115 protein-coding genes and 3 pseudogenes (1 of these 118 running past the window's edge) are annotated in these 111,650 nt (G+C 71.1%); 59 read left to right on the top strand and 59 right to left on the bottom strand.

Annotated elements, in window-relative coordinates; genetic code table 11:
• Window positions 1–552: the 3' portion of a GH39 family glycosyl hydrolase gene (locus EER30_RS13910; protein ID WP_127500841.1), read on the top strand. It extends 1,239 nt beyond the left edge of the window; 552 of the gene's 1,791 nt are visible here — the last part of the coding sequence; its start codon lies beyond the left edge, outside the window; its stop codon occupies window positions 550–552.
• On the opposite strand, the gene EER30_RS47910 is transcribed toward EER30_RS13910, so the two are convergent.
• The 4 genes from EER30_RS47910 to mycP form a co-directional block, all read right to left on the bottom strand.
• Window positions 536–1,189, bottom strand: coding sequence for a phosphotransferase family protein (locus tag EER30_RS47910; protein ID WP_205650231.1), 654 nt, complete (start codon window positions 1,187–1,189; stop codon window positions 536–538). The two genes, EER30_RS13910 and EER30_RS47910, sit on opposite strands and share 17 nt — an antisense overlap.
• A 168-nt stretch (window positions 1,190–1,357) precedes the next feature.
• Complete coding sequence (locus EER30_RS13900) at window positions 1,358–1,627, bottom strand: hypothetical protein (RefSeq protein WP_127500840.1); 270 nt, start codon at window positions 1,625–1,627, stop codon at window positions 1,358–1,360.
• Complete coding sequence (locus EER30_RS13895; RefSeq protein WP_127500839.1) at window positions 1,596–1,904, bottom strand: LLM class flavin-dependent oxidoreductase; 309 nt, start codon at window positions 1,902–1,904, stop codon at window positions 1,596–1,598. The genes EER30_RS13900 and EER30_RS13895 overlap by 32 nt, the downstream gene beginning before the upstream one ends.
• A gap of 156 nt (window positions 1,905–2,060) precedes the next feature.
• Window positions 2,061–3,257 (bottom strand): type VII secretion-associated serine protease mycosin, encoded by a 1,197-nt coding sequence (mycP, locus tag EER30_RS13890; protein ID WP_127500838.1) that lies wholly within the window; start codon window positions 3,255–3,257, stop codon window positions 2,061–2,063.
• 262 nt (window positions 3,258–3,519) lie between these two features.
• On the opposite strand from mycP, the gene EER30_RS13885 reads away from it, so the two are divergent.
• From EER30_RS13885 to EER30_RS13875, 3 genes are read left to right on the top strand one after another with little or no spacing between them, the layout of a single operon-like run.
• A complete protein-coding gene (locus EER30_RS13885; RefSeq protein ID WP_127500837.1) occupies window positions 3,520–3,723 on the top strand; it encodes a CbtB domain-containing protein in 204 nt (67 codons plus the stop codon).
• Complete coding sequence (locus tag EER30_RS13880) at window positions 3,714–4,475, top strand: CbtA family protein (protein WP_127500836.1); 762 nt, start codon at window positions 3,714–3,716, stop codon at window positions 4,473–4,475. Before EER30_RS13885 ends, EER30_RS13880 begins: the two co-directional genes overlap by 10 nt.
• The gene (locus EER30_RS13875) at window positions 4,472–5,002 is read left to right on the top strand and encodes a histidine phosphatase family protein (protein WP_164842318.1); all 531 of its coding nucleotides are present in this window, start codon (window positions 4,472–4,474) and stop codon (window positions 5,000–5,002) included. The genes EER30_RS13880 and EER30_RS13875 overlap by 4 nt, the downstream gene beginning before the upstream one ends.
• A 60-nt stretch (window positions 5,003–5,062) precedes the next feature.
• Here the strand turns inward: EER30_RS13875 and EER30_RS13870 are convergent, their stop codons facing one another.
• Window positions 5,063–5,524: a hypothetical protein gene (locus EER30_RS13870; RefSeq protein WP_127500834.1), complete on the bottom strand. Its 462-nt coding sequence runs from the start codon at window positions 5,522–5,524 to the stop codon at window positions 5,063–5,065.
• 53 nt (window positions 5,525–5,577) lie between these two features.
• Here EER30_RS13870 and EER30_RS13865 point away from each other — a divergent pair, with 53 nt between their 5' ends.
• From EER30_RS13865 to EER30_RS13845, 5 genes are all read left to right on the top strand, one after another.
• Complete coding sequence (locus EER30_RS13865) at window positions 5,578–6,642, top strand: DUF4037 domain-containing protein (protein WP_127500833.1); 1,065 nt, start codon at window positions 5,578–5,580, stop codon at window positions 6,640–6,642.
• Between the two features lies 1 nt (window position 6,643).
• Entirely contained in the window at window positions 6,644–7,225 is a 582-nt protein-coding gene (locus tag EER30_RS47905) for a hypothetical protein (protein ID WP_205650230.1), read from the top strand.
• A gap of 170 nt (window positions 7,226–7,395) precedes the next feature.
• Complete coding sequence (locus EER30_RS13855) at window positions 7,396–8,538, top strand: coiled-coil domain-containing protein (RefSeq protein ID WP_127500832.1); 1,143 nt, start codon at window positions 7,396–7,398, stop codon at window positions 8,536–8,538.
• A gap of 199 nt (window positions 8,539–8,737) precedes the next feature.
• Window positions 8,738–9,673 (top strand): hypothetical protein, encoded by a 936-nt coding sequence (locus EER30_RS13850; protein ID WP_127500831.1) that lies wholly within the window; start codon window positions 8,738–8,740, stop codon window positions 9,671–9,673.
• A gap of 363 nt (window positions 9,674–10,036) precedes the next feature.
• Window positions 10,037–10,375 carry an RNA polymerase-binding protein RbpA gene (locus EER30_RS13845; RefSeq protein ID WP_020517072.1) on the top strand — a complete coding sequence of 113 codons (339 nt, stop codon included), beginning with the start codon at window positions 10,037–10,039 and terminating at the stop codon, window positions 10,373–10,375.
• 66 nt (window positions 10,376–10,441) lie between these two features.
• On the opposite strand, the gene EER30_RS13840 is transcribed toward EER30_RS13845, so the two are convergent.
• The 9 genes from EER30_RS13840 to kdd all read right to left on the bottom strand — a co-directional run bounded on the left by EER30_RS13840 (window position 10,442) and on the right by kdd (window position 20,438).
• A complete protein-coding gene (locus EER30_RS13840; protein WP_127500830.1) occupies window positions 10,442–10,972 on the bottom strand; it encodes an FxsA family protein in 531 nt (176 codons plus the stop codon).
• Window positions 10,973–11,021: 49 nt separating this feature from the next.
• Window positions 11,022–11,807 (bottom strand): polyprenol monophosphomannose synthase, encoded by a 786-nt coding sequence (locus EER30_RS13835; protein ID WP_127500829.1) that lies wholly within the window; start codon window positions 11,805–11,807, stop codon window positions 11,022–11,024.
• Window positions 11,804–13,444: an apolipoprotein N-acyltransferase gene (gene lnt / locus EER30_RS13830; protein ID WP_240670039.1), complete on the bottom strand. Its 1,641-nt coding sequence runs from the start codon at window positions 13,442–13,444 to the stop codon at window positions 11,804–11,806. Before lnt ends, EER30_RS13835 begins: the two co-directional genes overlap by 4 nt.
• 536 nt (window positions 13,445–13,980) lie before the next feature.
• Window positions 13,981–15,231, bottom strand: coding sequence for a glutamate mutase L (locus EER30_RS13825; protein ID WP_127500828.1), 1,251 nt, complete (start codon window positions 15,229–15,231; stop codon window positions 13,981–13,983).
• Window positions 15,228–15,593 carry a 3-aminobutyryl-CoA ammonia lyase gene (gene kal, locus EER30_RS13820; RefSeq protein ID WP_127500827.1) on the bottom strand — a complete coding sequence of 122 codons (366 nt, stop codon included), beginning with the start codon at window positions 15,591–15,593 and terminating at the stop codon, window positions 15,228–15,230. The genes EER30_RS13825 and kal overlap by 4 nt, the downstream gene beginning before the upstream one ends.
• A complete protein-coding gene (gene kamE / locus EER30_RS13815) occupies window positions 15,590–16,324 on the bottom strand; it encodes a lysine 5,6-aminomutase subunit beta (protein ID WP_127500826.1) in 735 nt (244 codons plus the stop codon). Before kamE ends, kal begins: the two co-directional genes overlap by 4 nt.
• Complete coding sequence (gene kamD / locus EER30_RS13810; protein WP_127500825.1) at window positions 16,321–17,877, bottom strand: lysine 5,6-aminomutase subunit alpha; 1,557 nt, start codon at window positions 17,875–17,877, stop codon at window positions 16,321–16,323. The genes kamE and kamD overlap by 4 nt, the downstream gene beginning before the upstream one ends.
• A 9-nt stretch (window positions 17,878–17,886) precedes the next feature.
• The gene (locus EER30_RS13805) at window positions 17,887–19,416 is read right to left on the bottom strand and encodes an amidohydrolase (protein WP_127500824.1); all 1,530 of its coding nucleotides are present in this window, start codon (window positions 19,414–19,416) and stop codon (window positions 17,887–17,889) included.
• 5 nt (window positions 19,417–19,421) lie between these two features.
• Window positions 19,422–20,438: an L-erythro-3,5-diaminohexanoate dehydrogenase gene (gene kdd / locus EER30_RS13800; protein WP_127500823.1), complete on the bottom strand. Its 1,017-nt coding sequence runs from the start codon at window positions 20,436–20,438 to the stop codon at window positions 19,422–19,424.
• A gap of 135 nt (window positions 20,439–20,573) precedes the next feature.
• Between kdd and EER30_RS13795 the strand changes: the two genes are divergently transcribed.
• On the top strand, window positions 20,574–21,929 hold the full coding sequence (locus tag EER30_RS13795) for a KamA family radical SAM protein (protein ID WP_205650229.1): 1,356 nt from the start codon (window positions 20,574–20,576) through the stop codon (window positions 21,927–21,929).
• Window positions 21,930–21,971: 42 nt separating this feature from the next.
• Here the strand turns inward: EER30_RS13795 and EER30_RS13790 are convergent, their stop codons facing one another.
• Window positions 21,972–22,163, bottom strand: a complete 192-nt coding sequence (locus EER30_RS13790) for a CsbD family protein (RefSeq protein ID WP_127500821.1) — start codon at window positions 22,161–22,163, stop codon at window positions 21,972–21,974.
• A gap of 669 nt (window positions 22,164–22,832) precedes the next feature.
• Between EER30_RS13790 and EER30_RS13780 the strand changes: the two genes are divergently transcribed.
• Together EER30_RS13780 and EER30_RS13775 are read left to right on the top strand one after the other, a co-directional pair.
• A complete protein-coding gene (locus tag EER30_RS13780) occupies window positions 22,833–23,507 on the top strand; it encodes an SDR family oxidoreductase (RefSeq protein WP_127500819.1) in 675 nt (224 codons plus the stop codon).
• Window positions 23,504–24,226, top strand: a complete 723-nt coding sequence (locus EER30_RS13775; RefSeq protein ID WP_127500818.1) for a class I SAM-dependent methyltransferase — start codon at window positions 23,504–23,506, stop codon at window positions 24,224–24,226. The genes EER30_RS13780 and EER30_RS13775 overlap by 4 nt, the downstream gene beginning before the upstream one ends.
• A gap of 4 nt (window positions 24,227–24,230) precedes the next feature.
• On the opposite strand, the gene EER30_RS13770 is transcribed toward EER30_RS13775, so the two are convergent.
• From EER30_RS13770 to EER30_RS13755, 4 genes are all read right to left on the bottom strand, one after another.
• Window positions 24,231–24,989, bottom strand: coding sequence for a GNAT family N-acetyltransferase (locus tag EER30_RS13770; protein ID WP_127500817.1), 759 nt, complete (start codon window positions 24,987–24,989; stop codon window positions 24,231–24,233).
• A 77-nt stretch (window positions 24,990–25,066) separates the two neighbouring features.
• Entirely contained in the window at window positions 25,067–25,525 is a 459-nt protein-coding gene (locus EER30_RS13765; RefSeq protein WP_127500816.1) for an Lrp/AsnC family transcriptional regulator, read from the bottom strand.
• A gap of 28 nt (window positions 25,526–25,553) precedes the next feature.
• Window positions 25,554–25,769: a putative signal transducing protein gene (locus EER30_RS13760; RefSeq protein ID WP_127500815.1), complete on the bottom strand. Its 216-nt coding sequence runs from the start codon at window positions 25,767–25,769 to the stop codon at window positions 25,554–25,556.
• 96 nt (window positions 25,770–25,865) lie between these two features.
• A complete protein-coding gene (locus tag EER30_RS13755) occupies window positions 25,866–27,014 on the bottom strand; it encodes an acyl-CoA dehydrogenase family protein (RefSeq protein ID WP_127500814.1) in 1,149 nt (382 codons plus the stop codon).
• Window positions 27,015–27,073: 59 nt separating this feature from the next.
• Between EER30_RS13755 and EER30_RS13750 the strand changes: the two genes are divergently transcribed.
• The 3 genes from EER30_RS13750 (at window position 27,074) to EER30_RS13740 (ending at window position 29,568) form a co-directional block, all read left to right on the top strand.
• Window positions 27,074–27,985 (top strand): 5'-3' exonuclease, encoded by a 912-nt coding sequence (locus EER30_RS13750; protein WP_127500813.1) that lies wholly within the window; start codon window positions 27,074–27,076, stop codon window positions 27,983–27,985.
• 44 nt (window positions 27,986–28,029) lie between these two features.
• Window positions 28,030–28,923 carry a helix-turn-helix domain-containing protein gene (locus EER30_RS13745; protein ID WP_240670005.1) on the top strand — a complete coding sequence of 298 codons (894 nt, stop codon included), beginning with the start codon at window positions 28,030–28,032 and terminating at the stop codon, window positions 28,921–28,923.
• A 66-nt stretch (window positions 28,924–28,989) separates the two neighbouring features.
• Window positions 28,990–29,568, top strand: coding sequence for a dihydrofolate reductase family protein (locus EER30_RS13740; RefSeq protein WP_127500812.1), 579 nt, complete (start codon window positions 28,990–28,992; stop codon window positions 29,566–29,568).
• An 8-nt stretch (window positions 29,569–29,576) separates the two neighbouring features.
• Here EER30_RS13740 and EER30_RS13735 read toward each other — a convergent pair whose 3' ends face one another.
• A complete protein-coding gene (locus EER30_RS13735) occupies window positions 29,577–30,050 on the bottom strand; it encodes a GNAT family N-acetyltransferase (protein WP_127500811.1) in 474 nt (157 codons plus the stop codon).
• A gap of 53 nt (window positions 30,051–30,103) precedes the next feature.
• Here EER30_RS13735 and EER30_RS13730 point away from each other — a divergent pair, with 53 nt between their 5' ends.
• Window positions 30,104–30,691 carry a TetR/AcrR family transcriptional regulator gene (locus tag EER30_RS13730; protein ID WP_127500810.1) on the top strand — a complete coding sequence of 196 codons (588 nt, stop codon included), beginning with the start codon at window positions 30,104–30,106 and terminating at the stop codon, window positions 30,689–30,691.
• On the opposite strand, the gene EER30_RS13725 is transcribed toward EER30_RS13730, so the two are convergent.
• A complete protein-coding gene (locus tag EER30_RS13725; RefSeq protein WP_255436606.1) occupies window positions 30,632–32,044 on the bottom strand; it encodes an MFS transporter in 1,413 nt (470 codons plus the stop codon). The two genes, EER30_RS13730 and EER30_RS13725, sit on opposite strands and share 60 nt — an antisense overlap.
• Before the next feature lie 56 nt (window positions 32,045–32,100).
• Here EER30_RS13725 and EER30_RS13720 point away from each other — a divergent pair, with 56 nt between their 5' ends.
• The 3 genes from EER30_RS13720 (at window position 32,101) to EER30_RS13710 (ending at window position 36,913) form a co-directional block, all read left to right on the top strand.
• The gene (locus EER30_RS13720) at window positions 32,101–33,135 is read left to right on the top strand and encodes a Gfo/Idh/MocA family protein (RefSeq protein WP_127500809.1); all 1,035 of its coding nucleotides are present in this window, start codon (window positions 32,101–32,103) and stop codon (window positions 33,133–33,135) included.
• A gap of 77 nt (window positions 33,136–33,212) precedes the next feature.
• Complete coding sequence (locus EER30_RS13715) at window positions 33,213–36,203, top strand: putative bifunctional diguanylate cyclase/phosphodiesterase (protein ID WP_127500808.1); 2,991 nt, start codon at window positions 33,213–33,215, stop codon at window positions 36,201–36,203.
• Between the two features lie 53 nt (window positions 36,204–36,256).
• Window positions 36,257–36,913, top strand: a complete 657-nt coding sequence (locus EER30_RS13710; RefSeq protein ID WP_205650228.1) for a GNAT family N-acetyltransferase — start codon at window positions 36,257–36,259, stop codon at window positions 36,911–36,913.
• A gap of 297 nt (window positions 36,914–37,210) precedes the next feature.
• Here the strand turns inward: EER30_RS13710 and EER30_RS13705 are convergent.
• From EER30_RS13705 to EER30_RS13695, 3 genes and pseudogenes are all read right to left on the bottom strand, one after another.
• Window positions 37,211–37,693, bottom strand: a pseudogene (locus EER30_RS13705) (transposase); the annotation flags it as partial.
• A 1,294-nt stretch (window positions 37,694–38,987) separates the two neighbouring features.
• Complete coding sequence (locus EER30_RS13700) at window positions 38,988–40,163, bottom strand: acyl-CoA dehydrogenase family protein (protein ID WP_240670004.1); 1,176 nt, start codon at window positions 40,161–40,163, stop codon at window positions 38,988–38,990.
• Between the two features lie 103 nt (window positions 40,164–40,266).
• Complete coding sequence (locus EER30_RS13695; RefSeq protein ID WP_127500805.1) at window positions 40,267–40,689, bottom strand: DUF1810 domain-containing protein; 423 nt, start codon at window positions 40,687–40,689, stop codon at window positions 40,267–40,269.
• Window positions 40,690–40,912: 223 nt separating this feature from the next.
• On the opposite strand from EER30_RS13695, the gene EER30_RS13690 reads away from it, so the two are divergent.
• The 3 genes from EER30_RS13690 (at window position 40,913) to fliQ (ending at window position 42,486) form a co-directional block, all read left to right on the top strand.
• A complete protein-coding gene (locus EER30_RS13690) occupies window positions 40,913–41,524 on the top strand; it encodes a hypothetical protein (protein WP_127500804.1) in 612 nt (203 codons plus the stop codon).
• Window positions 41,525–41,537: 13 nt separating this feature from the next.
• Window positions 41,538–42,146: a maleylpyruvate isomerase N-terminal domain-containing protein gene (locus tag EER30_RS13685; RefSeq protein WP_127500803.1), complete on the top strand. Its 609-nt coding sequence runs from the start codon at window positions 41,538–41,540 to the stop codon at window positions 42,144–42,146.
• Window positions 42,147–42,216: 70 nt separating this feature from the next.
• Window positions 42,217–42,486: a flagellar biosynthesis protein FliQ gene (gene fliQ / locus EER30_RS13680; protein ID WP_127500802.1), complete on the top strand. Its 270-nt coding sequence runs from the start codon at window positions 42,217–42,219 to the stop codon at window positions 42,484–42,486.
• 31 nt (window positions 42,487–42,517) lie between these two features.
• On the opposite strand, the gene EER30_RS13675 is transcribed toward fliQ, so the two are convergent.
• The gene (locus EER30_RS13675; protein ID WP_127500801.1) at window positions 42,518–43,261 is read right to left on the bottom strand and encodes a hypothetical protein; all 744 of its coding nucleotides are present in this window, start codon (window positions 43,259–43,261) and stop codon (window positions 42,518–42,520) included.
• A 232-nt stretch (window positions 43,262–43,493) separates the two neighbouring features.
• Between EER30_RS13675 and EER30_RS13670 the strand changes: the two genes are divergently transcribed.
• The gene (locus tag EER30_RS13670) at window positions 43,494–43,754 is read left to right on the top strand and encodes a hypothetical protein (protein WP_127500800.1); all 261 of its coding nucleotides are present in this window, start codon (window positions 43,494–43,496) and stop codon (window positions 43,752–43,754) included.
• Between the two features lie 9 nt (window positions 43,755–43,763).
• On the opposite strand, the gene EER30_RS13665 is transcribed toward EER30_RS13670, so the two are convergent.
• Window positions 43,764–44,879: an ROK family transcriptional regulator gene (locus EER30_RS13665; RefSeq protein ID WP_127500799.1), complete on the bottom strand. Its 1,116-nt coding sequence runs from the start codon at window positions 44,877–44,879 to the stop codon at window positions 43,764–43,766.
• Between the two features lie 91 nt (window positions 44,880–44,970).
• On the opposite strand from EER30_RS13665, the gene EER30_RS13660 reads away from it, so the two are divergent.
• Window positions 44,971–46,233 (top strand): YbiU family protein, encoded by a 1,263-nt coding sequence (locus EER30_RS13660; protein ID WP_127500798.1) that lies wholly within the window; start codon window positions 44,971–44,973, stop codon window positions 46,231–46,233.
• A gap of 9 nt (window positions 46,234–46,242) precedes the next feature.
• Here EER30_RS13660 and EER30_RS13655 read toward each other — a convergent pair whose 3' ends face one another.
• A complete protein-coding gene (locus tag EER30_RS13655) occupies window positions 46,243–46,725 on the bottom strand; it encodes a hypothetical protein (RefSeq protein WP_240670003.1) in 483 nt (160 codons plus the stop codon).
• A gap of 205 nt (window positions 46,726–46,930) precedes the next feature.
• Here EER30_RS13655 and EER30_RS13650 point away from each other — a divergent pair, with 205 nt between their 5' ends.
• The gene (locus EER30_RS13650; protein ID WP_127500797.1) at window positions 46,931–47,407 is read left to right on the top strand and encodes a GNAT family N-acetyltransferase; all 477 of its coding nucleotides are present in this window, start codon (window positions 46,931–46,933) and stop codon (window positions 47,405–47,407) included.
• 118 nt (window positions 47,408–47,525) lie between these two features.
• Here EER30_RS13650 and EER30_RS13645 read toward each other — a convergent pair whose 3' ends face one another.
• Entirely contained in the window at window positions 47,526–48,311 is a 786-nt protein-coding gene (locus EER30_RS13645; protein ID WP_127500796.1) for an inositol monophosphatase family protein, read from the bottom strand.
• 92 nt (window positions 48,312–48,403) lie between these two features.
• On the opposite strand from EER30_RS13645, the gene EER30_RS13640 reads away from it, so the two are divergent.
• From EER30_RS13640 to EER30_RS13630, 3 genes are all read left to right on the top strand, one after another.
• Complete coding sequence (locus EER30_RS13640) at window positions 48,404–49,003, top strand: sugar O-acetyltransferase (RefSeq protein ID WP_127500795.1); 600 nt, start codon at window positions 48,404–48,406, stop codon at window positions 49,001–49,003.
• 11 nt (window positions 49,004–49,014) lie between these two features.
• Window positions 49,015–50,091 carry an LLM class flavin-dependent oxidoreductase gene (locus EER30_RS13635; protein WP_205650227.1) on the top strand — a complete coding sequence of 359 codons (1,077 nt, stop codon included), beginning with the start codon at window positions 49,015–49,017 and terminating at the stop codon, window positions 50,089–50,091.
• Between the two features lie 210 nt (window positions 50,092–50,301).
• Window positions 50,302–51,333 (top strand): alpha/beta fold hydrolase, encoded by a 1,032-nt coding sequence (locus tag EER30_RS13630; RefSeq protein WP_127500793.1) that lies wholly within the window; start codon window positions 50,302–50,304, stop codon window positions 51,331–51,333.
• Window positions 51,334–51,426: 93 nt separating this feature from the next.
• Here EER30_RS13630 and EER30_RS13625 read toward each other — a convergent pair whose 3' ends face one another.
• Genes EER30_RS13625 through EER30_RS13615 form a run of 3 tightly spaced genes read right to left on the bottom strand, consistent with a single transcriptional unit; the run spans window position 51,427 to window position 53,745 of the window.
• Window positions 51,427–51,927: a DUF1990 domain-containing protein gene (locus tag EER30_RS13625; RefSeq protein WP_127500792.1), complete on the bottom strand. Its 501-nt coding sequence runs from the start codon at window positions 51,925–51,927 to the stop codon at window positions 51,427–51,429.
• 4 nt (window positions 51,928–51,931) lie between these two features.
• Window positions 51,932–53,125, bottom strand: a complete 1,194-nt coding sequence (locus tag EER30_RS13620; protein WP_127500791.1) for a PrsW family intramembrane metalloprotease — start codon at window positions 53,123–53,125, stop codon at window positions 51,932–51,934.
• Window positions 53,122–53,745, bottom strand: coding sequence for a hypothetical protein (locus EER30_RS13615; protein WP_127500790.1), 624 nt, complete (start codon window positions 53,743–53,745; stop codon window positions 53,122–53,124). The genes EER30_RS13620 and EER30_RS13615 overlap by 4 nt, the downstream gene beginning before the upstream one ends.
• A gap of 86 nt (window positions 53,746–53,831) precedes the next feature.
• On the opposite strand from EER30_RS13615, the gene glgX reads away from it, so the two are divergent.
• Together glgX and EER30_RS47900 are read left to right on the top strand one after the other, a co-directional pair.
• Entirely contained in the window at window positions 53,832–55,940 is a 2,109-nt protein-coding gene (gene glgX / locus EER30_RS13610) for a glycogen debranching protein GlgX (protein ID WP_127500789.1), read from the top strand.
• A gap of 74 nt (window positions 55,941–56,014) precedes the next feature.
• Entirely contained in the window at window positions 56,015–56,278 is a 264-nt protein-coding gene (locus tag EER30_RS47900; protein WP_205650226.1) for a hypothetical protein, read from the top strand.
• 621 nt (window positions 56,279–56,899) lie between these two features.
• Here the strand turns inward: EER30_RS47900 and EER30_RS13600 are convergent.
• Window positions 56,900–58,162, bottom strand: coding sequence for a citrate synthase 2 (locus EER30_RS13600; protein ID WP_240670002.1), 1,263 nt, complete (start codon window positions 58,160–58,162; stop codon window positions 56,900–56,902).
• 68 nt (window positions 58,163–58,230) lie between these two features.
• Here EER30_RS13600 and EER30_RS13595 point away from each other — a divergent pair, with 68 nt between their 5' ends.
• The 4 genes from EER30_RS13595 to EER30_RS13580 all read left to right on the top strand — a co-directional run bounded on the left by EER30_RS13595 (window position 58,231) and on the right by EER30_RS13580 (window position 61,336).
• Window positions 58,231–59,679, top strand: coding sequence for a citrate synthase (locus tag EER30_RS13595; protein ID WP_127500788.1), 1,449 nt, complete (start codon window positions 58,231–58,233; stop codon window positions 59,677–59,679).
• Entirely contained in the window at window positions 59,618–60,214 is a 597-nt protein-coding gene (locus EER30_RS49920; RefSeq protein ID WP_127500787.1) for a nitroreductase family protein, read from the top strand. Before EER30_RS13595 ends, EER30_RS49920 begins: the two co-directional genes overlap by 62 nt.
• Complete coding sequence (locus EER30_RS13585) at window positions 60,211–60,552, top strand: VOC family protein (protein WP_127500786.1); 342 nt, start codon at window positions 60,211–60,213, stop codon at window positions 60,550–60,552. The genes EER30_RS49920 and EER30_RS13585 overlap by 4 nt, the downstream gene beginning before the upstream one ends.
• Before the next feature lie 157 nt (window positions 60,553–60,709).
• Window positions 60,710–61,336: a hypothetical protein gene (locus EER30_RS13580; RefSeq protein WP_127500785.1), complete on the top strand. Its 627-nt coding sequence runs from the start codon at window positions 60,710–60,712 to the stop codon at window positions 61,334–61,336.
• A gap of 147 nt (window positions 61,337–61,483) precedes the next feature.
• Here EER30_RS13580 and EER30_RS13575 read toward each other — a convergent pair whose 3' ends face one another.
• The gene (locus EER30_RS13575) at window positions 61,484–63,262 is read right to left on the bottom strand and encodes an ABC transporter ATP-binding protein (RefSeq protein WP_127500784.1); all 1,779 of its coding nucleotides are present in this window, start codon (window positions 63,260–63,262) and stop codon (window positions 61,484–61,486) included.
• Window positions 63,263–63,347: 85 nt separating this feature from the next.
• On the opposite strand from EER30_RS13575, the gene EER30_RS13570 reads away from it, so the two are divergent.
• Entirely contained in the window at window positions 63,348–63,770 is a 423-nt protein-coding gene (locus EER30_RS13570) for a MarR family winged helix-turn-helix transcriptional regulator (RefSeq protein ID WP_127500783.1), read from the top strand.
• Here EER30_RS13570 and EER30_RS13565 read toward each other — a convergent pair.
• The 4 genes from EER30_RS13565 to EER30_RS13550 all read right to left on the bottom strand — a co-directional run bounded on the left by EER30_RS13565 (window position 63,652) and on the right by EER30_RS13550 (window position 67,935).
• A complete protein-coding gene (locus tag EER30_RS13565; protein ID WP_127500782.1) occupies window positions 63,652–64,608 on the bottom strand; it encodes a hypothetical protein in 957 nt (318 codons plus the stop codon). The two genes, EER30_RS13570 and EER30_RS13565, sit on opposite strands and share 119 nt — an antisense overlap.
• A gap of 226 nt (window positions 64,609–64,834) precedes the next feature.
• Window positions 64,835–65,443 carry a carbonic anhydrase gene (locus EER30_RS13560; RefSeq protein ID WP_127500781.1) on the bottom strand — a complete coding sequence of 203 codons (609 nt, stop codon included), beginning with the start codon at window positions 65,441–65,443 and terminating at the stop codon, window positions 64,835–64,837.
• A 23-nt stretch (window positions 65,444–65,466) separates the two neighbouring features.
• Window positions 65,467–67,020, bottom strand: a complete 1,554-nt coding sequence (locus EER30_RS13555; protein ID WP_205650225.1) for a GAF domain-containing protein — start codon at window positions 67,018–67,020, stop codon at window positions 65,467–65,469.
• Window positions 67,021–67,101: 81 nt separating this feature from the next.
• Window positions 67,102–67,935 carry a tetratricopeptide repeat protein gene (locus EER30_RS13550; protein ID WP_164842317.1) on the bottom strand — a complete coding sequence of 278 codons (834 nt, stop codon included), beginning with the start codon at window positions 67,933–67,935 and terminating at the stop codon, window positions 67,102–67,104.
• A 169-nt stretch (window positions 67,936–68,104) separates the two neighbouring features.
• Here EER30_RS13550 and EER30_RS47040 point away from each other — a divergent pair, with 169 nt between their 5' ends.
• Window positions 68,105–68,296, top strand: coding sequence for a hypothetical protein (locus tag EER30_RS47040; RefSeq protein WP_164842316.1), 192 nt, complete (start codon window positions 68,105–68,107; stop codon window positions 68,294–68,296).
• On the opposite strand, the gene EER30_RS13545 is transcribed toward EER30_RS47040, so the two are convergent.
• Window positions 68,293–68,730, bottom strand: coding sequence for a MarR family winged helix-turn-helix transcriptional regulator (locus tag EER30_RS13545; RefSeq protein WP_240670000.1), 438 nt, complete (start codon window positions 68,728–68,730; stop codon window positions 68,293–68,295). The two genes, EER30_RS47040 and EER30_RS13545, sit on opposite strands and share 4 nt — an antisense overlap.
• A 73-nt stretch (window positions 68,731–68,803) precedes the next feature.
• On the opposite strand from EER30_RS13545, the gene EER30_RS49380 reads away from it, so the two are divergent.
• Window positions 68,804–70,840, top strand: coding sequence for an MMPL family transporter (locus EER30_RS49380; RefSeq protein ID WP_205650224.1), 2,037 nt, complete (start codon window positions 68,804–68,806; stop codon window positions 70,838–70,840).
• A 71-nt stretch (window positions 70,841–70,911) separates the two neighbouring features.
• On the opposite strand, the pseudogene EER30_RS13535 reads toward EER30_RS49380, so the two are convergent.
• Window positions 70,912–71,460 (bottom strand): annotated as a pseudogene (locus EER30_RS13535) (ABC transporter permease subunit); the annotation flags it as partial.
• 34 nt (window positions 71,461–71,494) lie between these two features.
• Between EER30_RS13535 and EER30_RS13530 the strand changes: the two are divergent.
• A complete protein-coding gene (locus tag EER30_RS13530; RefSeq protein WP_127500778.1) occupies window positions 71,495–72,394 on the top strand; it encodes an LLM class flavin-dependent oxidoreductase in 900 nt (299 codons plus the stop codon).
• A 187-nt stretch (window positions 72,395–72,581) separates the two neighbouring features.
• On the opposite strand, the gene EER30_RS13525 is transcribed toward EER30_RS13530, so the two are convergent.
• Entirely contained in the window at window positions 72,582–73,166 is a 585-nt protein-coding gene (locus EER30_RS13525; protein ID WP_127500777.1) for a hypothetical protein, read from the bottom strand.
• 27 nt (window positions 73,167–73,193) lie between these two features.
• Window positions 73,194–73,637, bottom strand: a complete 444-nt coding sequence (locus EER30_RS13520) for a hypothetical protein (protein WP_127500776.1) — start codon at window positions 73,635–73,637, stop codon at window positions 73,194–73,196.
• A 229-nt stretch (window positions 73,638–73,866) separates the two neighbouring features.
• Between EER30_RS13520 and EER30_RS13515 the strand changes: the two genes are divergently transcribed.
• From EER30_RS13515 to EER30_RS13495, 5 genes are all read left to right on the top strand, one after another.
• Window positions 73,867–75,594: a sensor histidine kinase gene (locus tag EER30_RS13515; protein WP_164842315.1), complete on the top strand. Its 1,728-nt coding sequence runs from the start codon at window positions 73,867–73,869 to the stop codon at window positions 75,592–75,594.
• The gene (locus EER30_RS13510; RefSeq protein WP_127500774.1) at window positions 75,591–76,253 is read left to right on the top strand and encodes a response regulator transcription factor; all 663 of its coding nucleotides are present in this window, start codon (window positions 75,591–75,593) and stop codon (window positions 76,251–76,253) included. The genes EER30_RS13515 and EER30_RS13510 overlap by 4 nt, the downstream gene beginning before the upstream one ends.
• 65 nt (window positions 76,254–76,318) lie before the next feature.
• Window positions 76,319–77,101 carry an ABC transporter ATP-binding protein gene (locus EER30_RS13505; protein WP_240669999.1) on the top strand — a complete coding sequence of 261 codons (783 nt, stop codon included), beginning with the start codon at window positions 76,319–76,321 and terminating at the stop codon, window positions 77,099–77,101.
• Window positions 77,098–77,859 carry an ABC transporter permease gene (locus EER30_RS13500; protein WP_127500772.1) on the top strand — a complete coding sequence of 254 codons (762 nt, stop codon included), beginning with the start codon at window positions 77,098–77,100 and terminating at the stop codon, window positions 77,857–77,859. Before EER30_RS13505 ends, EER30_RS13500 begins: the two co-directional genes overlap by 4 nt.
• A 14-nt stretch (window positions 77,860–77,873) precedes the next feature.
• Window positions 77,874–78,656 (top strand): MerR family transcriptional regulator, encoded by a 783-nt coding sequence (locus EER30_RS13495; RefSeq protein WP_127500771.1) that lies wholly within the window; start codon window positions 77,874–77,876, stop codon window positions 78,654–78,656.
• Window positions 78,657–78,707: 51 nt separating this feature from the next.
• Here the strand turns inward: EER30_RS13495 and EER30_RS13490 are convergent, their stop codons facing one another.
• Entirely contained in the window at window positions 78,708–79,925 is a 1,218-nt protein-coding gene (locus EER30_RS13490) for a hypothetical protein (protein ID WP_127500770.1), read from the bottom strand.
• Between the two features lie 30 nt (window positions 79,926–79,955).
• On the opposite strand from EER30_RS13490, the gene EER30_RS13485 reads away from it, so the two are divergent.
• On the top strand, window positions 79,956–80,681 hold the full coding sequence (locus tag EER30_RS13485; protein ID WP_127500769.1) for a lysophospholipid acyltransferase family protein: 726 nt from the start codon (window positions 79,956–79,958) through the stop codon (window positions 80,679–80,681).
• On the opposite strand, the gene EER30_RS13480 is transcribed toward EER30_RS13485, so the two are convergent.
• The 4 genes from EER30_RS13480 to EER30_RS13465 all read right to left on the bottom strand — a co-directional run bounded on the left by EER30_RS13480 (window position 80,665) and on the right by EER30_RS13465 (window position 84,236).
• A complete protein-coding gene (locus EER30_RS13480) occupies window positions 80,665–81,351 on the bottom strand; it encodes an anti-sigma factor family protein (protein ID WP_127500768.1) in 687 nt (228 codons plus the stop codon). The two genes, EER30_RS13485 and EER30_RS13480, sit on opposite strands and share 17 nt — an antisense overlap.
• Window positions 81,351–81,884: a sigma-70 family RNA polymerase sigma factor gene (locus tag EER30_RS13475; protein WP_127500767.1), complete on the bottom strand. Its 534-nt coding sequence runs from the start codon at window positions 81,882–81,884 to the stop codon at window positions 81,351–81,353. Before EER30_RS13475 ends, EER30_RS13480 begins: the two co-directional genes overlap by 1 nt.
• An 87-nt stretch (window positions 81,885–81,971) precedes the next feature.
• A complete protein-coding gene (locus EER30_RS13470; RefSeq protein ID WP_127500766.1) occupies window positions 81,972–83,972 on the bottom strand; it encodes a YncE family protein in 2,001 nt (666 codons plus the stop codon).
• Between the two features lie 42 nt (window positions 83,973–84,014).
• On the bottom strand, window positions 84,015–84,236 hold the full coding sequence (locus EER30_RS13465; protein WP_127500765.1) for a hypothetical protein: 222 nt from the start codon (window positions 84,234–84,236) through the stop codon (window positions 84,015–84,017).
• A gap of 1,089 nt (window positions 84,237–85,325) precedes the next feature.
• Between EER30_RS13465 and EER30_RS47035 the strand changes: the two genes are divergently transcribed.
• The gene (locus EER30_RS47035) at window positions 85,326–85,475 is read left to right on the top strand and encodes a hypothetical protein (RefSeq protein ID WP_164842314.1); all 150 of its coding nucleotides are present in this window, start codon (window positions 85,326–85,328) and stop codon (window positions 85,473–85,475) included.
• Window positions 85,476–85,482: 7 nt separating this feature from the next.
• Here the strand turns inward: EER30_RS47035 and EER30_RS13460 are convergent, their stop codons facing one another.
• Entirely contained in the window at window positions 85,483–85,704 is a 222-nt protein-coding gene (locus EER30_RS13460; RefSeq protein WP_127500764.1) for a hypothetical protein, read from the bottom strand.
• Between the two features lie 106 nt (window positions 85,705–85,810).
• Between EER30_RS13460 and EER30_RS13455 the strand changes: the two genes are divergently transcribed.
• Window positions 85,811–88,045: a putative bifunctional diguanylate cyclase/phosphodiesterase gene (locus EER30_RS13455; RefSeq protein ID WP_127500763.1), complete on the top strand. Its 2,235-nt coding sequence runs from the start codon at window positions 85,811–85,813 to the stop codon at window positions 88,043–88,045.
• Here the strand turns inward: EER30_RS13455 and EER30_RS13450 are convergent.
• From EER30_RS13450 to EER30_RS13430, 5 genes are all read right to left on the bottom strand, one after another.
• Complete coding sequence (locus EER30_RS13450) at window positions 88,036–88,392, bottom strand: DNA alkylation repair protein (protein WP_240669998.1); 357 nt, start codon at window positions 88,390–88,392, stop codon at window positions 88,036–88,038. The two genes, EER30_RS13455 and EER30_RS13450, sit on opposite strands and share 10 nt — an antisense overlap.
• Before the next feature lie 36 nt (window positions 88,393–88,428).
• Window positions 88,429–89,319 carry a MerR family transcriptional regulator gene (locus EER30_RS13445; protein WP_127500762.1) on the bottom strand — a complete coding sequence of 297 codons (891 nt, stop codon included), beginning with the start codon at window positions 89,317–89,319 and terminating at the stop codon, window positions 88,429–88,431.
• 72 nt (window positions 89,320–89,391) lie between these two features.
• Entirely contained in the window at window positions 89,392–89,949 is a 558-nt protein-coding gene (locus EER30_RS13440; protein WP_240669997.1) for an aldo/keto reductase, read from the bottom strand.
• A 198-nt stretch (window positions 89,950–90,147) separates the two neighbouring features.
• Complete coding sequence (locus EER30_RS13435) at window positions 90,148–91,188, bottom strand: amidohydrolase family protein (RefSeq protein WP_127500761.1); 1,041 nt, start codon at window positions 91,186–91,188, stop codon at window positions 90,148–90,150.
• Window positions 91,185–91,892, bottom strand: a complete 708-nt coding sequence (locus EER30_RS13430; protein WP_127500760.1) for a class I SAM-dependent methyltransferase — start codon at window positions 91,890–91,892, stop codon at window positions 91,185–91,187. The genes EER30_RS13435 and EER30_RS13430 overlap by 4 nt, the downstream gene beginning before the upstream one ends.
• Before the next feature lie 30 nt (window positions 91,893–91,922).
• Between EER30_RS13430 and EER30_RS13425 the strand changes: the two genes are divergently transcribed.
• Entirely contained in the window at window positions 91,923–92,717 is a 795-nt protein-coding gene (locus EER30_RS13425) for a hypothetical protein (protein WP_127500759.1), read from the top strand.
• A gap of 379 nt (window positions 92,718–93,096) precedes the next feature.
• The gene (locus EER30_RS13420; RefSeq protein ID WP_127500758.1) at window positions 93,097–93,606 is read left to right on the top strand and encodes a DUF4259 domain-containing protein; all 510 of its coding nucleotides are present in this window, start codon (window positions 93,097–93,099) and stop codon (window positions 93,604–93,606) included.
• Window positions 93,607–93,701: 95 nt separating this feature from the next.
• Here the strand turns inward: EER30_RS13420 and EER30_RS13415 are convergent.
• Window positions 93,702–93,857, bottom strand: a pseudogene (locus EER30_RS13415) (phosphoketolase family protein); the annotation flags it as partial.
• 145 nt (window positions 93,858–94,002) lie between these two features.
• On the opposite strand from EER30_RS13415, the gene EER30_RS13410 reads away from it, so the two are divergent.
• The 4 genes from EER30_RS13410 to EER30_RS13395 are packed head-to-tail and all read left to right on the top strand — an operon-like array spanning window position 94,003 to window position 99,499.
• On the top strand, window positions 94,003–95,616 hold the full coding sequence (locus EER30_RS13410) for an alkaline phosphatase family protein (RefSeq protein ID WP_127500757.1): 1,614 nt from the start codon (window positions 94,003–94,005) through the stop codon (window positions 95,614–95,616).
• 25 nt (window positions 95,617–95,641) lie between these two features.
• Complete coding sequence (locus EER30_RS13405) at window positions 95,642–96,523, top strand: nucleoside hydrolase (protein ID WP_127500756.1); 882 nt, start codon at window positions 95,642–95,644, stop codon at window positions 96,521–96,523.
• Window positions 96,524–96,563: 40 nt separating this feature from the next.
• The gene (locus tag EER30_RS13400; RefSeq protein WP_127500755.1) at window positions 96,564–97,940 is read left to right on the top strand and encodes a transaminase; all 1,377 of its coding nucleotides are present in this window, start codon (window positions 96,564–96,566) and stop codon (window positions 97,938–97,940) included.
• Between the two features lie 41 nt (window positions 97,941–97,981).
• The gene (locus EER30_RS13395; protein ID WP_127500754.1) at window positions 97,982–99,499 is read left to right on the top strand and encodes a methyl-accepting chemotaxis protein; all 1,518 of its coding nucleotides are present in this window, start codon (window positions 97,982–97,984) and stop codon (window positions 99,497–99,499) included.
• Window positions 99,500–99,516: 17 nt separating this feature from the next.
• On the opposite strand, the gene EER30_RS13390 is transcribed toward EER30_RS13395, so the two are convergent.
• Together EER30_RS13390 and EER30_RS13385 are read right to left on the bottom strand one after the other, a co-directional pair.
• Complete coding sequence (locus EER30_RS13390) at window positions 99,517–101,082, bottom strand: methyl-accepting chemotaxis protein (RefSeq protein WP_127500753.1); 1,566 nt, start codon at window positions 101,080–101,082, stop codon at window positions 99,517–99,519.
• Window positions 101,083–101,152: 70 nt separating this feature from the next.
• A complete protein-coding gene (locus EER30_RS13385; protein WP_127500752.1) occupies window positions 101,153–101,869 on the bottom strand; it encodes an acetoacetate decarboxylase family protein in 717 nt (238 codons plus the stop codon).
• Window positions 101,870–101,950: 81 nt separating this feature from the next.
• Between EER30_RS13385 and EER30_RS13380 the strand changes: the two genes are divergently transcribed.
• From EER30_RS13380 to EER30_RS13360, 5 genes are all read left to right on the top strand, one after another.
• Window positions 101,951–103,165 carry an NAD(P) transhydrogenase subunit alpha gene (locus EER30_RS13380; protein ID WP_127500751.1) on the top strand — a complete coding sequence of 405 codons (1,215 nt, stop codon included), beginning with the start codon at window positions 101,951–101,953 and terminating at the stop codon, window positions 103,163–103,165.
• Entirely contained in the window at window positions 103,162–103,446 is a 285-nt protein-coding gene (locus EER30_RS13375) for an NAD(P) transhydrogenase subunit alpha part 2 (protein ID WP_127500750.1), read from the top strand. The genes EER30_RS13380 and EER30_RS13375 overlap by 4 nt, the downstream gene beginning before the upstream one ends.
• The gene (locus EER30_RS13370; RefSeq protein WP_127500749.1) at window positions 103,443–104,834 is read left to right on the top strand and encodes an NAD(P)(+) transhydrogenase (Re/Si-specific) subunit beta; all 1,392 of its coding nucleotides are present in this window, start codon (window positions 103,443–103,445) and stop codon (window positions 104,832–104,834) included. The genes EER30_RS13375 and EER30_RS13370 overlap by 4 nt, the downstream gene beginning before the upstream one ends.
• Before the next feature lie 82 nt (window positions 104,835–104,916).
• A complete protein-coding gene (locus EER30_RS13365) occupies window positions 104,917–106,056 on the top strand; it encodes an alpha/beta hydrolase-fold protein (protein WP_240669996.1) in 1,140 nt (379 codons plus the stop codon).
• Between the two features lie 11 nt (window positions 106,057–106,067).
• Window positions 106,068–106,784, top strand: a complete 717-nt coding sequence (locus tag EER30_RS13360; RefSeq protein ID WP_127500748.1) for a hypothetical protein — start codon at window positions 106,068–106,070, stop codon at window positions 106,782–106,784.
• 60 nt (window positions 106,785–106,844) lie between these two features.
• Here the strand turns inward: EER30_RS13360 and EER30_RS13355 are convergent, their stop codons facing one another.
• Window positions 106,845–107,660: a TetR/AcrR family transcriptional regulator C-terminal domain-containing protein gene (locus tag EER30_RS13355; RefSeq protein WP_127500747.1), complete on the bottom strand. Its 816-nt coding sequence runs from the start codon at window positions 107,658–107,660 to the stop codon at window positions 106,845–106,847.
• Between the two features lie 78 nt (window positions 107,661–107,738).
• Between EER30_RS13355 and EER30_RS13350 the strand changes: the two genes are divergently transcribed.
• Window positions 107,739–108,866: a DUF418 domain-containing protein gene (locus EER30_RS13350; RefSeq protein ID WP_127500746.1), complete on the top strand. Its 1,128-nt coding sequence runs from the start codon at window positions 107,739–107,741 to the stop codon at window positions 108,864–108,866.
• Between the two features lie 35 nt (window positions 108,867–108,901).
• Here the strand turns inward: EER30_RS13350 and EER30_RS13345 are convergent, their stop codons facing one another.
• Window positions 108,902–109,432 carry a hypothetical protein gene (locus tag EER30_RS13345; RefSeq protein ID WP_127500745.1) on the bottom strand — a complete coding sequence of 177 codons (531 nt, stop codon included), beginning with the start codon at window positions 109,430–109,432 and terminating at the stop codon, window positions 108,902–108,904.
• Window positions 109,433–109,540: 108 nt separating this feature from the next.
• On the opposite strand from EER30_RS13345, the gene EER30_RS13340 reads away from it, so the two are divergent.
• On the top strand, window positions 109,541–110,131 hold the full coding sequence (locus EER30_RS13340; RefSeq protein ID WP_127500744.1) for a maleylpyruvate isomerase N-terminal domain-containing protein: 591 nt from the start codon (window positions 109,541–109,543) through the stop codon (window positions 110,129–110,131).
• On the opposite strand, the gene EER30_RS13335 is transcribed toward EER30_RS13340, so the two are convergent.
• On the bottom strand, window positions 110,124–110,936 hold the full coding sequence (locus EER30_RS13335) for a hypothetical protein (protein ID WP_127500743.1): 813 nt from the start codon (window positions 110,934–110,936) through the stop codon (window positions 110,124–110,126). The genes EER30_RS13340 and EER30_RS13335 overlap by 8 nt on opposite strands.
• A 43-nt stretch (window positions 110,937–110,979) precedes the next feature.
• On the bottom strand, window positions 110,980–111,498 hold the full coding sequence (locus EER30_RS13330) for a hypothetical protein (RefSeq protein WP_127500742.1): 519 nt from the start codon (window positions 111,496–111,498) through the stop codon (window positions 110,980–110,982).
• Window positions 111,499–111,650: the final 152 nt, after the last annotated feature.

Raw genomic sequence — 111,650 nt, 5'->3', positions numbered from 1 at the left:
CCGTGGGTCGCCAGCGACCACTTCGAGGAACTGGGCCGCCCGTCGCGTCTGCTGCACGGCGGGTTCGGGCTGCTCACCGTCGGCAACCTGGCCAAACCGAAGTTCTGGGCGCTGTGGCTGGCCGCCCGGCTCGGCCCGGTCGAGGTTCCGGTGACGCTCTCCGGCGACGGCGCCGACAGCCTGATCACGGCGTGGGCCTCGCGCTACGACGACGGCGGTCTCGGGATCCTGCTGCTCAACAGCACCCTCGACCAGAGCCGATACTCAGGAGAACCAGACCTGCTGCGTACGGTCGTCGTGCGGCCCTTCCTGAGCGGTCCGCACCGCCTGCGGCTGTGGCGGGTCGACCGCACTCACGGCAACCTGGCCGCGCAGTTCGACGGGGAGTGGCCGTCCGAGCAGGAATGGGAGAAGCTGCGCGCCGCCGACCGTCTCGACGAGGCCGCGCCGCCGCGCCGGGTCGCGCCCGGGGCCGACGTGACGGTGGAGCTGCCCAACCCGGGGATCGCGTTCCTCGAGCTGCGGCCGCTGCAGGTCACTCCGTCCAGCTGAGTGTCAGCGCGAGGTGGTCCTGCCATGCACGGCGGGCCACCGAGCGCTGCACGAACCACTCGCATTTGGCCACCATCGCCTCCTGCCGCCGCGCCCACGACGGTCGTACGCCATAGCCGGTGAACAACTCGTCGAGCGCCCGTGCCGCGCCGGGGTGGTGCCGCCGGACGATCCACTCGCACCAGGCCAGGTCCTCGATCGGGTCGCCCGGGTGGGCCCACTCCCAGTCGAGCAGCCCCGTCACCCGGAACGTGTCCTGATCGAACAGCATGTTGTTGGGCCCGTAGTCACCGTGCACGACAACCCACCCCGTGCCCGTCCCCGCGTCCGGGAAGACCTGCGACACGTCGACCTGTTGCAGCCGGCGCAGCAGCTCGCCGCACGCCCGCAGCACCGGCCGTTGCAGCCCTTGATCGATGAGGTCCTGCCCGTGCATCCCCGGCAGCTGCCGCATCCGCAACGCTCCCTCGGGCGCCCCCAGCACCTGCGGCACCGGAAGCCCGACCGGAAGCCGCTCGAGCACGCCCAGCTCGGTCCCCCGGCGCAACGCGTCGTCGCGGCCACCCCGATACCGCTTGACCACCACATTCCCGTCCCCGCGGGTGTCGTTGGTGTAGCCGTGCCGCAGTGGTCGCATCCCGCCGCCCTTCACGAACTCCGCCGACCGCGATCCTGGTCGATCCCCCACGGTCCCGTGCAGCCGGACGATCGTATTCCCCCGCGACACCCGCCGGTTCCCGCGCTCCTCACCCTGCTGGCCGGTCCTGACTCTGCGCCACCGCCTGCCCGTCCTCAGCCGCGAGGGTCAGAGAGTGGCCGGGCCCTCGGCGATTCGGCGGGCGGCGGCGGTCACTCCGCCACGCCACCAGCCGAGGGCTTCGACCCACCAGGTGAGACCGGCTTCGGCGTACGGGGTGGTGTGGTCTTTCCCCGTTGATGCCTTGGTGGCGCCCTCGAGCACGAAATCGAACGCGCTGCCGGGGCGGCCGGCCCGCTGACTCCGTACGAAGTCGGTGACCTCGCGGAACTCGTCCAGGGGGACGTTACGGTCGCGCTGGTGTTCGAAGATCGGCATGGTTGATCGCGGCGCTCTCCTGAGCCACGTCCTGCGCCGGGCGGCGGGGCAGCACGACCGTGAGGATGATCCGCACCCGCTCGGTCGCCGCGGCGATCGCCCCGGCGGCCACGACCGAGTTGGTGACCGGCCATCCCGGTTTGTGGTAGAGCAGGTGATCCCACAGGTGCACGCCGTCCCAGCCGTACTGCTCGGCGCTGACCGCGAGCTCGACCAGCTTGCGGATGTCACCGAACTCCCCGACGATAGGCAGCCCGGCCGCATACCTGAGACCCATGCCCGCACTCTACCGAGCAGTTCGATCACCGCGGCGCGCCGACGACGCACCTGGGCCGTACGAGCACCGACATGGCAGGGCCTCTGCGCGGGGCCGGGCCGGCCCCGCTGCCCGCCGTGCCGACTCATCCACCGACGCCGACCGACGCGCGTCGACCTAATCGGCCGGATGCCAGCCGCGGCGCCTTCCCCGGCCGACGGCCGCGGCCACCACACCGAGCAGCACGACCACTGCGGCCACGACGACGGCGAACGTCAGCGCCCGCTGGTGGGAGCGGTCGCGGCGAGCGGCGAGGGCGGCCACGGCCGGGTCTTCGCCGCCGACCACACCCGGGGCCGGCTCGGGACGGGCCTGCTGCCCGAGGGCCGAAGTCAGTGCCCGGTAGGGGTTCAGCAGGCCCGCGCCGTATTCGGGGCTGCCCACACCGCCGGGCGCCGGGTCGGCCGTGGCGGTCAGCCGCCGCAGCACCTGAGCGGGGGTGATCGCCGGGAACCGCTCTTTGAGCAGCGCCGCGGTGGCCGACACGAACGGTGTCGAGAAACTCGTGCCGCTCAATGTCGTGTGGCCGGAGACGAGGTTGGCCGCGGTGACCGGCTGACCGAACGCGACCAGGTCGACGTAGGCGCCGCGCTGGGAGAACGAGGCCCGCTCGCCGTCGGCCTCGACCGCGCCGACACCGATGACGCCGTCGTAGCCGGCCGGGTACGGCGTCGGGTTGCCGGCCCCGGGCTCGCCCTTGTTGCCGGCTGCGGCCACGACCACGACACCGGCGTCGATCGCGCGGGCCACGGCTGCCTCGACGGCATCGTTGTCGGCGGTCATCACCAGCGAGAGGTTGATCACGTCGGCGTCGCCCTCGTCGACGGCCCAGTCGATCGCCCGCGCGAACTGGGCCGGGCTCCCCTGCTCGCCCACGACCTCGTCGTTGATCTCTTCCTGCTCGCTGATGCGCACCGGGACGATCACCGCGCCGGGCGCCAGCCCCTGGAAGCCGGTGTTGCGGGCGGGGACAGCGCCGATGATGCTCGCGACCGCCGTGCCGTGGCCGTTGCAGTCCTGCCGGCCGGACCGCTCGCCGTGCAGGAAATCGTTGCCCTGCTCGACCCGTCCCCGCAGTTGAGGATGCTCGGCGTCGACCCCGGAATCGATCACCGCGACCCGCACCCCGGCGCCGGTGGCCAGGGCGGCCAGCCGCTTGGGGTCGTACACCTGGTCCTCGATCGGAACGCCGGCGACGACCGGCCTGGGGCTCGCCGTCTGCTGACAGACGACGGCCGCGGCAGCCGGCACGGGCACCGTCAGCACAACGGTGGCGAGCACCGCCGCGGCGGCTGACAACCGGCGCCGACCCATCGAGAACCTCCGAAGCCCGTGGCAACGATCCGGCTGGATCGTATCGAGGGGGTGCGACAGTCTCTGTTGTGTGTTCAGGGACCTCACAGCTAGGTTGTGGGAACCATCTGCGGCGTCGCGAGGGAAACCGGTGAGAATCCGGTGCGGTCGCGCCACTGTGAACGGGAACCTGGGTCTGAACCGCCCGGTCCCGTGAGTCAGAACGCTCACGCGTCGCAGCCTGTCCGACGGGACGCGTCATCCCGCAAGGAGGTTCCTCACCATGCCCAAGGCAACGACCGCCGGCCCGCTGAGCACGCCCGCCGTCTCACCGCGGCTGCTCGCCACCGCCCTCGGCGTCGTCACGCTCATGCTGCTGCTCACCTACCTGGTCGCCTTCGACCAGGGGGCGGTGTCGCAGAGCGGCATGTTCCTGCACGAACTCATGCACGACGGCCGCCACCTGCTCGGCGTCCCGTGCCACTGAGCACCGGCACCAAGCCGCCGGGATTCGGCGCACTGCTGCTCCGGGGCCTGCTCGCCGGCCTGTTCGCCGGTCTGCTGGCCGGCCTGTTCGCGTACACCTTCGGCGAGCCCAAGGTCGACGCGGCGATCGCCATCGAGGAAGCCGCGGCCCACACCACGGCCGAACCGAGCCACCACGAGGACGAACTTGTCAGCCGCGACGGCCAGAAGGGCGGCCTGTTCCTGGCGACCGGCCTCTACGGCGCGGCGATGGGCGGCATCCTCGCCACGGCGTACACGCTGCTGCGCCGCCGCCTGCGCACACCGAGCGACACCCGCGCGGCGCTGAGCCTGGCCGGCGCGGCACTGCTGGGCATCGTCCTCGTACCGTACGTGAAATACCCGCCCAACCCGCCCGCCGTCGGCGACCCCGGCACGATCAACCAACGCACGGTCAGCTACCTGGCGATCCTCGTCATCGGCCTGGTCGCGGTGTGGGCGGCCGTCGTCGCCAAACGCACCCAGCCGACCGAATGGCGCCAGGCGATCGCCGCGGTGATCGGCTTCCTGGTCGTCGTCGTGGTCGGCTACGCCCTGCTGCCGAACATCAACGAGGTCCCGGCAACATTCCCGCCCGACCTGCTGTGGTCGTTCCGCATCGCGTCCCTGGGCACCCAGGCCGTGCTGTGGACCGCACTGGGCCTCGCGTTCGCCGCGCTTCTCACCACCGGCCGCCGCAAAGCCGCCGAACCGGAGCTCGTCACCGCCGCGTGACCGGCCTCCGCATAGTCGCCGCCGCACACACCCCGGCCCTGCGCCGCGCGGTGTTCGGCGGCGACGACGGCCTCGACGAGGGCGGCCGCAACGCCGCCCTCGCCCTGCGCCCCCAACTCTCGTCAGACACAGCGTGGGTCTGCTCGCCGTCCCGCGCGGCAGGGCAAACCGCTGAAATGCTCGGCGCGGCCACTTTCACGGTCGCCGCCGAACTGGCCGACATCGACTACGGGGCTTGGACCGGGCGCGGACTGCACGAGGTCGAACTCGGCGACTGGCTGACCTCGCCCGACGCGTCGCCGCACGGCGGGGAATCGCTCACCGGGGTCACCGAACGAGCCGGACGCTGGCTCGACCGTCAAGCCGGAATCGCGACGACCGCGGTGGCCCATCCGGCTGTCGTGCGGGCGGTCGTGGCGTACGCGTTGAACCTGCCCCCGGACGGCATCTGGCGCCTCGACGTCGCCCCGCTCTCGATCACCCGCTTGACCCACCGCGCCGGCCGCTGGCATCTGGCGATCCGCTGATCTGGGCCCCGCCCCCGCCCCCGCCAGCCCGACCACCTTCACGATCTTGCTCAAGCCCGGTCAGAGGACAGCGTCCGCCCAGCGCGCCACCACGGCCAGCACCGGGGCCCGACCGGCCAGCATGTCCTCGAGCCCCCGCGCGTCGTAGCTCGCCTTACGACCCCCACCCTGGGCCACCCCGGCCGCCGTTCCGGCCGTTCCGGTCACGTCCTGCAGCCACATCGCCACCGAACCGTCGGGGCAGTCCACCTCCTCATACATCTCGGGCCCGGGCAAGCCGGGCAGACCCGTCGCGACAAGCCCCGACGCGTACGCCGTCGGCTCGCGCCGCCAATAGTTGAAGTGACCCGGGTCGTCGCTGGCGGCGAGGTGCTCGGCGGCACCCTCCCGGCTCGGCGTCGCAATCTTGAGGATCGCGCTGCCTCCGTCACGGTAGACCCGCCAGACGCCTCCGGTGACTTCGTTCGCCGTGCTGTGGATAAGTTCCTCGAAGGTCCATCCGGGACGGAGCAGGTTTTCCACAGGCCGACCCTATCGAGCCGAAATTGTCGGCGCGGCCCGCTAACTTCGGCCGCATGACCGCGTTCCTTCCCGGTGTCGAGCTGTCCCGCCTCTTCTACGCCGAGGCCGTCCGGCCCCTGCTGGGCGACCTGCCCCACGCCGCCGCCCGCCTCGGGCCCGGCTCCGACGTGCTCGGCTTCGACACGCCCCGCTCCACCGACCACGACTGGGGCCCCCGCCTCGAACTGTTCGTCGACGACGACACCGGCGAGCTCGGCGCGCGACTGAGCGAGACCCTGCCGAAACGGTTCCGCGGCTGGTCCACTCACTTCGAGCCGCCCGGCGCGCGGGTGCGGTCGATGGCCGGCACCGACGGCCCGGTCGACCACTACGTCACCATCACACCCTTTCCCCGCTGGTGCCGCGCCCTGCTCGGCTTCGACCCGGCCGCCGGCGTCGGCCCGCTCGACTGGCTGGGCGCCCCGTGGCAGCGTCTGGCCGAGATCACCGGCGGCGCCGTCTTCCACGATCCCGGCGGAAGGCTGGCCGGGGTCCGCGAGCGCCTGCGGTGGTACCCGGCCGACATGTGGCGCTTGGTGCTGGCCTGCCAGTGGCAGCGCATCGCCGAGGAGGAGCCGTTCCCGGCCCGGGCCGCCGAGGTCGGCGACCGGGCCGGCGCGACAGTGATCACGGCCCGGCTCTGCCGCGACATCGCCCGCCTGCACCTGCTTCAGGCCCGGCGCTGGCCGCCGTACTCGAAATGGCTGATGGCCTCCCTCCCCCTCGGTCAGGTCACCGGGCACGTGGCGGCCGCGCTGCGCGCCGACGACGCCCGAGTCCGCGAGGACGCGCTGTGCGCGGCCCTCGAGGTCGTGGCGCAGCAGCAGAACGACCTCGGGCTGGCGGTCGAACTGCCCGCGAGGCGACAGGAGTTCTTCGACCGGGGGTACGCGGTGATCGGCGCCGGACGGTTCGCCGAGGCGTTGCGCGACGCCATCACCGACCCCGTGCTGAGGGCGCGTCCGCTGACCGGCTCGATCGACCAGATCTCCGACAGCACCGCGGTCCTGACCGACCCGTCACTGTGCCGCGCCGTCGCCGACGCGACGACCGGCGATTCCCGAGAGGAGATTCACTGACATGGAATTCGTCGCTGACAACACGGCCACCGACTGGCTCCTTCGGTCGCGCACGCCCGACATGCGGCTGATCACCTTCGGCCCGGCGGGTTTCGAGGCGTACGCGCGGCTGCGGTTCATCCGCGATCCTCTGCGGCCCGGCGAGCAGGAAGCCGACGTCCACCTTCCCGAGGATCACCCGTCCGAGATCGACCAGTCGCGGCGCGCGCTGCACCTGCTCGCGGCCTTCACCTCCACCCCGCTGGATTGCTACTTCTGCCTGTGGGAGGGCTACTCCGACACGCCGTTGCCCGCGGAGGCGCGAGACGGCCCGCTGGTCGAGCTCCCCCACCGCCGGTTCGCCCTGTTCCGGGGTCCGCTGCGCGACATCGACACCTGGGAGGCGGACTTCGGCGGTGGGCATCCCGTCGCGCCGCCCGCGTTCGTCTGGCCGGCCGACCGTTCCTGGTGCTTCACGGCCGACGTCGATCCGCACTGGGCCGGCATCGGCGCCGGCCGGGATGCCGTCGATGCCCTCGTCGCCGCCCCGGGGCTCGACGTCGTCCCGGCTGATCCGTCCGAGCCCCAACCCGCATACCGCTGAGCAGCGTGGGCTCGGCAAATCCGAGGGGGTGGAGGCCGTTGATTCCTTTTGGGGTTCGACCGTGCGGTGTGCGGCGCCGCACACCGCCTAGAGCATCCTAGGATGAATGATGTAGCGGGTCCGTGTCGTGCCGGGACTCGCGGGCGTGGCGCGCTTAGGGTGACCTTGCGATGAACGAGAACGACGTCACCAACGAGACCCGGCCCTGCGCGCACTGTGGACGACCGGTCCCCCAGCGATCCTCCGCGGGCCGGCCCTTCCGGTACTGCCGCGACAACGACGGGGAGTGCCAGCGCGCGTCCCGCAACGTGCGCATGCGGCACCGCTCCTCCCCCGGGCTCGCCGGGCAGGTCGCCCGCACCTGGGAGGTCGTGGACCGCCTCGACCAGCTCGTCGGCTCGCTGACCGAGGCGCTGCACTCCGAGCTGTCCCCGGCCGGCGTCGACCGTCAGGTGGCCGAGATCCGGGCCGAGACGTCGGGGCAGATCGCAGCCGCGCACACCGAACGTGACGACGCGCGTCGCGACGCGGAGCGGACGGCGGCGGCGGCTGCCACCGCCCAGCAGCTGTCCGTGGCCGCGAGCGCCGAGCGTGACGAGGCCCTGCACCGCGCCGAGGAGTCGGAACGGGCGGCCGGGGCAGCCACGGCGCGGGCCGAGGAAGCGCTCAAGTCTCGCGAAGAGGCCCAGCGTGCGGCCACCACGGCGGCGGCTCTGCGGGAGCGGGCCGAGGCCGACCGTGATGCCGTCCGCGAGGAGCTCGCCGCCGCGAAGAGCGAGATTCTCGACGTACGGCGGGAACGCGAGGCGACCGAGCGTGAACTCGTCTCGGCCCTGCGCGACGCCGAGACGGCCGCCACCCGCGGCGAGGAGCTGCGCCGCGAACGAGACAGTGCCCGCGACGAGGCCAAGACGACCGCCGACGAGCTGGCCACGGCCCGGCGCGAGCTGTCCGACCAGCGCGAGGCCGCCGAGAAGACCCTTCAGGGCGTACGGCGGGAGGCGGTGATCGCCCGGGAAAACGCGGACGCCGAGATCGCCGGGCTGCGGCGCGAACTCGCCGACGCCGTGTCCGAACGGGACGCTCACTCGCGGACGCGCGAAGAACTGGAACGCGCCGGCCGGGACCGGGCCGACCTGGAACGCCGGTTGACCGCGGCCCGCGCCGAGGCCGACGCGGCCCAGACCCGGGCCGCGCAGCTGTCCACGCAGGTGAGCGACCTGGCCTCCGCCCTGGCCAGCCTCGGCAGCGCCCGCCCGGTCACCCCCACAGTCGCCCCCGCGCAGCCGGGAGCAGCCGAAAGCCGCGTTTGAACGGCCACTGTCCACGGGACGCCGGGGGCGGCGCCGCTCACACGGGTTGAGTCCGCAGCGAGCAGGTTCGGGCGGGCGTCCAGGCGCGTCCCCTCGGAGGGGATTCGTACATCACCCTGGAGCGGGATTCCGGGGCGGCGCGGCGGCGGTACATTGCTCGGCATCCCATCGGCCGGAGTCAACCCGCGGGAGGTACCGGATGCGGTTGTCGCGCCAGTTCTGGTGCCTTGCGCTGCTCGCCGTCGTGCTGCCGGCCGGGGCCTGCTCCGCCGGGCGGTCCGGGTCCGAGGCGGTACGGGCCGTCGCGCCGGTCATGCCTCCGCCGCCACCCGGGACGGCCGGGTTGGCGGCGGGTCCGGGTGCGAGTCCGGGGGCAGACCCGGGGACGGTCCGGTTCGCGCTCGATCAATACTTGCCCGCGGCGGCCCAGGCCAACGACATCGACACGGTGATCAAGCGGCTGACCCGTGACTGCCTGTCGCGGCACGGCCGGCCGTGGGAGCCGGTCGAGCGCAACGACATCGATCTGCTGCGCCACCGGGCCCAGCGCTTCGGGCTGGCCGACGAGGGGCTGGCCGAGTCCTCCGGCTACCACTGGGATCCCGCACCCGCCCAGCGACCGCTCAGCGCGGCGCAGGCACGGCTCGGCTGCGAGCCGGAGGCGGGCCGGGTGATCGGCTGGCGGGCGGACGAGTGGGACTGGCTTCGACGGCTCGGCGCCGAAGCCCTCGGGCGGGCGTGGGCCGACCCACGTGCGACGGCCGTCGTCGAGCGGTGGAGCGCGTGCATGGCCGGGGCCGGCTTCGGCTACGAGCGGCCGCAGGACGCCGCGACCGATCCGCGCTGGTGGGCTCCGCGGGCGGTGCGGGCCACGGCCGTGGAGAAACGGACGGCGGTCGCCGATGTGCGGTGCAAGGCACGGGTGGGGCTCGTCGAGGTGCTGGGCGGGGTTCTGGCCGAGGCGCAGCAGCGGGCGGTGCGGGAGAACATTGACCGGCTCGAGGCGTTCCGTCGGATGGCCGACTCGGCCGGTGCGCGCGCCGACACCCTGCGGGGCGATCGGCGGCCGGGCGGTGGGGCGCCGTCGACCCCGGTGCCGCCCGGGCTGTGGCGAACCGAACACGCTTCCGCGTGAGCACGGTGCGGGGGGAAGGAAGCGCATCGAGAAACTGGGACGGTTGGGAATTCTCAACCGCGGTGGGTGGTGGCCGATCGTGTCGCCGAGCCCGGTTGAGCCCGGCGGCGCGGTGATATGCGGGATTTATCGCGTGAGTGACTAATCTCGCACCAGCAGAAGAACACTGATAGGCCGTAAAATGGACCAAGGTCCACTTCGGCGGGGGTTCGCGGTGACGAGCACGAGCCGGGGCCGGATAGGCTCGTAGCGTTAACACCGCCGTCACAACGGCGGGACATAGTCTCGGCGACCGTAGGAATCCCGCGGCCGCCCCTTTCGTTACACCAACGAGAGCAGCACCACGAGCGAGGGGAAGCCACCATGGGCGAACGCATGCTGCGCGGCAGCCGTCTTGGCGCAGTCAGCTACGAGTCCGACCGCAACACCGAGCTGGCGCCCCGGCAGACCCGAGAATACCTCTGCGTGAAGGGTCACCAGTTCGAGGTGCCGTTCGCCGTCGACGCCGAGGTGCCTACCACCTGGGAGTGCAAGTTCGACGGCAGCGTCGCCCGACTGGTCGACGGCAGCGAGCCGGAGCAGAAGAAGGCCAAGCCGCCGCGCACCCACTGGGACATGCTCCTCGAGCGGCGTTCGATCTCGGAGCTGGAGGACATCCTCAACGAGCGGCTCCAAGAGGTCCGCACCCGCCGAGGCCGCTGACCCGGCCGGCAGAACGAGACAAGGCCGCTCCCGACGACGGGAGCGGCCTTTTCGTGTGCCCTGGGGTCAGCGCAGGACTTCGCCCTCGATGACCTCGCCCTCGATCGCGGCGGCGGGGGTGCGCGGGCCGGGCGGGGCGGGGTCTTCGTCGATCACGACGATCGGGTCGCCGGACTGGGTGCGGACGTGGCGGGCGCCGAACAGGTCGCCGGCCACGGCGCCGCCCACGCGGCGTTCGGCGTAGCGCTCCATCTGGTGGCGGGCCAGCTGGCGGCCCGGGGGCAGCAGCAGGAGCAGGCCCGCGGCCGAGCTGACGAACCCGGGCAGGGCCAGCAGCAGGGCGCCGAGCAGGCCGACCAGCGAGTTGGACACCTGGTGGCCGGGCGGGCGGCCCTCGGCGGCGGCCGCCTGGAAGCGGCGCCAGCCCTTGATGCCCTCACGGCGCAGCAACGCCATGCCGGTCAGGCTGGCCGCGACGCCCAGCAGCACGGCCCACGCCCCGCCGATGGCGTGCACCACGGCGATGAATACGACGATCTCGACGACCGCCAGCAACGACAGCCCCAGCGGCAGTAGGGCCAGGCCTCGACCACGCATGCGTTCCTCCGTGTCTATGACCTCTCAAGCATGACACGCGATCGCCCGGTCACGGCCAGGTCGAACCCTCGGCCGCCTTCTTGCCGAACCGCTGGCGCAGCGACTCACGGCGGGCTTCGACGCCCCACAATGTGACCCTGAGCAGCTGCTCCTTGAAAATGTTGCCGCTCATCTTGCTGACGCCGTGTTCGCGCTCGGTGAACGTGATCGGCACCTCGGCGATGCGGAACCCGGAGCGGTAGGTGCGCCAGGCGAGCTCGACCTGGAACGAGTAGCCCGTCGACGCGACCGTCTCGACGTTGATCTCGTCGAGGACCGGCATGCGGTAGGCGCGGTAGCCGCCGGTCGCGTCCTTGAACGGCATGCGCAGCGCCATGCGGATGTAGATGTTGCCGCCGCGCGAGAGCAGCAGGCGGTGGATCGGCCAGTTGTGCACGCTGCCGCCGGGGATGTAGCGGGTGCCGAGCACGGCGTCGTTGTCGGCCAGCGCGTCGAGCAGCTTCGACAGCTCCTCGGGGGCGTGGGAGCCGTCGGCGTCCATCTCGACGACCGCGTCGTAGCCCTTGTTCTTGGCCCACGCGAAACCGGCCTTGTACGCCGCCCCGAGCCCTTCCTTGCCGGCGCGGTGCAGCACGAAGATGTGGTCGTCGGCGGCGGCCAGCTCGTCGGCGATGCCGCCGGTGCCGTCGGGCGAGTTGTCGTCGGCGACGAGGATGTCGACCGCGGGCACCGCGCGACGGACCCGCTCGGTGATCATGCGGATGTTGTCCGCCTCGTTGTAGGTCGGGATCACCACCAGGACCCGCCCCGCCCCGGGGTAGCCTTCCTCGCTCACCGTGCCTCCGCATTCCGTTCGTCGCCGGCGTCGCGGCGAGCATCGTCCGTGGTGCGCCGGCGGCGACGCAACGGAAGCGCACCGGCCACGGCGACGATCGTCAACGCGACCGCCGCCAACTCGGGCCAATGACCCAAACGAGTCGCCAGCGTAGTCGTAGCGCTCACGCGCATCTCACGCACCATCACCGCGCCGACGTTGAAGCCGCTCGACTCATGGACCTGACCAGCGGTTCCGACGAAGCCGGACACCCCGACGGTGGAAACCATCAGCGCCTCCCGGCCGTGCTCGACGGCGCGCAGCCGCACCATGGCGAGCTGCTGACGGGCCTCGGCCTCGTTGAAGGTCGCGTTGTTGGTCTGCACCGCGAGCACCTGCGCCCCTCCGATGACAGTGTCGCGGACCACACTGTCGTACGCCACCTCGAAGCAGATGACGTCGCCGAGGGTGACCTTGCCGGTGCGTACGACGCCGGGGTGGTCGCCGGAGAGCATGTTGCGGACCAGGTCGACCTTGTCGGTGACCAGCCGGGCGACCGGGCGCAGCGGCATGTACTCGGCGAACGGCACGGGGTGGCGTTTGACGTATTTCTGGGCCAGGTCGGGGCCGGTGCCCGGGTTCCACAGGATGCCGGCGTTCTCGATGTCGCCCGGCTTGGCGGTGCGCAGCACGGTGCCGACCAGGATCGGGGCCTTGATCGTGTCGGCGGCCAGGGAGATCTCGGCGGCCGCGTCGGGGTTGCGCAGCGGGTCGATGTCGCTGGAGTTCTCGGGCCACACGACCAGGTCGGGCTGTTTCTGCCGGCCGGCGGCGACGTCGGCGGCGAGTTTCTGGGTGGCGTTGACGTGGTTGTCGAGCACGGCGCGGCGCTGGGCGTTGAAGTCGAGGCCGAGGCGCGGCACGTTGCCCTGCACGATCGCGACGGTCGCGCTCGAGGAACCGGGGGCGGCGACCGGGACGAGCAGCGGACCCGCGATCAGCGCCCCGGCCACGAGCGCGAACCCGATCACCGGGCCGAGCGGGCGGCGCACCCGGGGAGCGGGCCGCCAGGCCCGCCAGGCGAGCGCGATCAGGGCGCCACCGGCGGCCGCGACGGCGAAGGTGACCAGCGGGGCACCCCCGTACGCGGCGAGGCGCAGGGCGGGCCCGTCGTCCTGGCTGAAGGCGAGCCGCCCCCACGGGAAACCGCCGAACGGGGCGCGGTCGCGGGCCGCCTCCTGGGTCGTCCAGAGCAGGCCGAGCAGCAGCGGCCACAGCGCCCGCCACCGGTCGGCCAACGGCGACAGCCAGGCGCTGAGAAGACCGAGCAGGCCCAGGTATGCCGCCTGGGCGAGCGACAGCAGCAGCCAGGGCAGCCATCCGGCGGCGAACGTCGTCCACCACAGCAGCGGCAGGAACAGCACCAGCCCGGCGACGAAGCCGAGCCCGAACCCGGCCCGCAGCCGCCGCCGGTGGGTCGCCGCGGCGAGCAGTGCCACACCGACTGGCGAGAGCCACCACAGACCGTACGGCGGGAGGGCGAGCAGCAGGGTAAGGCCGGCCAGCACGGCCAGCGGCAGGGCCACCCGGAACCCGATCGGGCGCGGTCGCCCGGCGGCCTCGGTGACCTGCGGCGCAGCGGGCGGCTGCATCGTCATCTCCACCCGCGAGAGGCTACCTGGAGCCCTCTGGACGGAAACGGACAGTGCGGGCGAGGGTGACATCGATATGGGAACGATTTATTCCGGTCGGGGCCGGCGGCCGGGGCGGTCGGAGGGAATTCGAGCGGGAGCGAGACAGAGATCGAGGCGCGGTCCGTGGACCGCGCCTCGTGGGTGTAGCCGATTCCGGGGCACGGTCGGTGGGCCGCACGGATGTCGCGGTCGCCTTCGGACCGACGTGCTCCGCGCCGGCTGCGCGGGTCACGGCGTTGTCTACTGGCGCCGTCCCTTCCGTTGTCCCACCGGCACGACCGGTCCGCGCCGCCCCGCCGACCCCCACCCCCTGGACCTGGCTGAACGCGCGACCCCTGCGAGGACTGCGGCCAGTGGGCGAAGGAACGAAGCGAACAGAGTCGCTCGCCGTGCTCAGGATTCGACGACGGTACGTCCGCCCCCCGCGGTGCTGTCAACCGGCGTCCCCGCTCTCGGGCGTGTCGCATTCGTCGGCGTGTCATCCGGTGTCCTCGTGCAGGCTACAGGCTGTTCACCAGGGTCACGGCCGCGTCGCGGTGATCGATCGCCAACAGCCCGGCGGCGGCCAGGACGTAGCGCTCATCGACGACCGTACGAGCCGTGGCCGGCGCGGCCCAGCCCCCGGAATGGTCGGTCAGCACCGCGTCCAGCACATACGCGCCGCCGCCGTGGCGCAGCACCCCGCCCGAGCCGACGACCAGGCGTACGTCGCGGAGATCGCGCCCGCCGGTGCGGGGCTGACCAGGACCGGTCGAGTGGCCCCGCGCGTGGCGCCGCAGCGCGATCGTGGCCGCGGCGGCGGCTAACTCACGGTCACCCGCGAGGTGTCCGGATTCCCGCAGTGCCAACTTCTCGGCCACGGCCGCCGCGCGGGTCCCGTCGGCGCCCACTGCGACGCCCAGGTCGCCCTCGACGGTCCGGGACCGCCACAGGGTTCCGGCCACGTCGCGGCGCGGCCCCCATTCGCTCTCGGCGTCCGGGATCAGCGCCGAGTAGACGTCGGTGGTGGCCCCGCCCACGTCCACGACCAGCACACCCGCTCCGGTCACGTCGGCCAGCAGTTCGACCCCGGCGAGCACGGCGTCGGGCGTGGCCGCGCGCACCAGCGACGCGAACCGGGGGCCTTTCGACAGGCGTTTGCCGCCGATGACGTGCCGCAGGAACACCTCGCGGATGGCGGCGCGCGCCGGCCCCGGATCGAGCACGCCGATGCGCGGCAGCACGTTGCCCGTGACGGTCACCGGCACGTCACGTCCGGTCAACCGGGCCGCGGCCTCGTCGCGTACGTCGGCGTTGCCCGCCACGACGACCGGGACACGCAGCCGGGAGGTGGCCAGGCGACCGGCGTTGTGCAGCAGCACCTCGCCGTCGCCGCCGTCGGTGCCGCCGACCAGCAGGATCACATCCGGACGCGATTCGCGCAGCGCGGTCACCGCCCGCCCGTCGAGCGGACCGGCCGCCACGTGCACGACGCGCGCGCCGGCCGACAGCCCGACCCGGTGCCCGGCCTCCGCGGTGACCAGTTCCTCGTAGCCGACGACAGCCAGCCGCAGCCCACCGCCGGCCGACGAGCACACGTACAGCCGATCGCCGCCGCCGACCGCTTCGACCGCCTGATCGAGGCCGGTCAGCACGTCACCGCCGGTGGTCGTCGGCACCTCGGCCCGCCGGATCAGCCGCCCGTCACCGACGTCGATGAGGGCGGCCTTCGTGTACGTCGACCCGACATCGACGCAGACGGCTGTGTTCAAGATTTCGGCGGTACGACGACCGTGCCCGTCGCGGTCACCGCGACGATCGGCTCGTCCAGAACGGTCGCGGCCGACCCGCTCGTGCCCCGGCACACGACCCGCGACTCGAACGCGATCTTGCGGCTGCGGGTGCCCATGTGCACGACGGTCGCGACGACCTCGAGGACGTCGCCGGCCTGCACGGGCGCCTTGAACTGCACGTCGTCGTACGAGGCGAACAGCCCCTCGTCGCCGTCGAGCTGGATGCACACCTCGGTCGCCACGTCGCCGAAAAGGCCGAGCGAGTACGCCCCGTCGACCAGGTTCCCGGCGTAGTGCGCGTGCGAGTAGGGCACGTAGCGGCGATGCGTCACGGTGATCATGAGGAGCTCCCGACGAGGGCGTGGACGAGGTAGGAGGCGACTTCGCGCGGGGTCGTGCCGCGGCCGAAGATCCGGTCGACGCCGAGCTCACCGGCCATGAGCTCGTCGAAGCGAGGACCGCCGACGATCAGCAGGGGCCGTTTGCCGGCCGGCAACGCCTCGCGGAACGCGGCCGTCATCGCGCGGGTGTTCTGCAGATGCGCGTCACGCTGGGTGACGACCTGCGACACGAGTACCGCGTCGGCCTTGCGTTCACGGGCCGTCTCGACCAGGTCGGGCACCGACACCTGGGCGCCCATGTTGGTCACCGACAGCTCGCTGTAGTACTCGAGGCCCTTCTCCCCCGCGATCCCCTTGAGGTTGAGGATCGCGTCGATCCCGACGGTGTGCGCGTCAGTGCCGATGCAGGCGCCGACCACGTTGAGCCGCCGCCGGAGCCGCCGCTTGATGGTCGCGTTCACCTCTTTGGCGCTGAGCAGCGGGAAGTCGCGTTCGACGACCTGCACTTTCTCGGTGTCGACGAGGTGGCTGACCCTGCCGTAGACGACGAAGAACGTGAACCCGTCCCCCATCGGTTTGGCGTGCACGAGCAGCGCCGGGTCCATGCCCATCTTGTTGGCGAGCTGGACGGCGGCTCCTTCGGCCCGTTTGTCGTGCGGGATGGGCAGGGTGAACGAGAGCTGCACCATGCCGTCCCCGGTCGTGTCCCCGTACGGGCGAACGATGCTCATGATTCGAGGGCCTCCGTGACGGGGTTGTAGTAGCCGTCCTCATGACGAGCGACGCCGTCCAGGCCTTTTCCGCGGTCGGCCGGGCGCTTCATGATCCCGAACGTGCCCTCGGCGATCGCGGTGAGCAAGGAGTCGTCGACGATCTTCTCGAGGAGCTCGATCGCCTCGGCCAGAACCAGAGAGGCCCGCTGCTGGATGAAGCCGCCCGGCGCGGGGACGAAATCCTCGTGGAGATTGCCGGCGCCGGTCAGCACGTAGCGGACGTTCTGCAGGGCGATGTCGCGGTCGGACAGCCACGGGGTGACGACGGCCTCGGTCATCATGCCGACCAGCAGGATGCCCTGCCCGGTCAGCGCCCCGACGAGGTTGAAGAACCCGTCGAGCAGATTGCCGCGGAACACGTCGCCGGTCATGTGTTTCGTCGGCGGCATCCACTTCAGGGGCGCGTCGGGGAACAGTTCGCGGGCGAGCAGGGCGTGGGCCAGTTCGAGCCGGAACGACTCGGGCAGTTCCGGGTTGATCTCGAAGGCGTGCCCGAGCCCGAGCTGCCAGTTCTCAAGGCCGGCTTCGTGGGCGAAGTATTCGTTGAGCAGCTGCGACACCGTGACCGTGTGGGCGGCTTCGACGGCGTCGGCCGTGGTGAGGTAGTTGTCCTCGCCGGTGTTGATGATGATTCCGGCGCGGGCGTGGACCTGGCGGCTGAACCGCTGGTCGACGAACGTGCGGATCGGGTTGATGTCGCGGAACAGGATGCCGTACATGCTGTCGTTGAGCATCATGTCGAGCCGTTCCATGCCGGCCAGCGCGGCGATCTCCGGCATGCACAGCCCCGACGCATAGTTCGTCAGCCTGACGTAGCGCCCCAGCTCCTTGGACGTCTCGTCCAGGGCCGCCCGCATCAGCCGGAAGTTCTCCTGGGTGGCGTACGTGCCGGCGAAGCCCTCGCGGGTCGCGCCCTCGGGCACGTAGTCGAGCAGGGACTGCCCGGTCGAGCGGATCACCGCGATCACGTCGGCGCCGGCCCGGGCGGCTGCCTGGGCCTGCGGGATGTCCTCGTAGATGTCGCCGGTCGCGACGATCAGGTAGATCCACGGCCGCTGTTCCGGGTCGCCCCATCGTTTGATCAGCCGGTCCCGTTCGGCGCGCCGCCGGTCGACGATCTTCAGGCCGGCCCCGGTCGCTTTCCTGGCTGCCCGGCGGGCCGCGGTGACGTCGGCTTTCTTCTCCGGTACGTCGAATCGCAGCGCTCCGGTGGCGGCCTTCTGCGCGAGGACCGTGATGTCGTCGATCCCGGTGCTCCGCATGGCGTGGAACACCGGGGTCGCGATGCCGTGGCCCAGCCCGACGTCGGCGCGCACGGCGTCGACGAGGCGGTTCACCCAGGGGATGCCGTCCTGGTCGGCCCCGTGCACCCCGGCCAGGCGCAGCACCGCCCGTTCCACCGACACGGTGGTGTGCGAGCGGGCCAGGTCGACGACCGGACGTCCCGCCTTCGCGGCGAGCCGGCGCGCGGCGCGGACCACCAGCGGGTCCAGATCAAGCTTGGACGACAAACCTTGCTCCTAGGCCTCGTAGATCGTTTCGCCGTGCACGGTCGTGCGACGGCATACCGGGCGGGCCGGGGCCGCACCCTCGAAGTCAGGCAGCAGGGAGGGCAACCCCTCCCGTACGCCGCCCGGGGTGTCCCAGACGGCGAAGGTGGCCGACTTGCCGGGGGCGAGCACGCCCGCGTCGTCGACCCCGGCGGCCCGCCAACCGCCCCGGCTCGCCGCCGCGAACGCCGCCCGCACACTCATCCGGAACACCGGGTTGCGCGGGGCGGCCGCGGCCACGACCACCGCCCACGGGTCGAGGGTCGTGACCGGCGAGTCGGACCCGAACGCGAGCGGCACGCCGGTGGCGTGCATCGCGCCGATCGGGTTCGACGCCATCGACCGTTCGGCGCCGAGGCGCTGCGCGTACATGCGGTCGGGGCCGCCCCACAGCGCGTCGAAGACCGGCTGGACCGACGCGGTCACCCCGAACTCGACCATCCGCGCGATCATCGCCTTGTCGATCAGTTCGACGTGTTCGACCCGGTGCCCGCCCGCCCGGACCGCGTCGACCCCGACCGTCTTCGCGGCCAGCGCGAACCCCTCGAGGACGGTCTCGATCGCCGCGTCGCCGATGGCGTGGAAACCGCCCTGGACGCCGACGGTGACGCAGTCGAGCAGGTGTTCGGCGGCCTGCTCGGCGGTCACGAACGCCTCCCCGTGGCCGCCGTGCCCGTCCAGGAACGGCTCGCGCACCGACGCGGTGCGGGAACCGAGGGCACCGTCGGCGTACAGGTCACCGGCCGCGCCGACCGCGCCCAGCTCGCGGGCCTTGAGCGCGCCGCCCAGCTCGCCCCAGTAGCCGAACACCTGCGGCAGCCCCTGCCCGCTCAGCGCCAGCACGGAGCGGAAATCGTCCTCGCTGGACGTGCCGGGGCCGCCGCACTCGTGCACGGCGGCGATGCCCAGCGACGCGGCTCTCGCGAGGGCGGCCCGCTGCGCCGCGGTGCGCTGCCCGGGCGGGATCGAGCCGAGCGCGACAGCCCGTACGGCGTGGTGGTCGTCTTCCTTGACCAGGCCGGAACGGTCGTCGAGACCGGCCGCGGCCAGGATCGCCGTCGACGCGAGAGCGGAGTGGACCGACGCCTGGGACAGGTAGACCCGGCGGCCCTCGGCGGCCCGGTCGAGCTCGGCGGCCGACGGCAGGCTCTGGTCGGGCCAGAACGACTCGTCCCAGCCGTGCCCGTGCACGACCCCGTCGACCGGGCGGGTGCGCGCGAACGCCGCCACCGCGTCGAGCAGCTCGACCTTACTTCGCACGTGTGACAGTTCGAGGCCGTCGATGGCCAGGCCGGTGTCGGTGGCGTGCACGTGCGCGTCGACGAACGCCGGGGTGACCAGGCCGTCCTCGAGGTCGACGGTGGTGCCGGCGGACGGGGCGTCGGCGTCGGCGCCCAGCCAGACGATCCGGCCGTCGCGGACCAGCATGGCGGTGGCCCGCGGGTCAGCGGCGGAGTAGAAGCGGCCGTTGGTGTAGAGGACCGAGGGGAGTTCGCTCATGCGCGTCAGTGTCCCGCGATCCGCGCCTCGAAGAGAGCCCGCACAGCCGGGACGCGGCGCAGCAGATCGACGGCGAACGCGGCGTGACCTGGCACGTAGCCGTTGCCGATGAGCATCGTCACGTCCGCGGCCAGGCCTTCGGCGCCCAGCGCGGCGGCCGGGAAGCTGGTCGCCATCGAGAAGAAGACGACCGTCCCGCCCGGCGCTGTGGCCAGGATCGCCCCGTGTTCGCAGCCGGGAACGTCCACGCAGACCACCGTGATCGTCGCCGGTTCACCGACGGCGGCGGCCACTTCGAGAGGGTTGCGCGCGTCGGCGATCGCCACGACGTCGGCCACCCCGGCTTCCCGCAAGGTCGCCGCTTCGTCCTCGTTTCGGACAATTCCCACCGTACGGGCCCCGGCCAGGCGCGCCGCAGCCAGAGCGAGCGATCCGCTCTTGCCCGCGCCGCCCAGAACCGCGACGGTCGGCGACTCGTACTGTCGGACGATTCGGTCGGTCAGCGCCGGGGCACCACAGACGTCGTAGACCGCGAGCGCCAGCGACGGGGGAAGGTCGTCGGGCAGCACGCCGACAATCGAGCGGCCGAACAGGATCGCGGTGCCCTCGGCCGGCACCTGCTCGCTCAGGCCGTCCCAGCGCGCGAGCCCGTCGGTGATCCGCAGCGGGGTCAGGGTCAGCGAGACCAGGGTCGCGACGCGGTCGCCCTTCTTCACCGGAAGCGGCGAACGCGGCCCGACCTCCTCGACCACGCCGATCAGCATGCCACCCGACCCGGTCACGGGATTGTGCATCTTGCCCCGCGTCTCGATGATCTCCACGACTTCGGCGCGGACCGCGGAGCCGTCGCCGGCGTGCTTCTCCGCCAGCTGACGGAAGCTCGCCGCGTCAAGATTCAGGCGCTCGACCCGTACGCGGATCTCGTCGTCCTTGATCTGGGGGTCGGGATCGAGGCGCCAAGCCGCCTGCGGAAGCACCCCGGCCGGCTCCAGAACCCGGTCAAGACCGACAGAAGACGTCATCAACCCCACCCTCACCAGTAAATCTGATATCCGCTTGTGTATCCATACCGTAAATCCTCCGGCCAACGGTTTACCAGACCGGAAATCCTCCAGTAGCGTGGGACGGGCCCGTCAAAGGTGATCAGGGAGGCTCCGTTGACTCAGCCCGCCGGACAACCGTACGAATATCGCCGCCGTCCCTTGGTCGAGCCCGACTGGACCAGGTTCCCCGGCTGGCGTGACGTCACGGCCGCGCAATGGCAGTCCGCGCAATGGCAACGGGTCAACTGCGTCAAGAACGTCAAGCAGCTCCGCAAGGTCATGGGCGACCTGCTCGACGAACGGTTCTACACCGACCTCGAGACCGACCAGCAACGCCTGGCCACGATGTCGATGCTGATCCCGCCGCAGATGCTCAACACGATGGTCCCCGACGCGGTCCCGGACACCGACGCGTTCTACGCCGACCCGATCCGCCGCTACATGCTGCCGGTGGCCACCGACCGTCACCTCGACTGGCCGTCACACCCGCACGCCACCCGCGACTCGCTGCACGAACACGACATGTGGGTCGCCGAGGGCCTCACCCACCGCTACCCCACCAAGGTGCTGGCCGAGCTGCTGTCGACCTGCCCGCAATACTGCGGCCACTGCACCCGCATGGACCTCGTCGGCAACTCGACGCCGACCGTGGACAAGCTCAAGCTCTCGCTCAAGCCCGTGGACAGGTACGACGCGCACCTCGCCTACCTGAAGGCCCACCCCGGCGTACGGGATGTGGTCGTCAGCGGCGGCGACGTGGCCAACGTGCCGTGGAAGCAGCTCGAGGCCTACCTGATGGGTCTGCTCTCGGTGCCGACCGTGCGCGACATCCGGCTCGCGACCAAGGCGCTGATGGGCCTGCCCCAGCACTGGCTGCAGGACGACGTCGTCGAAGGCCTGCACCGGGTCGCGATCACGGCGCAGCGCCGCGGCGTCAACCTGGCCGTCCACACCCACGTCAACCACGTGAACTCGCTGACCCCGCTGGTCGCCAAGGCGGCGCAGACGCTGCTCGAGGTGGGCGTGCGCGACGTCCGCAACCAGGGCGTGCTCATGCGCGGCGTCAACGCGACCACGGCCGACCTGCTCGACCTGTGCTTCGGGCTGCAGGGCGAGGCCGGGATCCTGCCGTACTACTTCTACATGTGCGACATGATCCCGAACGCCGAGCACTGGCGGGTTCCGGTGTGGCACGCCCAGCAGCTGCAGCACGACATGATGGGTTACCTGCCCGGCTACGCGACCCCGCGCATCGTCTGCGACGTGCCGTTCGTCGGCAAGCGCTGGGTGCACATGATCTCCGAGTACGACCGTGAGCACGGCATCTCGTACTGGACGAAGAACTACCGCACGTCGATCGAGCAGCACGACGAGGAGGCGCTGTCCAAGCTGCACGCCTACTACGACCCGATCGACACGCTGCCGCAGTCCGGCCAGGACTGGTGGCGCAAGCAGGAAGCCGCCGGCTGACACGGAAAAGGGCCCCCGCGGGGGCCCTTTTCGCTATGCGATCTAGCTGAACGCGTCGCGGACGTCCTTGCCGGCGTCCTTCACGTGCTCGCCGGCCTTCTTGGCGTGGGCCTCGGTCTCCTCGGCCTGCCCCTCAGCGATCAGCCGCTCGTTGTCGGTGGCGCGCCCCACGGCCTGCTTGGCCTTGCCGGTCAGCTCCTCGGCCTCGTTCTTGACCTTGTCGGTGAAGCTCATAACTCAGTCCTCCGTGGTTATCGGCTTGCCGCAGATGTGCCCTTTCACGCCTTGCCGAAACCCACACCGTTACCGATCAGTGCGCTTTGGTGAGCACATAGTCGGTAGTCCTGCCTTGCGGCGGGACGGTCCCGGTCTGACCGACTGGTGTCGTGCCGGGTTCACGCTTCACAGCCACCTGCCCGCATGCGCGGGTCTTCCGGTCGGCTCCACGTGCTGCCACCGGGCCACTCCCGGCAGTATCGAACTTCGCCGCGAGCGCGGCCAGGCTCACGGCATGCCGAGCACGTCTTGGACGGACGATTCTCCAACGCGGCCTTGTGCAAAGCGTCGAAATCACAGCCCGGCACCGAGACCGCAGAGGTGACACCGCAACGCACACTATCGCTCACGGTCCCTCCTCTTTACGCGCCCTTCATCGGAACGACAGCAGTCTCCCGTACCGTGTGCCAACTAGTCAAGAGACATGTCGTCGTCTGCCTAGTAATCTGGCATGTGGCATCACAGCAAAATTGCCTACGAGATAGCGGTGGCCGCTGCCCATTCTTTCCATTGACACCGTCCCTACTGCCCACCAGTGAGCACTACCGACTATCAACACGGCAGCAAATGCCACCCTTTAAGGCATCCTAGGAAGAATCGCGGGCGGTGGCGCGGAAGGGGGCGGAGATGGCGGGGGCGGTCGTCATCGGGGCCGGGCCGGGCATCGGCCGGTCGGTCGGCCTGCGTTTCGCCCGGGAAGGGCTGCCGGTGGCGCTCGTGGCCCGCGACGGCGCGAAGGCGCAGGCGGTCGCCGACGAGGTCACGGCGGGTGGCGGGTCCGCGCTCGGGCTGGCCGCGGACAGCAGCGACGATCCGGCGCTGCGGGCCGCGCTCGACACGGCGGCGCGCAGGTTCGGCCCGGCCGACGTCCTGGTCTACAACGCCGCCGTCATCCGGGCCGACCGGGTCGGCGAACTGTCCGTCCGCGAGCACCAGCGGGCCTGGGCGGTCAACGTCGTCGGCGCGATCACCGCGGCGGCGCACGCGCTGCCGGGCATGGCGGCGCGCGGTCACGGCACGTTCATCGTCACCGGCGGCCTGCCCGAGCCGTTGCCGGCCAGCGTGTCGCTGTCACTGGGCAAGGCCGGGGTCCGCGCGTTGACGTTCCTGCTCGACGAGCAGTACGGGCCGTCCGGGGTCCGCATCACCACCGTGACCGTGGCCGGCGCCGTAGTGCCGGGCACGGCCACCGACCCGGACCGGATCGCCGAGCAGTACTGGCTGCTGCACGATCAGCCGCCCCCGCGGTGGAAGCCCGAGGTGCTCTTCCCCCGCGACGGGCTGGATAAGATCGTGATGTGAATGATCGTGCCGCGCACGCGAACTCGTTCGGGCCCGCCGCTGAGATCTACGAGCGCGGACGACCGTCCTATCCGGACGCGGCACTCGACTGGCTGCTGCCGGCGGGCAAGCCGACCGTGGTCGACCTCGGCGCGGGCACGGGCAAGCTCACCCGGCAGATCCGCGACCGCGGGCTGAAGGTGACGGCCGTCGAGCCGTCGGCGCAGATGCTCGACCAACTGCGTAGTTCGGTTCCGGGGGTCCCGGCCCTCAAGGGCAGCGCCGAGGACATCCCGTTGCCCGACGGGTCGGCCGATGTGGTGCTGGTGGCGCAGGCCTGGCACTGGGTCGAACCGGCGCGGGCGGTGCCGGAGGTCGCGCGGGTCCTCTCCCCCGGCGGGCGGCTCGGGCTGCTGTGGAACGTGCGCGACGAGCGGTCCGGGTGGGTGCGGCGGCTCGGCGAGATCATCGGCCGCCCGGAGCAGGACCGGGGCACCGTCCTCGGGGCGCCGTTCGGGACGGTCGAGACGGCGCGGTTCGAGTGGACCGAGGTGATCGGGCCGGAACGGCTCGTCGACATGGTGGCCTCGCGCAGCGCGGTGATCCTGCTGCCGCCGGACGAGCGGGCCGCCCTGCTCGGGGAGGTGCGCCGGCTGATGGCGACGCACCCCGAGCTCGTGGGCCGCACCGAATTCAAGCTTCCGTACGTCACCGAATGCGCCCGCGCCACAAGAAGCTGATCGGTCAGGCCAGCATCGTCCAGTGCTCGGCCGTCGTGAAACCGGCGGCGGCGAAGAACGGCTCGGTAGCGTCCTCCGCGTGCAGATAGGACGTGTGCGCGCCCGCGTCGTAGCCGTTGCCGAGCAGCCGGTCGAGCACCGCGCGGGCATAACCCTGACCGCGCTCGCCGGGCAGCGAGGCCAGGTTGCCGATCGCCAGGTGCCCGCCGGTCAGCACCGAGATGCCGGTCGCGACCGGGCGGCCCTGCGCGTCCTCGGCCACCACGGCGGTGATCTCGGCCAGTCCGAAGACCTGGGCCGAATAGATCGCCTCGATGATCGCGGGCGGCACGCCGAAGCCGGCGCTGAGCACTTCGGAGAACAACTTGTACTCGCTCGGCGCGAGCCGGCGTACCGAAATGCCCGCCGCGGCCTCTCGCGGGCTCAGCGACAGCAGCATGAACGGCTGCCGTGCGGCGGTGTTCAGCCCGTACGAGGCCGCCGTGCCGAGCACCGCGGCGGGCGCGTCGCCGCGTAAGCGGATGCTCCACGGCGCGCCGTCAGCCTTGTCAGCGGCTACGGCGGCCAGGTCGGCGATCTCGGCCGCGGGCGGTGCAGAGGCCGGGCTCAGGATCGGGTTCAGGGCCGGCACCGCCGCGTGGGTCAGCGCGAGCAGCGTGCCCTGCGGGCCGCGGGTCTGGAAGGCGCCGGGAACCGCGGCCGCCAGCAGTTCGATGCCGTCGGCGAACGCGGCGGCCGACGAATCGGCGAGTGGATCAGTCATGCGGCCAAAGCTATTGCGGGCCGCCGCCGGCCGGGATGTTCACGTCACGAGCGCCACAATGCACCCGCCGAGGCGTCCTAGGAGGCTAGTTCGGCAGCTATGCGCGGCGGCCGGTTCTCGTACGGCGTCGACAGCACCACCGTCGTCCGCGTGGTGACGTTCGCGGCCGTACGGATCTCCTGCAGCAGCCGCTCGAGGTCGGCGGGGCTGCCGACCCGCACGAGCAGCATGTAGAAGTCCTCCCCGGCCACCGAGTAGCAGGAGTCGATCTCGGAGAGGTGGGCCAGCCGTTCGGGCGCGTCGTCGGGCTGCGACGGGTCGAACGGCCGGATCGCCACGAACGCCGTCAACGGCAGTTCCAGGGCCTCGTACGAGACCTTGGCCGTGTAGCCGGCGATCACCCCGCGCTGTTCCAGCCGGCGAACCCGCTGGTGGACGGCCGAGACGCTCAGGCCCACCCGCTCCGCGAGATCGGTGTAGGACAGGCGGCCGTCCGCGGTGAGGGCGCCCACGATCGCCCGATCGATCTCTTCCACGGGCGACACCCTACCGAACGGCCCCCGGCTATTGAGTGTCCGCGAGAAGGGCGCGGGCGTCGGCCTCGTCCTCCGGGTTGACCATGACCCGGACGCCTTCGAGTTGCAGCGCCGGGTCCTGCCCGCCGGCGTCGTCGGCGATGGCGATCGCCCGCAGCCCGCCGCTGCGCAGCAGACCGACGATGATGTCGGCCTCGACCTGGCTGCCGACCGTCGTGACCGTCACGCCCTCGACGTTGACCATGTTGCTCCCCCTCGGGACCGGGCCCCGGCGTCGATCACCGGGGCTGGCTCCAGCCTTCCCCACCGGGCGTGGCGCCACCCCTGGCCGGGATCGGGATCACACCGCCGGCTTGACGAGGGCCCGGCTGATCACGACTCGCTGGATCTGGTTGGTGCCCTCGACGATCTGCAGCACCTTGGCCTCACGGAACCAGCGCTCGGCCGGGTGGTCGCTGACGTAGCCGGCGCCACCGAGCACCTGCACCGCGTCGGTCGTGACTTTCATGGCCACGTCGGTCGCGAACAGCTTGGCCTTGGCCGCCTCGATCGCGAACGGCCGTCCCGCGTCCTTGAGCCGGGCCGCCGACAGCAGCAACGCCCGCGCGGCCGAGATCTGGGTGGCCATGTCGGCCAGTATGAACCCGATGCCCTGGAAGTCGGCGATCGGCCGCCCGAACTGCTCACGTTCCTTCGCGTACGACACCGCGTAGTCGAGCGCGGCCTGCGCGAGCCCGACGGCACAGGCCGCGATGCCGAGCCGCCCCGAGTTGAGCGCCTCCATCGCGATCGCGAACCCGGCGCCCTCCTCCCCCACGAGCCGGTCGGACGGGATGCGGCAGTCCTCGAACACGATCTGGGCCGGGGCCGACGACCGCAGGCCCATCAGCTTCTCGGCCTGCTGAGGCAGCAGCCCCGGGGTGCCCGCGTCGGCGAGCAGCAGCGAGATGCCCCGGGCGCCGGGACCACCCGTACGGCAGAAGACGTTGTAGAAATCGGCGTCGCGGGCGTGCGTGATCCAGGCTTTGGTGCCGGACACGACCCAGTCGTCGCCGTCGCGCGAGGCCTTGGTGGTCAGCGAGGCCGCGTCGCTGCCGCCCTGGGGCTCGGAGAGGCAGTAGGCGCCGAGCAGTTCGCCGCCGAGCATGTCGGGCAGCAGCTTGCGCTGGCTCTCGCTGCCGTGGGCATAGACCGGGTAGCACGACAGGGTGTGCACGCTGACCGCCTCGGCGACCGCCAGCCAGGTGCCGGCCAGGACCTCGATCACCTGCAGATAGACCTCGGCGGGCTGGGCGGCGCCGCCGACCTCCTCGGGGTAGGGCAGCCCCAGCAGGCCGGAGCGGCCCAGGGTACGCAGCACCTCGCGGGGGAACTCGCCACGGGCCTCGAAGTCGTCGACCTTCCCGGCGAGCTCGCGGGTGCACAGCTCACGGGTCAGATCGAGCAGGTCGTAGGCCTCGGCGGTGGGCAGCAACCGATCAACTGTCACCCGGTCAGCTTAACGAACGTTAGGGAGGCGGGGGAACAGGCGGTCGGTAGTGTGTCACAGTGACCGCACAGCCCTTGCTCGCCGTCGACGCCCCGAGCCTCTACTTCCGCGCCTTCCACGGCATCCCCGAGAAGGCCGCACGCACGAGCGCCGGGGAACCGGTGAACGCCATCCGCGGCTTCATGGACATGCTCGCCCAGCTCATCCGCACGAGACATCCGGACCGGATCGTCTGCGCGCTCGACGCGAGCTGGCGCCCGGCGTGGCGGGTGGCGCTGGTCCCGTCGTACAAGAAACACCGCGTGGCCCACGGCGACGTCGAAGAGGTGCCGGCGTCGCTGGAGAAGCAGGTCCCGATCCTGCTCGAGGTGCTCGCGGCGGTGGGGATCCCGGCCTTCGGCGTCGAGGGCTACGAGGCGGACGACGTACTGGGAACCCTGGCGGCGACCCAGCCGGCGCCGGTCGAAGTGGTGTCGGGCGACCGCGACCTGTTCCAACTGGTCGACGACGACCGGAAGACCCGCCTGCTCTATTGCGGCCGGGGCGTGGCCAAACTGGAAGACGCGGACAACGCTCTGGTCGAGACGAAGTACGGGGTTCCGGCGAAGTTCTACGCCGACTTCGCGGCCATGCGAGGCGATGCCAGCGACGGGCTGCCCGGTGTGGCCGGCGTGGGCGAGAAGACAGCCGCGCGGCTCGTCACCCGCTACGGCGGCATCGACGACATCCTGGCGGCGCTGGACGACCCGCAGGCCGGGTTCGCCCCCGGCGTGAGGACCAAGCTCGACGACGCGCGCGAATACCTGGCCAAGGCACTGCCGGTCTGCAAGGTCGCGCTGGACGTCGAGCTGCCGCCGTTCGATGCTGCGATTCCGCGGTCGCCCAGGAACCCGGAGGAGTTTCTGGTTCTCGCGGAGCGGTGGAATCTTGCCAGTTCCGCCAAGCGATTGGTTGACGCTCTGGCCGGTTAGGCGCGCTTACGCTGGGACCTCCTGGTGGAAGGTGACGCCAGGAAATGGGTCACCCCGCACCCTGCGCGCTGGTCGTGCCGTCGGCGATGCTGTGCGGTGTGGAATACGTGTCCAGAGTCCCGCGGCCGCCGCTGGACGGGCTGATCGACGACCTCTACTACCTCGACGGGACGCCGCCCTACACCCGGCTGACGCTGCCACCGATGCCGGCGGCGCTGCTCATCGTCAACCTCGGGCCCGCGTTCCGCATCCGCGGCGGCACCGACATCGAGATGGCCGAGTACGCCGACGGCTGCGTGGTCACCACGCCGGCCCGCGCGCTGGAGTTCGGCTACCCACCCCGGACCCGGTCCGTCGGCGCGCACGTCAAGCCGTGGGGGCTGGCGCCGTTCCTGCCGATGCCAGCGGTTGAGCTGTGCGACCGGCCGGTGACGATCGAGCAGGTCTGGGGCCGGGCCTCGGTCGCCGAGCTGCGGGACCGGATGGCCACGGCGGCCGGGCCGCACGAGATGCTGACGCTGTTCGAGGACGAGCTGATGCGGCGGCTGCACGAGACCGACGGCCTGGGGCTGGTCCGCCACACGAGCGGGGTGCTCGCGGCGACCGGCGGGGCGGTGGCGATCGGTGACCTGCGGGTGGCGGCCGGTGTCAGCAGCACTCATCTGGCGCAGCGGTTCAAGGAGCTGGTCGGCGTCACGCCGAAGCGGCTGGCCCGCACCTGGCGTTTCACCGCCGCCGTGTTCGCGATCGACCCCGCCGGGCCGATCGACTGGGGCGAGATCGCCGGCGGCGCGGGCTACTTCGACCAGGCTCATTTCGGCCACGAGTTCCGGGAGTTCACCGGGTTCACGCCGACCCGCTACATCGAGGTCCGACGGCGGTTCATGCGCGAACATCCGGGTCACATGTTCGACGGCTGGCCGCTGCCGGCCGATTGATTTCTTACAAGAACGACGGCTCACGGCACGCTAATTTGAGGGCTCCCGAAAGCAGAGGAGAGCCCGGTGGGCAAGGTGGTCATGTACGGCTCGGTGTCGGTGGACGGCTTCGTCGCGGACGAGAACGACCAGCCCGGACCGTTGTTCGACTGGTTGACCGGCGGTGACATCCCGTTGGACGACAGCGGCGTGCTGAAGGTGTCGCAGACCTCCTACGACTACACCCGGGCGTACTGGGACCGGATCGGGGTGACGATCGCCGGGCGGCACGTCTTCGATCTGACCGACGGCTGGGACGGGAAGCCTCCGGCCGGGGTAGACCACGTGGTCGTCGTGACACACCGGCCGGCGCCCGAGGGCTGGGACCCCGAGGCGCCGTTCTACTTCGTCGACGGCGTCGAGGCAGCGGTGGCCAAGGCGCGGGAGCTGGCGGGTGACCGCATCGTCGAGGTCGCGGCCGGCGACGTCGGTGGGCAGGTGCTGGCCGCGGGCCTGGTCGACGAGGTGCGCATGGATGTCGTACCCGTCGTGCTCGGTTCGGGCAAGCGCTTCTTCGGGTCGGTCGACGCGCAGCACCTGCTGGAGGATCCTGACGTGATGCCGGGCAACCGGGTGCTGCACCTGAGCTTTCGGGTGCGCCGATGACCGTTTCCTCACAACGGGATCGAATAGGTCTGCCCGAGAAGTTCAGGCCCGAACTCCGAGTAGGGCGTCTCGGCGACGAGCTGGAACCCGCGCGACAGATAGAGCCCCCGGGCCGGGGCGAGATTTCCGGTGGTCCAGAGACGCATCCGCGAATAGCCGGCCTTACGGGCGAACTGCACGCACGTGTCGACGAGCTGCCCGCCGACCCCGTGCCCGCGGGCGTCGGGATGCACGAGCAGCACGCGCAGCACGGCCACACCGTCACCACCGTCGACGCAGAGGACCGACCCCACCCGGCGGCCGTCCAGTTCGGCGATCCAGCCCGCCTCGCGCGCGGGGTCGTACCCGGCCCCGAAGTCGGCCATGATCCGGGCGACCATCTTCTCGAGCGTGGTGTTCCACCCGTACTCGGCCGGGTAGAGCTCGCCGTGCGCGAACACCACCCACCCGAGATCTCCCGGTTCTCCGATCTCGCGGATCACCCTGCCACCTCCCGCTGGTGAAACGATCGTTTCAGTAAGGAATACTAGCCCGCATGGCCCGGGGACGGCGAGAAGAGCTTCTGGAGAAGGCGTACGCCTACGTGCGCGACAACGGCATCTCCGACATGTCGCTCAGGCCGATCGCGGCCGCCGTCGGCTCGAGCCCGAGGGTCCTGCTCTACCTGTTCGGCAGCAAGGACGGTCTGATCCGCGCGCTGCTGGCCCGAGCGCGCGCCGACGAGCTCGCGGCACTCGACCAGCGCCTCCCGCGGGGAGCCGATGCCGCGGGGCTGGCCGTCTGGGACTGGCTCGCCCGCGACGAGAACGCCTCGCTGCTGCGGTTCTGGGTCGAGGCGTACGCGCGCTCGCTCGGCACCACCGCGGGGCCCTGGGCCGGGTTCGCCGCCGAGACCGTGGCCGACTGGCTCGACGTACTCGCGAAGGCTCAGCCGGCCGAGGAGCGCGACTCCCCCACCGGCCTCGCCCATCGCACCGCCGTCCTGGCTGTCCTCCGGGGTGCCCTGCTCGACGTGCTGGCCACCGGAGACGTCGACCGTACGACCGCGGCTGTCCGACACGCGTTAGCCGGCGGCGACGGGCGTCCGCCGGGCCGAGATGACGTCGGTCACGCCCGCGCCTAGGGCGATCACCACGAACCCGATGGTCAGCCACAGCGATCCCCGGAACGCGCTGCCCCAGTCGTTGTCGCTGCCGGCGAGGCGATTGAAGAACAGCGAGCCGACCGCCGCGATCCCCACCGCGGTGCCGATCCGCTGACCCGTCTGCAGCACCGCCCCGGCACTGCCCGCTCGCACCACGGGCACCTCCGACAGGGTCAGCGCCTGGTTCGGGCTGATCACGAGACCGCTGCCGATCCCGGCCACCAGCAGCGGGAACGCGGCCGCCCATCCGCCGCTGTGCCCCTGCACGGCGTCGAGGGCGAGATCCGTACCGACCAGGCCGACGATCACGAGCACCAGACCGAGCACGACGAGCTGACGACCGAATCGGTGCACGAAACGCCCGCCCACGGCCGCGCCGGCCGCCGAGCCCAGCGCGAACGGCGTGATCGCGAGACCGGCGGCGAGGGCGCTGTAGCCGAGCCCGGACTGCAGGTACAGCGTGTAGATGAAGAAGATCGTGGTGAAGCCGGCGAAGTACAGCAGGCCGATCAGCGCGCCCAGCGAGTACGACCGCACCTTGAACAGCGACAGGTCGACCAGCGCGGTCCGCGTGCGGCTGTAACGGCGTTCCCAGACCACGAACAGCGTCAGGACGACGGCCCCGGCCAGCACGAGCAGCCACTTGGCCGGGGTGTGCCATTCGCGCTCCTGCACCAGCGGCAGCAGCACGAGCACCACACCGACGCCGAGCAGTCCTACGCCGACGGGGTCAAGACTTTCCGTACGACCCTTGGTTCCGGCCGGGATCCAGCGGTGTCCCAGCCACACGGCCACCGCGCCGATCGGGATGTTCAGGTAGAAGATCCAGCGCCACCCCTCGGCCGGGCCGAACCCGGCGATCAGCAGTCCGCCCAGCAGCGGTCCGACCGCCGTGGAGATGCCGATGGTCGTGCCGAGCAGGCCGAACGCGCGGCCGCGCTCGCGAGGTTCGAACATCTGCTGGATCAGGCCGGAGATCTGCGGGTTGACGACGCCGGCGGCCGCGCCCTGCACGAGGCGGGCCACGATCAGCCACAGCGCCGACTGGGCCAGCCCGGCCGCCGCACTGGCCAGCGTGAACAGGATCAGCCCGGCCACGAAGACGTCCCGCCGGCCGCGGGCGTCGCCGAAGCGGCCGGCCGGGACGAGCAGCAGGCCGAAGGTGAGGGCGTAGCCGGAGAGCACCCATTGCAGTTCGGCCGAGCTCAGGTTCAGTTCGTCGCGGATGGAGGGCAGCGCGACGTTGACGATGCTCACGTCGAGCAGCGTCATGAAGCCCGCCACCAGGGCGACCGTGAGCGCCTTCCAGCGCGTCGAGGGATCCGGTGTCACGGACTGACCGGTTCCCCGGTCGATACCGGACTAATCCGCGATCTACTGTGTGCCCCATGACGTCGTTCGCGGTGGTGGGGTCCGGGTGGCGGGCCGAGATGTTCTGGCGGCTGGCGGCGGGGCTGCCCGAGCTCGAGTGTGTGGGCGCGGTGGTGCGCACGCCGCGCGACCTGCCGGTGCCGACGTTCACCTCGCTCGACGGGCTGCACCCCGATTTCCTGGTGACGGCCGTGCCGTGGGACGCGAACCCGGCCGTGATCACCGAGGCGGTCGAGCGGCGCATCCCGGTGCTGGCCGAGACGCCGCCGGCGCCCGGGCGTGACGGGCTGCTGGAGCTGTGGCGGCGCACCGGGGACACGGGTCTGGTGCAGGTGGCCGAGCAATACCTGCTGGTCCCGGCGCACGCGGCACGGCTGGCGGCGGTGCGGTCGGGGGTCATCGGCGAACCGACGCAGGTACAGGTGTCGTCGACGCACATGTATCACGCGGTGTCGCTGATCCGGGGCTTCCTCGGGCTGGGGCGCGGGGCGGTGACCGTGCGGGCCTCGCGGACGACGGCGCCGCTGGTCGACCCGCTGACCCGCGACGGCTGGACCGACGACCCGGCGCCGAAACCGGCCACCACGACGATCGCCACGCTCGACTTCGGCGACGGGCGGTCGGGGCTCTACGACTTCACCGACAACCAGTGGCACAACCAGCTGCGGTTCCGGCGCATCGTCGTGCGGGGCACGCACGGCGAGCTGCGCGACGACGAGGTGGTGCGACTGACCGAGCCCCGCACGATCGTGCGCTCGCCCCTCGTACGACGTCAGACGGGTTATGACCTCGATCTTGACGACTTCGACACCGACACGATCACGCTCGGCGACCAGGTGCTGTTCCGCAACCCGTTCCCGGGCCGGCGCTGGAACGACGAGGAGATCGCCATCGCGACCCTGCTGCGGCAGATGGCGGCGTGGGTGCGCGGGGAAGGCCCGCCGCCCTATCCCCTGGCCGACGGGGCGCACGACCACCTGGTCGCGCTCGCGATCGAAGAATCGGCTGATACAGATCGTACGGTGACAATTGCCGCACCTGAATGGCGGTAGATCCGGCCATTCGCTCAGTCCTCGGGCGCAACACCCGAACTAACACCCGGGGGCCGGGCGAGGGCGGAGGTGTTGCGATGGCGTCGCTGGTCCTGCGTGGCGTCTTCGGTCTCTGGATCGTCGCGCTGACCTCGTACTACTACCTCGCCGGCGATCTGCTGTTCACGTGGGCCCTGATCGGGTACTCGTGCGCCGCGATGGTGCTGGTCGGCGTACACCTCTACCGCCCGAGCCGCCGTCTGCCGTGGTATCTGATCTCGGCCGCGCTCGTCTCGTTCACGACCGGCGACACCTACTACAACGCCATCGCCTCGCGGGGCGTCGAGCCGGCCTTCCCCAGCGTCATCGACCTGCTCTACCTGCTGGTCTACCCGCTCCTCACCGGCGCCTTCCTGATCTTCGTACGATCCCGCAGTGGGGGCAGCAACCGGGCCGCGCTGCTCGACGCCCTCGTGCCCACGGTCGCCCTGGGCATGCTCTCCTGGATCTACTGGATCGCGCCGTTCACCCGCTCGCACGAGCTCACGGTCCTCGAGAAGATCGGCTCGGTCGGTTATCCGTTCGGCGACGTCCTCGCCCTCGCGATGACGCTGCGCCTGCTGACCATCCCCGGCAAACGCCCGCGCGCGCTGACCGCGATCACGGTCGCGATCCTCGGCCTGCTGTTCAGCGACATCATCTACGGACTGTCGCGGCTCAACAGCGACTGGACGCCGGGCGGCGCGGTCGACTCCGGCTGGGTGGTCTTCTACGCGATCATGGCCTGGGCCGCGATGCATCCGTCGATGCGGACGCTGACCGAGCCGCTGCCGCAGAACACGACCCTCGACGTGGGCGCGGGCCGCCTGCTCTGGCTGGCCGTCGCCGCCCTCATCGCCCCGGCCGTGCTCTACCTCGAGTGGATGAACGGCGGCAGCGTCGTCGACGCGCCGGTCATCGCGGCCGCCGCGGCCCTGATGTTCCTGCTGGTGCTGGCCCGGGTCAACGGTCTCGCGACCGCCCAGCGCCAGGCCCGGGCCCGGGAACGGGCGGTCCGTGACGCCGGCGCCGCCCTGTTCGCGGCGACCACCGAGGAGGAGGCCGGGCGGGCCGTGCGCGACGGGATCGCCACCCTGATGCCGGCCCCGTACAAGCTCGTCCTCAGCGGCGAAGCCGACCGGCCGCACACGCCGGGCCTGCGACACCTGCGCGCGGACGAGGTCCCGGCGGGCCTGCCCACGGGCGACTTCCAGCATTTCCTGTACGCCACCATGCCGCTGCCGGACGGCCGGGTCGGCGCCGGTCTGCTCGCCGGTCCGGCCGCGGTGCTGCGCGAGATGGCACCCTCGATCGAGGTGTTCCTCGGAAAGTTCGAGGTCGTCATGCAGCGCATCGGGCTGACCAGCGAGGTCAACCGGCGCGACAGCGAGGCCTACTTCCGCACCCTCATCCAGAACGCGTCCGACGTCATCCTGATCGTCGACGGCGACGACCTCATCACGTACGCCAGCCCGTCAGCCGACACCGTGCTCGGGCACGCCGACCTGGCCGGGACACCGCTCGGGTCGCTGATCGCGCTCAGCCACCACACCGCGCTGCGCGAGACCCTGAAGGCGATCCGCGCCGGGCACGAGACCGAGGCGACCGACCTGGCCGTGCTGCGCGCCGACGACCGGCTGCTGCAGGTCGAGTGCACCGGCCGCGACCTTCGCGACGATCCCACCGTACGCGGCCTGGTGTTGACCATCAGGGACGTGACCGAGCGCCGGGGCCTGGAACGGGACCTGTCGCACCTGGCCTTCCACGACGGGCTGACCGGGCTGGCCAACCGCGTGCTGTTCCGCAACCGGCTCGAGCAGGCGTTCACGCTCGCCGGCCGCGACGACTCCACCCTCGCCGTGCTCTTCATCGACCTCGACGACTTCAAAGAGGTCAACGACACCCTCGGGCACGCCGTCGGCGACCAGCTTCTGGTGCTGGTCGGCGCGCGGATCTCGGCCGCCATCGGCGTCGGCGACACGGCCGCGCGGATGGGCGGCGACGAATACGCGGTGCTGGTCGAACCCGGCCGCGACGCCACCCGGGCCGAGGAACTCGCCGGACGCATCATCGCGGCCCTCGCCGTACCGATCGAGGTCGACGACGGCATCGGCGGCACCCACATCGTCAGCGGCGCGTCCAGCGTCGGGCTGGCCACCAACCGCGAGGCCGGCTCGGCCACCGAACTGCTGCGCCAGGCCGACCTGGCCCTCTACCACGCCAAGGGCGAGCAGAAGGGCACCTGGCAGCGCTACCGCAGCGACCTCGGGAACCGCATGGTGCAACGCCTCGAGACCCGCACGGCGCTGCACGAGGCGATCGACGGCGAACAGTTCGCGGTCATGTACCAGCCGATCGTCGAGCTTGAATCGGCCGCGTACGTCGGCGTGGAGGCGCTGGTGCGCTGGCAGCACCCGGTGCGCGGGCTGCTCGGGCCCTACCACTTCATCGAGGTCGCCGAGGAGAGCGGCGCGATCGTCGAGATCGGCCGGTGGGTGCTGCGGACGGCGCTGGCCGAGTTCACCCGCATGCGCACCGACGACCCCGGCACGACGTTGCGCTACGTCAGCGTGAACGTCTCCGCACGCCAGTTCCGTACGGCCGGCTTCGTCGACCAGGTGCGCTCGGCGCTGGCCGACAGCGGCGCGCAACCCGCGTGGCTGCTGCTGGAGATCACCGAGAGCCTGCTGCTGCGCGACGTCGACCAGGTGCGCCACGACCTCGACGAGCTGCGGGCACTGGGCGTACGCATCGCGATCGACGACTTCGGCACCGGCTACTCGTCGCTGAGCTACCTGCGGCAGATGCCGGTCGACGTCCTCAAGGTCGACAAGTCGTTCATCGACGAGATCCTCGGCAGCGACCAGCAGCGTGCCCTGGTCGACGCGATCGTCACGCTGGCCCGCAACCTCGACCTGGCCGTCGTCGCCGAGGGCATCGAGGACGAGGGCCAACGCGCCGAACTGGCCGAGATGGGCTGCCCGTACGGCCAGGGCTACCTGTTCTCGAAACCGGTGTGGCCGCACGAAATCGTCCCGTCTCTCGTGTGAATTCGGGTTATTCGCTGGCGGTCATGGACCCGGGCAGGGCAGGGTCTTTAGACGTGCTCGAGAATCCCGTGTGGGCCGCCCTCTCGGGGCCGCAGGCCTGCTTCGCCGAGGCGTCCGGTGACGCCGCCCGCTACCACTCCGACGTCGCGCCCTGGTGCGCCGTCGCCGACCTCGGCAGCCCGGCCGCGTGGGCCGACCTCGCCGCGCTGACCGACTACGCCGTGCTCACCGCGCCCGCGATCACCCCGCCACCCGGCTGGGAGACGATGGCCGTCACGCCCGGCGTCCAGATGGTCGGCCACACCATGACCGGCGTCCACGACGACGAAACCGTACGCCTGACCGAGACCGACGTGCCCGAGATGCTCGAACTGGTCGAGCGGGCCAAGCCGGGCCCGTTCGGCAAACGCACGATCGAGCTGGGCCGCTATCTGGGGATCAGGCGCCAGGGCCGGCTGGTCGCGATGGCCGGCGAACGCTTCCGCCTGCCCGGCTGGACCGAGGTGAGCGCCGTCTGCACCGACCCGGAATTCCGCGGCCAGGGCTTCGCGGCCCGCCTGACGATGGCCGTCGCGGCGGCAATCCTGGAACACGGCGACCTGCCGTTCCTGCACGTGGCGGCGGAGAACTCGGCGGCCATCCGGCTCTATGAGCGGCTGGGCTTCCAGATCGAACACGAGGTGGTGTTCGCGGCCTACCGGCGGATGTGACAGTTCCACCGCTGTGCGAATCTTGATCACGGGCGTGACGGGACATCCAGACCGGCGCGCGGCAGGCCCCTTTCTCTGGGTCCTCTCCGGCGGGTCTCTGGGTCCTCTCTCCGGCGGGGCTCGACATCCGCGACCGTTCGGCGGTTGAAGATCTGCTCGCCACGGTGCGTCCCCAGGCGGTGATCCGCACGGCGGGCGGGGCGGTCCCGACGTGCGGCCGCTGACCGGTGTCGCCGCCCGGATCCTTCGGGGTGCGGCCGCGAGGGGTCGACGAGTAGGTAGCGGCGTCCTGCGACCCTGTTCGGCCAGCACGGCACCGACGAGGCGGATGATCGCGGCCCGGTTCGGGAAGATCCCGACGACGTCGGCGCGGCGGCGGATTCCTTTGTTCAGGCGTTCTTGCGGGTTGTTCGACCAGATCTGGCGCCGGAGCTCGCGTGAAGGTCGTCGCAGGCGTTCTCGAGTTGGTCGGCGGCGTCGGGGAACTTGGCCGTGATGGTGTCGAGCACGCGGGGGTGTTGACCTCCTCGGTGACGACCAGGCGGACTCCGGACAGGCCGCGGGCGTTCAGCGACCGGAGGACGGCCAGCCAGCCGGCCGCGTTCTCGTCGCTGCTGATGTCCAGACCCACGACCTCGCGGCGTTGACCCCGACCGCGACCAGGGTGTGGACGTTGATGATCCGGCCGTGTTCACGGACCTTGACGACCGGCGCGTCAAGCCACACGAACGTGTAAGGCCCACTGTCGAGGAGCCGGTTGCGAAACGCCTCAACCTGCGCGGCGAAGGTTTTCACCATCGCCCGCAGCAGATCAGGGCTCGCCGATTCCAGATGCTCGCGCAGTAGCTTGGGCAACGTTCAGACTCGCATTGCGCGATTATGTCAAGCCGGAATCCGGTGCTGCTTCTCGGAGAGAATGGCATGATCGGCTGTTAGCAGGTGATCTTCATGCCCGGGATAATTTATTCATGGCACAGCTAAGTCTCTTCAGCGATTCTCAGGTTGCTGCCATGCGCGACCCCACTAAGGCGCGTAACTATTGGCCGGGGAAAGAGGAGTTCCGCCGCGATCACGCGCTTCGGCGGCGTGAGGGTTTGAAGCAGCGTCACGCCTGGAAATTGTGCCGGAAGTATGGATGTTCGAGCGCCTGCTTCGCGGCCGGGATACATCCGTGCGAAGCAATTCCACCGTTGATCTGGGACGCCGACTGCAGTCCGCGGCGACCGTCTCTCGAGCCGCCCGAGGGGCAGTCACACCGGTCAGCCACGCAGCCGTCAGACCGGTCAACCGCGCAGCCGCCACACCGGTCAACCGCGCAGCCGCCACACCGGCCCACCGGGCCTGGCGTGACCACTTCCTTGCCGCCCTGTCCCAAGGCCGCCGAGCCGGCGCCTGCGGGCTCGACGCGAGAGGGCGAGCGGCCGAAAGAGCGCACCCGCAGCCGAGCGGGACATCCCGTTGGACCAGGCAGTGTCGGGCGAGCCGCCGGCCCTCGACGGCCGGGCCGGATTCGCCGGGCCGGGCCGCACGGTCTACTCCGGAGGAACACCGCCCAGCTCAGAGTTGACCACTCCGATCCCAGCTCCACGGCCCGCATCGGCCGCAACCCTGAACCGGGGCTCCGATCCCGCGACTGGCACTGGCAATTGCAGCGATGCCTGCCGCGGCCGCCGCCGATTCCCTATGCGCACGGCGCCTGACAGCGCGGCCCCATGCGCCGACACTTGGGCCGGACTGTCAGAAGCGACGGCGTCCTCCACGCGCGTCGCCTTGCCTCAAGCGGCCGGCGTCGACCAAACCGCGCAATCGCAAATGCACTGGCTGGGTGATGAAACGCGTTCGAACCCGCGGCACCCTGAGCAATACAAGGCGTTTTTGAGTCGCAGCAAACAACGATTGACGATTTTCGAAGGGACGAACAAAGGCGATCTTCGGCAAGGACTTGCATCCCGCGTCGCCGGCCGGTCGCGACAGGCGCCGGTTAGGCGGGTGCACGTCTGACCTGAATAAACGCACGGCCGATCCCAGGACCGAACGTGGTCAGTGAATCGCGCTGGGATGAAACAACGGTGGACTACAGCTGGCCGTGGTTCGGGGGCTGGACGTCGGACAATTCCCAGGCGGCCAGGTGGTGGTATTTCCAGTCGACGGGGTCGTGGACGCTGTGGGTGCGGGCGTTGCGCCAGTGGCGGTCCAGGTCGTACTTGCTGGCGGCTGAGCTGGTGCCGCACAACGCGAACAATTCCGAACCGGCCTCGACGGCTACCTCGCTGGCGAAAGCCTTCGCGGCGGCGACGGCCAGGGAACCGCGGGCGGCCGCGGCGGCGTCGGCGGGGATCAGGCCGATGTCGTCGAGGGTTCGGGCGGCCGCTTCGAGCAGAGCCTCGGCGGCGCGTACACGGGTCGCGAGGCGGCCGTAGCGGTACATGACGTGCGGGTCCTCGACGGCGCTGGACGCCCCGAACCGTACGGCCTCAGTCGACGGGCGGGCCTTCGAGCGCAGGTAGGTGCGCGCGTCGGCCAGGGCGCCGCCCGCGATGCCGGCCTCGATCGCGGAGTGGACGAGCTGCGCGCGGGCGCCGAGCTGCTGCGGGACCTCGTAGGCGTGCGCGTAGTCGACGGACAGGTCGACGGGCACGTCGGTGAACGTGGCGGTGCCGCTGATCGTGGCGCGCTGGCCGATCACGTCCCAGTCGGTGTCGACCGCGATCCCGGGGGCGTCGCGCGGGACGAAGACCAGGACAAGCCGACCGTCCTCACCCAGGGCGCTGACGGCGATCCAGGAGCTGGTCAGCGCGCCGGTCGTGTAGTACTTCACGCCGTTCAGGCGGCCGCCGGCGACGCGGGTCTTCAGATCCTGCGCGTGCTTGCCGCCGCGTTCGGCGAGGGCGTTGCCGATGCGGCGGCCGGCGAGCACATCGGCGTAGAGGCGTTTACGGGTCGCGGCGTCGCCGTGCGCGGCCAGCACGTCGACGAGCAGGAAGTGGGCCTGCGGGACCTGGGCGATCGCCGGGTCGGCCGCCGCGACCAGGCGGATCACCTCGGCCAGCGTGGACGGGCCGAGCCCGGCGCCGCCGTCGGCGGGCGGGACCGTGATCGCGAGCAGGCCGGATCCGTCGAGCAGGGCGAGCGCCTCGTGCGGGACCACGTCGGCGCCGTTGCGGTCGCGTTCGGCGGCTCCCGGGGCCAGGGCGGCGGCGAGTTCAGTGGCGGCGGTGACAGCTTCGGCATGCGTACGAATGGCGGGCACGCGGCCGATCCTAGTAACCATGCAGACGCGCGAGACTCGCCTCACGCGCGGGACCACCGACTGGGCCGCGCTGAGCGGCGTGAACGGCGGCTGTGCGGTTGTCTCAGGTGCTGCCGCGTACGCCCAGAAGTTTCCGGGTCTTTTCGTCGGGACCGTCGTAGAAGTGGGCGATGACCTGCTCGAACGGGGTGGGGTCGGCGGCGGCCGCGGCGAACAGGGTCATCGAGGAGCGCAGTTTGAGGTCGTCGGGGTAGCCGAAGATGTCGGTGGCAGTGCCGGACGCCTCGGTGAGGATGGCGGCGAGTTCGTGCAGGCGCGGTCCTAGGACGGGGTGGGCGAGGTAGGCGCGGGCCTCGTCGAGATCGCGGATGGCGTAGTGCTGGGCCGTGGCGCTGGAGCCGAGGCCGCTGAGCTGCGGGAAGACGAACCACATCCAGTGCGTGCGCTTGCGGCCGGCGCGCAGCTCGGCGACAGCGTCGGCATAGGCGCCGCTGTCCTGGGCCTGGACGAACCGGTCGAGACTCATCGGTTCAGGCTACGGCGTGATGCGCGGTCGTTCGCCTTCTCATCCTAGGACTCCCAGCGGTACCGACCTTCTCGAGCGGACTTTCTCGAGCGGACTTTCTCGAGCCGGCCTGCCCTGCCGGTTCCCGTGCCGGCGGCCGGCCACCGCCTCGCGCTTTTCCGGCGAACAGGACAAAGTTCGGAAACAGCGCCGGTACGCTCCCCCGCCACCGGACAATACGGCTATGTCGGACGGCGAATTCGTCGGGTACGCCGGGGCGCTGGCCCTCGGCGGTCTGGTGATGCTGGTCCTGGCCGTGCTCGGAACCGGCCAGGGCCTGATCCTGCGTGCCGCCGACGTGCTGGCCGGGCTGGCGTTCCTCGGCTACGCGGGCTATCTGATGGTGGCCGCGCCGTCGTCGCCGTTCATGTCGTGGTTCGTGATGGCGACGCCGGTGCTCGGGGTGGTCGTCGCCGTGGTCGCGCAACGTCACTCCGAGGTGCTCAGGAAACGCCTCGAGGAAAATCTGATGCCCCAGCCGTACGCGGGTCACGACGCGCCCGGGCACGCGGAACGGAAACCGTTCCCGTCGCCCCCGCCGCCGCTGGACCCGTCCTCGCCCACGCCGGCTCGCCCCCGGCCCACGGCGCAGGCCGAACGCGCCGGGAAGGAGATGCCCTCGGGGTTGCCGGCGATCTCCGGGCTCGGCGACCGGCCGCTGGAGGCGTCGGCGCGTCCCAAACGGCCGTCCGGATTGCCACCGGCCCCGACCGATTACCGGGCCCGGCACGACTCGGGCGAGAACGCCTCCCATGACTACGCCGCGGGCAGGCACCGCGCCGACGGGGAGTCCTGACTAGATTGTCGGGATGGACTTCCGCCGGACCTTCCGCTCCGCCGCCGTCACGTTCGTCGACCTGGTCGGCCGGGTCCCCGCCGACCGGCTCGACGGCCCCGGCCTGGGTTCGTGGACGCTGCGCGAGCTGATCGGCCACACGGCGAGCTCGGGCCTCGAACAGGTGCCCGGGGTGCTCGGGTCGCGCTCGGACGCCGTGAACGTCGAGGCGGCCGAGGGCTATTTCGCTTTCGTACGGGATGTGCCCGCCAACGTGCTGGCGGCGGCGATCGCCGCGTCCGGTGACGACGCTCGTCGCGCGACGGCGTTCCTCGACTCGGCCGGCGAGCTGGCCGGGCGGGCGACGCAGGCCCTCGCGGCGGTCGCCGACGACGACGTGGTGACGACACCGGTGGGCGGCATGCGCGTACGCGACTGGCTGCCCACGCGCACGTTCGAGCTGGTCGTGCACGGGTCGGATGTGGCCGCCGCGGCTGATGTGCCGGTCGAGTTCGACCCCGCGGTGGTGTCCGAGGCGACCCTGCTGGCGGCGCGGGTCGCCGTGGCGCTGGGCGACGGGCCGGTGGTGCTGAGTGCGCTGACGGGTCGTTCGTCCCTGCCTGAGAAGTTCTCGGTCGTCTGAACCGTCCGATCTCACCGAACTGCAACCGGTCTGCACTTGGCGCCGCCCCTTTCGGTCCGAACGGAGGGGTATGACCGACACGATGATCATCGAGCTGGGCCTCGGCGCCATGACCATCGCCGCCAAGATGTGCGCCCCGGTCCTGTTGACGGCGCTGGCGGTCGGCTTCGCGATCTCGCTGTTCCAGTCGGTGACGCAGATCCAGGAGGCGACGCTGTCGTTCGTGCCGAAGGCGGCGGCCGTGTGCGCGGCGCTGCTGTTCTCGGGAAGCTGGATGCTCAACGAGATGACGACCTACACGACGCAGTTGTTCGGCCGCATCCCGGATCTCATCAGCTGACCCGCTCGGCGACGTGTCGGCGTGCCGGAACCTACTCGGCCGGGCGGCGTGGTCGGCGTGGGAGCTTGGTGCCGGCGTGGGAGCGCAAGGCGGCCTGGGCGCGTAGCCGGGTGCGGGGCGAGAACTGGGCCGGCGAGGTGGGGCGCCTGAGGGTTCTCTTCGCGCCGGGCGGGCCGTAGAAGGCGAGCAGGTCGACGGTGTCGTGCGTCCGGGTGGGCTGCTCGCCGGCGGCGGGACGGGCGTAGGCGACCTCCTCGTCGGCGTACGGCGGGGCCGGGGCGGTCGCGCCCGCGTCAGTGTCGGTGGGGACGGCCGCACGGAAGAGCGGGAAGCGCTCGGCCACGGCGTCGGCGCGGTCGGGGCCGGCCAGGACCAGGGCTGCGGCCAGGTTCGCGACGGTCAGCGGGAGGCTGAGCAGCAGCCAGCCGGGCGAGGACAGGGCGGTCGTGGCGGCCAGCACGGCGGCGGCCACACCGGTGCCGAGCGCGGCGGCGGTGCCGACCCGGCGGATCGAGTAGTCGCCGAAGCCGGCGAGGCGGGCCGCGGCGGCGATGCTGACGGCGGCCAGCACCACGGCGACCAGCCACGACACGGTCAGCGGCCAGAGGTGTCGCCAGGTGCCGTCCTCGTCGCCGAACAGGAACAGCAGGAACGGAACGCCGACGACGGACGTCACCAGAAGCAGGACGGCGTCGACCGTGAGCACGACGGCCGCCGCCCCGAGCACGTCGACCCGATAGGTCCGCACGGACCGCGCTGCCTCAATGTCGGCCATCGATGAGCCGCCTCCCCGGGAATCCGTCCACGAACGATCTTGCGAGCTGCCGCAGAACCGTAACGTATCGACGCCGATGATGTCGCCCTCGTCGGGGGCCTCCCGCCCGTCCATCTGCTCGCGCGCGATGCCGGCATGGCGGCACCGCTCGCCACGGGGCTCCCGCAGAACCCGGAGTGTGTGCTGGGTCGCCCCACGATTCGGCGGGCCTGCCTGGGGGAATGGGACGCAGATGCAGCCCGAGAAGATCACCCAGACCGAGTACACCATTGAGCTGAACCGCCTGCACGGGCGCCGCGAGGAGCTCGAGGAGGCCGAGAGCACGCTGACGTCGCACGACCACGGCGGCGGCCTGCCCGCCGACGACCAGAACCGGCTCGCCCGGGTGCGCGGCGAACTGGCCGACGTGCTCCAGCAGATCGGCGACCTCCAGGACCGTTGGGCCGACGCCGGCCACGCCCGCCCCAACCCGGACGGCGCCCTCGGCGAGTAGGTTTCCGCTTCAGCGGCCGACGATGAGTTCGCGCAACCGGAACAGGGCGTCGGCGCGCGCGCCGGCGAACGACGGTTCGTCCTCGACGGCGGCGGCCCGCACCGGCACCGGTCGAGCCAGCCGCGCCGTCTCGGCCGCGAGGTCGTCGATCAGCGGCGTTCCCCACCGCCCGCCGACGATCACCAGTTCCGGATCGATCAGCGTCGTCAGCGCCGCGATCAGCCCGCCGACGGCGGTGACGACCTCGGGTGGCCGCCGTTCGAGCAGCAGTCCGACGTCGATCGCCGTCGAATGCGGCCGCCGCAGCCCGAGCGCCCCGAACACTTCGATCAACGGCATGGCCCGCCCCTCGGGCCCGGTCGTGATCAGGTGCGCCACCTCGCCCGCGAGCCCCCGATGCCCGCGCCGCACCTCGCCGTCGCTGACGATCGCGCAGCCCAGGCCCTCGTCGAGGTAGACGTACGCGAAGTCGTCGAGCGGCGTCACCGCGCGCTCGGCCTCGGCGGCCCAGTTGACGTCGTTGTCCACGATCACGGGCCCGTCCACCCGGCGGGCCAGCACGGTCACCGGATCGATCTCGCCGAGCAGGAACGGCGCGTCCGGCAGCTGCAACAGCCGCCCGCTGTGCCGATCGACCGGGTCGGCCGCGCTGACCACCGCGATGCGGGGCCGAGCCTCCAGTTTCAGCCCGACGTCGACGGCCAGGGTCAGGGCTGTCACCGTGTCGACGGCCAGGGCCAACGCCGCCGACACGTCTTCCGGGCGGGCGGGGCGGCCGATCGGCTCGTCGGCGCGGGCCAGGACGCTGCCGTACGCGTCGACACACTCGGCCACGACGCCCTCGGGGGCGATGCTGACGGCCAGCGCTGTTCCGACGTCGGGGGCGAGCGCGTAGTAGGAGCCGACGCGGCCACGCCCGCGCCCCCCGGGAGTGCGCTGGCCCGTGTCGACGACCAGTCCGGCCTCGGTCAGCCGGCGCACGCTCTCGCCGGCTGTGGGTTTCGAGATGCCGGTCTCGGTGGACAACTCGGCCCGCGTCAACAGGCGGTGCCGGAACAGCGCGCGCAGCACGTGCTCGTCGGTGATGGAGCGCAGAAGCTCCTGCGAGGGCTTGGCCGGTTCCACCGCGCCATTCTAGTCAGGGCTCTTGCCTAGAAGGGGTGCGGGGGCTTAACGTCGTTTCCAGTAAAGGGACATGACTAGAAGGAGGCCCGCCATGCCGCTCCCCCACTGGGAGGAGACGCCGACCGATCTGCCCGGCGCCGTTCGCGAGGTCAAGGCCGCCCTGCGGGCCCAGATCGCCGCCTCCGGCCGTACGGTCGAAGAGGTCTTCGCCGTTGTCGAGCGCCAGGTGGCCGGCGACGTCGCCGAGATCAACGCGGTTCGATCGCGGGGCGAGACGGTCTGGCCGGTCATCTCCTACGACGACATCGAGTCCGGCACGGTCAGCGCGGCCGACGTCGCCCAGCTGCGCAAACGCGGTTGCCTGGTCGTGCGCGGTCACTTCGAACGTTCGCAGGCCCTCGGGTGGGACGCGGAGATCGTCCGCTACGTCGAGGAGAACAAGTTCTTCGAGAACTATCGCGGCCCGGGCGACGACTTCTTCGGCAGCGTCGGCTCGAAGCCCGAGATCTACCCGATCTACTGGTCGCACCCCCAGATGGAGGCCCGGCAGAGCGACCGCATGGCCCGCGTGCAGGCATTCCTGAACAGTCAGTGGAAGCACACCTCCGAGGGCGTGCAGTGGTTCGACCCGGAGCGCGACTCGCTCTACCCCGACCGCATCCGCCGCCGCCCCGAAGGAGCCGACTCGGCCGGCCTGGGGACCCACCTCGACCCCGGAACGCTCGACCTGTGGATGACGCAGGCTTATCAACAGGCGTTCCGTCACCTGTTCAACGGCGATGTGGAGAAGTACGACCCGTGGGACGCGGCCTATCGCACGGCCGGCCCGCAATACCCCGGCTCGACCATGTGCTCGGCGTTCCGCACGTTCCAGGGATGGACGGCGCTGTCCGACATGGCCCACGACCAGGGTGTGCTCCACACCGTGCCGATCCCCGGCGCGATGGCGTACCTGATGTTGCGCCCGTTGCTGTCCGACGTGCCCGACGACGACATGTGCGAGGTTACGGTCAACCAGGTCTTCCCGGCCGGCGACAAATACCACGGCCTGCTGATGGACGCGAAGGCCGGCATCCCCGACGTGCGGGCCGGCGACTCGGTCTGGTGGCACTGCGACATGATCCACAGCGTCGCGCCGGTTCAGGACCAGAAGGGCTGGGGCAACGTCATGTACATCCCCGCCGCCCCGTGGTGCGAACGCAACGAGACGTACGCGGCCTCGGTGCGCGACGCGTTCCGGTCCGGCTCGAGCCCGTCCGACTTCCCCGCCGAACACTACGAACGCTCGTGGACCGGCCGCTTCACCGAATCCGACCTGAACGACACCGGCCGCCGCGGCCTCGGCCTGTCCTGACCCGCGCGTTCACACGGGGTCGGGCAGATACAGCGCCAGCTTCCTCTTGATCAGGGAGTTGAAGGCGTAGCCCCAGATGCGAACGCTTTGGAAGATGTGCGACCGGCCGGCGGAGAGATCCACGACCGCCGGCTGGGCCAGCACCGCGAAGCCGTCCACGTCGAGACGGGCGGGCCGCTGGGTGATGGCCACGGCGTCATCGCCGGCGCTCTCCGCCACCAGGATCGGCAGGACGACCACAGCGGACTGGAAACCGCGCCAACGACCCTTACGCTCGACCGCCAAGTCGACACTCTCGGCGGCGAAGTCGGCCAGCAGGTTCTGGTCGACGGGCCCGGCCTTCGCCGCGACGACGAGCAGATGCGCGCGGACCAGGGCGCGGGTCTCGGCCTTGTACCCGACCAGCCCGAGCGGCTCGTGCGTCACCGTGCCGCCGTCGGCGAGAAGCCGGTCCTCCAGGCCTTTCAGGTAGATGTCCGCGTCGATCGTCACCGATGTCTCCTCTTCTCCGAGATCAAGCCCGCGTACGGTTGTGCTCCGGCTGTCGCGGTCGGCAGTTCGTCCCTGACCGCGTGCTCAGCCCAGCCTCGTGCGCCGACTGATCCGCCGTCGTCGTGATCGAATCGGTGCTCCTAGTTACCATTCCCGCCACACCGGCGGCAACCCCGTGCCGCGGCCCGGCACCTACGATGACTTCATGATCAATGCGCGACGGGCCACGGTGGACGATGCGGTGGAACTGGTGCGGCTCCGCGAAGTGCTCATGGGCGTCCGGTCGGACGAGAACACGACCGGCTGGCAGGAATCGTCCCGGCAGATCCTGCGGCGCCGGCTGGCCGGGCCCGCGCCGACAATGGCCGGCTTCGTGGTCGACCAGCCGGACGGCACCGGCCGCCTCGCCGCCTGCGCGGTCGGCATCATCGAGGAGCGCCTCGGTGCTCCGCGCAATCCACAGGGCCTGACCGGGTACGTATTCAACGTCGCGACCGATCCTGCCCAGCGGCGCCGCGGTTATGCCCGTGCGTGCACCGTCGCGCTGCTCGATTGGTTCCGCTCCGAGGGCGTGGGCGCGGTCGACCTGCGCGCTACCGCCGAGGCCGAACCGCTGTACGCCTCGCTGGGCTTCGCCCGCGTGACCGACCCGTCCATGCGGGCGAACCTGTCTTTGAACTGATCGGCCAGGCCCGCTTCTCACCAGCTCGCGAGCGTGCCAGTTCGCGGGATGGTGTGCGTGTCAGCCGCCGGCTCGCCGGCGGGTCGGTCACCGGCTCACGAGCGGGTCGATCACCGGCTCACGAGCGGGTCATTTGCAGCAGCGCGGCGTGGGTCTCTTCGTCGGCGGCGATGAGGAGGCCCTCTCTGCCGGCGTGGAGTGGGCCGCCGTCCAGATTGGTGACTACACAACCCGCGGCTTGGCAGAGGGCTGTGCCGGCGGCGAAATGCACGCTGTCGCCGAGCCGGCCGTCGGTGATGTAGGCGGCCCGGCGACCGGCGGCCACCCAGGCTACGGCGAGCGTGCTGGAGATGACGCGCGGCTTGAAGCGGTCGGTGAAGCGCTTCTCCACAAGCAGGCCGGCTGTCCGGAAGGCCGGAGCGTTAGTGAACGGAGGGTCCAGGTTGAGGTCCACCAGATTCGTGGCCGGATCCGGTCGCAGCCGCGTGTCCTTTCCGTCCCGCCGCAGCCAAGCCCGCTCGCCGTCGGTCCAGAACACTTCCGCGGCGAACGGGTCGGCCGAGGCAGCAGCCGGGGTGCTCGTGTTGGTGCGCAGGGCGACGTTCACCGAGGCGAGCATCGTGTGGGCGGCGAAGTTGAGGGTGCCGCAGAGGGGATCGACCAGCCACTCGCGACCGTTGGTGGTGATGCCGCTGCGGCCGCTCTCCTCGCCGACGATCGCGTCGTCCGGGCGGGCTGTGCGCAATACCTCGAGGATGGCCTGTTCCGCTTCGAGGTCGGCCTCGGTGGCGAAATCGCCGGGAGCTTTGGCGAATTGCTGGACCCGGGTTCCATACCTTTTGAGTATCACCGCGGCGCCCGCCTCGGCGGCGGTGACGGCCAGAGCCGCATCGTCGATCAACATCGGCCGATCATAAAGAGCGGCATGACCGCGTACGGCGGAGAATTGATCTTCGGAAGGGTTCCGCCCAGGGAGCGTACGCGTAAGGATCTGTTGTGACACTTGAGGAGCAGCGGGCGCATATTCTGACCGGCGCCATGTATGACGATCTCACCGATGAGCTGGTGCAGGCTCGGCAGCGGGCGGTGTTGCTGACCGGGGAGTACAACGCCAGTTTCGGGCAGGCGGCGGCGGCTCGCGAGACGATCCTGCGGCGGCTGCTGGGGGCGGTCGGGGCGAACTGCCATTTCGAGCCGACGTTCCGGTGCGAATTCGGGTTCAACATCAGCGTCGGGGACCGGTTCTACGCGAACTTCGACTGCGTGATGCTCGACGGCGGCGGGATCACGATCGGTGACGATGTGCTGTTCGGGCCGCGGGTGGGGATCTACACGAGTAACCACGCGATCGACCCGTTCGAGCGGGCCGCGGGCGGGTGCTACGCCAAACCGGTGACTATTGGTGACCGGGTCTGGGTGGGTGGCGACGTGACGATCAACCAGGGTGTGACGATCGGTGACGGGTCGATCGTGGGGTCGGGCAGTGTGGTGACGCGGTCGGTGCCGCCCGGGGTGATCGTGGCGGGCAATCCGGCGCGGATGCTTCGGGAGATCACCGAAGCGGACAAGACCGGATTCGGGAGGAGCACGTCATGACACGTGTCGGTGTGATGCTGCCGCGGGATCTGCCGGTGGGCGAGGTATTGGACTACGCGCGGCGGGCTGACACGCTGGGCTTCGACGAGCTGTGGGTTGTGGAAGACCTTGGATACCGTGGAGGTATCGCACAGGCGGGTTCGGTGCTTGCTGCGACATCGCGGATCGTCGTCGGGATCGGCATTCTGCCGGCCGGAGCGCGCAACGCGGCGTTCGCGGCGATGGAGCTGGCAACGCTCGCGCAGCTCTTCCCGGGCCGGGTGATCGCGGGAATCGGCCACGGCATGCCCGACTGGATGCGTCAGGCCGGTGCCTGGCCGGCGAGTCCGCTGACCCTGCTCGAGGAATTCACGGTCGCGGTCCGCGCCCTGCTGCGGGGCGAGCCGGGCCCGGCCGCCGGCCGTTACGTCAACGTCGAGGGCGTGATCATCGGCGAGATCCCCGAAGTGGTGCCGCCGGTCGTGCTCGGCGTCCGCGGCCCGAAGTCGATCGCCCTGGCCGGCCGGGCCTCCGACGGCGTCCTGCTCGCCGAGCCCGCCGCCCCGCCGTACATCGAGGCCGCGATCCACCAGATGGGCGTGCCGTCGTCGCCGAGCTGGCCACCGGTAGCAACGATTTCGACGCGGGAAGCGGCGGCGACGGGGCAGGCGGCCGGCACGGCTTGGGCTGAGCGCGGCGAGTCGACGCGCGGAACGACAGGCACCGTCAGGGGTGATGGCGGCGGGTCGGGGCTTGAGGTCATCACCTATGACGCGGCAGTTGTCGGGGTGGATGGCGTGGCGGCCCGGGAGCTCGTGCGGCCGGGGCTGGCCTGGATCGGGGAGCCGGATTGGGCGCCGCACCTTGCGCCCATGCCGTTCGCGGACGCGATCGCTCGGCACCGGAAGGTATCGGAAAGCCCGGAACGATTCGCTGAGAGCATGGACGACGAGTGGGTCAGGGCATTGTCGCTGGCGGGTACGGCCGATGAGGTTCGTGAACAGATCGGGGCTCGGCACGCTGCCGGGGCTACGAGCGTCGTGCTGATTCCGGCCGAGACGGATCGGCTCGGTTCGCTGGAACGACTCGGCCAGGTTCTGCGGTCGTAGCGCTGCCGCGGCCGCTGACCTGAGGTCGAGCAACGGGCTCCGGCCGGTCACGACGTCGGTTGCGGGGTTGGAGGTACAGGTCACATGCCTGGGGTTCGCACCAGGGACCCCGGGCATCGGGCGACCAGTGGGTTCTCCTGGTTCCCGTGTCTCCCCGGGATGTGAGCGTGGGATGCGACGACAGCGCGATATCCACAGGAGAGGCTTGTCATGGACATCAACCCGCTCGGTGACCTGCACCAAGGCCGCCGCCAGTTCCTGCTCACCACCGGGGCCGCCGCGGTCGCCGCCGGCATCAGCCCGCTGGTGGGCGGCGGGCCGGCGGGGGCGGCGCCCGCGGGTGGCGCACGGTTCGGGCCGGTGAGGCAGCTCGACGCCGGTGTGCTCAACGTCGGATATGTCGAGCTGGGGAAGACCAGGGGCCGGCCGGTCATCCTGCTGCACGGGTTTCCGTACGACATCCACAGCTTCGAGGAGGTCGCGCCGCTGCTCGCCGCGCGCGGCTACCGGGTCATCGTCCCGTACTTCCGGGGCCACGGATCGACCACGTTCAAGTCGCCGGATACTCCCCGTAACGTCGATCAGGCCGCGTTCGCCCTGGACATCCTGGCCCTGATGGACGTGCTCAAGATCAAGAGGGCGGTCCTGGCCGGGTACGACTGGGGATCGCGCACGGCCGACATCATCGCGGCGCTGTGGCCCGAGCGGGTCAAGGCACTCGTCTCGGTAACCGGCTATCTGATCACGAACCTGGACGTGAACAAGGAACCGCTGCCGCCCGCGGCCGAGAACGCCTGGTGGTACCAGTACTACTTCTCGACCGAGCGGGGCCGGAAGGGCTTCGAGAAGTACACGGCCGAGATGGGCGAGTTCATCTGGAGGTTCAACTCGCCGACCTGGAAGTTCTCCGAGGCCACGTACGCCCGTACGGCCGCGGCGTTCAAGAATCCGGACTACGTGCCCATCGTGATCGGCAACTACCGGTGGCGGCTCAGCCTCGCGCCGGCCGAGCCCGAGTACGCCGCCATCGAAACGCGCCTGCAGAAGGGGCCGACGATCGGGGTGCCGACGGTCACGATCGACGGCAAGTTCGACCCGTTCACGCCCGCCGGCAACGGCAGCTCGTACCGCAAGCACTTCACCGGCAAGTACAACCACCGCACGTTCAACGTCGGCCACAACGTGCCGCAGGAGGCGCCACGCGAGTTCACCCAGGCCGTGGTGGACGCGGACCGGCTCTGAGAGAAGGACCGGCCTCAGAAACGAGCCGCCCGGGAAGACCAGCTCGGGCCGGAGAGACCAGCTCGGGCCGGGGGGAGCCGAGGCGGGAGCGGGTCAGTGCTCCGCGGTGGCGAGTTGCTTCATGGCCTTGAGGTAGCGGCCGGTCGCGTAGCGCTGGACCAGCGTCGCGACCGGGCCGCCGAGGCGGACGAGCAGCGAGGCGGGGCGGCTGAACGCGCGGATCCGGAACCGCACCTCACCGTCGGGCGCGATGCTGACGATGAAAGCTTCCTCGCCCCGCTCGGGATGGCCGGGCAGGGTCCCGTACGCGAAGCCTCGACGGTCAGGATCGTCGACCGTGTAGACGACTCGGCACGGGATGGGCAGCCCGAAGAACCGAGGGGCCACCTCCATATCCACAGCGGCCGGTTTGTCCACAGCCACCCGGAAGCCGGCCGTGCGGTGCATCCTCCAGTGGAAGAGTCCGTCCACAGCGCGGTCGAACGTCGCACGGCCGGAACCCAGACGCACGTCGCGCACCACATGGGCGTACCCGGAAGGCAGCGGACCCTCGCGGGTGGCGCCGACCTCCGGGTACGTCAGCCGAGTCTCCATGTGATCAAGGTAGTGGCCGTGGCGGAGCGGCGAGGGCGGGACCCCCGCGCAGGCGCAGCACCTCGGCCCGCGCGTGCGCCACTCGTGGCGTCTCGTGCCCGCCCGACGTCGCGATCTCCTGGGCGAGGTCGTGCGCGCTCTCGATCAGGTGCCGGGCGCGGCGGCGGCTGTGGACAAGCTTGCGGAAGTGCCGGCGGTCCTTGTGGAGACCGCTGACCGCGTCGAGCAGCGGCTGATCGATCACGCCGGACTCGACCTCGGGCGCGAGCAGTTCGCGCATCCACAGGCGCTCCTTCGACGACGCGAGGCGCCGCACGACGAGCAGAACCACGATCGCGAGCGGCATGAGGATCAGGTACGGCCCGGCGATCAGCAGGAAGGTGACGCCCTGGAAGAGGCCGGCCGCGTCGTCCCACGCGAAGTGCAGGAACATGGCCGCCAGACACGCCGCCACGCCTCGGCCGACGCGCCGCTCCCCCGGCGTACGGCCGAGGATCCACATGACGCCGGCGCAGAACACCGCACTGAACAGGGCGTGCGACGTGATGCCGACGAAGCCGCGGACCGCCAGGATGAACAGCGAGGACTCCAGTTGTCCCACGCCGAAGCTCGAGGTCGCGTTGTTGTAGGCGTACAAAACGTCCTCGAACACCTGGAAACCGAGTCCGATGAAGGCACCTATGATGAACCCGTCGTACGCGCTGCGGACCAGGCGCGGGGCCAGCGCGATGAGCAGGATCAGCCCGAGGGCCTTGCCCCACTCCTCGTTGATCGGCGCGCTGAGCCCGGCCCCCCATGTGCCCGCGCCGGTCGGGCCGAGCAGCTTCGTCCAGATCTCGAGCAGGGCGGTGTTGGCCGGCAGCGCGATCCAGAACGTGGCGGCCACGCCGCCCCACAGGAAACCGGCGCCCAGCAGACCGGCCGGCTGCGCGGTGTAGCGGTTCTGGCGGCGCAGGAACAGCAGCCACGGGATGAGATAGATCCCGAAGAAGATGATGCCGCTGGTCACCGCGAGCCGGTAGGTGCCGAACGCGGGCCCGAAGTATTTGATCAGGCCGACCGCGCCGAGTCCGACGCCGATCACGTACACCCAGAAAGCGGGGTTGTGCGGCTGGATCAGCTTGAACCGTTCGCCCCAGCCCGACTCCTCGATGGCGGTGAGCTGTGAATTCTTGGCCGGTACGCCGGTGACGGTCATTCGTTGGCTCCCGCTGTGATGCTCCGCAGGAGGTCCTGGATCTCCCCGGAGTACTGCTGGAACTCGCCCGGGACGGTGTTCACGTCGACGAGCAGCGCCGGCGCCGTGGCCGGGTCGGTGTTGGACATCTTGAACGCGGCGAGCAGCTCGTCGCCCTCGCTGCCGCTGGCCGTGCGCACGACCCCGACCAGGCCCGACGCCGTGGTGAAGGTGGTCGGCGAGGCGGAGATGTTGGCGTTCGGGTCCTCCGAGAGGATCACCTGGTCCAGGAACTGGGACGCCGAGCCGTCGAACGACGCGCCGATCATGTTGATGGTGGCGCCGCCCATGGCCAGCCGCACGGTGTCGCGGGTGGCGCTGACGCCCGTGTTGTCGCTGACCAGCGCCCCGTCCTCCAACTGCCAACCCACCGGGGGTACGGCGGTAGCGCCGTCGCCCAGGTCGAGGACGTCGCCGGCCTTGATCGGGTTGTCCCACGGGACGACCGCGTTCAGGGCCGGCCAGCCGTAGATCAGCAGCAGGGCGACGACGAGTACGAAGATCGCCGGTTTGAGCTGCCGCCGGTCCAGGCCGAGCCACCGGTGCTCGACCGGCACCCAGCCCCGTATGTCTGTGCTCATGTATTGACCCCCTATGCCTCAACCTAGTGCCGACAATGCCCGAGCGCTCGGATTGACTTGGGTGATGGGAGGGAAGCAACAGCGGCATGCAGATCTGGCCTGGAAATCCGTACCCGCTCGGCGCCACCTACGACGGCGGGGGAACGAACTTCGCGCTCTTCTCGGAGCTCGCGGAACGGGTCGAACTGTGCCTCTTCGACGACGACGGCAACGAGACCCGGATCGAGTTGCCCGAGCGGGAGGCCCTCGTCTGGCACGGATACATGCCGCGCATTGTCCCGGGTCAACGTTACGGCTATCGCGTTCACGGGCCGTACGACCCGGCGAACGGGCTGCGCTGCAATCCCAACAAACTGCTTCTCGACCCGTACGCCAAGGCGATCGACGGACGCAACGACTGGAACGAGGCTTTGTTCGCATACCGTTTCGGGGAGCCCGGCGCCCGTAACGACGACGATTCCGGCCCGTACGCCCAGCGCTCGGTGGTCATCAATCCGTTCTTCGACTGGGACAACGACCGGCCGCTGCGGATCCCGTTCCACCAGACGGTCATCTACGAGGCCCACGTGAAGGGCATGACGCAGCGGCACCCCGGCATTCCCGAGGACGTGCGCGGAACGTACTCGGGGCTCGCCCACCCGGTGATGATCAACTATTTGAAGGAGCTCGGGGTGACCGCCCTCGAATTGATGCCGGTGCATCAGTTCGTGCACGACAGCACCCTGATCGACCGCGGCCTGACCAACTATTGGGGCTACAACACCATCGGGTTCTTCGCGCCGCACAACGGCTATGCGTCGTTCGGTGGGCACGGCGGGCAGGTGCAGGAGTTCAAGTCGATGGTCAAGGCGCTGCACAAGGCCGACATCGAGGTGATTCTCGACGTGGTCTACAACCACACCGCCGAGGGCAACCATCTCGGGCCGACGCTGTCGTTCCGGGGCATCGACAATCCGGCCTACTACCGGCTGGTCGACGACGACAAGCAGTACTACTACGACACCACCGGAACCGGGAACAGCCTCAACGTGCGGCACCACGAGTCGTTGCGGCTCATCATGGACTCACTGCGCTATTGGGTGACCGAGATGCACGTGGACGGCTTCCGGTTCGACCTCGCCGCGGCACTGGCCCGCGAATTCCACGCCGTCGACCGGCTGGCCGCGTTCTTCGACCTGGTCAACCAGGACCCGGTGGTGTCACAGGTCAAGCTCATCGCCGAGCCGTGGGACGTGGGCGACGGCGGCTATCAGGTGGGCGGCTTCCCGCCGTTGTGGACCGAGTGGAACGGCCGCTACCGCGATTCGGTACGCGATTTCTGGCGCGGCGAGCCGTCCTCGCTGGGCGAGTTCGCGTCCCGGTTCACGGGCAGTTCCGATCTGTACGAGATCGACGGCCGTCGACCTATTGCTTCGATCAACTTCGTGACCGCGCACGACGGGTTCACGCTCGACGACCTGGTGTCGTACAACGACAAGCACAACGACGCCAACGGCGAAGGCAACCGGGACGGGGAGAGCCACAACCGGTCGTGGAACTGCGGGGTCGAAGGGCCGACCGACGACGCGGCGATCGTCGCGCTGCGGGAACGGCAGAAACGCAACTTCCTCACGACGCTGCTGCTGTCCCAGGGTGTGCCGATGATCGCTCACGGGGATGAGCTGGGCCGCACGCAAGGCGGCAACAACAACGTCTACTGCCAGGACAACGAGATCAGCTGGGTCGATTGGACGGACGCCCGGAATCAGGACGTGCTGACCAGCTTCACGCGCCGGCTGACGGAGCTGCGCGCGAAACACCCGATCTTCCGGCGGCGGCGCTACTTCACGGGTGACTCGGTCGGTGACGACAAGATCCCGGACATCGCGTGGCTGCGCCGCGACGGCCAGCCGATGACCGAGGCCGATTGGAACACGCGCAGCGGCATGACGATGACGGTTTTCCTCAACGGGCACGGCATTCCGGAACGCGACGCGCTGGGCGAGGCGATCACCGACGACTCGTTCCTGCTGCTGTTCAATCCGCTCGGGGATCCGGTGCAGTTCACGCTGCCCGATCGCGGTTTCGGACGTACGTGGGAGCTGGTGGTGAACACGGCCGATCCGCTGCTGGCTACGCGGCGCAAGACGGCGAGGGCGGCGACGAAGCTGGAGGTTCTGGGGCACACGCTGGTGGTGCTTCGGTGCCGCTATTAGTCGTGCACCCGGCTCGTGTCCGCGCGGCTGGCCGGCGGCTCGGCCCGGCTTCGCGGTCATCGGCGGTTGCGGGGGTGGTTCCGGGCGACGCGTTCGTTGCCGTGCCGGTAGTTGCCGGTGAGGCGGGCCATCAGTTCCTGCGGGTCGCCGCCCGTCTCGACCTCGGCGAGGAAACGGGCGGCGGCCGGACCGCGCAGGGTTCCGGCCGGCCGCCCATGATGCAGCAGTTCGACGTCGCCGTTCTTGCGGACGCGATAGGTGAAACCGTTACCTCTCAGTGTGCTTTGGTGAGCACATGGTCGGTAGTCCTGCCTTGCAGCGGGACGGTCCCGGTCTGACCGACTGGTGTCGTGCCGGGTTCACGCTTCACAGCCACCTGCCCGCATACACGGGTCTTCCGGTCGGCTCCACGTGCTGCCACCGAGCCACTCCCGGCAGTATTGTCCGACTCGACCGCGAGAGCGGCCGGGTTCAGTGCGGCGTTCCGGTCCGGTCGATGACCAGCCCGCACGCCTCACAGGCGAATTCGCGCTCGGACAGAGCCGGCTTGGTTGTCACCGCGCCCCATGCCGAGCAGGTCTTGGAAAAGCGATCCCGCAACGCGCCCTTGCCAAACGTTGACATCACGGCCAGCCGCCGAGATCGCAGAGACGACACCGGAACGCACACCATCGCTCACGGCCCCCCTTCCTGCGCGCCCCCATCGGGACGAAAGCAGCCTCCCGTACCGCATAACAACTAGTCAAGAGACATATTGTCGTCTGCCTAGGATTTGGCACGTGGCGTCGCGGCACGGTTGCCTGCGGGGTACCGGTGGCCGCTGCCCATTCTTTCCATTGACACCGTCACTATTGCCAACCAGTGAGCACTACCGACTATCAACACGTCAGCAGATGCCACCCTCTGGTGATCCGGCCATCGCCTCATCGCGTCGGCAACCGGGTGGACTCGCGACCGGTTTACCGAGCGGTGGCGTGGCGCTTCACCGCTTCCTCCCAGCCGGGCAGCAGGGCGGCGGTGCGTTCCGCCGGGCCCACGTAGTCGGCCGACGGGCGGATGATCTTGGCGAGACGTTTCTGTTCGAGGATGTGCGCGCTCCAGCCGGCCGTTCGCGCACAGGTGAACATCGCGGCGAGCATGTCCACGGGCACCTCGGCGAAGTCGAGCACGATCGCGGCCCAGAACTCCACATTGGTCTCCAGGACCCGGTCGGGTTTGCGTTCGCGCAACTCGGCCAGGGCGGCTTTCTCCAGTTCCAAGGCGACCTCGTAGCGGGGCGCGCCCAGTTCGCGGGCGGCCTCGCGCAGGATCCGGGCTCGCGGATCCTCGGCCCGGTACACCGCGTGGCCGAAGCCCATGAGCCGTTGCCCGCTGTCGAGCACGTTTTTCACGTACGACCGGGCGTCTCCACTTTTCTCGACGGCGGCGACCATGCCGAGGGCGCGGGCGGGTGCGCCGCCGTGCAACGGGCCGGAGAGCGCGCCGGTTGCGGCGGACAGGCAGGCCCCGACGTCGGCGCCGGTGCTGGCCACGACCCGGGCGGTGAACGTGGAGGCGTTCATGCCGTGCTCGGCGGCGCAGACCCAGTAGCGGTCGATCGCGGCGACATGCCTCGGGTCCGGCTCGCCCCGCCAGCGAATCATGAACTGGGACGTGACGTCGTGCCCCTCGGCGACGCGGTGCTCGGGCACGGGCGGCAGGTCGTCGCCGCGCGCCGATCTGGCGACCACCGCGAGCATCGCGGCCGATGCCCGCGCGACATCGTCGCGGGCTTCCTCGTGCGACAGGTCGATGATCGGCCTCATGCCGAGCGCGGCCGCCGCGGCCTGCACATCGACTCGAACGTCGCCGCTGCGAAGCCGAAGCTCGTCCCCACCCGCCACACGCGCCGCAGGCCCGCCCACACCCGCCGAGCCCGCCACGCCCACGGCCGGCTCGCCCACACCCGCCACACGCGCCGCAGGCCCGCCCGCACCCGCCACACGCGCCGCGGGCCCGCCCGCGCCGCCGACCACCCGGGGCTGCTCCTGCCCCGCCGGGAGCAGCGGGGATTCGAACGAGCCGTCCGCGAGCAGGCCCCACACGTCGCCGAAGGACACGACCCCGGCCAGCGAGCGGATGTCGACGCCGCGGTAGCGGAGCGCCCCACCGTCGCGGTCCGGCTCCGCGATCTCGGTGTCGAACGCGACGACACCGGCCAGTCCTGGATTCACAGTCACCATGTGCACACCTTGAGATGCCGTTCATATTGACGTCAACATTGATCCAGTCAACATGAGAGGATGTGCACATGCCCGCCGATCCGCCTCTGCTGTCCACGTCCGAAGTCGCACTGCTGCTCGGGGTCAAACCGGCCACGGTCTACGCCTATGTGAGCCGCGGCCTGCTCGGCAGCCGCCGCAACGCCGACGGCAAGAACAGCCTGTTCGACCGGCGCGAGGTCGACGCGTTCCTGGCCGCCCGCAAGCGCCCGGGCACTCCCGGCATCCAGACCGGCATCACGTTGATCCGGGACGGCGGGCTCTACTACCGCGGGCACGACGCCGTCCAGCTCGCGCGGGTCGCCAGCTTCGAAGAGGTCGCCACGCTTCTGTGGACGGGCACTCGGGCCTACGTCGGTCTCGATCCCGATCCGGCGCTTCGTCACCTGGCCGAGGCGGTGATCGCCCCGCTCCCCCGCACGGCCCGCCACACCGACCGCCTCCGCGTGATCACCGCTGCCGCGGCGGCCGGCGACCCGCTGCGCTTCGACACGTCCCCCGCCGCGGTCATCGCCACCGGCCGAGCGCTGCTGGGCACGATGGTCACCGCTCTGCCCCTCGCGATGCGGGCCGCGGACCCCCGGCCCACTGCGGACGGATCAGCGGGCGGGGGAAGCGGACCGGAGTCACGAGGCGTGGGACGGGCAGCGGGCACCGGACGAGCGGCCAGCGCGGCGGTCGAGCGTGGGGCGGGTTCGGTAGCCACTCCTGACGCAGCCGAGGACGAGCCGAGTTCAGAGGCAGCGCGCGGGGTGATCTCAGCAGCAACCCACGCCCTAGCCAGAGACAGGTCAGGCTCGGAACCGGCTCGCGACGCGGGCGAGGTGGCCCGGCGAGGCGACGGTGGGGCGGAGCGGTTCGCGGAGAGGCTGTGGCCGCGGCTGACCAGCCGGGAGCCGATGCCGAGGGACCACAACCTGCTCGACGCCGCGCTGATCCTGCTCGCCGATCACGACATCGCCGCGTCGACGTTGGCCGCTCGGGTGGCCGCGTCCACGCGCGCCCATCCGTACGCCGTGGTGGGGGCTGGTCTCGCGGCTCTTGACGGGCCTCTGCACGGGGCGGCCAGCAGTCATGCCTACGTGTTGCTCGCCGAGACCATGTCGCGGACCGACCCGGTCAGCACGATTGCCGGGCGGCTGCGTTCGGGTGAGCCTGTGCCGGGGTTCGGGCATCGGCTGTATCCCGACGGGGATCCGCGCGCGACGGCGCTGCTCGACATGCTGGGCGACACCCGGGCCCGTGACGCTGCCGAGCGCCTCTCCGACGTGCTTCGCGCGCGGTCCGGTGTACTGCCGAATGTCGACCTTGCTCTGGCCGCACTGACGCTGGAGCACGACATGGCGCCCGACGCGGGCGAGACCATCTTCGCGATCGCGCGTACGGCCGGGTGGCTGGCCCACGCCCTCGAGGAGTATGCCGACCGGCCGTCGCGGTTCCGGCCCACAGGCGAATACGCGGGCCAGAGCCCCGCCTGACGGGCGGCCTGGGGGCGAGACCCCGGGGTTGTCCACAGGCCGCGCCGGGCGAGGTCCGGGCGCGATATCGTCCCCGCATGTCTTCCGCCGACCCGTCCAGCCTGTCCCTTCTCGAAGGGCTTCACTCCACGCCCGCCCGCCGCTACCTGTCCCTCAGAGCGGCCTGGGCGCGGCGAATTTCCGGGCCGCCGACCACCTCGCCTACCACCTCGAGGAAGCCCCGGTCTGGATCTTCCCGGTGCTGCTCGGGGCGGCGAAGTCGGCCAATCCCCGGCTGGGCTCGTCGATCTACGGCGCCGTTCAGCACCTCATGCTGGCCGCCCGCGCCCACGGCATCGGCTCCACGCTGACGACGCTGCACACCGGCCACGAGGACGACGTACGCAAACTGCTGAACCTGCCCGACGACGCGCTCACGATGGCGCTGATCCCGCTGGGCTACCCGGCTCGCGGGCGGTGGGCGCAGCCCAAGCGGCGGCCCCTCGACGAGGTGGTCTTCCACGAGAAGTACGAGGAACGGGAGGTGTCGGCTTGACGGCATATGTGAAGAGTTTGACCTTCGATTGTCAGGACGCGCTGGTGGTGGCCCGTTTCTGGGCGGCCGCGCTCGGCGGCGAGCTGGACGGGGACGCGACCTCCGAGAAGGCGTTCGTGGAGGCGCCCGGGTGGGGCGGGCCGAGCCTGTGGTTCCAGCGGGTGCCCGAGCCCAAGCAGGGCAAGTTGCGCCTGCATTTCGACCTGCGGGCGCCCGGTGGGGACGTGCCGGCCGAGGTGGCACGCCTGACGGGGCTGGGGGCGACGTTCGCGTGGGAGGTGAACGGCCTGACCGTGCTGCGCGATCCGGAGGGCAACGAGTTCTGCGTCGAGGAGTAGGACGGTTGCGGCCCGGGTGAGACGGGCTGTCGGCTGCCCGCGAAGACCGGGGGCGGTTCCCGCGCGGGCCTCGGCGAAGCGCGGCGACTCGTAAAGAAGGGCGGGGCGCGACCGATAGCGGGGTATCGCTCCCCGAACCCTAGGAAGGACCTCGCCCATGTCGCAGCGGACTATGCCGGTGCGCGACGACCGGTGGCAGCCGGTGGACCGGATCTACGACGGCTTGATCGATCGCGCGGTCGACAACTCGGAGGACTCCGAGGCCCGCGACGGCACCGCCGAGATGATGGCCGGTGGGCTGCTCCTGGCGGTCCTGTTCGTCGCGATCCTGAAGGGGGCCGGGTCGATCGAGGTGGCGCTGGCCGTCTGCGGGCTGCTCGGCGGGCTCGGCTTCCTCTACATGGTCAACAGCGCGCGGCCGGCCAAGGGGGACCGCAAGCAGGCGCTCAGGGAGCTGGGCGGACCCGGACTGCTCCCGGCCGGCTACCTGGTGCACCGCAAGGCGTGGGAGGCGGGTGTGTCCGACCACGTGGCGGGCGTCCCCGAGTCGCAACTGCTGGCCGCGGCCGAGCTGTGCAACATCTTCCCGGGTACGGTCGACGACCTGATCAAGTTCGTCGGGACCGTCGCGATCCACGTGCCGGCGGATCGTCACACCAGCGCGGACGACGTGCGGCGGCGGGCCCGCGACCTGGTGCGGGTCGGCAAGCCGATCGTCGTCGACTACGCGAAGAGCGCCCCGGCGCTGCCCACGCCACCGCCCGAGGGCGAGAAGACCAAGTAGGCGGACAGCGAAGCGCCCCGGGCCGGTTGGCTCGGGGCGCTTTGTCAATGGGGGGTGGGTGACGCGCGGGGGTGGGTTGCCACGCTGGGCCGCGGCCGAGCGGGGTGGGACCCGTCGACGTGTGGAAGGCGGCGTCGGGCCGGGGCGTCACGCGGCCAGGGCGGCGTAGCGGCCGCCCACGTCGACCAGGGTTTCGTGGTTACCCGATTCCAGGATGCGGCCGTGGTCGACCACGGCGATCTGGTCGGCGTCGCGGACCGTGGAGAGGCGGTGGGCGATCGTGACCGTCGTGCGGCCCCGGGACAGTTCGTCGAAGGCTTTCTGGACGGCGCGTTCGGTCTCGTTGTCGAGGGCGCTCGTCGCCTCGTCCAGCACCAGGATGCGCGGGTCGCGCAGCAGCGTGCGGGCGATCGCGATGCGCTGCTTCTCGCCGCCCGAGAACCGGTGGCCGCGGGAGCCGACCGTGGTGTCGTACCCGTCGGGCAGCCCGGCGATGACGTCGTGGATCTGGGCCGCCCGCGCCGCCGTCTCGATCTCGGCGTCGGTCGCGTCGGGTTTGGCGTAGCGCAGGTTCTCGCGGACCGACGTGTGCAGCAGGTACGTCTCCTGGCTGACCACGCCGACGATCGTGGCCAGGGTGTCCAGCGACATGTCCCGCAGGTCGACCCCGTCGATCGTGATGCGCCCGGCCGTCGGGTCGTAGAGGCGCGCGATCAGGGCCGCGATCGTGCTCTTGCCGGAGCCGGTCTCACCCACGAGCGCGAGGGACGACCCCGCGGGCACGTCGAGGGTCACTCCGGCGACCGCGGCCGCCGGGCTTCCGGCGTACGTGAATGTGACGTCTTCGAAGCGCAGGTGGCCGCGCGGGGCCGGCACCGCGACGGGGCTGGACGGTTCGTCGATCTCGACGGGCAGGTCGAGGTATTCGAAGATGCGCGCGAACAACGCCAGCGAGCTGGTGACCGTGACACCCACGTTGAGCAGGCCCATCAGCGGACGGAACAGCCCGGCCTGCAGCGCTGTGAAGGCGACGAGCGTACCGATGCTCATTGATCCTCGGGTCAGGGGCATGCCCGCCGCGAGGTAGATGACCGCCGGGATGGCGGCGAAGACGATGCTCATCGAGGCCATGCGCCAGCGGCCGGCCAGTTCGGAGCGCAGCTCGAGATCGATGAGCCGGCTCGACGAGTCGGTGAAGCGGTCGACCTGGGCGGGGCCCGTGCCCATGGTCTTGCTCAGCTGGACGCCGCCGATCGACAGGCCCTCCTCGATGATCACGTTGAGGTCGGCCAGTTCACGCTGGCGCTGCGCGGTGATCGCGCGCCGCATGCTCGCGACCTTGCGGGTGAGCCAGATCGAGGGCGGCAGCACGATCAGCGACACGAGCGAGAGTTGCCAGGACAGGGCGGCCATGGCCACGGCGGTGGCGAGGACGGTGGTGAGGTTCGAGGCGATCGAGGTGGCGGTGGAGGTGACGACCGCTTCCATGCCGCCGATGTCGTTGGTGATGCGCGACTGCACCTCGCCGGTGCGGGTGCGGGTGAAGAACCCGATCGACTGGCGTTGCAGATGGCGGAAGACCTCGGTGCGCAGCCGGTGCATGACGCGCTGCCCGATGCCGGTGGAGATCCAGGTCTGGACGACGCCGAGCGCGGCGGTCACGGCGGCGACGGCGACCATGCCGATCACGAGCCAGACGAGCAGCCGCAGATCGGACTGGGGAAGGGCGGTGTCGATGACCTCGCGCAGCAGGAACGGGCTGGCCATGCCGACGATCGACGAGGCGATGATGGTGAGGACGACGACGGTCAGCGGACCGCGGTGGTCGGTGAACAGGGAGCCGATGCGGCGCAGGGAGACACTGCGGGCCTGCGCGATCTCGGCGGCGGTGGGCTTCTTGCGGGAGCCACGAGTAGCGCTTTCCAAGAGCGGACCTTCTTCCGTACGGGGGTGACATGCTGAGGTTACCTCAACATGAGGGAACAACAGAAGTCGCTGGTACGGTATTCCCGTGCACGAGGACGACGACGAGGGCCTGCTCGACACGTTCTTCGCCGTGTCCCGGCGGCTGCGGCACCGCACCCGCGACGCCCTGGAGCCGTGGGAGCTCTCCCCGTCGCTGGGCCGCGCCCTGAGCGTGCTGTCCCGCCACGGCGACATGCGCCCCGGTGCCCTCGCCGAACACCTGCGCATCGCGCCGCGCTCGGCCACCGAGGTCGTCGACGAACTGCAGGCCATGAACCTGGCCGAACGCCACCCCGACCCGACCGACCGCCGCGCCGTCCTGGTGACGCTCACCGACGAGGGCGTGCGCATCAGCCAGAACATCCACCGGGCCCGCCGCGCCGCCGGCGAACGTTTCTTCGCCACCCTCTCCCCCGACGACCGCGCCGAGCTGGCCCGCCTGCTGCGCCGGCTGCGCGACGACGCCTGACCGGCCGCGCCTCAGGAGAGTTCGCGGTAGGCGCGCAGCACCGCTTCGGTTCGTTCGGCCAGTTCGGAAGCCGGGTCGGGCAGGGACGACGGCGTTGCCGAGGTGAGGCGGGCGATCGTCTCGTCGGCCTGCTGGCCAGCTCGGCGATCTCCTGGTCGCGGATGAAGTCCTCGCCGGCCTTGACGACCGCGGCCAGAGTCGCCAGACGGCGACGGATCTCGGTGTCGAACTCGGCCAGGACGGTCGTCGTCGTGGCCACGTGCCCGGCCAGTTCGGAGGCGCCGTCGTGCTCGGCCAGGCCGGCGTGCAGCTCACGCAGTTCCTGACGCTTCTCCAGCGCGCCGGCCAGGTCGAACATCGCCTGCGCGAGCTGCCTCTCGGCGACCGGGACGTCGACCAGCGCGCCGAGCGCCGGCCACGTCTCGGCCGAACGCCGGCAGAGGTCGGCCGCCTGGGCGAACAGCGCGCGGTCCCGGGCGCCGGTCAGAACGTGGTGCTGGTCGCGATCGGACTCCAGGCGGGGCGCCGAGATGACGCCGGGCCGCTGCCACCATCCGTACCCCCAGCCACCGGTCACGGCGGCCACCCCGAGAAAGGCGAGGACGGCACCGCCCACCGCTCCGCCGGCCAGATATGCGCCACCGAGAACCACGGAAGCCACGCCGCCGCCGTAGAGGGCGCGCGTCAGCCGGCGGCGATCGGGTCCCTTCTCGGCCGGGGTGAGCTGGACGACCCGGCCCCAGCTCAGCGACCGCCATCGGCCGGCCGTGACCTTCAGCGGCAGCCAGGACACAATGGTCAGTTCGTCGTCGTGGGCCACGTAAAGGATCGGCGTCATCCTCGCTCCGCTCTCCAGGAAGGCGTTTCGCATCATTTCATGGACGCGGTCACCTCCTCATGAGCGCGGCCATCAAGTCGCCGACCCGCACCCCCGGCCTCTCCGCGAGACCGGCGATGCAGGCGGCCAGACCGTCGTGCCCGATCTCGACGTCGTTAGGCCGCCCGCTGTTACGACGCGTTGACGGGCCGGACGACCCTGGAGGGAGCGCCCGGCCCGGGGAGGGTCAGGCAGCGAGAGCCGGCTGCCCTACCTCGGTCACCGCGCCCGTGGCCAGGCTGTACCGGGCCGCCACCGCCTCCACCGACCCGCGGCGCAGGGCGTCACCGATCAGCGCCGACCGCTGCCGCAGCAGGTCGACGGTGACCAGGCTGTGATGGCGGCCGATCTCGTCGGCGGTCGTGGCGCCGGCCTGGCGGGCCAGCAGCACATGGTGGGCGATGCGCTCGGCGACGTCGCGGATGTGACCGGGCGGCACCTGGGCGTCGTCGACGACGCACGTCGCCGCCTGCACCGCCCCGCACCCCTCGTGCCCGAGCACCACGATCAGCGAGACGCCGAGAACCTCGACGCCGTACTCGACCGACCCCAGCGTGGCCGAGTCGAGGACGTGCCCGGCCGTGCGCACGACGAACAGGTCGCCGATCCCCTGGTCGAACAGGATCTCGGCCGGCACCCGCGAGTCGGAGCAGCCCAGAACCAGGGCGTACGGGTTCTGCGAGTCGGTTGTCGCGGCTCGGCGGGCCGCGCCCCGGTCGACCGCGGCGGTGCTGCGGTCCTCGACCCATCGGCGGTTGCCGTCGAGCAGGCGGCGCCAGATTTCGTTGCTGTGCATGGGGGTTCGCGCTCCAAGAATGGTCAGTTGAGGATCGCGCCGGTGGTGGCGACCTGTTCGGTGAGGACGCCGGCGATCAGCTTCTGGGTCTGGTTGATCTCTTCCACGGCGGTGTGGATCTCGGCGAGCGACGCGGTGACGGCGTCCACGCGGGCCTGGATGGCGTTGACCTTGGTGCTCACCTCGGTGGTGGCGCGCTCGGTCTCGCTGGAGAGTTCCTTGACCTCGCCGGCGACGACGGCGAAGCCCTTGCCCGACTCGCCCGCGCGGGCCGCCTCGATGGTGGCGTTGAGCGCGAGCAGCTTGGTCTGCGCGGCGATCGACTGGATCGTCTGCACGACCTCGTTGATCTCGGCGCTGGCCTGGCCCAGGGCGGCGACCTGCTGGTTGGCCTCGACGGTCAGCTGCTCGCCCTGCTCGGCGACCGTGGCGGCCGAGTTGACGTTGCGCTCGACCTCGGCGATGGAGTCGAGCAGTTCGCGGCCGGCGTTGTGCAGCTGCTGGGTGGACGCGAACCGTTCGAGGGCCTGGCCGACGAGGAACGCGGTGTTGCGCAGGGCGCTCTCGCGGCCCGGGTACATGATGAGCGTGCGGGTGGCGAAGAAGTCCATCGTGCCGACGATCTTGCCGCCGACCTTGATCGGCAGGCAGACGCCCGACTTGACCCCGGCGGCCTGCGCGGCCGGACGGCGTACGCAGTCGGTCAGCTCGCCCAGGTCCTCGACGAAGACGAGATCGTCGCGGGCCCACGCCCGGCCCGACAGCCCGACGCCCTTGGCGAACGACGCCGACATCGTGACCTGCCGGAACTCGGCGCCCGCGTCACCCGACTCGAGGGCGAAGCGCAGCACGTTGTCGTCCTCGTCGAGCTGCCAGAACGAGCCGTACTGCCAGTCGAAGTCCTTGCGGATGGTCTCCAGCGCGGAGCGCAGAGCCTGGTCGCGGCTGGCCGCCTGGGTCAGCTCACGGATCACTGTGGACACGGCCTCGACGTCCTGCGCGGCCTTCTCCTGCCGCACGGCCTCGTGCAACCGGGCCAGGGCGCCGGAGACGAGCTGGCCGATGGCCCGCAGCACCTCGAGGCGGCCGTCCGACGGGTTCAGCTCCTCGGTGGCGAAGAAGTCCATGGTGCCGACGACACGGTTGTCCTCGATGAGCGGGAAGCAGAGGCCACTGCGGACGCCGGCCCGGGCGGCGGCCGGAACGCGGACGCAGTCGCTGACGTCGGCGATGTTACGCACGAAGACCAGGTCGCGGTTGCGCCAAGCCCGGCCTGACAGGCCGACGCCCTCGGCGAACGAGGCGTCCAGTGTGACCCGCCGGAACTCCTCGTTGACGGTGCCGCTCTCCTGCGCGAAGCGCAGCGCCTTGCCGGTCGGGTCGAGCTGCCAATAGGAGCCGTAGGCCCAGCCGAACAGCCCGCGGACCAGCTCCAGCCCCGTACCGATCGCCTTCTCGGGCGTGGTGGTGGCCTCCATCGCCCGCATGATCGCGGTGATCGCCTGGACGTCGGCCTGAGCCTCGGAAAGCTCGGCGTTGACCTTCTCGGCCACGGCCCGCTTGCTGCTACCGAACACTGCTGCTCCCTTCGCGAGAGCGACGCGGCGTCGCTCAGTTGACGTAAGATTCGGCAATCGCCGGGTCCACTTGATACTTGGTCAGCCTTTTCGTCGCCGCGTCCACGCGGTGAAGCACGCAGCCGACGCCGTGGCACAGAAAACAGCCACGAGCAGAGGCATGGGTACGTCAAGACCGGCGACCCGGATGAGCACCGCGAGCACGAGCAGCGCGACCAGCAGCACCCCGAGCAGCACAGCCGCGACATGAGCCGCCACCGAAGAGCCTTCCCGGCGTACGCCGCCGGCCGGCACCCGCAACGACTCGGCGAACTCGTCGCCCACCCGCACCAGCGACTCGGCGTCGACGATGCGCTCCTCGGCCACGGTCAGCCGGCGCACCTCCGCGAGGGCCCGCTCGTGCCCCGGCACCAGCCGCACCGCGCGCGAATACGCCTCGCGGGCGCTCAACGGCCGCCCGGCGGCGAACAGGGCCATCCCGTACGCCACCTGAACGTCGGCGTCGTAATACGCGATCTCGGCCGCGGCGGCCAGCAGCGTTTCGGCCTCCGCCGTACGCCCGGCCGCGAGCAGCGCCCGCCCGTGCCGCTCGGCCGGCCGCGGGTTGCCCGGGTCCTCCTCGACGGCGGCGGCCGCGGCGGTGACGGCCAGGTCGTGCCGTCCCAGAGCCGTGTAGGCGGCGCTGACCCAGTAGAGCTCCTCGACGCCGCGCGGGTTCAGCCCGAGCGCCGTACGTGCCGCTTCGAGGGCGTCGCCGTACGACCCCAGGGCCATCCGGGCGCGGGCCAGCAGCAGCCAGGCCACGGCGTTGCCGGGCTCGGCGTCCACGACGGGCGTCAGCAGGCCGGCGGCCTGAGCGGCGCGCCCCTCGGCCAGCAGGGCACCGGCACGGTCGAGAAGAAGGTCTGTCTGCACATCGGTGTATTCGGGGCCGCCGGTCGCAGCCCCGGTCCCGCCCGGGTGCGCCCTGGTTGTGAAAACGTGACGCAGGTCATCGGCCCGGTCCGTCAACCGCCCCGGTGGCAATGCCGATCGAGAACGGTTGCCAGCGAGGTGCGACCCCCGACCTGCAAGGAGACAAGCCGTGACGATCACCCAGTCCCCCTGGACCGCCCACACCAGCCTTGTGCACCTGCGCGCCGACGTGCAGCGCCTGCGCACCGACTTCGTGACCGGGGCCGACAAGGAGGTCCTGGCGGCCGACCGTGCCGCCGTTCACGACAGCCGTCGCGCTCTGAACTCTCACCGCGCCGCGCTGGTCGACGTACTGGTCTAGCCTTTGATGGCGCCGAGCATCCCGGTCAGGAAGCGGCGCACGGTCTCGAGCTCCTCGGGGCTGAAGCCCTCCATGACCGCCTGGCTGCGCGCGCCCAGCGGCCGGAAGAACGCCGCGGCCAGTTCCATCCCCGGCTCGCCGTAGCGCAGGTGGACAACCCGGCGGTCCGCGCTCTCGCGGGTGCGGCGCAGGTGCCCGGCCCGTTCCAGGCGGTCGATGACCGCGGTCGTGGCCCCCGACGAGAGTGCCAGGGTCTCCCCCAGCCGTCCCGGCGTCAGCGGTGTCCCGCGCCGTTCCGCGTGCATCACCGCGATCAGCGCCTGCAGGTCGGTGAAGTGCAGGCCCTGCTGGTTGGCGAACTCATGGGCCACCCGCTGCGCCTCGATGCTGTAGAGCCGCAGCAGATCCACCACGTCGGCGCGCAGATCATCCACCGCGCCAGTGTTGCAGATGTCGTCGCGCTGGGTAAGAATCTCGATTGTCGAGATGCTTAACCGTGGAGGGATCATGCGACGCGCCTGGTTGACGCTCGTACTTGCCTTGCTGATCGGCGGTGGCGTGCTCGCGTTCGCCGGCCCGCTGGAGACGACGAACGACCCCACCGCCTCGCTGCCCGCCACGGCCGAGTCGACGAAGGTCGCCGAGCTGGAACGGCAACTCCCGTCCGGCCAGATCAATCCGGCCCTGATCGTCTTCGCCAAGGACGACGGCACGCCCCTGACGGCCGACGAGCTCAAGGCCATCGAGACCTTCGGCACCCCGATCCTGGCCCCCGGCAAGGACGCCGCGATCGTCTCCAAGCCGTACCCGGCGAGCTACTCCGCCGAGCAGATCGTCGACGCCGTCACCCAGCTGCGCCAGCAGGTGCGCGCCGCCCTGCCCGCGGGCGTCACCGCGCAGGTCACCGGCGGCGCCGGCTTCACCGCCGACCTGGCCGACAGCTTCTCCGGCGCCAACACCCGCCTGCTGATCGTGACCGTCGTCGTGGTCGCCCTGCTGCTGCTCATCACGTACCGCAGCCCGATCCTCTGGCTCGTCCCGCTCGCGGTCGTCGGCCTGGCCGACCGGCTCAGCGGCGCCATCGTCGCCATCCTGTCGCGCCACACCGACCTGGCCATCGACGCGTCCACCAACGGCATCATCACCGTGCTCGTCTTCGGCGCCGGCACCAACTACGCCCTGCTGATCATCTCCCGCTACCGGGAGGAACTGCACCACTTCGACGACCGTTTCGAGGCCATGCGTACGGCGTTGCGCGGCGCCGGTCCCGCCGTGCTCGCCAGTTCCGGCACGGTCGTGCTCAGCCTGCTCACCCTGCTGCTCGCCAGCCTCGGCAAGAACCTCGCGCTCGGCGTCGCCGGGGCGGCCGGCATCGCCATCGCCGCCGTCTTCGCCCTGTTCGTGCTGCCACCCGCCCTGCTCGTCTGCGGCCGCGGCCTGTTCTGGCCGTTCGTCCCCCGCGTCGGGCAGGCCGGCGTCGAGGCCGAGAACGGCATCTGGGCCCGCATCGGCCGCGGCGTCGCCCGCCGCCCCGCCCGCGTCGCGATCGCCGCCGTCATCGTGCTGGCCGCCCTGGGCAGCGGCCTGGTCGGCACGAAGCTCGGGCTCTCGCAGGCCGACCAGTTCCGCGTCGAGGCCGAGGCCGTCGACGGCCTCGAAACCGTCAGCCGCTACTTCCCGGCCGGCGCCACCGACCCGGCCACCGTCATCACCACCCCCGCCCGCGCCGAGGAGGTCCTCGCGCTGGTCACCAAGACCCCCGGCGTCGCCACCGCCCGCGTCGGGGAACAGAGTGGCAACCTCACGAGCATCAGCGCCGTGCTCACCGCCGCGCCCGACACCCCCGAGGCCTACGACACCGTGCGCGCTCTGCGTGAGCGGGTCGGACCGGAGGACGCCCTGGTCGGCGGCAGTGTCGCGGCCAGCCTCGACGACCGCGACGCGGCCCGGCGCGACCTGACCGTCATCGTCCCCGCCGTGCTGATCGTCGTGCTGCTCGTGCTGATCGGGCTGCTGCGCGCCCTGGTGGCCCCGGTTCTGCTGCTGCTGACGGTCATCGCCAGCTTCGCCGCGGCCCTGGGCGCCGGGAGCTGGCTGTTCCGGACCGTCCTCGACTACCCGGCCCTCGACACCGGCGTACCGCTGCTCGCGTTCCTGTTCCTGGTCGCGCTGGGCGTCGACTACAACATCTTCCTGGTCACGCGAGCCAAGGAGGAGACGCCGCGGCGCGGCACCCGCGACGGCATGGTCCACGCCCTGGCCGTCACCGGCGGCGTCATCACCAGCGCGGGCATCCTCCTCGCAGCCGTCTTCGCGGTGCTCGGCGTGCTGCCGGTCATCACGCTCACCCAGATCGGCGTGATCGTCGGCATCGGCGTGCTGCTCGACACGCTCCTGGTGCGTACCGTGCTGGTCCCCGCACTGGCGACCATGTGCGGGGACCGGTTCTGGTGGCCTAGCTCGACGGCGCCGACACGGTCGACGCCATCTGCGCGGCCGGCGTCGGCGACAGCACCCCCGGCCGGAACGCGACCAGGAACTTGAGCCGCTTGGTCAGGTCGACGCCGTGGACGATGGCGGCGAAGTGCGGGGACAACGAATCGAATGACCTCGTTCTCCTTCACGCCGGCCCTGTCCAGCGCCGCGAGCAGGCTGTAGTGCGCGGTCGAGGCGAACGGCGTCGCCACCTTCTTGCCCTTCAGCGAGGCCACGTCGGTCACTCCGCTGCCGTTGCGCGCGACCAGCGCCTCGTTGTCGCCCGCCACGTCCAGGACAAAGGCCACCTTGTACGGGATGTTGAGCGGCGCCGACAGGCCACGCGCGACGGGACTCGACCCGATGGCCGCGATGTCGACGCTCTTGGCCACGAACGCGGTGTTGATGCTGGCGCCGGAGTCGAATTTCGTCCACGTGATCTGGTAGTCGGGCAGCGCGTTCGGCAGCGTCACGTCCCGCACCACCGCCCAGCGGCCCGCCCCGAGCGCCCGCGCCGCCTCGACCAGCCCGGTCGGCGCGCCCTGCACGGCGCCGGCGGTGGCCACGGCGACCGGCGGCAGCGCGGCGATCGACAGCAGCCACAGCTTCGGCGTCTCGTCGATGCCGAACCAGATGATGAACAGGCTGAAGTAGGCCAGTGGCGGCAGGGCCTGTACGAAGGTGACCACCGGCTCGCCGCGCGACAGACGCTAAGGTCCGTACGTGGCGAGGCCGTGCCTGGTTGGTCTGCAGCTGCCCGAGGAGGAACGCCGGGTCGGCTGGCCCGAGACGGCCGCCCTGGCCCACACGGCCGAACAGGTCGGCTTCGATTCCCTCTGGGTCGGCGACCACCTGCTCTTCGACGCTCCCGACGGCACCGTCAAAGGCCCGTTCGAGGCGTGGACGACCCTGGCCGCCCTCGCCGCCGTCACCACCCGCGTGCAGCTCGGCCCCCTCGTCGCGGCCACCGTGTTCCACGCCCCGGCGATGCTGGCCAAACAGGCTGCCACGGTCGACGCGATCTCGGGCGGACGGCTGATCGTCGGGCTGGGCGCGGGCTGGAACGTGCGCGAGTTCACCGCCTTCGGCTTCCCGTACGACCACCGCGTGTCCCGCTTCGAAGAGGCGTTCACGATCATCCGCGGCCTGCTGCGCGACGGCCACGTCGACTTCCACGGCACCTACCACGTCGCCGCCGACTGCACGCTCGACCCGCCACCCGTACGCCCCGGCGGTCCGCCGCTGTGGCTCGGCTCGGTCGCCCCACGCATGCTGCGCATCGGGTTGCCCCACGTCGACGCCTGGAACGTCTGGTGGGCCGACTACGGCAACACCCCGGAGGGCTTCGCCGCCGTACGCGAGCGGGTCGACCGGGCCGCGGCGGTCGCCGGCCGCGCCCCGGGTGAGGTGCGGGCGACCGCCGCCGTCCTGATCCGCCTGCCCGGCGCCGAGGGCCGCCCCGACGTCGACGCGTCGTCCAACCCGGTCGAGGGTTCCCCGGCCGACATCGCCCGCCACATCCAGGCGATGGCGGCCGCCGGCGCCGCTCACGTCCAGCTCGTCGTCGACCCGATAACGGTCGGCTCCGTAAACCTGCTCGGCCAGGCTCTCGCTCTGCTCTGAGCGCGAGGACCGATGAGATTTCGCCGCGGAGACCGTCTCTACTCACGTACGAGCGAATCGGCACACCGGGAGGACGGCATGAGCGACGTCGAACCGCAGACCGCGAGCGGCAAGGTGCTGTGCCACTTCACCGACCCGACCGCCGAGCCGGACGTGCGGTTCCGGCCGGCGGCCCCGTAGCGCGCTGTCACCGGTCGCGGTCCTTGAGGACGACCCGGCGGGCGACGCTCACCCGCTCGACGCCGTCGGGCAGGGCCGTCCAGCTCTTGTTGTCGCCGTCGCCGCCGGTGGCCGGGCCGTTGCCGCGAAGCACGGCGCCGGCCCCCGCGTCGGCCACGACCAGCAGCAGTTTGAACGCGGCGCGGTCGTGCTCGTCGTGGCCGACCCACAGCGGGCCGCAGTCGGCACTCGTACGGGAGATCTGGCACTTCGCCGCCTGCACGATGACCGGGCCGCCCAGCTCGTTCTGGTAGGCCAGCCACAGCGAGTGGCCCTTCGGCAGGGCCTTGCGCAGTTCGACGGCGACCTCCTGCGGCCGGTCGATCCGCGCCCCGTCCGACGGGGACGTGATCACCGCGAGGGGTTTGTCGATCTCGTCGAGCGAGATCTGATACCGGATGATCAGGCCGGAGGTGACGCACAGGGCGACGACCACCAGCGCGATCAGCACCCGGAACGACGTGGACCTGACCTTGAGGACGGGGAGCTGGTTGACGAGCCAGCTCACGACGGCCGCGACGAGAATGCCGCCGGCACAGACGATGATTTCCACGCCGATGCTCCTTTCCGGCCGGGAATGTCAGGCCGGGGAAATAGTGGTCTCGACGTCCAGGGAGAATTGCCGGCCGGCGCATTTCTCGTCGGCCCACTCCTCCATCCGGATGCGCACCGGGAACTTCTTGGTGGACCGCGCCGGGACGACGAGTTCCGCGGTGGGCTCGACGACCCGCACCGCCCACTCGGGGCACCCGCCGTCGGTCGCCTTGTTGCCGCCCTTGATGGCGTCGACCCGTACCGCGAAGTCGTTGTCGTTGCTGATCACGGCGTTGACCGTGCCGCTCTTGCCGGGCACCAGGCCCGCCACCGCGCCGGTGATCTTCACGGTCGGTTCGGCCGCCTTCGCCGTCTCGACGCCGACCGCCGTGCGGCGCGTCCAGGAGTAGGCCGCGAACGCGGCACCACTGATCAGCAGCACGAGCACGACGGCCGCCGCCACGATGGTCGATCGCATCCTGTTCCGCATGTCGATCCTCCTTTTCCCTAGCGTGAATTCATTGTGGAAGCGCGCCGGGAAATGGGCCATGTAGGTAAACAGGGAATGTCTATGGTGGATGCGCCCGTCCCCCGAACGGTGGTTTCCGGGGCGTCGGCCGGTGGGCACGGTGGACGGACGTGGTTTCCCACGGGACAACACCGGGAAGGCACTGTTCCCGCTGCCGCCCGGCGCCGAGCACGATGCGGAGGTGCAACCGGTGTACCTTCTCGACCGCACCCCGCGGGCGCTGCACCCGGCCGCCCTGCCGGTGCTGATCGCCGTCGTCGTCGGGGTGATCCCGCTGCCGGCCGCCTGGCCCTACTGGGTCGGCCATCCGATCCCGGCCGTCCTGGCCGTGCTGCTGTCGGGTTCGCTGGCCGGCGCCGGGCTGTTGCTGGCCCAGCGCGCCGGCAGTCCCCGTACCGGCCTGTTGCTCCTGGCCGCCTCGGTGCTCTTCGCGATCGGCTGGGTGCTGGCCCGCGACACCGGCGCCTACCCGCTCATCGGCGAATACACCCAGTCGGTGTTCTTCCTCGCGTTGGGCGCCGGCATCCTGCTGCACGGCCGGGCAAGGTTCGACCGCTGGTACGAGTGGGCCTGGACGATCGAGGCGTTCGTCATCCTGATCTTCTCGCAGACCGCGATCTGCCTGACCGTCGCCCCCGAACGCCTCGGCTACTCGCCCGACGTGCTCTGGTTCAACCTCGACGTCCCCGAACGGATCGGCTCGGCGGTCACCGAGGCCGGAGCCATCTCGTACGTCGTCCTCGCGCTCACGTTCGTGTGGGTGCTGGTCCTGCAGCAACGGCGGCCGGGCCCGCGCAACAGCACCGCCATGCTCGTGGTCAGCGCCATTTTCGCGGTGACAGCGGCGGTCGTCCAATACCCGATCATGGGTACGGACAGCTCGGTGCCGGCGATCATGGCGGCGCGTGGCGCGCAGGGCACGACGGCGATCATCCTGCCGCTGACGCTGTTCGCCGGGGCGCTGCGCTCGGCGTGGCTCGAGAACAGGGTCGCCGCCCAGCTCCTGACGCTGATCGGCCACGCCACCCCGGAATCGGTGCGGTCGGGTCTACGCGTCGTGCTGCGCGACCCGGAGCTCGAGGTCTGGTACTGGATTCCCGGCGCGGCCGCATTCGTCGACACGGCCGGGCGCCTGCGACGCACGGCTTCCGGCCTGCAGATCCGTACGCCCGGGGGTGGGCCTTTGGCGGTCTGCGCCCTCAGCACCGCGCAGGCGGAGCACGACCCGACCGTACGGATCGCGCTGGAAGCCTCGTCGTCGGCGTTGCAGGCCGTACAACTGCAGCTCGTGCACGCCGAGGAGATGCGCGACATCCAGGACCGGCTGATGGCCGCCGAGGACGACGGCCGCAAGGAACTCGCCCGCGACCTGCACGACGGTGTGCAGCAGGAACTCGCCGCACTGCGCCTGCAACTGGTCGGGCTGCTCGGGCAGGTGCCGCCGGGCGCCACCCTCGAACGGCTGGCCGACTGCAACGACCGGGTCGTCGCCGTCATCGAACAGGTCCGCTCGATCAGCCGCGGCCTGCACCCGACATCCCTCGCGCATGACGGGTTGGCCGGCGCGCTCGAGGAGGCGGCCGAGGGGTTCGGGCGGCGGATCCGGCTCGACGTGCCCGCCCGGCGGTTCGCCCCGCGCATCGAGCTCGCGATGTACTACATCCTCAGCGAAGCCCTGACCAACGTGATGAAACACGCTCAGGCCGAGTCGGTTCACGTACGGGTCGACGTGCGCGACGACGCGATCATCGGCGAGGTCGTCGACGACGGGCGGGGCGGGGCCACCGTCACGCTCGGTGGTGGGCTGCACGGCGTCGAGGACCGGGTGCGGGCCCTGCGCGGCCGCCTCGAACTGGCCAGCCGCAACGGGCACGGCACGCGGCTCACCGTCACCATCCCGCTGATCGGAGCAGCATGAGGATCGCGATCGCCGACGACCACGCCATCTTCCGTACGGCCGTCGCCCGATGCCTGCGCGACAGCGGCTTCGAGGTGCTCGTCGACGCGGCCACGGGCGCCGAGCTCGTCACCGGCGTACGCCGTCACTCGGTCGACGTGGCGATCATCGACGTCAAACTCTCCGAGGACGCCGACGACGAAGGAATCGCGGTGGCCCGTACGGTCAAGAAGGAGAGCCCGGGGACGGCGATCCTCATGCTCTCGGCCGAGACCGCGACCACGCAGGCGATCCAGTTGCTGCGCGACTTCGAGACCGGCATCGGCTACCTGCGCAAGGACGAGGTCGACATCGTCTCGCTCGGCCCCCAGCTGACCCGGCTCGTCGCGGGCGAACCGGTGCTGGGCCGCTCGATCGCCAGCCGCCTGCTGCGCCCGGCCCGCCGCGACAGCGCGCTCGACTCCCTGACCCGCCAGGAGACCGAGGTGCTGAAGCTGATGGCCGAGGGCTACTCGAACATGGGGATCGCGGGCCGGCTGTCGCTGACCGAACGCACCATCGAGGACCACGCGGGCCGCATCTTCGACAAGCTGGGCATCAGCCTCTCCGCGGGGGAGGGCCGCGCCACGACGAACAAGCGGGTCCTGGCCGTGCTGACCTGGCTGCGGCTCGCCTCGTAGCGGAACCGGGGTCTCGGCGCGCGGGCTTGACCCTGACGCAGCGTCAACCCTCCATGCTGCCGTGCATGAATACTTCACCGGCGACCGACCGGGCCGAAGGCGCAGTGATTCACGTGCGCGGCCTCGAGAAGTCGTACAAAGAATTGAAGGTGTTGCGCGGCGTCGACGTCGACGTGGCCCGGGGCAGCATCTTCGCTCTGCTCGGGTCGAACGGGGCCGGCAAGACCACCCTGGTGAGAATCCTGTCCACCCTGCTCAAGGCCGACGGCGGCCGCGCGGAGGTCAACGGTTTCGACGTGACGACGCGGGCCGCCGACGTCCGTGAGTCGATCAGCCTGACCGGCCAGTTCGCGGCGGTCGACGAGATCCTCACCGGGCGGGAGAACCTCACCCTGGTCGCCCGGCTGCGGCACCTCAAGGACGCCGGCCCGATCGCCGACCGCCTGTTGCGCCGCTTCTCGCTGACCGACGCGGGCGGGCGCCGCGTGGCGACGTACTCCGGGGGGATGCGGCGCCGGCTGGACATCGCGATGAGCCTGATCGGGGATCCCCCGGTCATCTTCCTGGACGAGCCGACCACCGGGCTGGACCCGGAGGCGCGCCTGGAGGTCTGGTCGGCGGTCCAGGAACTCGCCGCGGGCGGCACGACCGTCCTGCTGACCACGCAGTACCTCGACGAGGCCGAGCACCTCGCGGACCGGATCGCGATCCTGCACGAGGGCCGGATCATCGTGAACGGCACCCTTGCCGAGCTCAAGCGCCTGCTGCCCCCGGCCAAGGTCGAGTACGTCGAGAAGCAGCCCACCCTCGAGGACGTCTTCCTGAGCCTGGTCGGAGAACAGCGATGAACAAGCACTTCCTCGGTGACACGGCCGTACTGCTGGGCCGCTCGCTGCGCCACATCGCGCGCAGCCCCGACACCATCATCACCACGGTGATCACGCCGATCGCCATGCTGCTGCTGTTCGTCTACGTCCTGGGCGGGGCGATCCAGGCCGGCACCGGCTCGTACGTGAACTACCTGCTGCCCGGCATCCTGATCATCACGATCGCCTCGGGGATCTCCTACACGGCGTACCGGCTCTTCACCGATCGGCAGGGCGGGATCTTCGAACGGTTCCAGTCCATGCCGATCGCCCGGGCCGCCGTGCTGTGGGCGCACGTCCTGACGTCGCTGGTCGCCAACCTGATCTCGGTCGTCGTGGTCGTGCTGGTCGCCCTGGCGATGGGCTTCCGCTCCGGCGCGGGCGTGCTCGACTGGCTCGCCGTCGCCGGCATCCTGGTCCTGTTCACCTTGGCGCTGACCTGGCTCGCGGTCATCCCGGGACTTGCCGCGAGTTCGGTGGACGGCGCGAGTGCGTTCGCCTATCCGCTGATCTTCCTGCCGTTCATCAGCTCGGCTTTCGTGCCCACCGCGTCGATGCCGGGACCGGTCCGCGCGTTCGCCGAGAACCAGCCGGTGACCTCCATCGTCAACACCCTGCGAGCGCTGTTCACCGAGCAGCCGGTCGGCACCGGCATCTGGACCGCTCTCGCCTGGTGCGCGGGTCTGCTGGTGGTGGCCGTTACCTTCGCCGGCACCACCTACCGTCGCCGGGTCAGCTGAGCCAGGATCGAAGCATGCTGACCATCGGGCAGTTGGCCTCGTACGCGGGTGTGACGGTGCGGGCGGTGCGGCACTACCACCAGATCGGACTGCTGCCCGAGCCGGAACGTGACGCCTCGGGCTACCGCAAGTACGGCGCGCCGGCCCTCGTGTCACTCATCAAGATCCGTACGCTCGCCGACGCCGGCGTGCCTTTGACGCAGATCTCCCGGATGCTCGAGGCCGACGAGGCGACCCTGGCCGAGACGGTGGAGCAGATCGACGCACGCCTCCGCGGTGAGATCGAACGGCTGGAGGCCAGTCGCAAGCAGGTCCGGCAGCTCACGGCCGGAGACAGCCTGGTGCTTCCGGCGGAGGTCGTCGCCTATCTCGATCGGCTCCGGGCGATCGGGACGTCCGAACGGATGCTGGCCGGCGAGCGGGACGGGTGGATCCTCATGGCGGCCCGCTGGCCCGACGAGGTGCTCACCTGGGTTCCGGACAAGATCGCGCAGCTCGAGGACCCCAGGGTCGTCCGGCTGTATCAGGTGTTGTCGCAACTCATGGAGAGCCAGGAGGTCGACGAACCGCTCGCGGAGGAGGCCATCGACATCATGGTCGAGTTCGCGGAGGAGTGGGAGGCGGCCGGGCTCGACCTCGCCGGGACGGGCCAGGACGACACGTCGTTCGCCCTGCTCGACGATCTGGCCGACGCCGCCGACCAGCGGGCCGGGTGGCTACGCGACCGCATGCGCCAACGAGGCTGGGACGGCTGGACCCGCATGAAACGGCTGGAGAAACCGGCCGGCTCAACGTGAAATCTGCTCGGCTGCCGTCATGCCGACACCGGATGACGTGTACGAGAACGGTCACTTGCGGCGCATCGTGTAGTGCAGCACCAGGAACGGCAGCCCGAACAGCGAGAACGCGTGCTCGGCCCGCAACGATCCGTTCTCCACATAGACGTCGAGCTGTTCGGCGAAGCCGTGCACGGCCAAAGTGGTGAGCTCCCCCGTCGCCGGGTCGATGTAGCTCAGGTAGTGCCCCGGGTGCGCGAGCGAACTGCGGCTGGTCAGCACGAGCCCGCCCCCGGCCCGCGGCAACGGCAGCAGCGTGGCCGTGAAGTTGCCCTGCGGCACCGGGAACCCGACGCTGACGTAGCCGCGCCCCTCGTACCGGTAGGTCGTGTAGATGCCCACATAGATCGGCTCGTCGGTGTCCGCGAACGACCGGATCCACCCGCGTACGCTTTCCGCGCCGCTGGAGATCGTGTCGATGCGGCTGCGGACGCCGCGCAGGGTCTCGCGCTGGTTCATCGGCACGTTCGCCTGGCCCAGCGGCCGCGCCACCAGCGTGCGATAGAGCAGATAGCCCGGCCGCACCCAGGGCCGCCACACCGGCACGATGTCGAGCCGGAACCGGGTCGTCCGCTCGTAGAACTCGCGCACCAGCGGGTCCACGCCGCCCGGGTCGAACCGCGGCCCGGCCAGATCGTCGAGCGACCCGACGATCCCCACGTCCGGCACGTCGGCCCGATAGTCGCCGCCCAGCACCTCGGCCAGCTCCCGCACATACCCGGTGCCGACGTACCGGCCTCGCGCCGCGAGCGGAACCACGAACGGCAGCTCCGCAGCCGGAACCTGCGTGGCCAGCAGATCGACCTGCGGTTCGCGGAACACCATCGCGGACAGCACCCGGAAACCCACCACCGCGCCCGCCGCCACGACCGCCGGTGACGCGCGCCGACCCACCAGCCCGGCGACCGCCCCGACGACCGGCCCGAGCGCCACCTTCTGCGGCCGCAACCCGAGAGCCCCCGCCACCGATCCCGCGACCAGACCGACTGTCGCCGGCTTCAGGAACCGTCCCGCGGCCCACCCCGCCGGCGCCGCAAGCGCCCCGCTCATCACGACCCGCGACCACCACGCCGGAATCTCCCCCGGCTTCTGCCGCACCCGCGCCACCGCGTCGGTAGCGGCGAGCAGGAAAGCCCCCGCCGCCGCGCCCCGGCGCCCGGCCAGCGCCGCACCGGCCAAGGCTCCCACCAGCCCGGCGAAAAGCAACCCCGACTGCCTCTGGCTCGTCATCGCCGCAGGCTACCCGTTTACACTTCGGCCGTGCTCCGGCTCTTCTCGGTCGCCTACTGGGCGTTCATCGCCCTCAGTTGCGTCGTCTTCTTCGTGGTCGCGGCCGTCGTGTGGGCGGTGACCCTCCCGTTCGACCGGCGGCGCGTCGTCCTGCACCTCTACTCGTCGGCGTGGGCGTCGTTCTACGTCTACGTCAACCCGTTGTGGCGTCTGCGGGTCACCGGCCGCGATCGGGTGCCGTGGCGGGGTCCGGCCGTCCTGGTCGCCAACCACGCGTCGCTCATCGACATCCTCGTGCTGTTCGCCCTGTTCCGCCCGTTCAAATGGGTGTCCAAGGAAGAGATCTTCAAGGTCCCGCTGATCGGCTGGAACATGCGGCTCAACGACTACGTGCCCCTCAAGCGCGGCAGCGGCGCCTCGGTGCGCGAGATGATGGCCCACTGCGACCGCCTGCTCGCCGCCGGATCGTCCGTGATCATCTTCCCCGAGGGCCGGCGCACGCCCGACGGTCAGCTCCAGGCCTTCAAGAACGGCGCTTTCGAGCTTTCCGTACGTCACCACGCGCCGATCATCCCCGTCGCCGTCCACGGCACCCGGGCCGCGCTCCCCCGCCACGGACTGATCCTGCGCGACCACGTCGACGCGCACGTACGGGTGCTCCCGCCCCTCGACCCGGCCGACTACCCCGACGTCGGGGCCCTGCGCGACGCGGCCCGCGCGGCGATCGAAGCCGACCTGCTCAAACCGGCACGGTGACCAGCGGCCGCCCGGCGAACGTCTCCACCTGCACCGCCGCCACATCGGCCGGGGCGACCAGCGCCGACCCGTCGACGGTCCCGCCCTCGGCGGCCGCCTTCTCCGAGATCAGCCAGCTTCCGGCCTCCCGCCGCGAACCGTCCTTGGCCAGCACGTAGAGGCGGCACTGCTCCCCCGCCGCGACCCCGCTCACCGCGGCGTGCACCCGCACCCACCCGGCGGCCGGAATCACCGACGCCGTCATCGTGGCACCGGTGGCCGCGTCCGTGGCGGTCGCCGTGCGAGTTCCAGCCGGTTGACTGGCCTGCGCCGTCGGGGGCGCGTCAGGCGCCGTCCCCCGCCCCAGCAGCGTTCCACCGCCCAGCACCACCACGGCAGCAGCGGCGGCAGCGGCCACCCACACCGTACGGCGCCGGCGGTCGTCACGAACCCGCTCGCCGCGCACCTGCTTGAGGGTGCGCTGCAACAGCAGGTCACCGCCCGCGGGCGGCCCGTCGAGCAGCGCCTCGGGCGGCAGCTCCCCCAGGGCCGACTCCATCTCGCGCAGCTCGTCGACCTCGCGGCGGCACCTCTCGCACCCGTCGAGATGCCCGCGCACCGTGTCGCGTTCACCGTCGTCGAGCACGCCCAGGACGTACGCGCCGAGCAGCTCGTTCTCGTGCTCGCTCATCACGCCGCCCCTTCCACGACGACCGGTCTTTCGGTCATCGCCTCCCGCAGCCGCCGCAACGCGTAATAGCTGCGCGACTTCACGGTTCCCGCGGGCACCCCGAGTGATTCGGCGGCCTCGTCGACCGTACGGCCCTGGAAGTAGATGGCCTTGAGCACTTCCTGGTGCTCGTCCGAGAGCTTCTCCATCGCGCCGAGCACGACCATCGAGTCGACGACCTGGTCGGCGTGGTCCTTGGCGACCGGGGTGCTGCTGATCGTCTCGGCGACCTCGGCCGGGCGGGCCTGACGGGCGCGGTGCCGGTCGATCGCGATGTTGCGGGTGATCGTGAACAGGTAACCCCGTACGGAGCCCTTGTCGTTGGTCAGGGCCTCCGGGTTGCGCCAGGCCCTGATCAGGGTCTCCTGCACCACGTCCTCGCCGAGGGCGCGATCACCCATCAGGCGCGTGGCGTAGGCCAGCAGTGCCCCGCCGTGCTCGTTGAAGAGCTGGCGGATCAACACCTCGTCGGTGCCGCTCTCCCGCCTTCGCACGCTGCTTCGCTCCCCGCCTCGCCCGTTCCCCTTCAGGTGATCATGCCGGATACCGCTTCCACCAGGGCAATCACTCGTTCGGGCAGATCACCCGACCCGCAGCACGGACACGGTGTCGTCCCGGCCGTTCGTCACATAGGCGAACCGTCCGTCCGCCGAGACGGCCATCGCGCGCGGACTGTTGCCGACCGCGACCGTGGCCGTGACCTTGCGCGCCTGCGGATCGAGAACCGAGACCGAATCGCCCGCCTCATTGACCACGTACGCATGGCGGCTGTCCATCGCATAGGCGGCGGCCTGCGGTTTGTCGCCCACCGGCAACGACCCGCGGCGTTCGAGCGTGACCGCGTCGATCAGGTCGGCGGCGTCCGCGTCGAAACAGGCCACCACGACCGTACGCCCGTCAGGCGCGACGGCGAGGCTGTGCGGGGACCGGCTGACCGGGATCGACCGCAGCCGCCGATCGTCACGCGTGTCGATGACCGAGACCGTGCTCGACTCGTGATCGGGTGTGAAAGCGCGCTCCCCGGCGGCGTCGAACGAGACCGCGTGCGGGTTCTCGGGCACGAACACGCGCCCGTCAGGTTTCAGGTCGCCCGCACCGAAGATCTCGACGTTGCGCCCGCCGTGAATAGGCACCCACAGCCGGCCGTCAGGAGCGACCGAGAGGGCGTACGGCTGCACGCCCGTGCTGAGGTTGCGCTCGACCTGACGGGTGCGGGCGTTGACAACGGCCACCCCGCTGCCGCTGAGGTCGTTCTCGTACATCGAGACGAAAACACGCTGCCCGTCCCGCGAGACGGCCACGAAACGCGGGGTGTTGCGAAGCGTGACCGGCACGACGGCTTTCGACGCCAAGTCGACGACGGACAGGATGCGCGAGCTCTGGTTGGCGACGTAGAGGGTGCGGCCGTCCGGCGAGACCGCGACGCCCTCGGGCTCGTCCCCGACCTTGATCGTCCCCTCGACGACCGGCTTGTCCCGGCTGGCTGGCGGGGCGGCTGCAGCACCCGGCGTTGTTCCCTCGGTCGGCGGCGCGGTCGTTTCGGCCGACGGCGCTGATCCGTCGGCCGGCGGTACGGCTCCCTGGTCGCTTGGCGCTGGTGCCCCCGCCGGTTCCTTCTCCTGCGGCGCGGAGTTCCCGACCGCTTGCGAGTCGGGTGATTTGTCGCCGTTGAGGGTGACGGCGGCGGCGATACCGGTCCCCGCGAGAAGCACGACGGCGGTCGCGGCGGCGAGGAGCAGCCCTTTCCCGCGACGACCCGCGGCCGGCATCCGGGTCGTCGCGGTCAGCGGTGATCGGGGGCTGCTCGGCCCGGTCAGGGCGCTCGGCCCGGTCAGGGCGCTCGGCCCGGTCAGGGCGCTCGGCCCGGTCAGGGCGCTCGGCCCGGTCAGGGCGCTCGGCCCGGTCAGGGCGCTCGGCCCGGTCAGGGCGCTCGGCCTAGCTTCGGCGGGCCCGTCGCCTGTCGGTCCGGTGGCGATATGTCCGGTGACCGGCAGGTCGGCCGCTCCCGCCACCCCGTTGAGCGACACCATCCCCGTCAGCGGGCCATCCCCCGGCAGCCAGGCCACCTGAAGCTGATCACCGGCGATCCGCGCCCGCAGGCCGGTCCCCGTGACCCGAAGCTCCGACGCCAGGGCCATCGGCGGCCCCGTGATCTTCACTGCCGCCACCAGCTGGGGCGTTCCCGGCGAGACAGGCCCGAAGTCGACCCGCGCGGGCTCGAGCCCGACCGACGTGGCCCGCAGGGCTTCCTCGGCCACTACCGCGACTTCCCGGCTGTCATCGGTCACCAGCCGCCCGAGCGCTGCACGGGCAGCCACGGCCGCGTCCCGGTCCGGCCCGGCAGCCCGCTCCCGCAGCTCCACGATCTGCGTCAGACCCGGCCCGTTCTCCCCCGTGCCGGACGGGCCGTTCTCTTGATCGTCCGGCACGGCGGTCCGCGTGAACCAGAGCTTCGGTTCCGCCCCGTCGTCCGGCACGTCGACGTCGGCGGGCCAGCCCTCGTGATCCACGCTGTCGGGCCGGTCGGTGGCGCTCGTCTCGGTGTTGCCTCCGGCAGTGGCCGGCAGGTCGTCCGCAGTCATCTGTTACCGCGTCCTCTCCCGGGGCAGCCGGCCGGCCTCCGGTCAGTCGACCGGGGTGCGCCGCAGCTCCAGCACCGGGGCGATGTGTCCCGGCGGCAGAGCGGAGACCGGCTCCGCGCCCAGTTCTCGTCGCAAGCGCCTCGCCGTGCGCCGCCACCTCAGCTCGTCATCGTCGGCCGGGCCCTCGATGAAGGCCTCCGGTGGCAGCGCGGCGAGCGCTGCCAGCAATCGCCCGTCATCCCACATGCGCGGTGGTACGGACATCACGACCGCCCGGTTCAATCCGCGGGCGGCTGTCCACCGCCTGAGGCCCAAACGCCGTCCAGCGCCGACCGGTTCACGGCCCGTTCTTGTCAGAGGGTCCGTCCAGTCCAGAGAGCTTTGCCGCGGAGGTCTGCCCTCAGCTATCCCGGGTCGGGGACTCGGCCCGGGTCGGGCATCCGCTTTCCGTGGCCGGTCACGGCGGCAGTGTGGTCACCGAGGCTTGCCAGGCGGGCCGGCGTCGTGGTGCAGCATGGTGCCGCCCGGTTGCGCTGACAAGCAGTCAAGCCGGACGACAGTTCCCAAGTTCAGGAATACAGGCCCCTCCCCGTCCATGATCGTTCCGAGATCCTGGTTTCAGGCCCCTGGAACGCGATCGAGGCCCCTGCCTCAAGGATCAGCTCAACGATCAAGCCGGGCAGAGCCCTGCTTCCTGGTTTAGGCACGGCGGCGAACCCAACCGGTCACCGCGACCGGCCGCACCACTGCGGCACCACGACGGCAACCGGCCTGGACAGCCTGCGCGACCGACCAGTCACCGCGACCGGCCGTCACGGGCGAGGCGGTCTGGGCCCGAGGCAACGGCCGCGCGAACCAGATGCCTGCACCGGGCCTCCAGGGCAGACCTCGACCCCGGAGGCTCTCCAGGTTGAAACCGAACACCTGACCTCCTACGCAGCTCCCTCGCCGGCCCAGGTCATCGCCCACACCAACATCTACTGACCCTTCCAGACCGCCCCCGGCCGCGCCGCCGTGGCAACAGCAAAGGCGCTCACCTTCACCCGAGCCGAGTGATCAGGCGTCCGCCGTGAACCCCGGCAGCCCGCAGCCCGTGCCCGCGCGGGCGGCTCACCGCCGCGCCAGACGGTTTGCCCGCTGCGTCGCGGCCGCTTTCATGCTCTTGCGGCATCGCGGCGGCGGAGATCGCGGCGCGTGGCGCAGGACACGTGTGCCACGGCCACGCAACCCTCGGCCGCGATGAAGTTCTTCCGAGTTGGTGCGTCTCCCCGGATGAGACCGGTCCGCGGGCCACGTCGCGGACGGTGGATCCGGAGCTCCCTCGAACTCCGGGCTGAGCGCCGAGGAGAAAGCATGACCCCGACAGAGGCCACCACGGACGGCGGCACGGACGGCACCACCGGCCGCGGCACGGACAGCGCCGCGGACGCCGTTTCGGACAGCACGAGCTTCCACTGTTCGAGGGGCTCGGATTCCGTACGGCCGGGCACTGGACGACGCTGAGCGCCGGCTAACCGGGGAACTTCACATGCTCGTACGGGATGGACTTGATCGTCAGGACGGCGGCCGCGGTCAGCAGGGGCGGGATCGTGGCCAGCAGCCAGACGGGGCCAGCGCCGACCGCGGGGAAGATCACGGCCTGCACGGTCAGGGCGAGGGCACCGACCGCGGCCACCTGGTAGGTGGCGCGCGTGAAGCGGCGGAGCACGACCTGGCGATCGACGGCAGTCATTCCACCCACCCGAGAAGATCAATGGCGTGGGGAAGCTACCGCACCGGATCTTGTGAAGTCCACCGCTAACTCTCAACTTGTCGCCTTGGACGACGAGTGAGCGGGTGTGGGGCACAGACGGATCTGGTTCTGGTGGCTCGTGGCCGGCACGATCGCGACCACTTGCCACTACGTGCTGCCCGATCGCAGCCTGATCGCGAGCATCCTGTACGACGTCGTCGGGCTGGCCGCGGCGGGCGCGATCCTGTACGGGCTGCGGCTGCACCGCCCCGACCGGCCGCGCATGTGGCGGTGGTTCGCGGCCGGCCAGTTCACGTTCGTGGCGGGCGACCTGACCTACGAGTTCTACATCCAGGTGCTGCACCGGTCGCCGTACCCTTCGATCGCCGACGTGTTCTACCTGGGGTCGTACCCGATGCTCGTCGTGGGTCTGCTGCTGCTGGTGCGGCGCCGTCGCAGCTCGGCCGGCGACCTGATCGACGCGGCGATCGTCGCCACCGGCCTCGGGCTCGCCTTCTGGATCTTCGTGTTGCACCCGGTGGCCGCCGACGCGGGTGTGTCGACGATCGAGCGGTTCACGACGGTCGCCTACCCGGCCGCCGACGCGCTGCTGATCGGCCTGCTCGCGCGGCTGTTCACCGGCGGCGGCGCGCGGACCCCGAGCGTACGGCTGCTGGTCGCCGCGGCCGCGCTCATGCTCGCCGGCGACAGCGTCTTCGTCACGATCCCGCTCTACACGCAGGCCTCGACCCATCTCGCCGACCCGTTGTACCTGCTCTCCTACGTGCTGTGGGCGGCTGCCGCCCTGCATCCGTCGATGTCCGCCTCCGCCGCTCCCCGCGAGGCGGCCGGGGTCGGGCCGGCCCGCATGCTGCTCTTCGGCGCCTGCGCCCTGCTCGCTCCCGTGCTGCTGCTCCTGCCCGGCATCGGTGACGACCCGGTCGACCGCGTCTCGGCCGCGGCCGGCGCGACCGTCCTGATCGTGCTGGTCCTCGTGCGGCTGTCCGGTTTCGTGGTCGAGGTGCGCCGCCAGTCGGCCGAGCTGACCCGGGCCGCCATGCAGGACCCGCTGACCGGGCTGGCCAGCCGCCGCCGCTTCGAGCTGGCCGTGCGCCAGGCGCTGCAGGATGGCCGTCCGCAGATCGCGCTGCTCGGCGTCAACGGCTTCAAGCACGTGAACGACGAGTTGGGCCGCCCGGTCGGCGATCGCGTGCTGCGCCTGCTCGCCACCCGCCTGTCCGGCGCCGTTCCGGCCGGTGCTGTGGTCGCCCGGCTGGGTGGTGACGAGTTCGCCGTCCTTCTGCCCGAGGCCGACGCCGGGTACGCGAGCCGGTTCGCCGACGGCCTCGCCCACGCGTTCCGTGCTCCGGTGTCGCTGGCCCGCACGCCCACCGACCCGCTCGCCGTGGCCGGTCACGAGCTGTACGTCGGCGTCGCGATCGGCTTGGCCGGCGGGCGCGACGTCACCCCGGTCGAGATGCTGCGCCAGGCCGAGGCGGCGATGTACGCGGCGAAGCAGACCGGCGAGCCCGTACGCCAATGGACGCCCTCTCTGGACGAGCGGGCCGGGGAGAACGTACGCCTGGGCGCCGAGATCCGCGCCGCTCTCGAGCACGGCCAGTTCCGCGTCGTCTACCAGCCGATCGTCGAGCTGCCCTCGGCCCGGGTCGTCGCCGTCGAGGCCCTGGTCCGCTGGGAGCACCCGACCCGTGGACTGGTCAGCCCGGCCGCGTTCATCCCGGTCGCCGAGCACAACGGACTGATCGTCGAGCTCGGCGAGTGGATCCTGCGGACGGCGTGTCACCGGCTGGCCGGCTGGCGCGCCACCCTCGGCCCGGCCGCCCCCGACCGGGTCAGCGTCAACGTGTCGGCCCGCCAGCTCGCCCGTCCGCACTTCGCTTCGACGGTGGCCGCCGCCCTGGCCGACAGCGGGCTGCCCGCCTCGTGCCTGGCCGTCGAGGTGACCGAGACCGCGGTCTTCGAGGGCGGCCAGGCCGTGGTCGCCCTGCACGAGCTGCGGGCCCTGGGCGTACGCATCGCTCTGGATGACTTCGGCACCGGGCACTCGTCTCTGGGCCTGCTGCAGACCGTGCCCGTCGACATTCTGAAGGTCGACAAGTCGTTCGTCGACAACATCACCGAAGCCGGCCGGAACACGGTCATCGCCGAAGCGCTGGTGCAGCTCAGCTCGGGCCTGGGCCTGCTCGCGGTGGCCGAGGGCGTCGAGACGGCGGCGCAGGCCGAGGCGTTGCAGCGGCTCGGCTACCGCTACCTGCAGGGCTACCACTTCGGCCGTCCCGCCGCCGAACCCGACTTCGCCCGCGTGCCGGCTCACGCCTGACGGCGCACGTTCTCCGCGTTCCAGGCCGGAGCGTACGGGGACGTGCAGCCGGGCGGCGTCGGATAATCCTTGAGCACTTCGAGGCGCTCCCCGATGCCGACGGCCCGCACACGCAGATGCGGGTGGTCGATGCCGATCTGGGCGAGGCAGTGGTTCATCGCCCATTGCAGCCGGTCGGGGGCGTCCTTCATCTCCTTCTCGATCACGTCGAGCAGGCCCGGGAGGTCGAGCCCGTCCGGCTTCTTGGCGACGCGCTCGGTGGTCAGCGCCCAGCCCGCACTGGCGACGACCGGATCCGGGTCGGCCGACCGGGCGACGCGCAACTCCTCGGCCACCGTGTCCGTCAACTCACCCTCCTCGTCCGCCGACAGAGTGGCAGTGTCTCAGGTAGCGGATGAGTCCTGGGCGGACAGTTCCTCGGCCAGTTCCATGCAGCGCAGCCGGGCTGGGGAGAAGTCGTAGGGCATCTTGCCGACGGCTTCGAACGCGCTCATGGAGCCGGCCTCCCGCCTGCCAGAGCTGAGGTCGGCGGTCGCGGAGTGCACGGTGTCCCAGGCGTCGCAGAGGGCATCGTCGTCCATACCCAGGCCGGATTCCTCGATGACGGCCTGCAGGGCGCTTTCGAAGGCGTGCCGCTCGACGGCCACTTGAGCCACCCGTGGATCATCGACGGCGACGCTGTCATCGAGTGCCTCCTCGGCGGCGTCGATGCGGTCGGAATCCTTTCGCAGAGCGGGATGCGTGGCCAGGACGACGAAGCGGGTGGCCTGGACGGCCGCGCCGAGCGGGCCGAAGATCCGCTCGGTGACCAGCAGACTGTCCAGGTCCGCCTGGTGCAGGGAGCCTTCGGGCAGGCTCTTGAGGCGTTCGGTGACCAAGTCGGAGAGCAGGCCCATCCGGCTGCCTTCGGTGCGCATCCGCTGCACGGCGGTCCGCTGCCGCCGCAGTTCCGCCTCCTGCCCGGCGAGGGTTTCCGCCAATCGCTCCAGGATGGTCCCGATACCGTCTCCGCTGTCCGTGCCGCCGGAAGCCAGGCCGTCGGTGAAGGCGTCCCGGATGTCGTCCAGGGCGATCCCGGCGTCGGCCATCCTACGAATCCACAGCAGGCGGATCATGTCCTCGTAGCCGTAGCGGCGGCGGTCGTCACCGCCCCGCTCCGGCTCGGGGAGCAGGCCGATCTCGTGATAATGGCGAATCGCCCGTGGCGTGCTGCCGGCGAAGGCCGCCGCGTCACCGATCTTGACCTGGCGGGGTGGGACGGAAGACGAATGCACGAGCAGGGGCCTTTCCTCACGGGATCGGGACGTGAGCCCACTGGACCACATGCCGCTACGGAAGGTGCAACCCTAGGCCAGCTCGGAGAGGCCGGGCAGGTCGACGAGGTCGGCGGCGCTCAGGTTCTCGGCCAGGTGGGTGGGGTTGCCCGTGCCGGGGATCGCGAGGACGTGGGGGCCGCGGCTCAGGGTCCACGCGAGGCGCACCTGGGCCGGGGTCACTCCGTGTGCGTGGGCGAACGCGGTCACGGTGTCGTTGCCGGCCAGCCCGCCCTGCTCGCGTCCGGCGCCGGTGAGGGCGAAGAACGGCACGAAGGCGATACCGCGCGCCCGGCATACGTCGAGGATCTCGTCGTTGACGCGGCCGAAGTCGACGCCGTACCGGTTCTGGACCGCCACGACCGGGGCGATCGCCTCGGCCTGGTCGAGGTGGGCGAGCCGCACGTTGGACAGGCCCAGGTGCCGGATCAGCCCCTCCCGCCGCAGGTCGGCCAGGACCCCGAAGTGCTCGGCGACCGACTCCAGGCCCTGCTGCCGCAGGTAGACGACGTCGAGGTGGTCTCGGCCCAGCGACCCCAGGTCGGCCTCGACCAGCCCGCGCAGCTGGTCGGGGCGGGCCAGACGCCCCACTCGACGGCTTGACGCAGCAGGGCGACGGCGTGCGTACGGTCGGCGCCCAGACGCTTGGCGCCGAAGCCGAGGCGGTTGACGGTGCGATCTCCGAGTTCCCCAAGCATGGAGCGACCGTAGGCATCGACGCCCGCGATCACACTCGGTCGATCACCGGATGGTGGAAGTGTCGGACATCGCCTAATGTCATTGTTGCGATCACACCCGCCGGCCGCGGACGATGACAGCCCGCGGTTTGAGCAACTGGCCCAGATCGGTGCGGGGGTCGGTCTCGTAGACGACCGCGTCGGCCGGGGCGCCGTCCACCAGTCCGGGCAGGCCGAGGTACGACCGGGCCTTCCACGACGCGGCGGCGATCGCCTCGTGCGGGGAGACGCCGGCGGCGTACATGGCCTGGATCTCCTCGGCGATGCCGCCGTGCGGGCGCGAATCGGTGCCGGCGAGCACGGTCACCCCGGCTTCGACGGCGGCGGCGGTCAGGTCACCGTGGACGCTCGCGCCCGAGACGTACCAACGTTTGCGCGGACTGTCGGGCTCGGCGACCGCCTTCGCCAGCGAACCCGTGATCACGGACAGGGTCGGGGTCAGCGCCGTGCCCTGCTCGGCCATGCGCGGCAGCAGCGCCGGGTCCAGGCCCATCCCGTGCTCGAGCGAGTCGACGCCGGCCTCGACCGCGACGACGCCGCCCTCCGGATGCTGCGAGTGCACGGCCAGGCGCCCACCGGCCCCGTGTACGCGGGTGACGGCCTCGCGCAGCACGCCGACCGGCACGATCTCCTGCCCGACCCGCCAGTCGATGACGATCTTCGCCCACCCGGTGCGCGCGGCCTGCTCGGCGGCGACGGCGGGCAGGCCGGCGAGGGAGGCCCGGCGGCCCCACCCGTCGAAGAACTGTCCGAACTGGGCGATCCACGGTCCGGCGTGCACGGCGCGAGGAGTGCCGTCGGCGTGACCGAACCAGTCGGGCGGGTCGTCGGCCAGGCCCGGGGAACGGATCAGCGTGACCCCGGCGTACAGGTGGGCCTGAAGGTCCTGGCGCAGGATGTCGTGATCGAGCGGCTGACCGGGGGCCTCCGCACCCGGGTGGGTGTGCGCGTCGACCAGGCCCGGAAGCAGCCAGCCCTCGGCCACGAGCTCGGCCCCGGCAACCGGGTCGGTGGTCCAGCGGTCGCCGTCGGCGTAGAGGTCGATCGGCTCGCCGTCGGGCAGGGCGAACCCTCGGACGCGCAGGACCGTCATCGGTGGGCCAGGATCAGGCCGAGGCGCGGGCTGCCGTTGCCGTATTCGCCGAAGGCGGTCAGTGGAACGGCCTGCACGGTGAAGCCGGCCGCCATCAGGTCGTCGCGCAACGGCGGCAGGGTCGTGGTGCGGTAGTACATGACGAACGGCGGGCGCCACACCGCGTTACGGACCCGCATGGCTACGTCGAACCCGAGCGTGGCCCACTGCGCGACCGAGCCGAGCGGCGGCGACCCGGCGACCGGGAACGCGAACAGCCCACCCGGGCGCAGCGCGCGATAGACCCCGGCGAACAGGGCAGGCCGCTCCCTGGGCAGGAAATGGCCGAGCGCCCCGAACGTGACAGCGAGGTCGAACTCGGCGTCGAACTCCAGCGCCCGCACGTCGGCCTGCACCAGCGTCGCCCCGGGGTGCGCGAGGCGAGCCTGGTCGAGCATGCCCGCGCTGAAGTCGACCCCGGTCACCCGCCCCTGGCAGAGCCGTTCGAGAACCTCCAGGCCCGCCCCGGTGCCGCAGCACACGTCGAGCCCATTGTCGAACGGTCCCCGGCTGGCCAGCGCTTCGGCACTCGCGTCGAGGATCTTCTCCGGCGTACGGAACGGGGTGTGATCGAATTTGGGCGCCAGCAGGTCGTAGCCGTGCTCGACCGACGACATCGCCTGTACGACCAGCTCACGCACCGACGGCCCCTGAGGCGAGAACATCGGCCGAGACTACCGCGCTAACTTGATCGGATGCTGCCGCAAGAACGTCTGATCGCCCGGGTGAGACAGCTCTGCCAGGACGACGAGCGCCTGGTGGCCGCGCTGACCTACGGCTCCTTCGCGCAGGGTTCGGCCGACGCGCACAGCGACATCGAGTTCTGGTTGTTCTCCGAGACCCCGGTCGACACACGGGCGTGGCTCGCCGGCATCGGCCCGATCGGCCACGTGGTCGTCAACGAGTTCGGCGCCCATGTCGTGTTCTTCCCCGGGCTCATCCGCGGCGAGTTCCACTTCGCCACCAACATCGACGCCGTACGAACCTGGCCCGCTCGCGGCGCCGCCAGCGACCGCATGATCGTCCTGGACCGCACCGGCGCGCTGCGCGAAGCCCTCGACGCGCTGCCCGCCGCCGCCTCACCACCGGCCACCCCCGAGGCGATCGGCGAACTCTGCGGCCGTTTCGCCAACTGGCTGCTCCTGGCCCACCACGTCGCCCGGCGCGGCGAGCTGTTGCGCGCCCTGGACGCCCTGACCTACGCCCAACGCCACCTGCTGTGGATGACCCGCCTGACCGAGAACAGCACTCACCATTGGCTGACCCCGTCCCGCTCCGCCGAGCGCGACCTGTCACCGTCCGCGCTGCTCGCCCTGCACCGAACGGCCGCCACCGCCGACCCCCACGCGATCAGCGAGGCCATAACCGCAGCCTGGACCCACGGCAGCCGCTGCTGGCGCCGCCTGGCCACCCACACCGGCTTCCCCATCCCCGAGCCCCTGTTCACCGAACTGGACGCGGCACTCATCCGCCCGCCGGCCGGGCATTGAATCGCTTTCGCCCGTGGAGGTCCACAGAGGCTCACCAGGCGGGCCGGCATTGTGATCCGGCGAAGTGCCGCCGGTTGTGCTGACAAGCGAGCCACCGGTCGCCGCGACCGGCCACAGATCCGCGGCACCACGACGGCAGCCGGCCTGGACAGCCTGCTCGGCCACACAGCGTTCCCGCGGAATCAGACAACCGGGCCGAGGGCGTCGGCTGTCCCCCGGCCGGGCTGAGACCTCGGCTGACCCCGGCACGGGGTCGGGGCCAGGACTGCGGGCAAGGCTATTCTTCCGCCGCCGGGCAGCCATGCTTGTCGAGAGCCCGTGGTGATGCAGCGCGAGTGGGCGGTGCTCGATGCCGGCCAAGCGATGGGGAGGGTGGTCCATGGGCTTCTGGGACGTCAGCCCGTTCGGCAACGACGACGCCGCGGACTTCGCCGGCGACCTGGACGACGCCGCCGATCCGCCCGGTGCCGCCGAGCGGCCTCGTGCCGACCTCGACGAGCCGGCCCGTAGCGACCCGCCGGGCACCAGACCCGACCCGCGCGTCGACATGGTGGGTGCCGTGTTGGAGCGCATAGCTGCCAGCGGCACCGACGACGACCTCGACTTCGGTGATTCGCCGAGAGCTGTGGCCGCCGCCGCGCTGGTCGCGGCGCAGTTGCCCGGCGGCAAGCCGGTGAACGTGGTCTTCGGGCCGTCGATCCCGATGCCGGTGTTCCCGGACTACCTTGTGCCGCTCGCTCTCAAAGCTCTGGATCGCCTCGTCACTCCCCCTTCGTGGCTGGCCGAGGATTGGACGGACGAGGCCAACCGGCGCGCGTGGCGGCGAACCGTCGACGAGATCCGGGCCGTGCTGGACCCGCCGCAGGCCGAAACCCTGTTCGACCTCTGATCGGGGCCGCGCCCGGGCCGCGACGTCGACGACGCGCGCCCGCATGCCGGGCAGGCGGTCGCACAGGATCTGGGCGGCGGCGACCGTCTCCATCGTTCGCCGCCCTCGTGGATGGAGCCGGGGGTGGTGACCGAGACGTGGCTGGGGATGCCGCCCGGGCTGGAGAACTGGCGGAACAGCCGGTGCATTCCGGGCTCGTCGAGAGTGACGTCGGGGTAGGTCTCGGTGTAGGCGCCCTCGAGGTAGCCGTGGGTGCGAATGACTTTCGAGTGGGGCTGAACCGTTGGGGCCCGCCCATCCGTTCCCCTTGGCGTGCCCGAGATCCAGGACGGCCCGCCAGCCGCGCCCCGCCCAAATATCGCAAAAACCGTCAAGACGGTCATCCAAAAACCGGGGATGCAGCGAACGCTGACCATCCTCGCCGCGGTGATCCTGTTCGTGGCACTGATCTTCCCGAACATCCTGTCCCGCCTGACCCCGCCGGCCCTGCTGCGCCTGCCGGTCGAAGCAGCGGTGATCCTCGGCCTGCTCGTCGTCCTCCCCGGTCGGGCCCGCAAGATCTTCGCGGTGATCACCGGCGTCCTCGTCGGCCTTCTGGTCATCGAGAAGTGCCTCGACATGGGCTTCTTCGAAGAGCTCAACCGCCCCTTCGACCCGGTCCTCGACTGGGTGCTGTTCGACGACGCGTTCAGCTTCGTGGTCGACTCCTACGGCCGCCCCGCCGCGATCGCCGCCGTCGCCGTGATCGTCGCCCTGATCGGCAGCATCCTCGCCCTGACCTGCTGGTCCGTGCTGCGCGTGGGCGCCCTCGTCGCCCGCCACCGCAAGCGCTCGGCGTTCGCCGCCGCCGGTGCCGGAGCCGCCTGGGCCCTCACCTTCTCGCTGGGCGTCAGCGTCTGGGGTGCGGTCCCGGTCGCCGCCCGCAGCACCGCCACCTATGCCTGGGACCGCGCCCACCAGGCCCGCGCCGGCCTGCGTGACGAGGCCAACTTCGCCAAGGAGGTGCAGAGCGATGCGTTCAAGACCGTCCCTCCCGCGCAGATGCTCACGGCCCTCAAGGGCAAGGACGTCATCTTCACCTTCGTCGAGAGCTACGGCCGCAGTGCCGTCGAGGGCGTCGCGCTGGCCCCCACCGTCACCCCCGTGCTCGACCAGGGCACCGCACAGCTCGCCCAGGCCGGTTTCGCCGCCCGCAGCGGCTGGCTCACCTCCCCCACATTCGGCGGTGGCAGCTGGCTGGCCCACTCCACCTTCGAGTCCGGCCTGTGGATCAACAACGAGCAGCGCTACCGGAACCTGGTCGCCACCGACCGGCTCACCCTGACCCGCTCGTTCCGCGACGCGAGCTGGCGTACGGTCAGCGTCATGCCGGGCGCGACCCGGGCCTGGCCCGAGGGCAACTTCTACGGGTACGACACCGTGTGGGACTCGCGCAACCTCGGCTATCGGGGCCCGAAGTTCAGCTGGTCACCGATGCCCGACCAGTACACACTGAAGCAGCTCAACACGATCGAGTACAAGAAGCCCGGCCGCGGCCCGCTGATGGTCGAGATGCCGCTGGTCTCGAGTCACACCCCGTGGGCGCCGATCCCCGACTACCTGCCCGACTGGAATCAGGTGGGCGACGGCTCGATCTACAACGGCATGGTGACCGACGCCAAGAAGCCCGGCGCGCTCTGGGCCGACCCCCGCAAGGTCCGGGCCGAGTACGGGCGGTCGATCGTCTACTCGCTCACCTCGCTGATCAACTGGGTGCGGCAGTACGGCGACGACAACCTCGTGATGGTGTTCCTCGGCGACCACCAGCCGTCCCCGATCGCGGCCGGTGAGGGCGCCAGCCACGACGTGCCGATCACCGTGCTCGCGAAGGACCCGAAGGTGCTCGACCGCATCACGAGCTGGGGCTGGGCCGACGGTCTGCGCCCGCAGCCCGACTCCCCGGTGTGGCCGATGAGTGACTTCCGCGACAAATTCTTCACCGCGTTCGGGCAACAGACGCCGGCATCGTGAGGACAGGGACGTCAGGATCATGACCATGCGCATCTACCTCGACTGCGACACCGGCATCGACGACGCCATCGCGATCGCCCTGCTGCTCGCCCACGACGACGTCACGATCGAGGGCATCGGCACGGTCAACGGCAACACCTCGGCCGTGCAGGCCTCGGTCAACACGAGGGGGCTGCTGCGGCTGGCCGGCCGCGACGACATCCCGGTCGCGGTCGGCGCGGGCCGCTGGCGGGGCGGGGCCGACGCGCACGGCGACAACGGCGTCGGCGGTGTCGTCCTGCCCGAGGGCGCGCGGCCTGACCCTCGTACGCCCGAAGAAATGCTGATCGAACTCGCGCGCGGACATCCGGGTGAGCTGGTCGTGATCGCCACCGGCCCGTGCGGAAATCTCGCCGCCGCCCTGCGTAACGAACCCCGGCTCCCCGACCTGGTCAAGAGCGTCACCGTCATGGGCGGCGCCGTCCGCGTTCCGGGCAACGTCACCGGCGAGGCCGAGGCCAACATCGCCGACGACCCGCAGGCCGCCAAGGAGGTCTTCGAGGCCGCGTGGCCGCTGACCCTGGTCCCCCTCGACGTGACCATGCAGCACAGATGGGATGAACGCAACAAAGCCGCCCTCGCCGCCAGCCGAAACCCCTTGAACGAGGCCATTGCCGCGATGCTGCCCGCCTACTTCGACTCGTACGAGCCGCGCTTGCGATTCCGAGAGGTCCCCCTGCACGACCCTTTGGCGGCCGCGATCGCGATCGGCGACGTGACCCCGTCCGAGGCCCCCGATCTGGGCGTACGGGTCGACGTCGCCACCGGTCGCACGGAAGAGGACCCGAAAGCCAGGAAGATCCGCGTCGTCCTGGCCCTCGACGAGCCCGCCGGCCCACGCATCAGGGAGCTACTGATTCCGCAGTAGGGTCTCGCCTCGGCACGGGAAACGTTGGTAGCGTCTCGCCATGCCGACGGATTCCGGGGTCGACCGCGCCCGCCTAGCCGCCCTGACCGCCCGCGAACGCGCCACCTTCGCCGAGCGCCACCCCCGCTCGGCCGCCGCCTATCAGCGCTCGGCCCACCTGTTCGGCCGCACCCCGATGACCTGGATGAACAAGACCGCGGCCGGTTTCCCCGTCTATTTCGAGCGCGCCTCCGGTAACCGCGTCACCGACGTCGACGGCCACGACTACCTCGACTTCTGCCTGGGTGACACCGGGGCGATGGCCGGTCACTCCCCCGCCCCGGTCGTCGACGCGGTGACCCACCGCCTGTCCACGCTGGGCGGCGCCACCACGATGATGCCGACCGAGGACGCCGAGGTCGTCGGCGCCGAGCTGGCCCGGCGCTTCGGGGTGCCGTACTGGAGCTTCGCCCTGACCGCGACCGACGCGAACCGGTGGGCCATCCGCCTGCTGCGCGCCGTCACCGGCCGTCCGAAGATCCTGGTCAACAGCTACTGCTACCACGGCTCGGTCGACGAATCGCTGATCGTGGTCGGCCCCGACGGGCGCGGGCAGAGCCGCGAGGGCAACGTCGGCGCGCCCACCGACGTCACTTCGACGAGCCGGGTCGCCGAGTTCAACGATCTGGCCGGCCTCGAACGCGAACTGGCCCATGGCGACGTCGCCGCGGTGCTGATGGAGCCGGCCCTGACCAACATCGGCATCGTCCTGCCCGAGCCTGGTCATCTGGCGGGCGTCCGCGAGCTGACCAGGCGATACGGCACCTATCTGATCAACGACGAGACCCACACGTTCTCGGCCGGTCCCGGTGGGGCCACCGCGGCCTGGAATCTCGAACCCGACGTGCTCACCATCGGCAAGGCGATCGCCGGCGGCATCCCGATCGGGGCGTACGGTCTCAGCGCCGAACTCGCCGACCGCCTGCTCAGCCGGCCCGACCTCGACCTGGTCGACATGGGCGGCGTCGGCGGCACCCTGGCCGGCAACCCTGTCTCGACGGCGGCCGCGCGCGCCTGCCTCGACCAGGTGCTCACCGAGCGGGCCTTCGACGGCATGATCTCCACCGCGACCGCGTTCGCCTCGGGCCTCCGCAAGATCATTGAGGCGTACGCCGTGCCGTGGTCGGTCAGTCAGCTCGGCGCTCGCGTCGAATACCGGTTCACCGACCCCGCCCCGCGCACCGGCACCGAGTCGGCCGCCGCGGCCGACCCCGAGCTCGAGGACTTCCTGCACGTCTACCTGGCGAACCGCGGCGTGCTGCTGACCCCGTTCCATAACATGGCCCTGATGGCCCCGCAGACCACGGCGGCCGACGTCGATCGCCACCACGAGATCTTCGACGAGGCGCTGAGCGAGCTGGTCGGCACGAAAAGCTGATAGTGCCGTAAAGAGCGCATATCACTCCGTAGCCTGACGCCATGGGTCTGTTCGGGAAGCGCGCTGAGGACCAGCCCACAGTGCAGCGCCAGCCACCACGTGACATCGAGGCGCTCGAAGAGCTGGTCAACAACCTCGAGGGCGTCACCGACGAGGCCAGTAGCTGGCGCATCTACGCCTCCACGTATCTGGAGTTCTACGACCTGGAGTACGTGGCCGTCTGGCTCGTCGAGAACGGCACGCCCCGCCTGGAGTACGAGTGCGGCCGCCTGGCCGGCACCCTCGGCAGCGGCGGCGTCCCCGGGCTCCTCCAGCAGGCGATCCGCGGCGGGCACGCGGTCTATGCCAACGAGTCGGCCGTGGGCAGCGACGCCCGGTTCGGCACGGCGGTGCGCTCGGGCGCCAAGGCCTGCACCGTCGTCCCGATCTCCAAGAGCGGGCGGGTCACGGCGGCGCTCGAATACTTCACCCGCAACGACGTCTCCCCCGACGCCGCCCTGATCAGCAAGTGGGGCGCCATCGCCCGGGTCGCCGAGCAGGCCCGCGTGGCCGCCCTGACCGCGTACTTCACCCGCCAGATCGCCGACGACCGGCTCGCCGTCACCAACGTGGTCACCGCCCTCGGGAACACCAACGACTCGTCGGTCGCGCTGCGGGCGGCGCTCGACGCGGTACGCACCGCCTTCCACTGGGCGTACGGCTCGTACTGGCAGATCGACGATGACGAGAACGTGCTGCGCTTCCGGGTCGAGTCGGGCGAGGCGGGCGAGGAGTTCAAGAAGGTGACCCTGGCGGCCACGTTCGCCGAGGGCGTCGGCCTCTCCGGACGCGCGTGGCGGGCCCGCGACCTGGTCTTCGTACGCGACATCGGCCAGCTCACCGACTGCGTCCGGGCTCCGGCGGCGCAGCGGGCGGGCGTACGCTCCGGGGTCTGCTTCCCGATCTCCAGCGGCGACCGCATCGTCGGCACGATGGACTTCTTCACCACCGAGTTCGTCGAGCTGTCCGACTCGCGGATGGACGCGCTGCGCAACGTCCAGCAGCTCGTGTCGCAACGGCTCGACGTGGTGCGCGGCGCCGAGGCCTCGGCCCACAACGCCCGCGCCCTGCTCGACACGGTCTCGCGGCTGCGCACGGCCACCGCCGACGCGAGCAGCGTCGCCGACGAGGCGGTCGGGCGGGCCTCGGACATGACCGGCGACGTGGCCTCGCTCAACGACGCGTCGGCGGCCATCGGCGACGTCATCCAGATCATCTCGTCGATCGCCGATCAGACGAACCTGCTCGCCCTGAACGCCACCATCGAGGCGGCCCGGGCGGGCGAGATCGGCAAGGGCTTCGCGGTCGTCGCGGGCGAGGTCAAGGAACTCGCCCGCGAGACCGCCGAGGCCACCAAGAAGGTCTCCGAGCAGATCGCCGCGCTGCAGTCGAGCGCCGAGTCGGTGGCCGGCGGCATCCGCACCACCAGCGAGACGATCGCCCAGCTCGACACCGTGCAGGCCCGCATCGGCGAAGTGCTCGAGGAGCAGGCCTCGATGGCCCACGCCTTCGAGCACTGAGCCGGGCGCGTCCGCGTTCAGTAGCGGAAACGCGAGACCAGGCTCTGCAGCTGGGTCGCCGTGCCGGCCAGGTCGTCGGCCGCGTGCCGGGTGTCGCCGACCGTGTCGGTCGTACGCTTCGTCGCCGCCGACACGCCGCCGATGGTGGCCGCGATGTCACCCGCGCCCGACGCCGCCTCCGACAGGGTGCGGTTCATCTCGTGCGTGGTCGCGGTCTGCTCCTCGACCGCCGAGGCGATAGTCATCTGGATGCCGTTGATCCGCTCGATGATCGCCGAGATCTCGCCGATCGCGGCGACCGCGCCGCTGGTGTCGCTCTGGATGGCCTGCACCCGGCGGGCGATGTCCTCGGTCGCCGTGGCCGTCTCCTGGGCCAGGTCCTTGACCTCGCCGGCCACGACCGCGAAGCCCTTGCCGGCCTCCCCGGCGCGGGCCGCCTCGATGGTGGCGTTGAGCGCGAGCAGGTTCGTCTGCTGGGCGATCGCGGTGATCGTCTTGACCACCTCGGCGATCTCGCTGGACGACTCGCCGAGCCGGGCGACGATCGCGTTGGTGGCCGACGCGACCTCGACGGCCTGCACGGCGACCTCGGACGCCTCGGTGGTCGAGACGCTGATGTCGCGGATCGCCGAGCCCATCTCCTGCGAGCCGGACGAGACGACCTGCAGGTTGTGCGACACGGCCTCGGCCGCGGCGGCGACCGTGCCGGCCTGCTGCGAGGCGGCGGAGGCGGCCGCGTCGACCGCGCCCGACACCGAGGTGAGCTGACCGGCGGCCGAGTGCAGCGTGCCGGCGTTGCCCGCGAGGGTCACCACGTCCTGGCGCAGCCGGGCGACGGCCTGGTCGAGCGCGGCGGCCATGCGGCCCACCTCGTCGTGGGCGGTCACCCCCGACGTACGGGTCAGGTCGCCCTCGGCCAGCCCTTCGGCGACCCGGGCCACCGCGCCGACGGTGCGGCGCACCCGGCCGGCCACGCGGAACCCGAGCAGCAGGCTGGCCAGCACGCCCAGCCCGAGCACCCCGGCGATCGTCCAGGTCGCACGGCTCGCCGCCGACTCGCCCGCGGCGATCGCCGTCTCGGCCCGCGCGGCGGCCAGCCGGTCGAGCGTGACCTGGTCGGCGTCGAGCGCGCCGTACAGCTTGTTGTAGGTGGCGAGGGCCTGAGCGTCGCCGGTGTGGTCGGCCGAGATGAACTTCAGGAACGCGGCCCAGTCGACGGCGGCCTTCTCGACGGCCGCCGTGCCCTCGGCGTCCCCGGCGAACGACGTGCGCAGCCGGTTCAGCGCGTCCTGCACCGCGGTCTTGTCGGCGGCCATCTTCTTGCCGATGACGTCGGCCAGCGACGGGTAGAGCCGCAGCCCGGACTGATTGCCGCTGAACGACTCGATGTTCTTGCCGAACGCGGCGGCGGCCGACCCGACCGCGATGCTCGCGCGCTGCGCGGCGGCGCTGTCGGTGTTCTGCTCGCGCAGCGTGACCAGCGCGACCCCGCCCACGACGACGCCGCTGAGCGTTCCCGCCAGCACCGCCGACCCGATCTTCGTCCGCAGCGAGCGGTTGTCGAACGCTCCCACCAGTCCCATGATCCCCGTGCCTCTCGTCCGATGATTCGCGACGAGCAGATCGGCACCGCGAGGGCCACGGTTGAGGGAATCAGGCGACCGGGGTGAATTCGCCGAGCGGGCCGTGCAGGCGGTCGGCGTGCACGGTGAGCAGAGGCCGGCCCGTCATGCCGAGCGCCGTCATCCTCTCGGCCATCGGGTGCGCGCCGAGGCGTACCCGGAAATCGCCTCGGCCCACCCGCACGCCCGACAGTCGCATCGGTAGCCGGCCGCGCAGCAGACGCCCGGCCTGCGAGCCGTGCTCCAGATAGGACCACGACGGCAGGGCGGCCCGGATCGCGAACGGCAGCCGCACCCGGCCGTGCCGGAACGACGCCCGCATCACCTCGCCGGCCCGATCGCGCACCACGACGTCGGTCTCCATCTTCGAGAAGCGCAGGTCGGCGTCCATCAGCCACTTCGGCAGGGCCCAGAAGTCCTGCCCGGCCTCGCGGGTGAAGGCCCCGGTCACCGGCAGGTCGACCAGGTGCAGCCCGGGCGGCCCGTCCGGTCCCCGCGCCAGCAGACCCACACCCACTTCGTCGTACGTCTTCAGCGCCCACTCGTCGTAGTGCAGGCACATGATCATGCCGATCGCGCGGCCGAACAGCGCGAACGGGCGCAGGGGAGCCGGGCCGAGAACCTCGGAGGCCCTCGCGACCGGGGTCGTGAACACGGCGGCGGTCAACCGGGCCGACGTGATCTCCACCGGCAGGGTGACCGTTTCGCCCTGCAGAGACCAGACACCGTCGTCCACCCGTTCCGCCATGCGGCGACCTTAGCGGCTGAACCTGATCAAAATCGCGGGTAGCCCGCGCCCCCTTGAAGGTGATAGGGCTTCAGGATGTCGATGACGACAGTGGGAGTGCTGCGCGAGACCGCCGGCCGCGAACGCCGCGTGGCGGTGACCCCGGACGGCGTCACCCGTCTGCGGCGCCACGACGTCAGGGTCCTGATCGAGACGGGCGCGGGACGCTCCGCCTGGTTCGACGACCACCACTACACGACCGCCGGGGCCGAGATCGGCACGAGACCCCAGGTGTACGCCGAGAGCGACGTCCTGCTGTGCGTCCGGCCGCCGGATGACGTCGGTGCCCTGCCCGCCGGTCGCCTGCTGATCGGGCTGCTCGACCCGCTCGGCGACCCCGCCCTCGCCGAGTCGCTGGCCGCCCAGGGCGTGACCGCGGTCAGCCTCGACCTGCTGCCCCGCACGCTGAGCCGGGCCCAGCCGATGGACGCGCTCACCTCGCAGGCCAATGTGGCCGGCTACAAGGCCGCGCTGCTGGCCGCCGAGGCGTACGGCGGGTTCTTCCCGATGCTGGTCACCGCGGCCGGCACGACCAAACCGGCGCAGGTGCTCGTGCTCGGGGCGGGGGTGGCCGGGCTGCAGGCGATCGCCACCGCGCGGCGGCTCGGCGCGCTGGTCACCGGCTACGACGTGCGCGAGGCGGCCCGCGGCGACATCGCCTCGACCGGCGCGGCCGTGCTCGACCTGGCCACCGTCACGCAGGGCCCGGGCTCGCAGGCCACCGTCACGCAGGCCCCGGGCTCACAGGCCACCGTCACGCAGGCCCCGGGCTCACAGGCCGTCGTCTCGCAGGCCTCCGGCGACGGCTACGCCCAGCAGCTCGCCGACGACGCGGCCGCCGCCCAGCTGCGGGCCCTCGACCAGGCCGTCCCCCGCTTCGACGTCGTGATCACGACCGCGAAGGTGCCCGGCGGCCGTTCGCCGCTGCTGGTCTCGTCGACCGCGCTCGCGGCCATGCGGCCGGGGTCGGTGGTGCTCGACCTGGGCGGGGGCAACGTCGCGGGCTCGGCACCCGACACGCGCACGGTCACCGATCACGGCGTCACCGTCATCGGCGCTCCCAACCTCGCCTCGACGGTGCCGGTCGCGGCCTCCACGGCGTACGCCCGAAATGCTGTTGCCCTGCTGGCGCACCTGATGACCGACGGGGTGGTGCGGCTCGACCCGGCCGACGAGGTGCAGGCGGCCGTGCTGGTCTGCCACGGCGGCGACGTCGTGCACCCCCGGCTGCGCGACTACCAGAAGGAGACCCGATGAGCCCGTTGCTGCTGGCCGACCTGACCGTCTTCACGCTCGCGCTGCTCGTCGGGTTCGAGGTGATCAGCAAGGTGCCGGCGACGCTGCACACGCCGCTGATGTCGGGCGCGAACGCGATCCACGGCGTCGTGCTCGTCGGGGTCATGCTGCTGGCCGCCACGATCAGCACCCCGGCCGGCTATGCCCTGCTGGCCGTGGCCGCGTTCTTCGGCGCGATGAACGTGGCCGGCGGCTACGTCGTGACCGACCGCATGCTGGCGATGTTCCGGAGCCGGTCGTGACCGCCTTCGACACCGTCGTTCATCTCGTCTACCTGGCCTGCGCGACGGCCTTCGTGGCCGGGCTGCACCTGATGAACGCGCCCGCCACCGCCCGCCGCGGCAACCAGGTCTCGGCGGCCGGCATGGGCGTGGCGATCCTGACGACCGTGGCGGTCCTCGTCAACAACGGCGAGATCAACGCGTACGCCGCCTGGGCGCTCGGCCTCGGCACGGCCGCGGGGGCGGTGGCCGGGCTGGTGGCCGCCCGCGTCGTGCGGATGACGGCGATGCCTCAGCTCGTCTCGCTGTTCAACGCCGTCGGCGGCGGCGCGGCGGCCCTGATCGCGCTGGGCGAGCACCCGGCGACCACCCAGGCCGAGGTGACCGGCGTGCTCGACGTGCTGATCGGCGCGGTCACGTTCAGCGGCTCCCTGATCGCCTCGGGCAAGCTCGCCGGCCGTGTGCCCGGCCGCCCGCTGATCGTCCCGTTCGGCCGGGTCGTCTCGCTCGCGTTGATCGTGTTCGCGGCGGTCATGGCGGTGCTGGTGATCGGCTTCGACGGGGGCGCGCCCGCGCTCTGGGGTGCGGCGGTGGCGGCGCTGATCGGCGGGGTGCTGCTGACGCTGCCGATCGGCGGGGCCGACATGCCGGTCGTGATCTCGCTGCTCAACGCGTTCACCGGCACGGCCGTGGCGATGGCCGGGTTCGTGCTGGAGAGCACCCCGCTGATCATCGCGGGCGCGCTGGTCGGGGCGGCCGGTGCGATCCTGACCAAGCTGATGGCCGACGCCATGAACCGGCCGATCAGCGCGATCATGGCGGGCGGCTACGGGACCGGCGACGCCATCGCGGTGACGGCCGGGACGGGTTCGGCGCCGGTCCGCGAGATCACCGCCGACGACGCGGCGATCCAGTTGGCGTACGCGGGAAGGGTCGTGATCGTGCCCGGCTACGGTCTCGCCGCGGCGCAGGCGCAGCACGAGGCGGTGGCGCTGGCCCAGGCGCTGACCGCACACGGCGTCGAGGTGTCGTACGCGATCCATCCGGTCGCGGGGCGCATGCCGGGACACATGAACGTGCTGCTCGCGGAGGCGAACGCGCCCTACGAACAGCTCGCCGACCTGGAGGAGAGCAACCCCGGTTTCCCCCGTACGGACGTGGTGCTGGTGATCGGCGCGAACGACGTGACGAATCCGGCGGCGCGACGGCCCGGCAACCCGGTGTCGGGCATGCCGATCCTCGACGTCGACAAGGCCAAGAGCGTGATCGTCATCAAGCGCTCGCTCGGCCACGGCTACGCCGGCATCGACAACGAGCTCTACACCGACCCCCGCACGGCGATGCTGTTCGCGGACGCCAAGGCGGGGCTTTCCGCGCTGCTCACGGGGCTTTCCGCGTACGCGAGATAGACGCGCGTCTTGACATTCCAAGATCCACTTGGAACTCTCGGTGGCGGATCGCTCACCCTCCGCCCACCCCGGGAGTGCCGCCGTGCTGAGTCCGCAGATCGCCCGCCTGCTCGACGACCCGAGCTCGGTCGACGCGTTCTGGGAACAGGTCACGGCGTCCGGCACGCCCCTGGTCGAACCGTGGCGGGACGACTCACGGCTGGTGACGTTCCTGTGGCGCGGCCAGGCCCGCACGACCAGGGTCTGGTGGGGACTCGACGTCGAGCTCGACCGTCTGACCGGCACCAACCTGTGGCACGCGACCCGAGTGGTCCCGTCCGACCTGGTCACCATGTACTGCCTGGTCCACGACGGCGACCCCACACTGCCGACCGACGACTCGGGCCGCGGCCGGGTCCACATCGACGCGCTCAACCCGGCCCGGCTGCGCTTCGAGGCCGACCCGGCCGACCCCGACGACAACATCGACCAGTGGGCGTCGGTGATCGCCCTGCCCGACGCGCCGCCCGAACCCTGGCTGGCCGTCCGCCCCGGGGTCCCGGCGGGATCTCTGACCGAGGCGCCACTGTCCCGGCCGGTCACGGTCTATCGCCCCGCGGGCACCCCGGCCGACGGCCTGCCCGTCCTGGTGATCTTCGACGGCTGGACGGCCCGCACAGCCCAGCACGTGCCGACCATCCTCGACAACCTCATCGCCGCCGGAGAGATCCCACCGGTCGTGGCCCTGTTCATCGACAGCTACGCGGCCACCCGCGACGCCTTGCTGACCCCGGGCTCCGACATGGGCGCGTTCGTCACCGGCACGCTGCTCCCGTGGGCGCGGGAGTCGCTCGGCGCCGGCGTCGACGGCCGGGCCAACATCATCGCCGGCTCCTCCCGGGGCGGGCTGGCCGCGGCGGCGATCGCCCTGGACGCCCCGTCCGACTTCGGCGCCGTGATCTCGCAGTCGGGCAGCTTCTGGTGGCCCGAGGACGACCCCGGCCGCCTGATCCGCTCCGTCGCCACGCGGCCGCCGGCCGACCTGCGTTTCTACCTCGACGTGGGCACCTTCGAGACGACGGGCGAGCTGTCCCAGGTGGACGTCAACCGCTCGATGCGCGACGCTCTGCGCCGCCACGGCTACAGCGTCTCGTACGCCGAGTACTCGGGCGGCCACGACTACGTGAACTGGCGCCGCACGTTCGCCGACGGCCTGATCGCGGTGGCCGGAGTGCACGCCTAGGGTGTGCGTGCATGACCCCTGAGACCGGCGCCCGGTCGCCGATGTCCGTCGACTGGATCGATCTCGTCAACACGGACCCTGATCGCGCTCTGGAGATGCTCGTGCTCGGCTGGTACGGCGCTGAGGACGCGAAGGCCGACCCGGACGCACCCACCGAGGACCAGCTCGCGGATTTGCCACGGTCGCTCGCGGCCTTTCATCGCCTCGCCCGCCACCGCCCCGCCCTGTACCGCTTCAGCAACCCGATAGTGCCGCGCCCGTGGCAGGTGTCAAGGCCGCACGGCGAGCTGCTGGTCTTCGCGGTGGAGAACCAGCATGTCCGAGACTGGTCGATCCGCTGGCCATCGACTGACACCGACCCCCGCGTGTGGCTCACCGAGGATCCCTGGTTCGACCCGAACCCGGAGACGATCCTCGAGGCGGAACCACTCAGCCGCTTCCTCCTGCAGTTCACCCTCCATGCGGCGACCGGCCTCGCGCCCTTCAACGCCTGGAGCCGGGTCATGCCGGTCGAGCGCCTCGATCCGCTCCGGGACTTCCTGCGCCCGGTGCCGCTGAGCCCGTGGCTCCCGACCTACACAGCCGATCTCTTCTACGCCGCCCCCGGATTGCTCGCGAGCGTCTGCGCCAGCGAGGGTGAGGCGATGGTCGCCTTCGCCGCCCGCGATCGGGAAACCCTCGCCCCACTGCGCAAGTACGACTTCCCCTGGACACGCTTCGACGAATAGCCGCCGCGCCGCCCGTCCGCAACCAGAGCCGGGTGGCACGACCTCCACGGCGAAGGCCCGTTAGCGCGTCAGCAGGCCCTCGAGCAGACGGTCCAGGCCGAACTCGAACCAGGCGTCGAGCTCGGTGCCGGGGTCGCCGCGGGTGGCCTCGGCCAGCCAGGGCCGGCGCTCCAGGCGGCCGGTGTGTTCGAGGCGGCGGCGGGTCGCGGCGCGCCAGGCGCGGGCGCTGGTGGCGGCCGGTTCAGGATCGATGAGCAGGGCCATGCCCTGGACGTAGCCGCTCAGGACGAGATAACCGCGATAGGCGTCGGCGGGGTCGAAGCCGGCCTCGACGAGCGCCGCCACGACCCGGTCGACCGTCGCCAGGACGGCGGGGCCGACCGGCGGCCGGTCGGTGGCGAGGACCGTCAGCAGCCAGGGATGCCGACGATAGAGGCTCCACTCGGCACGGGCCAGCTCACCGAGCCGGTCTCGCGGCTCGTGCGAGCCGGACGCCGGGACGTTCGCGTCGAGGACGCGCTCGGCCATGTCCCGGAGCAGGTCGGCGCGGTTGCCGATCCGCTGGTAGACCAGGTGGACCGGGAGGCCGGCGCGGTCGGCGAGAAGCCGGACCGACAGGGCCGCCGGCCCCAGCTCGTCGGCGAGGCCGATCGCGAGGGCCACGAGGCTCTCGTCGTCGCCCGGGAGCGCGGCGGACAGGCGCCCCGAGGAACCACTGCCGCGAAGCGCGGACGGGAGCCGCCTCGACGAGCCGTCGTCGCGGCGGCGGCGGTAGGCGCGGGCCTGGCAGCGCCGCGAACAGTAGCGCCGGGGCCGCCCTCGACCGGCCGCGGCCGGAAGCTCGTCGCCGCACTCGGCGCAACTGATGACCGGCACCTCCGGCGAATTTCGTCACGACATCTCGCGTGACGAAAATACTGCCCGAAACAGCCGGCCGGCGCGAGCGTGGAAGCCATGACAACCGCTGTCGACACCGGACGGATCACCGTCGTGGACGCGCTGCGAGGCAGTGCGCTGCTGTTCATACTGATGGCCAACATCGTGTTCTTCAGCTCCGGCTTCGCGTTCCACCTGGTCGACGATCCGGCCCACGGCGCGTTCGACCGGCTCGTGGTCGGCCTGGGCGAACTGCTGTTCACGATGAAGGCGTACCTGCTGTTCTCGTTCCTGTTCGGCTACAGCTTCACCCTGCAACTCGGCTCGGCGTCCCGGCGCGGGGCCTCGTTCGGCTCCAGTTTCCGGCGACGGCTGTACGGCCTGTTCGCGCTGGGCGCGCTGCACGCGGTGCTGTTGTTCCATGGGGACATCCTCACCACGTACGCCCTGCTCGGCTTTGCTCTGCTGGCCGTGCACCGGATCGAGGCTCGCACGGCGCTGCGCGCGGCTGCCGCGATCATCGGCGTGATCGCCTTCGGAGCCGCGCTCGCCGCCGTCCTCGGGGCCGCGTTGACGACGGACGCGGAGGCCGGCGCCCGCTCGACGCTGGCCCTGCAGGGCGGATTCGGTGACGTCGTGCTGGAGCACGTGCGCTCGATGCCGGCGATGATCGGCGCCCTGGCCGTGCAGGGGCCGCTCGCATTCGCCGCTTTCCTCGTCGGTCTGGCCGCCGGCAAGCAGCGCCTGCTCACCGATGTGCCCGCCCATGAGGATCTGCTGCGTCGCTGCGAACGGGTCGGCTACCCGGTCGGCCTGGCCGGCGGTCTCGTGTTCGCGGTCGGCGGTGGCACGGCCAACCTCACCGGGCTCGCGGTCAGCGTCGCCACCGCCCCGTTCCTCGCCGCCGCGTACGCCGCCTCGCTGCTGCGCCTGTTCTCGAGGCGCGCACGTCTGGCCGCCCTGGTGGCCCCGGCCGGACGCATGGCCCTGACGAACTATCTCGGCCAGTCCCTGCTGTGCGTGCTGGTCTTCACCGGCGTCGGACTGGGCCTGGCCGGCCGCACCTCACCGGCCGCGACCGTGCTGATCGCCCTGCTGATCTACGCGACCCAGCTCGCGTACAGCGCCTGGTGGCTGAGACGGTTCCGGCAGGGCCCCGCCGAGTGGCTGCTGCGCGCCTGGATCCAGCGGAGAACGCCCCGCTGAGGAGGGGGCGCCGCCGCCACGGCGCCCCCTTCCGGTCACTGGTGAGGGCTCGTGTGGTGCCCGTGATCGTCGTCCGGGTCTTCACTGTGCTCGCCGTCGGACGGGGACGAGGACGGGCTCGGGGTCGTGGTCGGCGTGGCGTTCGGGGTCGGCGTCGGCGTCGGGCGCGGGGTCACGCCGCTCCTCTTGCCCTTGACGACCAGCTTGGTGGCGGTGAACGCGCTGCCGGTGCGGGTGCCGGTGACGACGATCCACTGGCCGGGGCCGACGGCGGCCAGGGAGGTCCTGACGCCGTTGACGACGATCGAGGCGTTCGCGGCGACGGTCACCTCGGTGACGACGGTCTTCTTGCCCTTCGACTGCAGGGTGACGACCCGCGTGGCCGCGTTGACGCCGGTCACGGCGCCGGACGCCTCGAAACGTACGGGCTTCTTGGTGGGCTTGGACTTGGTGGCGCTGATCGGGGCGGGGGATGAGCCGGCGGAGGCGACGGCGGCGGTCGAGACGACGGGAACAGCAATCCCGGCGACGGCGACCGCGGTGATGACAGCGCGGCGTAGGCGCATGGGGTAACTCCTTGTGCGGGGGTTTAGACTCCAGGCTGGGCCGCCCCGGGTGCGCGACGGTTGCTCCGGCCCGGCGCGGACGTTGCCGTCGCATGGTTTGATCGGGACATGAGCCGCGCCGCCACGCTCGCCTCGCTGTGGGAGACCTGGGCCGCGCACGGCGCGGCGTTGTCCGAACCCCAATGGCCGTTGCCGACGCGGCTGGTGCCGTGGACTGTGCGCGACCTGTTCGGCCACACGTCGAGCTGGCCCCACGGCCTGGCCTACGTCGTCACCCAGGTGCGCGACGCGCCGCCGACCCATGCGACGGCGGGTGAGTTGTTGCGGGAGTTCAACGCGCCCGGTGGGGTGGCCCACGTCGCCCGCGCGGCGACGGCGGACCGCGCCGTGGCCGACGCGGCCCAGCACACGCCGGCGGAACTGGTCGACGCGTTCGCCACGGTCGGGCCGCGCGCGCTGGTCACGGTGCGAGGGCTCGGCGACGTCGTGATCGACTATTTCGGCCTGGCACGGCTGCGGCTCGACGAGGTGCTGAGCATCGGCATCGTCGAGGCGACCGTGCACCTGCTCGACCTGCAGCGGGCCCTGGACGTCGAGCCGTCGGTGCCCGCGGCCGCGCTCGAGCACACGGTCGCGGTGCTGTCGCCGGTCGCGGTCATCGAGGCCGCCACCGGCCGGGGCGGACCGGTCCTCAGTTGATCGCCAGCACCACGACGCCGCCGAAGATCAGCAGGGCGCCCACGGCGGTGTGAGCCGCCATCTTGCGGACGGTCAGCCACGACAGGGCGACGACGAAGAGGATGCCGGTCTCGCGCAGGGCCGCGATCGCCGGAACCTGCGCGGCCGTGACCAGCGACAGGGCCGCGAGCATGAGCCCGTGCGCGCCGACCGACCCCAGCCCGATCGCGAACGTCACCGGCCGCAGGTGAACCGTGAACGCTGCCGCATCGGTGAAAAGCCTCGACACGGTCGCGATGACGATGAGCGGGGCCATGCTCAGCCAGAAGTACGTGGCCGGGTCGGCATGCTTCAAGCCCAGCGAGGCCACGTACGTGTAGCAGGTCAGCGAGACCGCGACCGGCGCTGCGGCCAGAATCGAGCGGCGGTCGGCGCCGGACGCGGTGAGCAGGATCCCGGCACTGATGATCAGAACCCCCAGCCCGGCCCGCGGGTCGACGCGGCCCGCGATCGACGAGGCCAGGACCAGCAGCAGTACGGGGGCAAGCCCGCGCGCGACCGGATAGGCGGCGTGCACGGGCGCCCGGGCGTACGCGACGTTCAGCAGCAGGAAATAGGTCGCTGAGAAGCACGCCGAAACGGCCAGATAGCCCCAGGCCGCCTCGTCGACCCGCCACCGGATCAGGGCGAGCGGCGTCCACGCGGCGAACCCGAGCGCGTTGGCGGCGATGTTCACGTCGAAGCCCTTGGGCGCGTTCGCGAGCAACACGTTCCACAGGGCGTGCAGCAGCGCCGACGACAGCACCAGGATCAGGGCGAGCCGCATCCCGCCAGTGTGGACGGCGCCGCGTGCCGGGAAGTGTCGGGAATCAGCCCTGCGGCGTCATGCTCGAACGGTCGATCGGGCCGGGGACCGTCAGCGCGCCGGCCTCGTACGCGGTCAGGCGGTGCAGCATCTCGGGCCGGTCGTAGTTCGGGAAGCGGACCAGCAGCAGCTTGAGCCCGAACCGCGATTCGCGCGTCGGGTCGAGAATCGCCGGATCCCACGGACGCGCGGACACGTCCCACGAGTCGGGGGCGGCCCAGTGCGTCATCCGCAGGTAGAAGTCGTCGCGGGGCCCGGCCTGGGCGAGCCCGGTGAGGAACGCCAGCCCGTCGTCGACCGGGAAGTCGATGTAGGACCAGCCGACCTGCGCGGCGATGATCGGGGCCATGTGCGGCAGTTGCTTCGGCCAGTCGGCGTTGCTCTCCCCCGCGTCCTGGCAGCAGGTCCAGGTGGTCAGCCCGAGCCGCCAGATCACCTCGATGATCGGCGCGAGATCTTCGTCGATGTCGGCCGACAGGTGGCCGACCGTCACCGTGCGGACGGGGTGCAGGTTGTCACTCACCGCGCGATCCTAGATCGTTCGCCGATGCCGTTACCTAATGAGTTCTGGGAGCACGCCATCGGGCAAACTCCTGGTGGGTAGGTAGCCGCCGGCGGACGAGCACTCAGAGTTCCTGGACGTTGAGTCCTGCTGAAAGATCGTGCCGCTGCCGG

This window comes from Actinoplanes solisilvae (genome assembly GCF_003999975.1).
Lineage (GTDB): Bacteria > Actinomycetota > Actinomycetes > Mycobacteriales > Micromonosporaceae > Actinoplanes > Actinoplanes solisilvae.
Note: the sequence above shows the minus strand (reverse complement) of the source record. Positions and strands in the feature narration are given on the sequence as shown.

Coding starts and splice junctions, on each gene's coding strand:
- EER30_RS47910 (WP_205650231.1), bottom strand. CDS start 1,189: ATGCGACCACTGCGGCACGGCTACACCAACGACACCCGCGGGGACGGG.
- EER30_RS13900 (WP_127500840.1), bottom strand. CDS start 1,627: ATGCCGATCTTCGAACACCAGCGCGACCGTAACGTCCCCCTGGACGAG.
- EER30_RS13895 (WP_127500839.1), bottom strand. CDS start 1,904: ATGGGTCTCAGGTATGCGGCCGGGCTGCCTATCGTCGGGGAGTTCGGT.
- mycP (WP_127500838.1), bottom strand. CDS start 3,257: ATGGGTCGGCGCCGGTTGTCAGCCGCCGCGGCGGTGCTCGCCACCGTT.
- EER30_RS13885 (WP_127500837.1), top strand. CDS start 3,520: ATGCCCAAGGCAACGACCGCCGGCCCGCTGAGCACGCCCGCCGTCTCA.
- EER30_RS13865 (WP_127500833.1), top strand. CDS start 5,578: ATGACCGCGTTCCTTCCCGGTGTCGAGCTGTCCCGCCTCTTCTACGCC.
- EER30_RS47905 (WP_205650230.1), top strand. CDS start 6,644: ATGGAATTCGTCGCTGACAACACGGCCACCGACTGGCTCCTTCGGTCG.
- EER30_RS13855 (WP_127500832.1), top strand. CDS start 7,396: ATGAACGAGAACGACGTCACCAACGAGACCCGGCCCTGCGCGCACTGT.
- EER30_RS13850 (WP_127500831.1), top strand. CDS start 8,738: ATGCGGTTGTCGCGCCAGTTCTGGTGCCTTGCGCTGCTCGCCGTCGTG.
- EER30_RS13845 (WP_020517072.1), top strand. CDS start 10,037: ATGGGCGAACGCATGCTGCGCGGCAGCCGTCTTGGCGCAGTCAGCTAC.
- EER30_RS13840 (WP_127500830.1), bottom strand. CDS start 10,972: ATGCGTGGTCGAGGCCTGGCCCTACTGCCGCTGGGGCTGTCGTTGCTG.
- lnt (WP_240670039.1), bottom strand. CDS start 13,444: ATGACGATGCAGCCGCCCGCTGCGCCGCAGGTCACCGAGGCCGCCGGG.
- kal (WP_127500827.1), bottom strand. CDS start 15,593: ATGATCACCGTGACGCATCGCCGCTACGTGCCCTACTCGCACGCGCAC.
- kamE (WP_127500826.1), bottom strand. CDS start 16,324: ATGAGCATCGTTCGCCCGTACGGGGACACGACCGGGGACGGCATGGTG.
- EER30_RS13805 (WP_127500824.1), bottom strand. CDS start 19,416: ATGAGCGAACTCCCCTCGGTCCTCTACACCAACGGCCGCTTCTACTCC.
- kdd (WP_127500823.1), bottom strand. CDS start 20,438: ATGACGTCTTCTGTCGGTCTTGACCGGGTTCTGGAGCCGGCCGGGGTG.
- EER30_RS13790 (WP_127500821.1), bottom strand. CDS start 22,163: ATGAGCTTCACCGACAAGGTCAAGAACGAGGCCGAGGAGCTGACCGGC.
- EER30_RS13780 (WP_127500819.1), top strand. CDS start 22,833: ATGGCGGGGGCGGTCGTCATCGGGGCCGGGCCGGGCATCGGCCGGTCG.
- EER30_RS13770 (WP_127500817.1), bottom strand. CDS start 24,989: ATGACTGATCCACTCGCCGATTCGTCGGCCGCCGCGTTCGCCGACGGC.
- EER30_RS13760 (WP_127500815.1), bottom strand. CDS start 25,769: ATGGTCAACGTCGAGGGCGTGACGGTCACGACGGTCGGCAGCCAGGTC.
- EER30_RS13745 (WP_240670005.1), top strand. CDS start 28,030: ATGGGTCACCCCGCACCCTGCGCGCTGGTCGTGCCGTCGGCGATGCTG.
- EER30_RS13730 (WP_127500810.1), top strand. CDS start 30,104: ATGGCCCGGGGACGGCGAGAAGAGCTTCTGGAGAAGGCGTACGCCTAC.
- EER30_RS13720 (WP_127500809.1), top strand. CDS start 32,101: ATGACGTCGTTCGCGGTGGTGGGGTCCGGGTGGCGGGCCGAGATGTTC.
- EER30_RS13715 (WP_127500808.1), top strand. CDS start 33,213: ATGGCGTCGCTGGTCCTGCGTGGCGTCTTCGGTCTCTGGATCGTCGCG.
- EER30_RS13695 (WP_127500805.1), bottom strand. CDS start 40,689: ATGAGTCTCGACCGGTTCGTCCAGGCCCAGGACAGCGGCGCCTATGCC.
- EER30_RS13690 (WP_127500804.1), top strand. CDS start 40,913: ATGTCGGACGGCGAATTCGTCGGGTACGCCGGGGCGCTGGCCCTCGGC.
- EER30_RS13685 (WP_127500803.1), top strand. CDS start 41,538: ATGGACTTCCGCCGGACCTTCCGCTCCGCCGCCGTCACGTTCGTCGAC.
- fliQ (WP_127500802.1), top strand. CDS start 42,217: ATGACCGACACGATGATCATCGAGCTGGGCCTCGGCGCCATGACCATC.
- EER30_RS13675 (WP_127500801.1), bottom strand. CDS start 43,261: ATGGCCGACATTGAGGCAGCGCGGTCCGTGCGGACCTATCGGGTCGAC.
- EER30_RS13670 (WP_127500800.1), top strand. CDS start 43,494: ATGCAGCCCGAGAAGATCACCCAGACCGAGTACACCATTGAGCTGAAC.
- EER30_RS13660 (WP_127500798.1), top strand. CDS start 44,971: ATGCCGCTCCCCCACTGGGAGGAGACGCCGACCGATCTGCCCGGCGCC.
- EER30_RS13650 (WP_127500797.1), top strand. CDS start 46,931: ATGATCAATGCGCGACGGGCCACGGTGGACGATGCGGTGGAACTGGTG.
- EER30_RS13645 (WP_127500796.1), bottom strand. CDS start 48,311: ATGTTGATCGACGATGCGGCTCTGGCCGTCACCGCCGCCGAGGCGGGC.
- EER30_RS13630 (WP_127500793.1), top strand. CDS start 50,302: ATGGACATCAACCCGCTCGGTGACCTGCACCAAGGCCGCCGCCAGTTC.
- EER30_RS13625 (WP_127500792.1), bottom strand. CDS start 51,927: ATGGAGACTCGGCTGACGTACCCGGAGGTCGGCGCCACCCGCGAGGGT.
- EER30_RS13620 (WP_127500791.1), bottom strand. CDS start 53,125: ATGACCGTCACCGGCGTACCGGCCAAGAATTCACAGCTCACCGCCATC.
- EER30_RS13615 (WP_127500790.1), bottom strand. CDS start 53,745: ATGAGCACAGACATACGGGGCTGGGTGCCGGTCGAGCACCGGTGGCTC.
- glgX (WP_127500789.1), top strand. CDS start 53,832: ATGCAGATCTGGCCTGGAAATCCGTACCCGCTCGGCGCCACCTACGAC.
- EER30_RS13600 (WP_240670002.1), bottom strand. CDS start 58,162: ATGGTGACTGTGAATCCAGGACTGGCCGGTGTCGTCGCGTTCGACACC.
- EER30_RS13595 (WP_127500788.1), top strand. CDS start 58,231: ATGCCCGCCGATCCGCCTCTGCTGTCCACGTCCGAAGTCGCACTGCTG.
- EER30_RS49920 (WP_127500787.1), top strand. CDS start 59,618: ATGCCGACCGGCCGTCGCGGTTCCGGCCCACAGGCGAATACGCGGGCC.
- EER30_RS13580 (WP_127500785.1), top strand. CDS start 60,710: ATGTCGCAGCGGACTATGCCGGTGCGCGACGACCGGTGGCAGCCGGTG.
- EER30_RS13565 (WP_127500782.1), bottom strand. CDS start 64,608: ATGACGCCGATCCTTTACGTGGCCCACGACGACGAACTGACCATTGTG.
- EER30_RS13560 (WP_127500781.1), bottom strand. CDS start 65,443: ATGCACAGCAACGAAATCTGGCGCCGCCTGCTCGACGGCAACCGCCGA.
- EER30_RS49380 (WP_205650224.1), top strand. CDS start 68,804: ATGCGACGCGCCTGGTTGACGCTCGTACTTGCCTTGCTGATCGGCGGT.
- EER30_RS13520 (WP_127500776.1), bottom strand. CDS start 73,637: ATGCGGAACAGGATGCGATCGACCATCGTGGCGGCGGCCGTCGTGCTC.
- EER30_RS13510 (WP_127500774.1), top strand. CDS start 75,591: ATGAGGATCGCGATCGCCGACGACCACGCCATCTTCCGTACGGCCGTC.
- EER30_RS13505 (WP_240669999.1), top strand. CDS start 76,319: ATGAATACTTCACCGGCGACCGACCGGGCCGAAGGCGCAGTGATTCAC.
- EER30_RS13500 (WP_127500772.1), top strand. CDS start 77,098: ATGAACAAGCACTTCCTCGGTGACACGGCCGTACTGCTGGGCCGCTCG.
- EER30_RS13495 (WP_127500771.1), top strand. CDS start 77,874: ATGCTGACCATCGGGCAGTTGGCCTCGTACGCGGGTGTGACGGTGCGG.
- EER30_RS13490 (WP_127500770.1), bottom strand. CDS start 79,925: ATGACGAGCCAGAGGCAGTCGGGGTTGCTTTTCGCCGGGCTGGTGGGA.
- EER30_RS13480 (WP_127500768.1), bottom strand. CDS start 81,351: ATGAGCGAGCACGAGAACGAGCTGCTCGGCGCGTACGTCCTGGGCGTG.
- EER30_RS13470 (WP_127500766.1), bottom strand. CDS start 83,972: ATGACTGCGGACGACCTGCCGGCCACTGCCGGAGGCAACACCGAGACG.
- EER30_RS13465 (WP_127500765.1), bottom strand. CDS start 84,236: ATGTCCGTACCACCGCGCATGTGGGATGACGGGCGATTGCTGGCAGCG.
- EER30_RS47035 (WP_164842314.1), top strand. CDS start 85,326: ATGACCCCGACAGAGGCCACCACGGACGGCGGCACGGACGGCACCACC.
- EER30_RS13460 (WP_127500764.1), bottom strand. CDS start 85,704: ATGACTGCCGTCGATCGCCAGGTCGTGCTCCGCCGCTTCACGCGCGCC.
- EER30_RS13435 (WP_127500761.1), bottom strand. CDS start 91,188: ATGACGGTCCTGCGCGTCCGAGGGTTCGCCCTGCCCGACGGCGAGCCG.
- EER30_RS13430 (WP_127500760.1), bottom strand. CDS start 91,892: ATGTTCTCGCCTCAGGGGCCGTCGGTGCGTGAGCTGGTCGTACAGGCG.
- EER30_RS13425 (WP_127500759.1), top strand. CDS start 91,923: ATGCTGCCGCAAGAACGTCTGATCGCCCGGGTGAGACAGCTCTGCCAG.
- EER30_RS13420 (WP_127500758.1), top strand. CDS start 93,097: ATGGGCTTCTGGGACGTCAGCCCGTTCGGCAACGACGACGCCGCGGAC.
- EER30_RS13410 (WP_127500757.1), top strand. CDS start 94,003: ATGCAGCGAACGCTGACCATCCTCGCCGCGGTGATCCTGTTCGTGGCA.
- EER30_RS13405 (WP_127500756.1), top strand. CDS start 95,642: ATGCGCATCTACCTCGACTGCGACACCGGCATCGACGACGCCATCGCG.
- EER30_RS13400 (WP_127500755.1), top strand. CDS start 96,564: ATGCCGACGGATTCCGGGGTCGACCGCGCCCGCCTAGCCGCCCTGACC.
- EER30_RS13395 (WP_127500754.1), top strand. CDS start 97,982: ATGGGTCTGTTCGGGAAGCGCGCTGAGGACCAGCCCACAGTGCAGCGC.
- EER30_RS13390 (WP_127500753.1), bottom strand. CDS start 101,082: ATGGGACTGGTGGGAGCGTTCGACAACCGCTCGCTGCGGACGAAGATC.
- EER30_RS13385 (WP_127500752.1), bottom strand. CDS start 101,869: ATGGCGGAACGGGTGGACGACGGTGTCTGGTCTCTGCAGGGCGAAACG.
- EER30_RS13380 (WP_127500751.1), top strand. CDS start 101,951: ATGACGACAGTGGGAGTGCTGCGCGAGACCGCCGGCCGCGAACGCCGC.
- EER30_RS13375 (WP_127500750.1), top strand. CDS start 103,162: ATGAGCCCGTTGCTGCTGGCCGACCTGACCGTCTTCACGCTCGCGCTG.
- EER30_RS13360 (WP_127500748.1), top strand. CDS start 106,068: ATGACCCCTGAGACCGGCGCCCGGTCGCCGATGTCCGTCGACTGGATC.
- EER30_RS13350 (WP_127500746.1), top strand. CDS start 107,739: ATGACAACCGCTGTCGACACCGGACGGATCACCGTCGTGGACGCGCTG.
- EER30_RS13345 (WP_127500745.1), bottom strand. CDS start 109,432: ATGCGCCTACGCCGCGCTGTCATCACCGCGGTCGCCGTCGCCGGGATT.
- EER30_RS13340 (WP_127500744.1), top strand. CDS start 109,541: ATGAGCCGCGCCGCCACGCTCGCCTCGCTGTGGGAGACCTGGGCCGCG.
- EER30_RS13335 (WP_127500743.1), bottom strand. CDS start 110,936: ATGCGGCTCGCCCTGATCCTGGTGCTGTCGTCGGCGCTGCTGCACGCC.